At 74.2% G+C, this 115,091-nt stretch carries 100 protein-coding genes and 4 pseudogenes (2 of these 104 cut by a window edge); 47 read left to right on the forward strand and 57 right to left on the reverse strand.

Translation table 11 applies throughout. The features are described 5' to 3' along the window. The 9 genes from O7606_RS10425 to O7606_RS10465 all read left to right on the forward strand — a co-directional run. On the forward strand, window positions 1-854 hold the final stretch of the coding sequence (locus O7606_RS10425; protein ID WP_281598856.1) for an ATP-binding protein. 910 nt of this gene lie to the left of the window's left edge; the window shows 854 of its 1,764 coding nt (coding positions 911-1,764); its start codon lies off the left edge, out of view; its stop codon occupies window positions 852-854. A gap of 13 nt (window positions 855-867) precedes the next feature. Beyond that, window positions 868-2,016, forward strand: coding sequence for an exonuclease SbcCD subunit D (locus O7606_RS10430; protein WP_281598857.1), 1,149 nt, complete (start codon window positions 868-870; stop codon window positions 2,014-2,016). After that, window positions 2,016-4,490 (forward strand): SMC family ATPase, encoded by a 2,475-nt coding sequence (locus tag O7606_RS10435; protein WP_281598858.1) that lies wholly within the window; start codon window positions 2,016-2,018, stop codon window positions 4,488-4,490. The genes O7606_RS10430 and O7606_RS10435 overlap by 1 nt, the downstream gene beginning before the upstream one ends. Continuing rightward, window positions 4,487-5,452 (forward strand): hypothetical protein, encoded by a 966-nt coding sequence (locus tag O7606_RS10440; protein WP_281598859.1) that lies wholly within the window; start codon window positions 4,487-4,489, stop codon window positions 5,450-5,452. The genes O7606_RS10435 and O7606_RS10440 overlap by 4 nt, the downstream gene beginning before the upstream one ends. A 21-nt stretch (window positions 5,453-5,473) precedes the next feature. Then, window positions 5,474-6,331, forward strand: a complete 858-nt coding sequence (locus tag O7606_RS10445; RefSeq protein WP_281598860.1) for a fused MFS/spermidine synthase — start codon at window positions 5,474-5,476, stop codon at window positions 6,329-6,331. Window positions 6,332-6,411: 80 nt separating this feature from the next. Further along, window positions 6,412-7,101, forward strand: a complete 690-nt coding sequence (locus tag O7606_RS10450) for a sigma-70 family RNA polymerase sigma factor (RefSeq protein WP_281598861.1) — start codon at window positions 6,412-6,414, stop codon at window positions 7,099-7,101. Then, window positions 7,098-7,865: a zf-HC2 domain-containing protein gene (locus O7606_RS10455; RefSeq protein ID WP_281598862.1), complete on the forward strand. Its 768-nt coding sequence runs from the start codon at window positions 7,098-7,100 to the stop codon at window positions 7,863-7,865. Before O7606_RS10450 ends, O7606_RS10455 begins: the two co-directional genes overlap by 4 nt. 212 nt (window positions 7,866-8,077) lie before the next feature. Next, window positions 8,078-8,695, forward strand: coding sequence for a hypothetical protein (locus O7606_RS10460; protein ID WP_281599596.1), 618 nt, complete (start codon window positions 8,078-8,080; stop codon window positions 8,693-8,695). A 228-nt stretch (window positions 8,696-8,923) separates the two neighbouring features. Beyond that, window positions 8,924-9,814 carry a DNA-3-methyladenine glycosylase 2 family protein gene (locus O7606_RS10465; protein WP_281599597.1) on the forward strand — a complete coding sequence of 297 codons (891 nt, stop codon included), beginning with the start codon at window positions 8,924-8,926 and terminating at the stop codon, window positions 9,812-9,814. A gap of 56 nt (window positions 9,815-9,870) precedes the next feature. Here the strand turns inward: O7606_RS10465 and O7606_RS10470 are convergent, their stop codons facing one another. Both O7606_RS10470 and O7606_RS10475 read right to left on the reverse strand, forming a co-directional pair. Beyond that, window positions 9,871-10,398 carry a DUF1990 domain-containing protein gene (locus O7606_RS10470; RefSeq protein ID WP_281598863.1) on the reverse strand — a complete coding sequence of 176 codons (528 nt, stop codon included), beginning with the start codon at window positions 10,396-10,398 and terminating at the stop codon, window positions 9,871-9,873. Between the two features lie 244 nt (window positions 10,399-10,642). Further along, window positions 10,643-10,855 carry a hypothetical protein gene (locus tag O7606_RS10475; protein WP_348651144.1) on the reverse strand — a complete coding sequence of 71 codons (213 nt, stop codon included), beginning with the start codon at window positions 10,853-10,855 and terminating at the stop codon, window positions 10,643-10,645. A 136-nt stretch (window positions 10,856-10,991) separates the two neighbouring features. Here O7606_RS10475 and O7606_RS10480 point away from each other — a divergent pair, with 136 nt between their 5' ends. The 3 genes from O7606_RS10480 (at window position 10,992) to O7606_RS10490 (ending at window position 14,942) form a co-directional block, all read left to right on the forward strand. Beyond that, entirely contained in the window at window positions 10,992-12,089 is a 1,098-nt protein-coding gene (locus tag O7606_RS10480) for an ATP-dependent DNA ligase (protein WP_281598865.1), read from the forward strand. A 209-nt stretch (window positions 12,090-12,298) separates the two neighbouring features. Further along, window positions 12,299-13,864, forward strand: coding sequence for an alpha/beta hydrolase (locus O7606_RS10485; protein ID WP_281599598.1), 1,566 nt, complete (start codon window positions 12,299-12,301; stop codon window positions 13,862-13,864). A 124-nt stretch (window positions 13,865-13,988) separates the two neighbouring features. Then, window positions 13,989-14,942, forward strand: a complete 954-nt coding sequence (locus O7606_RS10490) for a hypothetical protein (protein ID WP_281598866.1) — start codon at window positions 13,989-13,991, stop codon at window positions 14,940-14,942. Window positions 14,943-15,028: 86 nt separating this feature from the next. On the opposite strand, the gene O7606_RS10495 is transcribed toward O7606_RS10490, so the two are convergent. Both O7606_RS10495 and ligD read right to left on the reverse strand, forming a co-directional pair. Continuing rightward, window positions 15,029-15,832 carry a class I SAM-dependent methyltransferase gene (locus O7606_RS10495; protein ID WP_281598867.1) on the reverse strand — a complete coding sequence of 268 codons (804 nt, stop codon included), beginning with the start codon at window positions 15,830-15,832 and terminating at the stop codon, window positions 15,029-15,031. Between the two features lie 81 nt (window positions 15,833-15,913). Continuing rightward, complete coding sequence (gene ligD, locus O7606_RS10500) at window positions 15,914-16,936, reverse strand: non-homologous end-joining DNA ligase (RefSeq protein WP_281598868.1); 1,023 nt, start codon at window positions 16,934-16,936, stop codon at window positions 15,914-15,916. A gap of 47 nt (window positions 16,937-16,983) precedes the next feature. On the opposite strand from ligD, the gene msrB reads away from it, so the two are divergent. After that, window positions 16,984-17,394 carry a peptide-methionine (R)-S-oxide reductase MsrB gene (gene msrB, locus O7606_RS10505; RefSeq protein WP_281598869.1) on the forward strand — a complete coding sequence of 137 codons (411 nt, stop codon included), beginning with the start codon at window positions 16,984-16,986 and terminating at the stop codon, window positions 17,392-17,394. Between the two features lie 75 nt (window positions 17,395-17,469). Here msrB and O7606_RS10510 read toward each other — a convergent pair whose 3' ends face one another. Further along, window positions 17,470-17,745 carry an isoamylase early set domain-containing protein gene (locus O7606_RS10510; RefSeq protein WP_281598870.1) on the reverse strand — a complete coding sequence of 92 codons (276 nt, stop codon included), beginning with the start codon at window positions 17,743-17,745 and terminating at the stop codon, window positions 17,470-17,472. Between the two features lie 151 nt (window positions 17,746-17,896). On the opposite strand from O7606_RS10510, the gene O7606_RS10515 reads away from it, so the two are divergent. Together O7606_RS10515 and O7606_RS10520 are read left to right on the forward strand one after the other, a co-directional pair. Next, window positions 17,897-18,346: a GNAT family N-acetyltransferase gene (locus O7606_RS10515; protein ID WP_281599599.1), complete on the forward strand. Its 450-nt coding sequence runs from the start codon at window positions 17,897-17,899 to the stop codon at window positions 18,344-18,346. A 162-nt stretch (window positions 18,347-18,508) separates the two neighbouring features. After that, window positions 18,509-19,609, forward strand: coding sequence for a lytic polysaccharide monooxygenase (locus tag O7606_RS10520; RefSeq protein WP_281598871.1), 1,101 nt, complete (start codon window positions 18,509-18,511; stop codon window positions 19,607-19,609). A 154-nt stretch (window positions 19,610-19,763) separates the two neighbouring features. Here O7606_RS10520 and hemQ read toward each other — a convergent pair whose 3' ends face one another. The 3 genes from hemQ to hemE are packed head-to-tail and all read right to left on the reverse strand — an operon-like array spanning window position 19,764 to window position 22,970. Continuing rightward, window positions 19,764-20,465, reverse strand: a complete 702-nt coding sequence (hemQ, locus tag O7606_RS10525; protein ID WP_281598872.1) for a hydrogen peroxide-dependent heme synthase — start codon at window positions 20,463-20,465, stop codon at window positions 19,764-19,766. Next, on the reverse strand, window positions 20,462-21,874 hold the full coding sequence (gene hemG, locus O7606_RS10530) for a protoporphyrinogen oxidase (RefSeq protein WP_281598873.1): 1,413 nt from the start codon (window positions 21,872-21,874) through the stop codon (window positions 20,462-20,464). Before hemG ends, hemQ begins: the two co-directional genes overlap by 4 nt. 13 nt (window positions 21,875-21,887) lie before the next feature. Continuing rightward, complete coding sequence (gene hemE, locus O7606_RS10535; protein WP_281598874.1) at window positions 21,888-22,970, reverse strand: uroporphyrinogen decarboxylase; 1,083 nt, start codon at window positions 22,968-22,970, stop codon at window positions 21,888-21,890. A gap of 204 nt (window positions 22,971-23,174) precedes the next feature. On the opposite strand from hemE, the gene O7606_RS10540 reads away from it, so the two are divergent. Beyond that, complete coding sequence (locus O7606_RS10540; RefSeq protein WP_281598875.1) at window positions 23,175-23,747, forward strand: DUF3000 domain-containing protein; 573 nt, start codon at window positions 23,175-23,177, stop codon at window positions 23,745-23,747. Between the two features lie 96 nt (window positions 23,748-23,843). Here O7606_RS10540 and O7606_RS10545 read toward each other — a convergent pair whose 3' ends face one another. Both O7606_RS10545 and O7606_RS10550 read right to left on the reverse strand, forming a co-directional pair. Next, window positions 23,844-24,599: a hypothetical protein gene (locus O7606_RS10545; protein ID WP_281598876.1), complete on the reverse strand. Its 756-nt coding sequence runs from the start codon at window positions 24,597-24,599 to the stop codon at window positions 23,844-23,846. A gap of 77 nt (window positions 24,600-24,676) precedes the next feature. After that, window positions 24,677-25,690, reverse strand: coding sequence for a S1C family serine protease (locus O7606_RS10550; RefSeq protein ID WP_281598877.1), 1,014 nt, complete (start codon window positions 25,688-25,690; stop codon window positions 24,677-24,679). Window positions 25,691-26,135: 445 nt separating this feature from the next. Between O7606_RS10550 and O7606_RS10555 the strand changes: the two genes are divergently transcribed. The 3 genes from O7606_RS10555 (at window position 26,136) to O7606_RS10565 (ending at window position 30,884) form a co-directional block, all read left to right on the forward strand. After that, window positions 26,136-27,452 carry a ribonuclease D gene (locus tag O7606_RS10555; protein WP_281598878.1) on the forward strand — a complete coding sequence of 439 codons (1,317 nt, stop codon included), beginning with the start codon at window positions 26,136-26,138 and terminating at the stop codon, window positions 27,450-27,452. 172 nt (window positions 27,453-27,624) lie between these two features. Further along, window positions 27,625-28,818, forward strand: coding sequence for an acetyl-CoA C-acyltransferase (locus O7606_RS10560; RefSeq protein ID WP_281598879.1), 1,194 nt, complete (start codon window positions 27,625-27,627; stop codon window positions 28,816-28,818). Continuing rightward, the gene (locus O7606_RS10565; protein ID WP_281598880.1) at window positions 28,815-30,884 is read left to right on the forward strand and encodes a 3-hydroxyacyl-CoA dehydrogenase NAD-binding domain-containing protein; all 2,070 of its coding nucleotides are present in this window, start codon (window positions 28,815-28,817) and stop codon (window positions 30,882-30,884) included. The genes O7606_RS10560 and O7606_RS10565 overlap by 4 nt, the downstream gene beginning before the upstream one ends. Window positions 30,885-31,218: 334 nt before the next feature. Here O7606_RS10565 and O7606_RS10570 read toward each other — a convergent pair whose 3' ends face one another. Beyond that, window positions 31,219-31,602 (reverse strand): VOC family protein, encoded by a 384-nt coding sequence (locus O7606_RS10570; RefSeq protein WP_281598881.1) that lies wholly within the window; start codon window positions 31,600-31,602, stop codon window positions 31,219-31,221. A 316-nt stretch (window positions 31,603-31,918) separates the two neighbouring features. On the opposite strand from O7606_RS10570, the gene O7606_RS10575 reads away from it, so the two are divergent. Next, window positions 31,919-33,022: a hypothetical protein gene (locus tag O7606_RS10575; protein ID WP_281598882.1), complete on the forward strand. Its 1,104-nt coding sequence runs from the start codon at window positions 31,919-31,921 to the stop codon at window positions 33,020-33,022. Window positions 33,023-33,070: 48 nt separating this feature from the next. On the opposite strand, the gene O7606_RS10580 is transcribed toward O7606_RS10575, so the two are convergent. Beyond that, the gene (locus O7606_RS10580; protein WP_281598883.1) at window positions 33,071-34,288 is read right to left on the reverse strand and encodes a HAMP domain-containing sensor histidine kinase; all 1,218 of its coding nucleotides are present in this window, start codon (window positions 34,286-34,288) and stop codon (window positions 33,071-33,073) included. Continuing rightward, window positions 34,285-34,953: a response regulator transcription factor gene (locus O7606_RS10585; RefSeq protein ID WP_281598884.1), complete on the reverse strand. Its 669-nt coding sequence runs from the start codon at window positions 34,951-34,953 to the stop codon at window positions 34,285-34,287. Before O7606_RS10585 ends, O7606_RS10580 begins: the two co-directional genes overlap by 4 nt. Window positions 34,954-35,107: 154 nt before the next feature. Here O7606_RS10585 and O7606_RS10590 point away from each other — a divergent pair, with 154 nt between their 5' ends. Then, on the forward strand, window positions 35,108-36,298 hold the full coding sequence (locus tag O7606_RS10590; protein ID WP_281598885.1) for a C39 family peptidase: 1,191 nt from the start codon (window positions 35,108-35,110) through the stop codon (window positions 36,296-36,298). Window positions 36,299-36,371: 73 nt separating this feature from the next. Here the strand turns inward: O7606_RS10590 and O7606_RS10595 are convergent, their stop codons facing one another. Then, the gene (locus O7606_RS10595; RefSeq protein WP_281598886.1) at window positions 36,372-37,682 is read right to left on the reverse strand and encodes a PQQ-binding-like beta-propeller repeat protein; all 1,311 of its coding nucleotides are present in this window, start codon (window positions 37,680-37,682) and stop codon (window positions 36,372-36,374) included. A gap of 126 nt (window positions 37,683-37,808) precedes the next feature. Between O7606_RS10595 and O7606_RS10600 the strand changes: the two genes are divergently transcribed. Continuing rightward, entirely contained in the window at window positions 37,809-39,605 is a 1,797-nt protein-coding gene (locus tag O7606_RS10600) for a hypothetical protein (RefSeq protein ID WP_281599601.1), read from the forward strand. A gap of 28 nt (window positions 39,606-39,633) precedes the next feature. On the opposite strand, the gene O7606_RS10605 is transcribed toward O7606_RS10600, so the two are convergent. Next, window positions 39,634-41,595, reverse strand: a complete 1,962-nt coding sequence (locus O7606_RS10605) for a hypothetical protein (RefSeq protein WP_281598887.1) — start codon at window positions 41,593-41,595, stop codon at window positions 39,634-39,636. A gap of 239 nt (window positions 41,596-41,834) precedes the next feature. Between O7606_RS10605 and O7606_RS10610 the strand changes: the two genes are divergently transcribed. Next, a complete protein-coding gene (locus O7606_RS10610) occupies window positions 41,835-43,010 on the forward strand; it encodes a hypothetical protein (protein ID WP_281599602.1) in 1,176 nt (391 codons plus the stop codon). A 78-nt stretch (window positions 43,011-43,088) separates the two neighbouring features. Here the strand turns inward: O7606_RS10610 and dxs are convergent, their stop codons facing one another. The 4 genes from dxs to O7606_RS10630 all read right to left on the reverse strand — a co-directional run bounded on the left by dxs (window position 43,089) and on the right by O7606_RS10630 (window position 50,300). Continuing rightward, window positions 43,089-45,038, reverse strand: a complete 1,950-nt coding sequence (gene dxs / locus O7606_RS10615; RefSeq protein WP_281598888.1) for a 1-deoxy-D-xylulose-5-phosphate synthase — start codon at window positions 45,036-45,038, stop codon at window positions 43,089-43,091. A 537-nt stretch (window positions 45,039-45,575) separates the two neighbouring features. After that, a complete protein-coding gene (locus O7606_RS10620; protein ID WP_281598889.1) occupies window positions 45,576-46,943 on the reverse strand; it encodes an anhydro-N-acetylmuramic acid kinase in 1,368 nt (455 codons plus the stop codon). Between the two features lie 2 nt (window positions 46,944-46,945). Beyond that, entirely contained in the window at window positions 46,946-48,175 is a 1,230-nt protein-coding gene (locus tag O7606_RS10625; protein ID WP_281598890.1) for a TRAM domain-containing protein, read from the reverse strand. Between the two features lie 43 nt (window positions 48,176-48,218). Further along, window positions 48,219-50,300 carry an APC family permease gene (locus tag O7606_RS10630; protein ID WP_281598891.1) on the reverse strand — a complete coding sequence of 694 codons (2,082 nt, stop codon included), beginning with the start codon at window positions 50,298-50,300 and terminating at the stop codon, window positions 48,219-48,221. A 164-nt stretch (window positions 50,301-50,464) separates the two neighbouring features. Here O7606_RS10630 and O7606_RS10635 point away from each other — a divergent pair, with 164 nt between their 5' ends. Continuing rightward, window positions 50,465-51,130, forward strand: coding sequence for a TrkA family potassium uptake protein (locus tag O7606_RS10635; protein WP_281598892.1), 666 nt, complete (start codon window positions 50,465-50,467; stop codon window positions 51,128-51,130). Window positions 51,131-51,132: 2 nt separating this feature from the next. After that, entirely contained in the window at window positions 51,133-51,822 is a 690-nt protein-coding gene (locus O7606_RS10640; RefSeq protein ID WP_281598893.1) for a TrkA family potassium uptake protein, read from the forward strand. A 22-nt stretch (window positions 51,823-51,844) separates the two neighbouring features. Here O7606_RS10640 and O7606_RS10645 read toward each other — a convergent pair whose 3' ends face one another. From O7606_RS10645 to dut, 4 genes are all read right to left on the reverse strand, one after another. After that, window positions 51,845-52,549 carry a DUF3159 domain-containing protein gene (locus O7606_RS10645; RefSeq protein ID WP_281598894.1) on the reverse strand — a complete coding sequence of 235 codons (705 nt, stop codon included), beginning with the start codon at window positions 52,547-52,549 and terminating at the stop codon, window positions 51,845-51,847. Between the two features lie 26 nt (window positions 52,550-52,575). Then, window positions 52,576-52,956, reverse strand: coding sequence for an OB-fold nucleic acid binding domain-containing protein (locus tag O7606_RS10650; RefSeq protein WP_281598895.1), 381 nt, complete (start codon window positions 52,954-52,956; stop codon window positions 52,576-52,578). Window positions 52,957-53,144: 188 nt separating this feature from the next. Continuing rightward, window positions 53,145-53,807 (reverse strand): DUF3710 domain-containing protein, encoded by a 663-nt coding sequence (locus tag O7606_RS10655; protein ID WP_281598896.1) that lies wholly within the window; start codon window positions 53,805-53,807, stop codon window positions 53,145-53,147. 25 nt (window positions 53,808-53,832) lie between these two features. Next, window positions 53,833-54,333 carry a dUTP diphosphatase gene (gene dut / locus O7606_RS10660; protein WP_281598897.1) on the reverse strand — a complete coding sequence of 167 codons (501 nt, stop codon included), beginning with the start codon at window positions 54,331-54,333 and terminating at the stop codon, window positions 53,833-53,835. A gap of 95 nt (window positions 54,334-54,428) precedes the next feature. On the opposite strand from dut, the gene O7606_RS10665 reads away from it, so the two are divergent. Further along, window positions 54,429-54,962, forward strand: coding sequence for a DUF3093 domain-containing protein (locus tag O7606_RS10665; protein ID WP_281599603.1), 534 nt, complete (start codon window positions 54,429-54,431; stop codon window positions 54,960-54,962). Here the strand turns inward: O7606_RS10665 and O7606_RS10670 are convergent. Both O7606_RS10670 and O7606_RS10675 read right to left on the reverse strand, forming a co-directional pair. Beyond that, entirely contained in the window at window positions 54,932-55,783 is an 852-nt protein-coding gene (locus tag O7606_RS10670; RefSeq protein ID WP_281598898.1) for a hypothetical protein, read from the reverse strand. The two genes, O7606_RS10665 and O7606_RS10670, sit on opposite strands and share 31 nt — an antisense overlap. 121 nt (window positions 55,784-55,904) lie before the next feature. Next, a complete protein-coding gene (locus tag O7606_RS10675) occupies window positions 55,905-56,201 on the reverse strand; it encodes a DUF4193 domain-containing protein (protein WP_281598899.1) in 297 nt (98 codons plus the stop codon). A 438-nt stretch (window positions 56,202-56,639) separates the two neighbouring features. On the opposite strand from O7606_RS10675, the gene O7606_RS10680 reads away from it, so the two are divergent. Then, the gene (locus O7606_RS10680) at window positions 56,640-57,161 is read left to right on the forward strand and encodes a LytR C-terminal domain-containing protein (RefSeq protein ID WP_281598900.1); all 522 of its coding nucleotides are present in this window, start codon (window positions 56,640-56,642) and stop codon (window positions 57,159-57,161) included. 58 nt (window positions 57,162-57,219) lie between these two features. On the opposite strand, the gene O7606_RS10685 is transcribed toward O7606_RS10680, so the two are convergent. Further along, complete coding sequence (locus O7606_RS10685; RefSeq protein ID WP_281598901.1) at window positions 57,220-58,032, reverse strand: inositol monophosphatase family protein; 813 nt, start codon at window positions 58,030-58,032, stop codon at window positions 57,220-57,222. 287 nt (window positions 58,033-58,319) lie between these two features. Here O7606_RS10685 and O7606_RS10690 point away from each other — a divergent pair, with 287 nt between their 5' ends. Both O7606_RS10690 and O7606_RS10695 read left to right on the forward strand, forming a co-directional pair. Next, window positions 58,320-59,927, forward strand: a complete 1,608-nt coding sequence (locus O7606_RS10690) for an RNA polymerase sigma factor (protein WP_281598902.1) — start codon at window positions 58,320-58,322, stop codon at window positions 59,925-59,927. 242 nt (window positions 59,928-60,169) lie between these two features. After that, entirely contained in the window at window positions 60,170-60,403 is a 234-nt protein-coding gene (locus tag O7606_RS10695; RefSeq protein ID WP_036374862.1) for a hypothetical protein, read from the forward strand. A gap of 139 nt (window positions 60,404-60,542) precedes the next feature. Here O7606_RS10695 and O7606_RS10700 read toward each other — a convergent pair whose 3' ends face one another. After that, window positions 60,543-62,276 carry a DEAD/DEAH box helicase gene (locus O7606_RS10700; RefSeq protein WP_281598903.1) on the reverse strand — a complete coding sequence of 578 codons (1,734 nt, stop codon included), beginning with the start codon at window positions 62,274-62,276 and terminating at the stop codon, window positions 60,543-60,545. 335 nt (window positions 62,277-62,611) lie between these two features. After that, entirely contained in the window at window positions 62,612-62,830 is a 219-nt protein-coding gene (locus O7606_RS10705; protein ID WP_281598904.1) for a DUF3039 domain-containing protein, read from the reverse strand. A gap of 85 nt (window positions 62,831-62,915) precedes the next feature. On the opposite strand from O7606_RS10705, the gene O7606_RS10710 reads away from it, so the two are divergent. Together O7606_RS10710 and O7606_RS10715 are read left to right on the forward strand one after the other, a co-directional pair. Continuing rightward, on the forward strand, window positions 62,916-63,839 hold the full coding sequence (locus O7606_RS10710; protein ID WP_281598905.1) for a pseudouridine-5'-phosphate glycosidase: 924 nt from the start codon (window positions 62,916-62,918) through the stop codon (window positions 63,837-63,839). Beyond that, the gene (locus tag O7606_RS10715) at window positions 63,836-64,837 is read left to right on the forward strand and encodes a PfkB family carbohydrate kinase (RefSeq protein WP_281598906.1); all 1,002 of its coding nucleotides are present in this window, start codon (window positions 63,836-63,838) and stop codon (window positions 64,835-64,837) included. Before O7606_RS10710 ends, O7606_RS10715 begins: the two co-directional genes overlap by 4 nt. 7 nt (window positions 64,838-64,844) lie before the next feature. Here O7606_RS10715 and O7606_RS10720 read toward each other — a convergent pair whose 3' ends face one another. Together O7606_RS10720 and O7606_RS10725 are read right to left on the reverse strand one after the other, a co-directional pair. Beyond that, the gene (locus O7606_RS10720) at window positions 64,845-65,201 is read right to left on the reverse strand and encodes a DUF3099 domain-containing protein (protein ID WP_281598907.1); all 357 of its coding nucleotides are present in this window, start codon (window positions 65,199-65,201) and stop codon (window positions 64,845-64,847) included. Between the two features lie 216 nt (window positions 65,202-65,417). Further along, window positions 65,418-66,020 carry an HhH-GPD-type base excision DNA repair protein gene (locus O7606_RS10725; RefSeq protein ID WP_281598908.1) on the reverse strand — a complete coding sequence of 201 codons (603 nt, stop codon included), beginning with the start codon at window positions 66,018-66,020 and terminating at the stop codon, window positions 65,418-65,420. Window positions 66,021-66,138: 118 nt separating this feature from the next. Here O7606_RS10725 and O7606_RS10730 point away from each other — a divergent pair, with 118 nt between their 5' ends. Further along, complete coding sequence (locus tag O7606_RS10730) at window positions 66,139-67,623, forward strand: methyltransferase (RefSeq protein WP_281599604.1); 1,485 nt, start codon at window positions 66,139-66,141, stop codon at window positions 67,621-67,623. Then, window positions 67,623-68,045: a D-aminoacyl-tRNA deacylase gene (gene dtd / locus O7606_RS10735; protein ID WP_281598909.1), complete on the forward strand. Its 423-nt coding sequence runs from the start codon at window positions 67,623-67,625 to the stop codon at window positions 68,043-68,045. Before O7606_RS10730 ends, dtd begins: the two co-directional genes overlap by 1 nt. A 50-nt stretch (window positions 68,046-68,095) precedes the next feature. On the opposite strand, the gene O7606_RS10740 is transcribed toward dtd, so the two are convergent. Beyond that, window positions 68,096-68,884, reverse strand: a complete 789-nt coding sequence (locus O7606_RS10740; protein WP_281598910.1) for a sporulation protein — start codon at window positions 68,882-68,884, stop codon at window positions 68,096-68,098. Between the two features lie 219 nt (window positions 68,885-69,103). Between O7606_RS10740 and sigB the strand changes: the two genes are divergently transcribed. Beyond that, window positions 69,104-70,114, forward strand: coding sequence for an RNA polymerase sigma factor SigB (sigB, locus tag O7606_RS10745; RefSeq protein WP_281599605.1), 1,011 nt, complete (start codon window positions 69,104-69,106; stop codon window positions 70,112-70,114). A gap of 74 nt (window positions 70,115-70,188) precedes the next feature. On the opposite strand, the gene O7606_RS10750 is transcribed toward sigB, so the two are convergent. The 3 genes from O7606_RS10750 to O7606_RS10760 form a co-directional block, all read right to left on the reverse strand. Further along, on the reverse strand, window positions 70,189-72,780 hold the full coding sequence (locus O7606_RS10750; RefSeq protein ID WP_281598911.1) for a bifunctional GNAT family N-acetyltransferase/acetate--CoA ligase family protein: 2,592 nt from the start codon (window positions 72,778-72,780) through the stop codon (window positions 70,189-70,191). Window positions 72,781-72,897: 117 nt separating this feature from the next. After that, complete coding sequence (locus tag O7606_RS10755) at window positions 72,898-74,079, reverse strand: acetoin utilization protein AcuC (RefSeq protein WP_281598912.1); 1,182 nt, start codon at window positions 74,077-74,079, stop codon at window positions 72,898-72,900. 37 nt (window positions 74,080-74,116) lie between these two features. Continuing rightward, the gene (locus O7606_RS10760) at window positions 74,117-74,986 is read right to left on the reverse strand and encodes a sulfurtransferase (RefSeq protein ID WP_281598913.1); all 870 of its coding nucleotides are present in this window, start codon (window positions 74,984-74,986) and stop codon (window positions 74,117-74,119) included. A gap of 164 nt (window positions 74,987-75,150) precedes the next feature. Here O7606_RS10760 and O7606_RS10765 point away from each other — a divergent pair, with 164 nt between their 5' ends. Continuing rightward, on the forward strand, window positions 75,151-75,840 hold the full coding sequence (locus tag O7606_RS10765) for a metal-dependent transcriptional regulator (protein ID WP_281599607.1): 690 nt from the start codon (window positions 75,151-75,153) through the stop codon (window positions 75,838-75,840). Between the two features lie 23 nt (window positions 75,841-75,863). On the opposite strand, the gene O7606_RS10770 is transcribed toward O7606_RS10765, so the two are convergent. Continuing rightward, window positions 75,864-76,106, reverse strand: coding sequence for a DUF5522 domain-containing protein (locus O7606_RS10770; protein WP_281598914.1), 243 nt, complete (start codon window positions 76,104-76,106; stop codon window positions 75,864-75,866). Window positions 76,107-76,170: 64 nt separating this feature from the next. Between O7606_RS10770 and O7606_RS10775 the strand changes: the two genes are divergently transcribed. Next, window positions 76,171-77,013, forward strand: a complete 843-nt coding sequence (locus O7606_RS10775) for an alpha/beta hydrolase (protein WP_281598915.1) — start codon at window positions 76,171-76,173, stop codon at window positions 77,011-77,013. 108 nt (window positions 77,014-77,121) lie between these two features. On the opposite strand, the gene O7606_RS10780 is transcribed toward O7606_RS10775, so the two are convergent. Together O7606_RS10780 and nrdR are read right to left on the reverse strand one after the other, a co-directional pair. Continuing rightward, window positions 77,122-83,562 (reverse strand): LAGLIDADG family homing endonuclease, encoded by a 6,441-nt coding sequence (locus O7606_RS10780; RefSeq protein ID WP_348651145.1) that lies wholly within the window; start codon window positions 83,560-83,562, stop codon window positions 77,122-77,124. 77 nt (window positions 83,563-83,639) lie between these two features. Beyond that, the gene (gene nrdR, locus O7606_RS10785) at window positions 83,640-84,128 is read right to left on the reverse strand and encodes a transcriptional regulator NrdR (RefSeq protein ID WP_281598917.1); all 489 of its coding nucleotides are present in this window, start codon (window positions 84,126-84,128) and stop codon (window positions 83,640-83,642) included. Window positions 84,129-84,634: 506 nt separating this feature from the next. Between nrdR and lexA the strand changes: the two genes are divergently transcribed. After that, window positions 84,635-85,417 carry a transcriptional repressor LexA gene (gene lexA / locus O7606_RS10790; protein ID WP_281598918.1) on the forward strand — a complete coding sequence of 261 codons (783 nt, stop codon included), beginning with the start codon at window positions 84,635-84,637 and terminating at the stop codon, window positions 85,415-85,417. Between the two features lie 60 nt (window positions 85,418-85,477). On the opposite strand, the gene O7606_RS10795 is transcribed toward lexA, so the two are convergent. Further along, the gene (locus O7606_RS10795; RefSeq protein WP_281598919.1) at window positions 85,478-87,154 is read right to left on the reverse strand and encodes a hypothetical protein; all 1,677 of its coding nucleotides are present in this window, start codon (window positions 87,152-87,154) and stop codon (window positions 85,478-85,480) included. 49 nt (window positions 87,155-87,203) lie between these two features. Next, the gene (gene hflX, locus O7606_RS10800; protein ID WP_281598920.1) at window positions 87,204-88,655 is read right to left on the reverse strand and encodes a GTPase HflX; all 1,452 of its coding nucleotides are present in this window, start codon (window positions 88,653-88,655) and stop codon (window positions 87,204-87,206) included. A gap of 195 nt (window positions 88,656-88,850) precedes the next feature. Between hflX and O7606_RS10805 the strand changes: the two genes are divergently transcribed. After that, complete coding sequence (locus O7606_RS10805) at window positions 88,851-90,326, forward strand: NAD-dependent malic enzyme (protein WP_281598921.1); 1,476 nt, start codon at window positions 88,851-88,853, stop codon at window positions 90,324-90,326. A 39-nt stretch (window positions 90,327-90,365) separates the two neighbouring features. On the opposite strand, the gene dapF is transcribed toward O7606_RS10805, so the two are convergent. From dapF to O7606_RS10825, 4 genes are all read right to left on the reverse strand, one after another. Then, window positions 90,366-91,199 (reverse strand): diaminopimelate epimerase, encoded by an 834-nt coding sequence (dapF, locus tag O7606_RS10810; RefSeq protein ID WP_281598922.1) that lies wholly within the window; start codon window positions 91,197-91,199, stop codon window positions 90,366-90,368. A 7-nt stretch (window positions 91,200-91,206) separates the two neighbouring features. Next, entirely contained in the window at window positions 91,207-92,226 is a 1,020-nt protein-coding gene (miaA, locus tag O7606_RS10815) for a tRNA (adenosine(37)-N6)-dimethylallyltransferase MiaA (protein WP_281599608.1), read from the reverse strand. Beyond that, complete coding sequence (locus tag O7606_RS10820) at window positions 92,109-92,828, reverse strand: hypothetical protein (protein ID WP_281598923.1); 720 nt, start codon at window positions 92,826-92,828, stop codon at window positions 92,109-92,111. The genes miaA and O7606_RS10820 overlap by 118 nt, the downstream gene beginning before the upstream one ends. Window positions 92,829-92,897: 69 nt before the next feature. Then, window positions 92,898-93,347: a DUF4440 domain-containing protein gene (locus O7606_RS10825; protein ID WP_281598924.1), complete on the reverse strand. Its 450-nt coding sequence runs from the start codon at window positions 93,345-93,347 to the stop codon at window positions 92,898-92,900. Between the two features lie 251 nt (window positions 93,348-93,598). Here O7606_RS10825 and O7606_RS10830 point away from each other — a divergent pair, with 251 nt between their 5' ends. Both O7606_RS10830 and O7606_RS10835 read left to right on the forward strand, forming a co-directional pair. Continuing rightward, complete coding sequence (locus O7606_RS10830) at window positions 93,599-94,807, forward strand: DUF349 domain-containing protein (protein ID WP_281598925.1); 1,209 nt, start codon at window positions 93,599-93,601, stop codon at window positions 94,805-94,807. A gap of 451 nt (window positions 94,808-95,258) precedes the next feature. Beyond that, window positions 95,259-96,227, forward strand: coding sequence for a right-handed parallel beta-helix repeat-containing protein (locus O7606_RS10835; RefSeq protein WP_281598926.1), 969 nt, complete (start codon window positions 95,259-95,261; stop codon window positions 96,225-96,227). Between the two features lie 151 nt (window positions 96,228-96,378). Here O7606_RS10835 and miaB read toward each other — a convergent pair whose 3' ends face one another. Further along, the gene (miaB, locus tag O7606_RS10840; protein ID WP_281598927.1) at window positions 96,379-97,908 is read right to left on the reverse strand and encodes a tRNA (N6-isopentenyl adenosine(37)-C2)-methylthiotransferase MiaB; all 1,530 of its coding nucleotides are present in this window, start codon (window positions 97,906-97,908) and stop codon (window positions 96,379-96,381) included. A gap of 53 nt (window positions 97,909-97,961) precedes the next feature. Here miaB and O7606_RS10845 point away from each other — a divergent pair, with 53 nt between their 5' ends. After that, window positions 97,962-98,231 (forward strand): DUF2277 family protein, encoded by a 270-nt coding sequence (locus O7606_RS10845; RefSeq protein WP_281598928.1) that lies wholly within the window; start codon window positions 97,962-97,964, stop codon window positions 98,229-98,231. 114 nt (window positions 98,232-98,345) lie between these two features. On the opposite strand, the gene O7606_RS10850 is transcribed toward O7606_RS10845, so the two are convergent. After that, window positions 98,346-98,825 (reverse strand): hypothetical protein, encoded by a 480-nt coding sequence (locus O7606_RS10850; RefSeq protein WP_281598929.1) that lies wholly within the window; start codon window positions 98,823-98,825, stop codon window positions 98,346-98,348. Window positions 98,826-99,027: 202 nt separating this feature from the next. Further along, entirely contained in the window at window positions 99,028-100,017 is a 990-nt protein-coding gene (gene selD / locus O7606_RS10855; RefSeq protein ID WP_281598930.1) for a selenide, water dikinase SelD, read from the reverse strand. Window positions 100,018-100,204: 187 nt separating this feature from the next. Between selD and O7606_RS10860 the strand changes: the two genes are divergently transcribed. The 4 genes from O7606_RS10860 to O7606_RS10875 are packed head-to-tail and all read left to right on the forward strand — an operon-like array spanning window position 100,205 to window position 103,601. Beyond that, window positions 100,205-100,951: an amino acid ABC transporter ATP-binding protein gene (locus O7606_RS10860; RefSeq protein ID WP_281598931.1), complete on the forward strand. Its 747-nt coding sequence runs from the start codon at window positions 100,205-100,207 to the stop codon at window positions 100,949-100,951. A gap of 60 nt (window positions 100,952-101,011) precedes the next feature. Next, on the forward strand, window positions 101,012-101,890 hold the full coding sequence (locus tag O7606_RS10865; RefSeq protein WP_281598932.1) for a glutamate ABC transporter substrate-binding protein: 879 nt from the start codon (window positions 101,012-101,014) through the stop codon (window positions 101,888-101,890). Between the two features lie 38 nt (window positions 101,891-101,928). Continuing rightward, a complete protein-coding gene (locus O7606_RS10870; protein WP_281598933.1) occupies window positions 101,929-102,636 on the forward strand; it encodes an amino acid ABC transporter permease in 708 nt (235 codons plus the stop codon). Continuing rightward, complete coding sequence (locus tag O7606_RS10875; protein ID WP_281598934.1) at window positions 102,633-103,601, forward strand: amino acid ABC transporter permease; 969 nt, start codon at window positions 102,633-102,635, stop codon at window positions 103,599-103,601. The genes O7606_RS10870 and O7606_RS10875 overlap by 4 nt, the downstream gene beginning before the upstream one ends. A gap of 66 nt (window positions 103,602-103,667) precedes the next feature. Here O7606_RS10875 and rny read toward each other — a convergent pair whose 3' ends face one another. The 10 genes and pseudogenes from rny to O7606_RS10920 form a co-directional block, all read right to left on the reverse strand. Continuing rightward, the gene (gene rny, locus O7606_RS10880; protein WP_281598935.1) at window positions 103,668-105,434 is read right to left on the reverse strand and encodes a ribonuclease Y; all 1,767 of its coding nucleotides are present in this window, start codon (window positions 105,432-105,434) and stop codon (window positions 103,668-103,670) included. 508 nt (window positions 105,435-105,942) lie between these two features. After that, on the reverse strand, window positions 105,943-106,689 hold the full coding sequence (locus O7606_RS10885; RefSeq protein ID WP_281598936.1) for a regulatory protein RecX: 747 nt from the start codon (window positions 106,687-106,689) through the stop codon (window positions 105,943-105,945). Between the two features lie 4 nt (window positions 106,690-106,693). Continuing rightward, window positions 106,694-106,951, reverse strand: coding sequence for a hypothetical protein (locus tag O7606_RS27610; RefSeq protein ID WP_348651163.1), 258 nt, complete (start codon window positions 106,949-106,951; stop codon window positions 106,694-106,696). Beyond that, window positions 106,943-107,285 (reverse strand): annotated as a pseudogene (locus tag O7606_RS27615) (recombinase RecA); the annotation flags it as partial. The pseudogene O7606_RS27615 and the gene O7606_RS27610, both read right to left, overlap by 9 nt. Before the next feature lie 80 nt (window positions 107,286-107,365). Continuing rightward, window positions 107,366-108,226: pseudogene (locus tag O7606_RS27620) on the reverse strand (recombinase RecA); the annotation flags it as partial. Further along, window positions 108,218-108,832: pseudogene (recA, locus tag O7606_RS10900) on the reverse strand (recombinase RecA); the annotation flags it as partial. The pseudogenes O7606_RS27620 and recA, both read right to left, overlap by 9 nt. A 181-nt stretch (window positions 108,833-109,013) precedes the next feature. Further along, a complete protein-coding gene (locus O7606_RS10905; RefSeq protein ID WP_281598937.1) occupies window positions 109,014-109,214 on the reverse strand; it encodes a DUF3046 domain-containing protein in 201 nt (66 codons plus the stop codon). Between the two features lie 15 nt (window positions 109,215-109,229). Beyond that, window positions 109,230-110,615: an MFS transporter gene (locus O7606_RS10910; protein ID WP_281598938.1), complete on the reverse strand. Its 1,386-nt coding sequence runs from the start codon at window positions 110,613-110,615 to the stop codon at window positions 109,230-109,232. An 85-nt stretch (window positions 110,616-110,700) separates the two neighbouring features. Beyond that, the gene (locus O7606_RS10915; RefSeq protein WP_281598939.1) at window positions 110,701-111,438 is read right to left on the reverse strand and encodes a UdgX family uracil-DNA binding protein; all 738 of its coding nucleotides are present in this window, start codon (window positions 111,436-111,438) and stop codon (window positions 110,701-110,703) included. 72 nt (window positions 111,439-111,510) lie between these two features. Continuing rightward, a complete protein-coding gene (locus O7606_RS10920; RefSeq protein WP_281598940.1) occupies window positions 111,511-112,845 on the reverse strand; it encodes an aminotransferase class I/II-fold pyridoxal phosphate-dependent enzyme in 1,335 nt (444 codons plus the stop codon). Between the two features lie 38 nt (window positions 112,846-112,883). Here O7606_RS10920 and O7606_RS10925 point away from each other — a divergent pair. Further along, a pseudogene (locus tag O7606_RS10925) lies at window positions 112,884-113,519 on the forward strand (pyridoxamine 5'-phosphate oxidase family protein); the annotation flags it as partial. A 175-nt stretch (window positions 113,520-113,694) separates the two neighbouring features. Continuing rightward, window positions 113,695-114,366: a leucine efflux protein LeuE gene (leuE, locus tag O7606_RS10930; RefSeq protein WP_281598941.1), complete on the forward strand. Its 672-nt coding sequence runs from the start codon at window positions 113,695-113,697 to the stop codon at window positions 114,364-114,366. A gap of 142 nt (window positions 114,367-114,508) precedes the next feature. On the opposite strand, the gene O7606_RS10935 is transcribed toward leuE, so the two are convergent. Further along, window positions 114,509-115,091, reverse strand: partial view of a sporulation protein gene (locus O7606_RS10935; RefSeq protein WP_281598942.1) — the 3' portion only. The gene runs 341 nt beyond the window's last position; 583 of the gene's 924 nt are visible here — the last part of the coding sequence; its start codon lies beyond the right edge, outside the window; its stop codon occupies window positions 114,509-114,511.

Raw genomic sequence — 115,091 nt, forward strand, 5'->3', positions numbered from 1 at the left:
CGGTCACCGCCCACCTGGCCCGGTACGCCCAGCCGGCCGACGGCGGGGTGAGCGTCGACGGGGTGCGGCTCGGCTCGTACGCCGACCTGGTCGACCACGTCGTCGAGCAGCTCAACGACGACGAGACCCGGGGCGACTGGGCGGGCAGCGCGGTCGGCCTGGGCACGGTCAACGCGTTCGCCCGCCGGCTGATCGGCAGCAAGAAGGACCTGTCCCGGCTGATCCGCGGCGACCTGGCCACCCGCCGCCCGCACTCGATCAACACGGCGGAGAGCGCCCAGGTCACCGTGGTCGACCTGCACAACCTGCCGGACCGGGCGCAGCGGTTCGTGGTGGGCGTGACGCTGCGCGGCGAGTTCGAGCGCAAGGAGAAGGCCGGCACCGCCAAGCCGCTGCTCTTCGTCGTCCTCGACGAGCTGAACAAGTACGCCCCCCGGGAGGGCTCGTCCCCGATCAAGGAGGTCCTGCTGGACATCGCCGAGCGGGGCCGCTCGCTGGGGGTGATCCTGGTCGGCGCGCAGCAGACGGCGAGCGAGGTGGAACGCCGGATCGTCACCAACTCGGCGATCCGGGTGGTGGGTCGGCTCGACCCGGCCGAGGCGTCCCGCCCGGAGTACGGCTTCCTCCCGCCCGCCCAGCGGCAGCGGGCGCTGCTGGCCAAGCCGGGCACCATGTTCGTCAACCAGCCGGACATCCCGGTGCCGCTCTGCCTGGAGTTCCCCTTCCCGGCCTGGGCGACCCGGGTCTCCGAGGCCGGTCGCGCCCCGTCGGAGACGCTCCGGTCGATCACCCAGGCGGCCGACCCGTTCGCGGTGGTCGGCTCCGGCGGCGCCGACGACGACATCCCGTTCTAGGGGGTAACCACCTGTGAAGATCCTGCACACCTCCGACTGGCACGTCGGCAAGGTGCTCAAGGGGCGGTCCCGGGCCGAGGAGCACAAGCAGGTCCTCGCCCAGGTGATCGAGATCGCCCGCCAGGAGCAGCCCGACCTGGTGATCGTCGCCGGTGACCTCTACGACAGCGGGGCGCCCACGCCGGAGGCCACCCGGCTGGTCACCCGGGCGTTGACCGCGCTGCGACGCACCGGCGCGGACGTGGTCGCCATCGGCGGCAACCACGACAACGGCCCGGCCCTGGACGCGCTGCGCCCCTGGGCCGAGGCGGCCGGCGTCACCCTGCGCGGCAGCGTCCGGGACTCCCCCGCCGACCTGATCGTCGACGGCGTCACCCGCGACGGCGAGCGCTGGCAGGTGGCCGCGCTGCCGTTCCTCTCCCAGCGGTACGCGGTCCGCGCGGTGGAGATGTACGAGCTGACCGCCGCCGAGGCCACCCAGACGTACGCCGACCACCTGGGCCGGCTGGTCGCCCGGCTCACCGAGGGGTTCACCGAGCCGGACCGGGTGCACCTGGTCACCGCGCACCTGACCGTGACCGGGGCGAGCGTCGGCGGCGGCGAGCGGGACGCGCACACCGTCCTCGGGTACGCCGTGCCGGCCACCGTCTTCCCGGGCAACGCGCACTACGTGGCGCTCGGGCACCTGCACCGCGCCCAGCGGGTCGACGGGCCGTGCCCGGTGCGCTACAGCGGCAGCCCGATCGCGGTGGACTTCGGCGAGCAGGAGAACGTCTGCTCGGTGACCCTTGTCGAGGTGACCGCCACCGCGGCGGCCCGGGTCCGGGAGGTGCCGGTGGCCGGGGCGGTGCCGCTGCGCACCGTACGCGGCACCCTCGCCGAGCTGGCCGAGGCGACCCCGCCGGAGGGGTGGCTGCGGGTGTTCGTCCGGGAGCAGCCCCGGGCCGGCCTGCGGGAGGAGGTCCAGGAGCTGCTGCCGGGGGCGCTGGAGATCCGCGTCGACCCGGAGCTGCTGCCCGCCCCGGGCGGCGGGGCGCGCGCCGCCCAGCGGGCCGGCCGGTCCCCCCGGCAGCTCTTCGCCGACTACCTGGACAGTCGGGGGCACGCCGACGACGAGGTGCGCGAGCTGTTCGACGAGCTGTTCGAGGAGGTCGACCGCTGATGCGCCCGATGCGGCTGGACATGGCCGGCTTCACCGTCTTCCGCGAGGAGACCGTCGTCGACTTCACCGACGCGGACTTCTTCGCCCTGGTCGGGCCGACCGGCTCGGGCAAGTCGACGGTGCTGGACGCGATCTGCTTCGCCCTCTACGGCACGGTGCCCCGGTGGGGCGGCGCGCGGGGGCTGGCCAACGCGCTCGCCCCGTCCGCCGCCGAGGCCCGGGTCCGGCTGGTCTTCGAGTCCGCCGGTGACCGGTACGTGGCGACCCGGGTGGTGCGCCGGGACGGCCGGGGCAACGTCAAGACCGCCGGCGCCGGGTTGCAGCTCATGCCGGCCGGTTTCGACGTGACCAAGCTCGACACCGGGCTCAGCCCGGAGGATCTGGGCGAGGTGCTGGCCGGCACCCCGGCCGAGATGGAGCAGGCGGTGCTGGAGGCGGTCGGGCTGCCGTACGAGCAGTTCACCAGTTGCGTGGTGCTGCCGCAGGGCCAGTTCGCCGACTTCCTGCACGCCCGGCCGGCCACCCGGCAGCAGATCCTGGTCAACCTGCTCGGTCTCGGCGTCTACGAGCAGGTGCAGAAGCGGGCCGCCGAACGGGCCGGGCGGGCCGAGGCGGGGCTGGAGGCGGTGGACCGGGTGCTCGCCGGGCTCACCGACGTCGACGACGCGACGCTGGCGCAGGCGCAGACCGGGGTGGACCGGGCGCGCGAGCTGGCCGCCGCGGTGGCCGCCGCCGTACCGGAGCGGGACGCGGCGCGGGCGGCGGCCTCGGCGGCCCGGACGGCGCTGGCCGCCCTGGACGCCGACCTGGCCGCCCTGGACGCGGTCCACGGCCCGGCCGGGGTGGCCGAGGTGGCCGCGGCGGTCACCGCCGCCCGCGCCGGGGTGGACGAGGCGGCGCGGGCGGTGGCGTTGGCCGAGGAGCGGGAGGAGAAACTGCGCGGCGAGGTGACCGGCGCGGGCGACGAGAGCACGCTGCGGCTGCTGTTGAAGGCGTACGCCGACCGCGGGCGGCTGGCCGTCGAGGCGGCGTCGGTGGCGGTCGCGGTCGCCGACGCGCAACGCGAGCACGACGCGGCGACCGACGCGCTGGCCCAGGCCCGGGCGGCCGCTGAGCGGGCCGAAACCGAGCTGGAGGCGGCGTTCCGGGCGCACGAGGAGGCGAAGACCACCGACCAGGCGGTGGCGTTGCGGGCGCACCTGGTCGTCGGGGCGTCCTGCCCGGTGTGCGAGCAGGTGGTGCCCCGGGCGCCGGCGGTGCCGGCCGGGTCGGCGGTGGCCCGGGCGCTCGCCGCCGGCAGGACGGCCCGCGCGGCCAGCGAGGCCGCGAAGCGGACCACGCAGGAGCGCGACGCCGCCGCCCGGGGCCTGGAGCGAACGCTGCTGCGGGCCCGCGCCCAGCACGAGCAGCTCACCGGCCGGCTCGCCGAGCTGGACGACCAGCTCGCCGGGGCGGCCACCGAGGACGCGCTGCGGCACGACCTGGCCGAGCACGCCCGACTGCGGGGCGCCCTCGACGAGGCGGCCGGCGCGGTCCGGGCGGGGCGGGACGCGGCCCGGCGGGCCCGGGCCGCCCTCGACGCGGCCGAGGAGCGGCTGCGGGCCGCGTGGCGCGAGTTCGACTCGGTCCGTGACGGGCTGGCCCGGTTCGGCCCGCCGGTCGCCGACCGGGACGACGTCGCCGCCGCCTGGGCGACGCTGGCCGGCTGGGCCGGCGGCGAGTCGACGCGGCGACGCGCCGACCGGGACGGGCTGGTCGGGTCGGTCACCGGGGCCGAGACGGCCGCCGAGGCGGCGCAGCAGCGGATCGGGGAGCTCTTCGCCGCCGCCGGCCTGCCGGTGGACGACGACCCGGTCCGGGCGGCCACGGTGGCGGTGGAGCGGGCCGAGGCGGCGCGCCGGCGGCTGGTGGAGCGCCGGGAGCAGGCCGCCGGGCTGCGTGAGCAGCGGGCCGGGCACGAACGCGACGCCCGGGTGGCCCGCGCGCTGGCCGGTCACCTGCGGGCCAACAACTTCGAGCGGTGGCTGCTGGCGGAGGCGTTGGACCTGCTGGTCGACGGGGCCTCCGGGATCCTGCGGGAGCTCTCCGGCGGGCAGTACGACCTGGTGCACGACAAGGGCGAGTTCTTCGTGGTCGACCAGTACGACGCCGGGCTGCGGCGCGGGGTGCGGACGCTCTCCGGCGGGGAGACGTTCCAGGCGTCGCTGGCCCTGGCGCTGGCGTTGTCGGAGCAGTTGGCCGGGTTGTCCACCACGGCGGCCAGCCTGGAGTCGATCGTGCTGGACGAGGGCTTCGGCACGCTCGACGCGACCACCCTGGACACCGTCGCGGCCACCCTGGAGAGCCTGGCCGCCCGGGGCGACCGGATGGTCGGGGTGGTCACCCACGTGCCGGCGCTCGCCGAGCGGATCCCGGTCCGCTTCGAGGTCCACAAGGACGCCCGCAGCGCCCGGGTGGAACGGACCGGCCGGTGAGCCGGCCCGGGTTCTTCGTCGACGCGTGGGATCCGGCGTACGGGGCGTCGTTCGAGGCGTCGGCGCTCGGCCCGGCCGCCCCGAGCAGCGGCCAGGTCGACCCGGACGTCGAGCTGCCGGCGGCGGACTGGCGGGCGCTCGGCCCGGCCGTCGGCGTGCGCTCCCCGGAGGTCGTGCTGCTGGTCGACGGGGTGCGCCGGATCGACGCCAGCGTCTGGACGGCCGAGGCGGACGGCGTGTCGTACCCGGGGATCGCCGCCTCGTACGCGGCCGGGGTGGTCCGCTGCGACCTGGGTCGGGGCGTGGCGGAGCTGGCCGGGGCGCGGGTGGCCCGGGGGCTGTTCACGGCCAGCCCGTCGGCCGGGGACGTGGTGGCCGGCTCGGTCCGCTACCCGGTGCGCCGGGTCGGCGGCAGCGGTGAGCTGAGCAAGCTGCCGGCCGCCGTGCAGGGCCCGTTGACCGCGCTGGAGGTGGAGGTCTCCGACGCCGCCCGCGTCGACGGCGACCTGCTGGTGGTGGACGGTCCGCTGCGCGCCCGGCGGCAGTTGCCGCGCACCCTCGGGTACGTCAAGACGCAGCACAGCCAGTACCTCGACGCCCGGTTGGCGGCGGTGGTGACCGGGCTGACGCCGGGGCAGCGCTGCCCGGTGTTCCGGCTGGGCATCGGCACCGCCTGGGGCAGTTGGTCGTGGTATCTCCGGCTGCCGGTGACCCGGGGCGCGCCGTGGGCCGGCATCGTGCGGGTGGAGTGCTCACCGGACCTGACCCCGGCCGAGGCGGTCGCGCTGGCCGACCTGTCCCTGGTCACCCTGCCGCGGTTCGCCTCCACCCCGTACAAGGACCCGCGCGCCCCGCAGAACCTGATCCCGATCGCCGGGCTGGAGCGTCGGCTGCGCAGCCTGCTCGGTGACGCCCGGCTGCTGCACCGCGCCCTGTCCGCCTCCGCCCGCCGGGCCCGCTGACCCGGGCGGGATACTGGGCGGATGGGGCGGCGGCGGGGTGGCGACCGGGTGGTCGAGCGGGTCGACACCGGCGAGGCGGAGCTGACGCCCGACGCCGACCGGGCCGGCTCGTGGACGCTGCTGCTGGACGGCACGCCGCAGTCGCACGTCGACCTGACCGACCCGACGCACCTGGAGTTCGAGTACGTGCGCCGGCTGGCCGCCGCGATCGACCTGGTCGCCCCGGCCGGCGCGCCGCTGCGGGCGCTGCACCTGGGCGGCGGCGCGCTGACCCTGCCCCGGTACGTCGCGGCCACCCGCCCCGGGTCGACGCAGCGGGTGTCCGAGGTGGACGGCGCGCTGGTGGAGCTGGTCCGTCGGGCGCTGCCCTGGCCGGCGGAGGCCCGGCTGCGGGTGCGGGTCGCCGACGCCCGCGAGACGCTGACGTCCACCCGGGACGCCGCGTACGACCTGGTGGTCGCCGACGTGTTCGCCGGCGCCCGCACCCCGGCCCACCTGACCTCGGTGGAGTACGCCGCCGAGGTGGCCCGGGTGCTGCGTCCGGGCGGCTGGTACCTGGCGAACCTGGCCGACGGCCCGCCGCTGCGGTACGCCCGCGCCCAGGTGGCGACGGTCCGCTCGGTGCTGCCCCGGGCCTGCCTGGTGGGTGACGCCGGGGTGCTGCGTGGTCGCCGGTACGGCAACCTGGTGCTGGTCGCCGGCCGGGACGAGCCGCCGGTAGCGGCGTTGACCCGGCGGGCCGCCGGGGACTGGTTCCCCGGCCGGGTGCTGGCCGGCGCGGAGCTGGACCGGTTCGTCGGCGGCGCGGCGGTGGTGCGGGACGCCGACGCCACCCCCTCCACGCCACCCCCGCCCGGAATTTTTTCCGTCCGCCGTTGATCCTTTCGCCGGGGCGGCGCGTACCACCCGGCGGCCCGGTCACGGGTCGGCTGATGTCATAGGCACCCCCGGAGGTCTGCATGCACGCGGTGGCGGCCGGCTGGCACGGCGACATGGTGCGGGCGAAGTGGACGGCCCGCTCCCAGTCCCGGTCCGCCACGTCGACACGCGGGGTCGACGCCCGCCCCGCCGGTCGCCATGATGAGCCGGTGACGCCGCGACCCACCCCCGGGCGGCACCAGGCGCGGTCCACCGAGGCCAGTCACTCCGACCAGTTGATCCGGCTGCTCTACGCCGAGCACGCCGGGCCGTTGCTGATGTTCGTGATGCGACTGACCGGTGGGGACCGGCAGCGGGCCGAGGACATCGTGCAGGAGACGCTGCTGCGGGCGTGGCGCAACGCGCACCGGCTCGGCGCGCAGGGGCAGACGTCGCTGCGCCCGTGGCTGGTGACGGTGGCCCGACGGATCGCCATCGACGAGCATCGCAGCGAGCAGGCCCGGCCGGCGGAGACGTACGACCGGGACCTGACCGCGTTCGCCGAGTCGGACAGCACCGACCAGGTGCTGCGGACGATGACCGTGGCGGACGCGCTGCGTACGCTGAGCCAGTCGCACCGGGAGATCCTGGTGGCGACGTACTTCCGGGGGCGGACGGTGCCGGAGGCGGCGGAGGAGCTGGGGCTGCCGCTGGGCACCGCCAAGTCGCGGGTCTACTACGCGTTGCGCGCGCTGCGGACGGCGTTGCAGGAGCGGGGGGTGACAGGGTGAGCCGGGCCGACCACTGGGACGTCGCGGCGTACGCGCTCGGCGTGCTGGACCAGGCCGACACCGAACGGTTCGAGGAGCACCTGGCCACCTGCTGGGCGTGCGCCGCCGAGCTGGAGACGATGGTGCCCGTGGTGGGGCTGCTCTCCGGCATCGACGGGGACACCATGACCGCGGTGGAGCAGACCGCCACCGACCCGGCGCTGCTGGACCGCACCCTGGCGGCGGTGCGGGCCGACCGGCGTCGCGCCCGGTTCCGCCAGGTGCTGGCCACCGCGGCGGCGGTGGTGGCGTTCAGCGTGCTCACCGGCGTCGGGATCACGGTGGTCGGTGGCGGGGAGCCGGCCGGTCCGCCGGTGGCGCTGCCGACGACCGCCGTGCCGTCGCAGCCGACCCGGCCGGACCTGGGCGGGTTGGGTGGCCCGGACGAGATCGTCGGCGAGACGGTCTCCGAGACCGACCAGGCCACCGGGGTACGGGCGGATCTGATCCTGGCCGCCGAGCCGTTCGGCACCCAGGTCGCCTTCCAGTTGTCCCGGCTGCCCGGCCCGCGCAAGTGCCGGCTGGTGCTGGTCCGGGCCGACGGCGGCACCGAGGTGGTCAGCTCCTGGTCGGTGCCGGCCGGGGGGTACGGCACCAACGCGAACTCGGTGCCGCTGCGGTTGCAGGCGAACACCGCGACGCCCCGGGACCAGATCAGGCGGGCGCAGGTGCAGTCGGTGGACGCCGCCGGGGTGGCCACCGCGTTGGTGACCGTCCCGCTCTGACCGACTCCGCACGTCGACTCCGGCATCGGACACATTGTCCGATGCCGATCGGTCGTGTGCGCGGAGAATCGCCTTTCCCCGTTACGGACCACTCCGGGGAACGGTTCAACGTAACGCCGTGAAATTGCCCACGCCAGCACGTTCAACCTTGACAGGCGTCGTTTCCGTACTCCCCGGTGAACTGGCAGAAACGAGGAGGGCACGTGGCACTCATGAAGCGGACGGTCATCGCCGCCGGCACCCTGGTCGCACTCACCGCCTGCGCTCCGGCCGGCTACGGCGGGCCGGAATCCGACGAGGCGGCGCCGATCCCGGTCGCCGCCGCCGAGCCCAGCGCGACGGGCGGACCGGAGGCCTCGCCCGCGCCCAGGGACGCGCCGAGCGACGTCGACCTGACCGAGGAGCTGAACGGCAAGAAGGTCGCCAAGATGGGCGAGGTCGTCACCGACGAGGACGGCTGGATTCTGTACCGCTTCGACAAGGACACCGCCGACCCGCCGGCCTCGAACTGCGTGGACAAGTGCGCCGAGATCTGGCCGCCCGCGCTGACCGACGGCGACCCGGCCCTCGACGGCGTCTCCGACGACAAGGTCGGCACGATCACCCGGGACGACGGCGCCAAGCAGCTCACCCTGGGCGGCTGGCCGCTGTACCGGTACATCGGCGACAAGAAGCCCGGCCAGTGGAAGGGTCAGGGCGTCAGCGGCACCTGGTTCGTGGTCCAGCCGGACGGTAAGAAGAACCTGAGCTGCCTGCCGAAGGGCACCCCCGAGCCGGTCGCCCCGCCCGCCGACGACGACGCCAGCGGCGGCTCCGACTACTCCTACTGACCCCCGGCCGCGGGTGGCGCGGTCCCCACCGCCACCCGTTCCGGGTGGTCGGGCCGGCGGCGGGGCGCCGGCCCGACCACCCTCCCCGACGGGGACGCGGCGCACCGGCAACGCCGTCGTCCCGGCCGCGGCGTCGACCTCCGGGTCGACGCCGCGGTCCACCCGTCCGACCAGGGGATCCGCCCGAGGCGGCAGGCGTGGCAGAGTGTCCCGGTGACCGCGATCCGGATGCTGCGCCCACCGCCGGAGCACCGGCTCGCCGACACGCTGCGCGCGCTGACGTTCAGCCGGCACGACCCGTGCGCCCGGATCACCGCCGGCACGTTCTGGTGGGCGGCCCGTACCCCGGCCGGCCCGGCCACCCTCGCCCTGCGCCGCGACGGCGGCGACCTGCGCGCCGAGGGGTACGGACCGGGGGCCGCCTGGGCGCTCGACCGGGCCGACGCGATCGCCGGGCTACGCGACGACGTGACCGGCTTCGCCGCGCTGGCCGCGGGTCACCCGGTGGTGGCCCGGCTCGCCGAACGGCACCGGGGACTGCGGATGCCCGCCACCGGCCTGGTCTTCCGGCACCTGCTGCGGGCGGTGCTGGAGCAGAAGGTCACCGGCACGGAGGCCTACCGGGGGTACGCGGCGATGGTGCGGCACTTCGCCGAGCCGGCGCCCGGGCCGACGCCGGCCCTGCTGCTGCCGCCCGACCCGGCGGCGGTGGCCGCCACGCCGTACTGGGTGTTCCACCCGTTCGGCGTCGAGCAGCGGCGGGCCGAGACGCTGCGCCGGGTCGCCGCGCTCGCCGACCGCCTGGACCGCAGCGCCGACGCCGCCGAGGCGACCCGCCGGATGACCGCCGTACCCGGCATCGGTCCGTGGACCGCCGCCGAGGTGGTCCGCGCCGCGTACGGCGACCCGGACGCGGTGAGCGTCGGCGACTACCACGTGCCGAACACGGTGGCCTGGGCCCTCGCGGGTGAGCCACGGGCCGACGACGCCCGGATGCTGGCCCTGCTGGAGCCGTTCCGTGGGCACCGGGGCCGGGTCTGCGTGCTGCTGGCCGCCAGCGGCGTGCAGGCCCCCCGCCACGGCCCCCGCCTACCCCTGCGCTCCTTCGCCGCCTTCTGAGCCCCGCCCGGTGAGGAGCTTCCGCCGTCGGCGCGATCGGCGCCGGAGGCTCCCGCTCACCGCGGCGAGGGCGGTGGGGCTGACGGGGCGCGGGCGCAGAGGCGGCGGAGGGTGCGGGCGAGGCGGTGGGCGTAGGCGTGCTGGAAGAGTCGGGCGGCGGGGCCGGCGGCCCGCATCAGCCAGCGGTCCGGACGGCTGAACGCGCGGACCTCGAACCACACCCGGCCGGCGTCGTCGCGTTCCACCACGAACGCCTCCTCGCCCCGGGCCGGGTGACCGGGCAGCGTGCCGTACCCGAATCCGGCCCGCCGGTCGTCGTCGACCGCCCAGACCACCTCGCAGGGCGCCAGCAGGCGCGCCGGGCCGACGCCGAGCCCGGACGTGACGCGGACGCCGGGAGCGGCCCGGGGCGCGTCGGCGGTGATCCGTACCCCGGCGGCGCGGTGCAGCCGCCAGGTCAGCACCGCCGCGCCCGCGACGGCGAAACAGCCGTCGGGCAGCCGGACCCGGCGCCGTACGTGCCGCCAGCCGGCCGGCAGCTCGCCGTCGCGGGTGGCCCCCACGTGCGGGTACGTCAACGACACGGCGGCCTCCCGGGATCGGCGCGGACCGGGCAAGCGTACGACCGGAGCCAGCCGGTCCGGCGCGGCACGGCACGGCACGGCACGGCACGGCACGGCACGGACCAGCGTGTCCGGTACGGGTGGCCGGGGCTTCCGGGGCAGCCCACCCTGCTCCGGGCGGTCAAGCCTGATCCCTGCGCGGGGCGGGCTGCCCCGGAGGCCCGTCGTAGGCGCGGTCCGCCGACCCCTCGCGGGACAGGGACGCTCAGCGGGCCTCGCGCAGGTCGGCCAGGGTGAGCGGGGTGAGTCGGGTCAGCAGGTCGGAGAGCTCGGCCACGGAACCGACCTCGCCGAGCACGTCCTTGCCGCCGCCGAACTCCGGCCGGTAACGGCGCACGAGCCGGTACCGGTGGCGGCCCCGGATCAGCTCCACGCTGACCCGCCAGCGCCCACAACAGTCGCAGACCCACTCGCGCACCCGGTGACGGTAGCTCCGACCCGCGGTCCGGCGGACCGGTCACCGGGGACGGGCCGACCCGGGCCGGGGCACCGGGCCCGGAACGCGCCGGGTGATGTGCCTCACCGGGTCGGCGCGGTCTGGTTGACTGGTCGCCGTGGAGCTGCCGCTGAGTGCCTCGATCGAGCCGATGCTGGCCAGGAGCGTCCCCCGGATCCCCACCGGCCCGGGGATGACCTACGAGCCCAAGTGGGACGGCTTCCGCTGCATCGTGCTGCGCGACGGCGACGAGGTCGAGCTGGCCAGCCGGGGCGGCAAGACGCTGACCCGGTACTTCCCCGAGGTGATCGCCCAGGCCCGCCGCCAGTTGCCGGCGCGGTGCGCGGTCGACGGCGAGCTGGTCGTGATCCGGCGGGACGGCCCGGACGGGCAGCCGCGCCTCGACTTCGACCTGCTCGCCCAGCGGATCCACCCGGCGGCCTCCCGGGTGAAGCTGCTCGCCGAGACCACCCCGGCCGACTTCGTGGCCTTCGACCTGCTCGCGCTCGGCGACGAGAGCCTGCTCGACCAGCCGTACCCGCGGCGGCGGGCCCGGCTGGTCGAGGCGCTGGCCGGGGTCCGGCCACCGGTGCACGTCACCCCGGTCACCACCGACGTGGACACCGCCCGCCGGTGGTTCGACATCTTCGAGGGCGCCGGGCTGGACGGGCTGATCGCCAAGCCGGCCGACCTGCCGTACGAGCCGGGCAAACGGTTGATGTCCAAGGTCAAGCACGCCCGGACGGCCGACGCCGTGGTGGCCGGCTTCCGCTGGCACAAGTCCGGCCCGGTGGTCGGCTCGCTGCTGCTCGGCCTCCACGACGCCGAGGGCACGCTGCACCACGTCGGGGTGTGCGCCTCGTTCACCATGGCCCGCCGGGCCGAGCTGCTGACCGAGTTGGCGCCGTACCGGGACGTCGGCGGCGAGCATCCCTGGGCGCACGGCGACCACGAGCGCGGCCAGCGCATCCCGGGCGGGGTGAGCCGGTGGACCGGCGGCAAGAACCTCGAATGGGAGCCGCTGCGCCCGGAGCTGGTGGTCGAGGTCGGCTACGACGCCATGGAGGGCGACCGGTTCCGGCACACCGCCCAGTTCGTCCGCTGGCGGCCGGACCGGGATCCGCGTTCGTGCGGCTACGACCAGTTGGAGCGGCCGGTCCGCTTCGACGTGGACCAGGTGCTCCGGGGTGATCCGACGCCGACCGCCGGAGGCTGACCGCCGCACCCGTCCGACCCGGGGCCGACCGCCCCACCCGTCCGCCGGCACGTCCCTCCGGGACCGTCGGCCGGGCGGACCGACCGAGACCGGAGGCAGCCGTGCGCCGATTTTCTGTCCTGTCCCGACCCGGCCGGCGCGGGCCGGGCCGGTCCGTCGCGCCCGGCCGGGCCGGGAGTTCGCCGGCCCTGACCCTGAGCTGGCCGGCACTGAGCTGGCCGGCACTGGTCGGGCTGGTCGTGGTGACGCTGGCCGTCGCCGGTTGCACGTCGCCGGGCGCCACACCCCGGGCGGGCGACGGCGACGCGTCGCCGGCCGCCCCGCCGGGCGGGACCCCGCGGTGGCGGGCCTGCCCGGAGGCGGCCGAGGAGATCGCCGGGCGGCGCGGGCCGGACATGCGGTACGAGTGCGCGCGGATCTCCGTACCCCGGCGGTGGGGCGACGACGGCCGGGCCGCGACGGCCGGCCCAGGCAGCGGCGAGACGTTCGAGATCGCCTTGCTGCGGGCCCGGTCCATGAAGCAGCGCGACCGGATCGGGTCGCTGGTGGTCAATCCGGGCGGGCCGGGCGGCTCGGGCGTCGACACCGCCGTCCACCTCTCCCTTGGCGCGCAGTTCGGCGGCCTGCCGGCGACCGTCACCGAACGCTTCGACATCGTCGGCTTCGATCCGCGCGGGGTGTCCCGGTCCAGCCCGGTCGAGTGTGTCTCCGACGCCGAGCTGGACGACAGCTTCGGCTACGACCCCGACCCGGAGTCCGCCGCCGCCTTCGACGGGCTGGTCGCGCTCAACCAGCGGATCGGCCGCTCCTGCGGCACCAGGTACGGCGACCAGCTCCCGCTCTACGGCACCGAGCAGGCCGCCCGGGACATGGACGCGGTGCGGGCCGCCGTCGGCGACGAGAAGCTCACCTACCTCGGCTACTCGTACGGCAGCCTGCTCGGCGCGGTCTACGCCCAGCTCTACCCGCAGCGGGTGCGCGCGTTCGTGTTCGACGGGGCGGTGGACCCCCGGCAGGGGGTGGTGGCCGCCTCGGAGAGCCAGGCGCGGGGCTTCGAACGGGCCTTCGACAACTTCGTCCGGTGGTGCGCCGACCACGCCGACCGCTGCCCGGTCGCCCCGGACGCGCGGGCCGCGGTGACCTCGGCGATCGACCGGGCACGGGTCTCCCCGGTACGGGGCGCGGACGGCCGGGAGGCCACCTCCGGCTGGGTCTTCTACGCGGTCGTCTCGTCGCTCTACACCGAGCAGGGCTGGCAGGAGCTGGCCCGGGCGGTGGACCGGTTGGCCGACGGCGACCCGGCCGACGTGTTCCGTCTCGCCGACGCGTACACCGGGCGGCGTCCGGACGGCGCCTACTCGAACCTCTTCGACGCCAACCTGGCGATCAACTGCGCCGACGAGGACGAGAAGCCGAGCCGGCAGCGGGTCCGGGAGTTGCAGTCGCGGTGGCGCGGCACGTACCCGCTGTTCGGTCCGGCGTTGGCGGTGGGGATGCTGACCTGCGTCGAGTGGCCCGGACGGCCCGACCCGTACCCGACGGGCCGGGCCGACGGCGCGCCGCCGATCCTGGTCGTGGGCACCACCGGGGACCCGGCCACCCCGTACGAGCAGACCCCGGCGCTGGCCGGGATGCTGGGCGTGGGTCGGGTGCTCACCTGGGACGGCGAGGGCCACACGGCGTATCCGCAGACCGCCTGCGTCACCGAGGCGGTCGACGCCTACCTGGTCGACCTGACGGTGCCCCGGGAGGGGCTGCGCTGTCCGGCGCGTTGACGGACGCCACCACCGCGCCGGCCACCGGCAGTCGCGCGCGCCACCACCGCGCCGGCCACCGGCAGTCGCGCCGGCCGCCGACGCGGCCCTGCCGCGGCGCCCGCCGCTGCACTAGATTCTGCGCATGGCCCGGCGGAGGCGACTGGCACCGGCGGCGTGGACGGCACGTGTTCCGCCGATCGTCTGGTTGGCGGTCGCCGCCACGCTGGTGGCCGTCGCCTTGTCCACCCGCTGGCGCGCCCTGGGCGGTGACCCGGTGCTCACCGGCAGCATGGAGCAGCAGGTCGGGGCGGTCGGGCCGGCCGCCGCCGGTTGGCTGACGGGCAGCGCCACGCTGCTGGTGCTCACCCAGGCGGCGGCGTTGGCGGCCGGGCGGGCGCAGCAGCGGCTCCGGCAGGCCGGCACCGCGTTCGCGGCCGTCCTCACGGTCGCCCTCGGGGCGCTCGCGGTGACGCTGACCGGGACCGTCGAGGGGCCGTTCGACGACGAGCGGACGCTGGTCTCCAGCCAACCCGGCCCGGCCCTGCTGGCCGCCGCCGGCGCGCTGCTGGCCTGCCTGGTCGGCATCTGGTCGGCGCCCACCCGCCCGGCCAGCGGCGACGCCGGCCGGGCCCACACGCTCGGTGGCGGCACGTTCGGTGGCGGGACGCCGGGGCGGTCGGCGCGCTGGCGTCGGCTCGGCGTGCTCCTGCTGGCCGTCGGCTGGGCGACCGTCGCCGTCGCGGTCCTGCTACCGGCCTGGCGACGTGAGTACCCGAACCGGGTGGAGGTGGACACCAGCCTGGACCTGGCCTTCGTGACGGCGCCCGTCGCGCTGGTCGGGGCCCTGCTGGCGGTGCCGTCGCTGCTGCGCGTCGGGTCGGCCCGGCGGCCGTGGCGGGAGGCGAGCCGGGGCTGGTCGATCGCCACCACGCTGGGCTGCGGCAGCTCGACCCTGGTGGTCTGGTACTTCGTGGCGAACGACCCGTACCGCCAGGAGGACGGCATGACCTCGGCCCGGCCGGGCGCGGGCACCGCGCTGGCGCTGCTCGGCTGCGTGCTGGTCGCGGTCGCCGGGGCGCTGCCCGACGACCGCTGACGTCGACCGGTCCGGCCGGACACAGGTCGGGAGGCCCGACCGGCCGCGGGTCGGAAGGGCTGACCGGGTTCGCGGGACAGGGTCGGTCAGGCGCGGCAGAGGATCTCGCCGTGCAGGATGGCGAACCAGCCGTCGTCGGCGGCGGCCCACTCGCGCCAGCCGTCGGAGAGCCGGGCCAGGTCCGCCGGGGTGGCCAGGCCGGTGGCCAGCGCCTGGTCGGCCAGCGCCGAGCGGCGGATCCGGTCGGCCCACATGCCGCCCCACCACTGCCGGTCCTGCCCGGTGGCGAAGCACCAGGTGCTCGCGGTCGCGGTGACCTCGGTGAAACCGGCGGCCCGGGCCCAGGACAGCAGCCGCCGGCCGGCGTCGGGCTCACCGCCGTTGGCGCGGGCGGCCCGCTGGTAGAGGGCGAGCCAGTCGTCCAGCGCCGGCACCCGGGGGTACCAGGTGAACGCGGCGTAGTCGCTGTCCCGGGCGGCGACGACCCCGCCGGGCCGGCACACCCGGCGCATCTCGCCCAACGCCCGGACCGGGTCGGCGACGTGCTGGAGCACCTGATGGGCGTGGACCACGTCGTACGTGGCGTCGGGCAGGTCGAGCGCGTGCACGTCGGCGACCCGGAACTCGATGTCGTCCCGTCCCCGGGAACGGGCCTCGGCGCGGGCCAGGCCGAGCGCCTCCCCGGTCACCTCGACGGCGGTGACCCGGGCGACCCGGGCGGCCAGGTCGGCCGTGATGGTGCCGGGTCCGCAGCCGACGTCGAGCAGTGCCGACTCCGGGGTGAGGTACGGCAGGAGGTAGCCGGCCGAGTTCTCCGCGGTACGCCAGCGGTGCGAGCGCAGCACCGTCTCGTGGTGCCCGTGGGTGTAGACGTTGCGGGTGACGGCCATCGCGGGACCTCCTCGTTCCGGGTGCCCCGACGGTAGCCGCCGCGTCCCTCGATGCGGGACGATTTTCCCGACAGGTGGACTTCAGGCGTTCTCCGGGCGGGCCCGGGACGGCTGCACCCGCTTCGGTTCGCCGGGCATCTTCGGATGGTCCGGCGGGTACGGCAGGTCACCCGAGCCGGCGGCGTCGTCCCGGTCGGCCCAGTCCAGCAGGGGGGTGATGTCCCACGGGTCGTCGTCGATGCCGGCGTGCGGGTCGCCGCGCTCGGCCAGCCGGGCCGGCACGCTGCCCAGGTGGAGGTCGTCCGGGTCGACGTCGGGCAGCTCGTCCCACTCCACCGGGGTGGAGACGGTGGCCCGCGCGTTGGCCCGCAGCGAGTACGCGCAGGCGATCGTCCGGTCCCGGGCCATCTGGTTGTAGTCGACGAAGACGTGCGCCCCGCGCTGCTCCTTCCACCACGCTGTGGTGATCAGGTCGGGGCGGCGACGCTCCAGCTCCCGGGCCAGCGCGATGGTCGCCCGACGCACCTCGGTGAACGTCCAGCGCGGGGCGATGCGCAGATAGACGTGCACCCCCCGGCCGCCGGAGGTCTTCGGCCAGCCGGTGACGCCCAACTCGTCGAGGAGGGCACGCAGCTCACCGGCGGCGGTCACCGCGTCGGCGAAGTCGGTGCCCGGCTGCGGATCCAGGTCGATCCGCAGCTCGTCGGGGCGGTCCACGTCGGCGGAGCGCACCGGCCACGGGTGGAACACGATCGTCCCCATCTGGGCGGCCCACGCCACGTGCGCCAGGTCGGCCGGGCAGAGCTCGTCGGCGCCACGCCCGCTGGGGAACTCGATCCGGGCGGTCTCGACCCAGGGCGGGACGCCCCGGGACGGCACCCGCTTCTGGAAGAACATCTCCCCCTCGACGCCGTCGGGGAAGCGTTGCAGCGTCGTCGGGCGACGCCGCAACGCCCGCATGATGCCGTCGCCGACCGCGAGGTAGTAGTGGAAGACGTCCGCCTTGGTGAACCCGGGGCCCGGATAGATCACCCGGTCCGGGCTGCTCAACCGGACCGCGCGCCCGGCGACCTCGACCTCGACGGCCTTGCTGGTGCCACCCATTCCGCGACCATATGCCAGCCGGGTGACACCCGGCGTACCGTTGACGGGTGAGTCTTTCCGACAACGAACTGCCCCGCACCGAGGACGAGTGGCGGGTCCGGCTGACCCCGGAGGAGTTCCGGGTGCTGCGGCAGGCCGGCACCGAGCGCGCGTGGACCGGCGAGTACGTCGACACCAAGACGCGGGGCGTCTACCACTGCCGGGCCTGCGGGGCGCGGCTGTTCTCCAGCGACACCAAGTTCGACTCGCACTGCGGCTGGCCGAGCTTCGACGACGCGCTGCCCGGGGCGGTACGGGAGATCGACGACGACAGCCTCGGCATGCGGCGCACCGAGATCCGCTGCGCCCGCTGCGACAGCCACCTGGGGCACGTCTTCCACGGCGAGAGGTTCACCCCGAAGGACACCCGGCACTGCGTCAACTCGGTCTCCATCCGGCTGGAGCCGACCCCGGACTGACCTCGTCCACCGGCAGCAGCGCCGCTGCCGGCGGCCCGTCCACCGGCAGCGCCGAGGCCGGCCGCCCGTCCGTCGTCAGAGCCGCAGCCGGCTGCCCCGCTCGTCGATCCCGTCGGCCTGGTCGTCGTCGAGCCACACGCCGCCGGTGGCCAGGTACCGGAAGTGGTACTCCCCCGGCCGCAGCTTGACGGTGACCGTACGGGTGCCGTCACGGCGGCCGACCAGCTCGTGCCGTCCGGGCTGCCAGTCGTTGAACGAGCCGACCACGCTCACCGTCCCGGGCGGGACGTCCCGGGGCAGGCAGAAGGTGACCCGGGTCTGGTTACCGAAGAGCTTGCTGCGCTTGATCACGCCGGTCCTCCCACCACTCGGGGGTCGTTCACCTGGCCCAACGCGCGACCCGCCCGCGACGACGCGCCAACCCCCGTCCGGCAGCGGGCAGCGGGCAGCGGGCAGCGGGCAGCGGGCAGCGGGCAGCGGGACGGCCTACCATCGCGGGATGCTGCCACGCGCCACCGAGGTCCGGGTCGCCTCGTTCCTCGACCTGCCCCCCAGGACCTTCCACGACCTGCTGAAACTGCGGATCGACGTGTTCGTGGTGGAGCAGCGCTGCCCGTACCCGGAACTCGACGGGCGGGACGTCGAGCCCGGTACCCGCCACCTGTGGCTGACCGAGGACGGCGCCGTCCTCGCGTACCTGCGGATCCTGGCCGACCCCGGCGGGGTGGAACGGATCGGCCGGGTGGTGGTCGCCCCGACGGCGCGCCGCGGCGGACACGCGGGCCGGCTGATGCACGAGGCGCTGGCCGTGGTCGGCCGCCGGCCGTGCGTGCTGGAGGCGCAGTCGTACCTGGTCGACTTCTACGCCCGGCACGGGTTCACCGCCAGCGGCCCGGAGTACGTCGAGGACGGCATCCCGCACACGCCGATGCGCCGCGACCCCACCCCCTGAGCGGCACGTCGACCCGCCGGAGCAGGCCAGACAGGGATTGACAGAAGACGATAGAAGTGGCAATCTGCGCAGCAGAGCCGCCGCGGGAGCCACGCAGTCGGCGCGGGAGAGGGCAACTCCCGACCGGACGTCGTCAGTCCGAACTCTTCCCCTGGAAGGCTCATGTCCACCCTCTTGCGCACCCGTCGCACACCGTTCGTGGCGGGGCTGTTCGCCGTCGCCGCGACAGCCGTGCTGCTGCTGTCCACGGCGTTGACGAACCCCGCCTCCGCCCACGGCAACGTCCTCGACCCCGCCTCCCGCAACTACGGTTGCTGGCAGCGCTGGGGCAGCAACTTCAACGACCCCCGGATGGCCACCGAGGACCCGATGTGCTGGCAGGCCTGGCAGGCCGACCCGCAGGCCATGTGGAACTGGAACGGCCTGTTCCGCGAGGGGGTCGCCGGTAACCACCAGGGCGCGATCCCGGACGGCCAGCTCTGCTCCGGCGGCCGCACGCAGAACGGCCGGTACAACGCCCTCGACACGGTCGGGGCGTGGCAGACCACGAACCTCGGCAACAGCTTCCGGATCCGGTTCTTCGACCAGGCCAGCCACGGCGCCGACTACATCCGGGTGTACGCCACCAAGCAGGGCTTCGACGCGCTGAACAAGCCGCTCGCCTGGAGTGACCTGGAGCTCGTCGGCCAGATCGGCAACACCCCTGCCTCGCAGTGGCAGAAGGTTCCCGAGGGTGTCGAGATCAACATCCCCGCCAACGCGCCGGGCCGCACCGGCCGGCACATCGTCTACACCGTCTGGCAGGCCAGCCACCTGGACCAGTCGTACTACCTGTGCAGTGACGTCAACTTCGGCGGGACCACCGCTCCCCCGACCACGCCTGCGCCCACCACCCCGCCCCCGACCACGCCCCCGCCGACCACCCCGCCGCCCACCACGCCGCCGCCGACCACTCCGCCGCCCGCCGGGAACGGCTGCTCCGCCAGCTACACCCTGGTCTCCTCCTGGAGCGGCGGCTTCCAGGGTGAGGTCAAGGTGACCGCCGGCGCCGCGATCCGTGGCTGGCGGGTCACCTGGTCGCTGCCCAGCGGCCAGCAGATCAACCAGGGTTGGAACGCCAACCTGACCACCAGTGGTGGCACGGTGACCGCGACGAACGTGTCCTTCAACGGCACGCTCGGCGCCGGGGCCAGCACCACCTTCGGGTTCATCGGCTCGGGCAGCGCCGGCACGCCGGTGCTGACCTGCTCCGCCACCGCCTGACCCCGGTCGGGGCCGCCGCCAGTCCCCTCCGGCGGCGGCCCCGACCGGCCCGGCTCCCGCCGGGCCCCCGACCAGGGGCCCCGCGGCGTCCGGAGGCGGTCGGTGGCGGCCGTTCCGGCGTCGCCGAGACGGCGGGCCCGTCCGACACGGCCCGTCAGGGCAGGGCGGTGACGATCTCGGTGAGCGAGCGGCGTCGGCCGGTGTAGAAGGGGATCTCCTCGCGGACGTGCCGGCGGGCCCGGGAGGCGCGCAGGTCCCGCATCAGGTCGACGATCCGGTGCAGCTCGTCGGCCTCGAACGCGAGCATCCACTCGTAGTCACCCAGCGCGAACGAGGCCACCGTGTTGGCCCGCACGTCCGGGTAGCCTCGGGCCATCCGGCCGTGCTCGGCGAGCAGCTCCCGCCGCTCGGCGTCGGGCAGCAGGTACCACTCGTACGACCGCACGAACGGGTAGACGCAGACGTACGCCCGGGCCTCCTCGCCGGCCAGGAACGCCGGGATGTGGCTCTTGTTGAACTCGGCCGGCCGGTGCAGCGCCATCTGCGACCAGACCGGGGCCGTCGCCCGCCCCAACGCGGTGCGCCGGAACCGCCCGTAGGCGTCCTGCAGGGCGTCACTGGAGGCGGAGTGCCACCAGATCATCAGGTCCGCGTCGGCCCGCAGCCCGGCGACGTCGTACGTGCCCCGGACCGTCACGTCCTTGCCGGCCAGCTCCTCCACCAGGGCCTCGGCCTCGGCGGCGACGTTGTCCCGCAGCGCCGGCAGCGCGCTGGTGGCCCGGAACACCGACCACATCGTGTAGCGGATGCTGTCGTTCAACTCCCGCAGCCGGGCCGCGTTGGTCTGCTCGGTCACGTCACCGCTCCTTCCAGCACTCTGATGATCTCGTCGGCCGCGGTCTCGCCGGAACGGACGCAGACCGGGATGCCGACCCCGTCGTAGCCGGCCCCGGCCAGCGCGAGGGTCGGCCGGGACCCGCGCAGGGCCGTCCGCGCCCCGGCCACCCGGTCCAGGTGCCCCGGGGCGTACTGGGGCAGCGCCCCGCCCCACCGTCGCACGTGGCTGGCCAGCGGGGCCGGCAGCTTCGCGCCGAGCACCTCGGCCAGCTCCCGGCGCACGGTGTCGACCAGCTCGGCGTCGGGGAGCTGCACCTGCCGCTCCTCGCCGTACCGGCCGACCGAGGCGCGGACCAGGGCCAGCCCGTCCGCCCGGCGCAGGTGCCCCCACTTGGTGGTGAAGAAGGTCGCCGCCTTGATCGACAGCCCCTCGGTGGCCGGCACCAGGAAACCGGAGAGCTCCGGCAACTCCGGCTCGGGCAGGGCCAGGGTGACCAGGGCGACGCTGGCGTAGTCCAGTCGGCCGACGGTCGCCGCCACCGTCGGCGCGCAGTCGGCGAGCAGTCGGGCGGCGGGCCGGGCCGGCACCGCCAGCACCACCGCGTCCACGTCGACGAGCTCCGGGGCCGGGACGGGCCCGAGGGTGAGCCGCCAGCCGCCGTCGGCGGTCGGGGCCAGCGCCCGGACCGTCGCGCCGAGCCGGACGTCCGCCCCGCTGGCCGTGGCCGCCGCCTCGACCAGCCCGGTCAGGCCGCCGGCCAGGGCCCCGAAGACCGGCGACCCGGGCGCGCGGGGGGCGGCGGCCTGCGCCGCGCGGACCGCCCCGGTCAGGGTGCGCTCGACCCGGGCCGCCCGGGCCAGCGCCGGCATGGTGGTGACCAGCGAGAGGTCGTCGGCGCGGCCGGCGTACACGCCGCCGAGCATCGGATCGACCAGACGCTCCAGCACCTGGTCGCCGAGCCGGGCCCGGACCAGCGCGCCGACCGCGACGTCCTCCGTCGGGCCCAGCAGCGGCCGGCCGGCGTCCACGTCGGCCGCCGCGGTGGGCTCGGCCACCGTCGCCACCCGGTCCAGATCCCCCGGTACGCCCACCAGCGTGCCGCCCGGGATCGGGCGCAGCGTCCCGTCGACGGCGAGCGCGGCCTGCCCGACGGTCGGGTGCACGAGCCGGTCGGTCAGGCCGAGCCGCCGGACCAGGGCCACCGCGGCGGACTCCCCGCCGGCCGGGTCCCGCATCAGGAACGACTCCGCGCCGAACTCCACTGTCGCGCCGGCCAGCCGCCCGGTGCGCAACTTGCCACCGAGGGCGCCGGACTGCTCGTACACGGTGATCGTCGTGCCGGCGGGCGCGCGGTCACGCAACCGGACGGCGGCGGCCAGCCCGGTGATCCCGCCGCCGACCACCGCGATCCGCCACGGTCGCCGCATCGTCGCCTCCCGCCTAGTCGACGGGCCGCGCGGACACCTCGTGCACCAGCGCGACCACCCGGGTCAGCACGTCCGGGTCGGTCTCCGGCAGCACGCCGTGGCCGAGGTTGAACACGTGGCCGGGAGCGGCCCGCCCCTCGTCGAGGATGCGCCGCACCTCGGCCTCGACGACCGGCCAGGGGGCGAAGAGCAGGCACGGGTCCAGGTTGCCCTGCACGGCGCGGTCCGGGCCGATCCGCTTGCTGGCGACGTCCAGCGGGGTACGCCAGTCCACGCCGACGACGTCCGCGCCGGCCTCGCCCATGGCGGTCAGCAGCTCCGCGGTGCCCACCCCGAAGTGGATCCGGGGCACGCCGACGTCGGCCAGCCCGGCCAGCACGCTCGCCGAGTGTGGCAGCACGTACCTGCGGTAGTCGGCCTCGGAGAGCGCGCCGGCCCACGAGTCGAACAGTTGCACCGCGGAGACCCCGGCGGCGACCTGGACCCGGAGGAACTCCAGGGTGACCTCGGCCAGCCGGCCGCACAGCGCGTGCCACAGCTCCGGCTCGCCGTACATCAGCGCCTTGGTCTTCGCGTGGGTCCGCGACGGACCGCCCTCGACCAGATAGCTGGCCAGCGTGAACGGGGCCCCGGCGAAACCGATCAGCGGGGTGTCGCCCAGCTCGGCGACGAGCAGCCGGACCGCCTCGTCGACGAACGACACGTCGTCACGGGTGATCGGGCGGATCCGCGCCACGTCGGCGGCGGAGCGCACCGGCTCGGCGACCACCGGACCGGTGCCGGGCACGATGTCCAGGTCGACGCCGGCCGCGGCGACCGGCACCACGATGTCGCTGAACAGGATCGCCGCGTCCACCCCGTGCCGGCGGACCGGCTGGAGGGTGATCTCGGCCACCAGCTCGGGACGGCGGCACGACTCCAGCATCGCCACGTTGGCCCGGATCTCGCGGTACTCGGGCAGCGACCGGCCGGCCTGGCGCATGAACCAGACCGGCGTGTGGGGTACGGGCCGGCGACGACAGGCGCGCACGAAGGGCGAGTCGGCCGGGCCGGTCTGTCCGTCTCGGGCGGCGTCGCCCGCGGTGGTGGTGGTCATCGCCGCAATCGTGCCACGTCGGGTGTCCCGCCTCGCCCTCCGGGTTGCGCAGCACACGCCGTCACCGGGGCGCCGACCGCCACGGAGCGCCCACCGGCGTCGGGGCGGCGCGGCGGGCGGTCGACGCCGACGTACGGCACGAAGGCCGGTGAGCGCCGGCGTGCCGTACGAACGCGGGGCGACGCGGCGACATAGGCTGCCGGCATGTCCCCCCCGATCGCGCTTCCGGAGACCTTCGTCCGCGCGGTCGCCGGGCTGCGGTCGGTGGCGCCCCGCCCCGAGATCGTCCTGGAGGAGGTGGGCGCCCCGCAACGCCTCGCCCCGTACGCGTTCGCGCTCTCCGCCACCGTGCTCCGCGACGGCGACGAGGTGACCACCGGACGGCTGATCCTGCTGTACGACCCGGACGGGCACGAGGCCTGGCAGGGCACCCTGCGACTGGTCACGTACGTGACCGCGGACCTGGAGACCGACCTGGCGGCCGACCCGCTGCTACCGGCGGTCGGGTGGACCTGGTTGACCGACGCGTTGGAGGCGCAGGAGGCCGGCTACCGGGCGCTCGGCGGCACGGTCACCCAGACCATGTCGACCCGCTTCGGGGACCTGGCCGGGCCGCCCGCCGCCGGGGACGTCGAGATCCGCGCCTCGTGGACGCCGCTCCGGGACGACCTGGCCGCGCACCTGCTCGCCTGGTGCACGCTGCTCGCCTCGACGGCCGGGCTCCCGCCGCCCGGGGTCACCGCCCTGCCCGAGCGACGCCCCGCCCCCACCGCCTGACCGGCCGGTCAGCGGCAGTCACCAGCCTGACCTTTCTCAGCGGCAGCCACCAGCCTGACCGGTCGGTCAGCGGCAGCCTCCTGCCTGACCGGTCGGTCAGAGGTAGTCCTCGGCCTCCTCGCAGACCTCGTCGAGGCCCTTGGTGGCCCGGTCGTAGGCGGCCTTGTTGTTGGCCGCGGCGGCGGTCAACGCGGCGGTCAGCTTCTCCAGGCAGTTCGCGATGACCTTCTTCTGCCGCGCCTGCTCGTCCCGGTCGTTCTTGGTGCCGGTCAGGTCCTGCTGGGTGTCGGAGAGCCGGTCCTTGGCGGTCTGCAACTCGGTGCTGAGCTTCTGGATCTCCTTGACCTTGGTGTCCCGCTCGGTCGTCCGCGCGGCCAGGGTCTGCTCGGTGCGGTCCAGGTCGCCGCTGGTGTTCAGGTAGAGGCCGGTCATCACGCCACCGAGCACGAAGAGCAGACCCGCCACGACCGCCAGCACCAGCACCGCCCGTCCCCGGCGACCACCGGACGACGCGGCGGCCGGCGGCGGGTAACCCGGCGGGCCGGACATCGGCGGCCCGAACGGCTGGCCGGAGGCCGGGGCGCCGAACGGGCCACCGGCCGGCGGGGCCGACTGCGGGTAACCCGCCGGCGGCGCGGACTGCGGGTAACCGCCCGCCGGCGGCGCGGACTGCGGGTAACCCGCCGGCGGGGCCGACTGGGGGTAGCCGGCGGGCGGCGCGGACTGCGGGGGGTTGGCCGGGTCGACACCGAACTGCTGGGTGGGCGGCTCGTACGGGTCGTGCTGCGGCCCGTACAGGCCGCCCCGCTGCTGCGGCGGCGGGGGGTAGCCCTCGTTCGGCGGCTGGGTCATGTCGTTTCCTCCACAGGGGGCGGGTCCGCCGCCGGCTGCCGTGACGGACGATGCGGATGGGTGGGCCGGAGTGCCGGTCAGCAGATGTCGAAACCGTCGCAGGCGGTCTTGATCGGCACCGCGAGCCCGATGCCCTCGGCGTCGCGTGCCTTCGCGGTGGCGATGCCGACGACCTGCTTCGCGCCGTTGATCACAGGTCCGCCGGAGTTGCCGGGATTGATCGGGGCGTCGAACTGGATGACGTCTCCGGAGCCGTTCTCCGCCTTGCGGAAGGCGCTCACCACACCGGTGGTGACGCTGTCGGTCAGGCCGAGCGGCGCGCCGACCACCACGATCTGCTGACCGGACCGTACCGGGGTCGGCGCGGTGACCAGGCCGGAGAACTTGGCGGCCGTCCGGAGGTGGGCGATGTCGTTCTCCTCGTCGACCTTGACGATGGTGGCCGGGAAGCGCTGGTCGCTGCGTTCCAGGAAGATCTGCCGCCCGCCGCTGTCCCACACCGACTCGATGACGTGGTAGTTCGTGAAGAGGTTGGCGCCGCCCTCGGAGTTGGGTTTGCCGACGGCGAAGGCGGTGCCGGTGAACTGCCCGGCCTTGACCCGGAAGACGCTGGGCAGCACGGCTGCCGCGATCGACTCCGGGTCGAACACCGTGCCGGCCTGTTTCTCCAGCTCGTCGGCGCGCTGCTCCAGGCCGTCGAGCCGGACGTCGTCGTCGCCCTGGCCCGCGGACAGGCTCCGGCCGGTGTCGGCGAGCCGGCCGTTGAGCAGATGGATCTGGTACGCCTGCACGCCGCTGACCAGGACCAGCAGCAACGCCAACAGCAGGGCGGCCCGGGGCAGCCAGCCGGACCGGGGCCGGCCGGTGGCGTCGCCCGGGGGCGGGACGACCGGGCCCGGGCCGGCGGGCCCGGTCGGGTTGGCCGGCCAGGCGTTGGCGTCACCCGGACGGGGGCCCGGCGGCGCGTACGCCGGGGCGGGGGCACGCGGGCCGGCCTCGGGCGCGGGTGACCAGGTGGCCCTGGGCGTGGTCGGGGCGGGCGGGTAGCCGCCCGCGGTGGTCGTCGGGTAGCCGCCGGACGGGGGGTTCACCGGGTATCCGGGCCCCGACGGTTGGCCGGGGACCGGAGCGCCGGACGGCGGCGTCGACCAGCCGCCCGCCCCGCTCCGGGGTGGTTCCATCCGGGGCGGCAGGGGGCCGGGACGACCGCCTTCGTCGCCGGATCCGTACGCCGGCCCGACCGGTCCACCGTCCTGCGGCCCGTACCCCGCCGTCATGATCGTCACGTCCTCCCCGTGAACGCCCGTCCGCCGGTCTGACCGGCGATCCGCGCGATGGGCTCGATGGACCGTACCGGCCCGGAACGACATTGTCTCCCCCGCTGTCCACCTCCCGCTGCCGCGGTGTGGTCGTCCCGTTCCCGACGCCGGGAGGAGCGCCGGCGACGCCCGTCCCCGCACCGGGTCCGGGTCCGGCCGCCGACACGCGTCGGTCCGGCTACCCGCACCGGATCGCGGCGCGCACTAGGGTTGTCAGGTGACCGACGAACCACCCCTGCGCCGTCGGGCCGCCGAAAGCCGACCGGGAAACGAGCCGCACCACCCGCCCTCGGCTGCGCCGGAGCCGGCGGACGCGGGGACAGACGCGACCGCCGACGGGCCCGAACCTCTGACCGCTCCACGGGACGGCACCCCCGCCCCGGTGGCCACATCGCGCGAGTTGGCCGAGGTGGTGGCGCGCTTCGCGGCGGGCGCCGGCCCGGTGGCCATCGACGCCGAGCGGGCCTCCGGATACCGCTACAGCCAACGCGCCTACCTGGTGCAGATGCGCCGGCACGGGGCCGGCACCGTGCTGATCGACCCGCTGCCCCTGCCCGACCTGTCCGCCCTCGACGAGGTGATCGGCGGGGCCGAGTGGGTGCTCCACGCGGCCAGCCAGGACCTGCCGTGCCTGGCCGAGCTGGGTCTGCGGCCGCGCCGGCTGTTCGACACCGAGCTGGCCGCGCGGCTGGCCGGTTTCGAGCGGGTCGGGCTGGCCGCGCTGACCGAGCACCTGCTGGGCTACACGCTGGAGAAGCACCACTCGGCGGCGGACTGGTCGAGCCGGCCGTTGCCGGAGTCCTGGCTGACCTACGCCGCGCTGGACGTCGAGCTGCTGACCGACCTGCGGGACGCGCTCGCCGAGGAGCTGACCCGGCAGGGCAAGCAGGAGTGGGCCGCCGAGGAGTTCGCCGCGCTGGTGGCCTCGGCGACCCGGCCGCCCCGGGTGCGGGCCGAGCCGTGGCGGCGTACCTCGGGCATCCACCGACTGCGGGGCGCGCGGGCGCAGGCCCGGGTCCGGTCGATGTGGTACGCCCGGGACCAGATCGCGGCCCGGCGGGACGCCGCGCCGGGGCGGGTGCTGCCCGACTCGGCGATCATCGCCGCCGCCGAGCTGGACCCGAAGGACGAGCGGACCCTGCTGACCCTGCCGGGGTTCGGCGGCCGGTCGGTGCGCCGACTGGCCCGCACCTGGCTGGCGGCGCTGGAGGACGCCCGGCAGTTGCCCGAGGACGCGCTGCCGGCGCATCCCGCCGTGGAGGGCCCGCCGCCGCCGCACCGCTGGGCGGAACGGGACCCGGTGGCCGCGGCGCGGCTGGCCCGGTGCCGGGAGGTCGTGCTGCGGATCGCCGGTGAGCACCGGCTACCGCCGGAGAACCTGATCGCGCCGGACTCGATCCGCCGGCTCGCCTGGACGCCGCCGGAGGAGATCACCGGGGCGACGGTCGCCGAGACGCTGCGGGGTTTCGGCGCCCGGCCCTGGCAGATCAGGCTGCTGGTGGCCGAGCTGACCGTGGCGCTGCCCACGCCGTGACGACACACCCACCCGACGGGGTGGGTGTGTCGTGGGACACACGGGGGGTGCGGGCAGCCCTGGTTACTGATGAGTAGCATGCGAAGGGTCACGCCCGGGCCGGCGGCGGTCGTCCGCACCGGCACGCCGGCCCCGGCGCGGAGACCGGATCATGGTCGATAAGGAGGCTCCAGTGCCCCGTGAAGTCAGGGACGTCGTCTTCGTCGACGGCGTCCGCACCCCGTTCGGCAAGGCAGGTGGGCGGTACGCCAACACCCGCGCCGACGACCTCGTCGTCCGCTGCGTCCGGGAGTTGCTGCGGCGCAACCCGCAGCTTCCACCGGAGCGGGTCGAGGAGGTGGCGATCGCCGCCACCACCCAGATCGGCGACCAGGGGCTCACCATCGGCCGTACCGCCGCGCTGCTGTCCGGCCTGCCGAAAACGGTGCCCGGCTACGCCATCGACCGGATGTGCGCCGGCGCGATGACCGCGGTGACCACCGTCGCCGGCGGCATCGCCATGGGGGCGTACGACGTCGCGATCGCCGGTGGGGTCGAACACATGGGCCGGCACCCGATGGGCGAGGGCGTCGACCCGAACCCGCGCATCCTGGCCGAGAAGCTGGTCGACCCGTCCGCGCTGGTCATGGGCGCGACCGCGGAGAACCTGCACGACCGGGTCCCGCAGGTCACCCGGGAACGCGCCGACGCGTACGCGCTGGCCTCCCAGGTCAAGACCGCCAAGGCGTACGCCAACGGCAAGCTCCAGCCCGACCTGGTGCCGGTCGCCGTCCGGGACGCCGACGGCGGCTGGAGCCTGTCCACCGTGGACGAGTCGCCCCGGGAGACCTCCCTGGAGAAGCTGGCCACCCTGAAGACCCCGTTCCGGCCGCACGGGCGGATCACCGCGGGCAACGCGGCCGGGCTGAACGACGGGGCCACCGCCAGCCTGATCGCCGCCGAGTCCACCGCCCGGGAGCTGGGCCTACCGGTCGCGATGCGGCTGGTGTCGTACGGCTTCGTCGGCGTGGAGCCGGAGGTGATGGGCGTCGGGCCGATCCCGTCGACGGAGAAGGCGCTGCGGATCGCCGGGCTGTCCATCGACGACATCGGCCTGTTCGAGCTGAACGAGGCGTTCGCCGTGCAGGTGCTCGCGTTCCTCGACCACTTCGGCATCGCCGACGACGACCCCCGGGTCAACCCGTGGGGCGGCGCGATCGCCGTCGGGCACCCGCTGGCCTCCTCGGGCGTCCGGCTGATGACCCAGCTCGCCCGGCAGTTCGCCGAGCGCCCCGAGGTCCGCTACGGCCTGACCGCCATGTGCGTCGGCATCGGCATGGGCGGCACCGTCATCTGGGAGAACCCGCACTGGGAGGGGAACAAGTGAGCACGCTCGCCGCGCCGAACGAGGTGGTGACGAAGGCGCTGCTGCGCCGGGTCGACGTGCCCGGCCTGGACCGGCCGGCCGCCCTGATCACCCTGGACAACGGCTTCGACCACACCCGGCCGAACACCTTCGGCCCGGGCGGGCTGACCAGCCTGGACGAGGCGCTCACCGAGGCGTTCGCGGCCGAGCCGGCGTTCGTGGCGGTCACCGGCAAGCCGTACGTGTTCTGCGTGGGCGCGGACATCGTGGGCCTGCCGCAGCTCGCCGACCGGGCGCAGGCGTTGGAGATCGGCCGGCTCGGCCACCGGGTCTTCGCCCGGCTGAAGGACGCCCCGGTGCCGACGTTCGCCTTCGTCAACGGCGCGGCCATGGGCGGCGGCCTGGAGTTGGCGCTGCACTGCCACTACCGGACGCTCTCCGGCGGCGCGACGGCCCTCGCGCTGCCCGAGGTGTCGCTGGGCCTGGTGCCCGGCTGGGGCGGCACGCAACTGCTGCCGAACCTCATCGGCATCCCGGCCGCCACCCAGGTGATCATCCAGAACCCGCTCATGCAGAACAAGATGCTCAAGCCGAGGCAGGCCGCCGAGCTGGGCATCGCGGACGTGCTGCTGGAGCCGGCCGACTTCCTGGAGCGGTCCCTGGAGTGGGCCGCCGGGGTGGTGCGCGGCGAGGTCACGGTGACCCGGCCCGAGGTCGACCGGGAGATGTGGGACGGGGTGCTGTACTTCGCCCGGCAGACCCTCGACCAGCGGCTGCACGGGGCGGTCCCGGCCGCGAACAAGGCCCTGGAGCTGCTGGCGTTGGCGAAGGACGCCGACTTCGCCACCGGCGCCGCCGCCGAGGACGAGGCCCTGGCCGACCTGGTCTTCTCCGAGGAGCTGCGCAGCGGGCTGTACGCGTTCGACCTGGTGCAGCGGCGGGCCAAGCGGCCGGCCGGCGCGCCGGACAAGGAGCTGGCCCGGACGGTGACCAAGGTCGGCATCGTCGGGGCGGGCCTGATGGCCGGCCAGCTCGCCCTGCTGTTCGCCCGCCGCCTCCAGGTGCCGGTGGTGCTGACCGATCTGGACCAGTCCCGGGTGGACAAGGGCGTGGCCTACGTCCACCAGCAGATCGAGAAGCAGGTGTCCAAGGGCCGGATGGACACCGGCACCGCCGCCAAGCTGTACGGCCTGGTCAGCGGCTCGGTGGACAAGTCCGCGTTCGCGGACGCGGACTTCGTCATCGAGGCGGTGTTCGAGGACCTCGCGGTCAAGAAGCAGGTCTGGGCCGAGCTGGAGAAGATCGTCTCGCCGGAGGCGGTGCTGGCCACCAACACCTCCTCGCTGTCGGTGACGGAGATGGCCGCCGAGCTGGAGCACCCGGAGCGGGTGGTGGGCTTCCACTTCTTCAACCCGGTGGCGGTGCTGCCGCTGCTGGAGATCGTCCGGGGCGGGCGGACCGACGACGCCACCCTGGCCACCGCGTTCGCGGTCGGCAGGCAGTTGCGCAAGTCCTGCGTGCTGGTCTCCGACGCCCCGGCGTTCGTGGTGAACCGGCTGCTCACCCGCTTCCTGGGCACCGTCTTCGCGGCCGTCGACGCGGGCACCCCGCTGGAGGTGGCCGACAGCGCGCTGGACCCGCTGGGCCTGCCGATGCGTCCGCTCGCGCTGCTCCAGCTCGTCGGCCCGGGGGTCGCGTACCACGTCGGCGGGACGCTGCACGCGGCCTACCCGGAGCGCTTCGGCCTGAGCGAGAACCTGCGGCGGATCGCCGAGTCGGGCCGACCGGTCGTGGTGGACGACGAGATCAACCCCGAGGTGGCGGAGCTGCTGGTGGTCGGCGACCAGCCGTTCACCGCCGAGCAGGTCCGCCGGGACGCGCTGGAGGCCCTCGCCCAGGAGGTCCGGCTGATGCTCGACGAGGGTGTCGTCGCCGAGGCGCAGGACATCGACCTGTGCCTGATCCTCGGCGCGGGTTGGCCGTTCCACCTGGGCGGCATCACGCCGTACCTGGACCGGACGGGCACGTCCGAGCGGGTCACCGGGCGCCGGTTCCTGCCGCCGGGGGTGGCGAGCCTGCCCGCCTGACCCGGCGACACACGGTGACCGTGGGGGCCGGCGCGTCGGACCGACGCGCCGGCCCCCACGCCGTCCGGTGGCCCGGGTCGGCCACTCGTCGCGCGCCGCCCTCCGATGTGGACAGTTTCCCGTCGGCTGAACGACGGCTGTCACACCGGCTGGTTAGGATCACGCCTCCATTCCTTCCCACGGCGTCATCCGGGGCGCGGTCGAGCAACGCGACTGAGGCAGCCCGTCGAGCCCCGCGCCCGGCGTGACGCCGGGAACGGGGCTCTTCACGCCGGTCGACCCGGACCGGGGCGGTACGCCGCTGCCACGACCGGACACCCCGGTCACGCCACCGTCAGCCGGCGGCGGGCCGCTCTGCGGCGCCGCGCAGCACGCAGAACTCGTTGCCCTCCGGGTCAGCCAGCACGACCCAGCCGGCGCCGTCGGGTCGGCGGCGGTCGGCGACCTGCGTCGCGCCGACGGCGAGCAGCCGCTCGACCTCGGCGTCCCGGCCACGGTCGGCCGGCTCCAGGCAGAGGTGCACCCGGTTCTTCACCGTCTTGCCCTCCGGGACCTGGAGGAACAGCACCATCGGGCCACCCGGCGGCAACAGCATCGCCTCCGGGTCGCCGGGCAGGTCGTCAGGCTGCCGGGGGCAGCCGAAGACCTCCGACCAGAAACCGGCCAGAGCGTACGTGTCGGCGCAGTCGAAGCTGACGCTTCGGATTCCTGAACTCACGGTGTCCTCCGAGACGAACGGACGCCCCGGTGAGCCGGCGGTCAGCGGAACGGACGCCGGGGCGCGGAAATGATCGGACTGGACATCGACCGCACCTCCCTCCGGCTCGGGCTGACCGGCCGAGCATGTCAGTTCGGCCGAGGTCGACGCAACCGCGTTCCGCGCGTCCGACGCGCCACCGTGGGCCGGCGTGCCGTCCTTGCGCGCCCGGGTGAGGATGGTGCCGGGTCGGACGCAGGTGGATCGACGACGCTGGGCGGCACCGTCCCTCCACTGGCTACCATCACCGTTGGCGCCTTCACCTGGAGTTGATCTGATGTCCTCACCGCCGGTCGACCCCTGGTCCGGCCAACCGGAACACGACCCGACGTACGGTGTCCCGCCCACCTGGCCGACCGAGTGGCACACCCCGGACGGCAACCCCGCGCACCACCAGGGCCCGACCACCACCCCGCACCAGCCGGGGGCGGCCCCTGCCCCGCCGGCCGGCCCCTATCCCACCCTGCCCTACGACGGCCCGGCCGCCCCGCCCGGCCCGTACGTCGGCTACCCCACCACGCGCGAGAGCCACCCGACCCGGCACGAGAGCTACCCCGGCCTGCACGAGAGCTACCCGGCACAGCACGAGAGCTACCCCGCGCAGCACGACAGCTACGGCGGCCAGCACGGCGGTTACCCCGGGCAGCACGACAGCTACAGCGGCTACCCGCCGTCGCCGTACCAGACGGCGGCGCCGGTGGGCGGGCCTGCTCCGCAGCGGCGGCCGATCAACCTGACCCTCGCGCTGAGCATCATCGGAGTGCTGGCGGTCCTGCTCGGCGGGGGCAGCCTGGCCTATCTCGCCCTGCCCGACGACCCGAACCCCGACGACGGCCGGATCGACGCGTCCGTGACTCCGACCGCCTCGGCGAGCGTGGGCCCGACGCCCGACGTGACGCCGTCCGCGACGGAGGACCCCGCTGAGGAGATCCGGCTCGTCGCGCCGGACACCCTGGCCGGCCGTCCCCGGAGCAGGGACAAGAAGCTGCAGAAGCTGGCCGACGACATGGTCCGGGAGATGAAGTCGAAACTGTCGAACGACACCGGCGTCGTCGGAGCGTTCTACGGCAGCCCGGAGGACCGTGACATGGTCATGGTGGTGGCCGCCTCCGCGTTCGTGCTCAGCCCCACCTCGGAGCTCGACGACGCCGTCGAGGGCATCACCGACGACCTCTCCGTCACCCGGATGACCACGATCGCCCCGGGCCCTCTCGGTGGCGTGGCGAAGTGCGGCGACGGCAAGTCCGCCGACGTCTCGTTGGGCATCTGCGCCTGGGCCGATCACGGAAGCGTGGGGATCGTCCTGACGTTCTTCTCCTCGGCCGCCGCCGCGGCGGCGGAGTTCGGCACCATCCGCGCCGCGGTCGAGCTACGCGACTGACGAACCCCCGCGCGGCAGAACACGTCAGGCGCCCGGCGGCAGGGCACGTCAGGCGCCCGGCGGCAGTGGGGCGGTGGTCACCGCCGCCGAGCCGGTGACCACCGGGGTGGCCGCCGCGGCCGGCAGGGTCACGGTGACCTCCAGCCCGCCGCCCGGCTGGGCGACCACCACCACCGCGCCGCCGTGCGCGTCGCAGACCGCCCGGACGATGGACAGCCCCAACCCGGAGCCGCGCGCCCCGGTACGCTCCCGACCGCCGCGCCGGAACGGCTCGAACAGCCCCGGCACGTCCGCCTGGTCCACCTCGAAGCCGGTGTTCCCCACCACCAGCCACGACTCGCGCCCGTCCGAGCCGGTCCGCATCCAGAGCCGCCCGTGCAGGTGGTTGTAGCGGACCGCGTTCTCGACCAGGTTGCCGGCCAACCGGCCGAGCAACCCCGGGTCGCCGACCACCGGCGCCGGCTCCAGCGTGGTGTCCACCCGCACCTTGATCCGCTCCATCTCGCGGCGGACCGCCGACAACGCGGCGGCGGCGCCGTCGGCCAGGTCGCACTCGGTCTTGCGGCCCAGCCGCCGCCCCGACTGGGCTTCGCTGCGGGCCAGCACCAGCAGCGCGTCCACCAGGCTGTTGGCCCGTTCGGAGGCGTCCCGGACCACGGTGGCCATCCGGCGGAACTCGGCCACGTCCGCCTCGTCGTCGCTGAGCGTCACGTCGATCTCGGTGCGCATCACCGCCAGCGGCGTCCGCAGCTCGTGCGAGGCGTTGGCGACGAACCGCTTCTGCGCCTCGAACGCCCCGGCGATCCGGTCCAGCATCGCGTCGAACGTCTTGGCCAGCTCGGCCACCTCGTCGTCCGCCCCCGAGTAGCCGATCCGCTGGTCCAGGGTGGCCTCGCCGAGCCGGCGGGCGGTGGAGGTGACCTGGTGCAGCGGGCGCAGCGCCCGGCCGGCCACCGCGTACGCGCCGGCCACCGCGACCACGCTGATCGCCAGCAGGGCGACCAGCCCCTTGGCGAGCAGCTCCCGGGACGCGGCGTCGACGAGTTGCCGCTGCCACTGCCCGGCGTCCAGGGTGCGCCCGTCGGCCAGCACCACGGTGGTGCCGGGCAGCAGCTCGTCGGTCGGGCGCAGCGCGTCCCGGACCAGCAGCCAGGCCAGCAGGACGAGGATCGCGCCCGCCCCGATCAGCAGGATGCCGTTGAGCAGGGTCAACCGCAGCCGCAGGGTGGGACGCAGCCGGGGACGGCGGGTGAGGTAGACGGTCACGACGCGCCTCCGGGCGTCCGGTAGCCGGCCCCCACCACCGTCTCGATCAGCGGCGGGTCACCGAGCTTCTTCCGCAGGGTCATCACGGTGACCCGGACGATCGTGGTGAACGGGTCGGTGTTGGCGTCCCAGACCCGTTCCAGCAGCTCCTCGCTGGAGACCACCGCGCCCCGCGCCTTGAGCAGCTCGCACAGGACGCCGAACTCCTTGTTGGTCAGGTCGACCGGCGCGCCGCCCCGGGTGACCACCCGACGGGCCGGGTCGAGCACCAGGTCGGCCACCTCCAGCACCGGCGGGGCGGGCGGGGTGGCCCGCCGACCGAGCGCCTGCACCCGGGCCACCAGCTCGTCGAAGGCGAACGGTTTGGGCAGGTAGTCGTCCGCGCCGAGGCCGAGCCCCTCCACCCGGTCGGAGACGGCGCCGCTGGCGGTGAGCATCAGCACCCGGGTGAGGGTGCCGGAGGCGGCCAGCTCCGCGCAGATCTGGTCCCCGTGCACACCGGGCAGGTCCCGGTCGAGGATCACCACGTCGTACCGGGTGACGAAGGCCATCTCGTGGCCGGCGTCGCCGTCGTACGCGACGTCCACCGCCATGCCGCGACGTCGCAACCCGCGCGCGATCGCGTCGGCGAGGTTGCGCTCGTCCTCGACCACCAGTACCCGCATGCCGGCCTCCTCGCTGCTGCCCTCCACAACCTAGTGCGGGTCGACAAACCCGAGGTCACCGCGGGCCGCCCGCCCCGTTGCAACGATCCTTCAGGTGCGCGATGCTGCTCGAAACATAACTACCGGGACGGACACCTGACGTGATCGGATCGGCATGAGCGCAGGCGCGTACGGACGCAACATCGCCTACCGGGTCTTCCGGTTCCCGGCCGACGTGGCCGACGGCACGCTGCTCGGGGTCCGGGCCACCGACGGCGGCCTCGTCATCGGCGCGGTGCCGGCCCGGCTCGCGCACACCGACCCGCACACCGGGGCACACGGCCGCTACGACGTCGGCCGGTGGATCTCGCCGCCGGTGTGGAGCGGGTTCGACCTGCGCCAGGTGGTCCCGTCCTGGACGGCCGACACTCCCGACGGCTGCTGGGTGCAGGTGGAGCTGTGCGGCTGGGCCGACCGGTCCCCGGTCACCGGCTGGTACGTGCTGGCCCGGTGGGCGGCCGGCGACCAGGGTCTGCGCCGCACCTCGGTGCCCGGGCAACGGGACCGGCACGCGGAGGTCGACACGGACACCCTGACCGCCACCGGCGCGCGGCTGACCGGCTGGCAGCTCCGGGTCACCCTGGCCCGACCGGTGGGCAGCGCGGACGGTCCGGCGCTGTGGACCGTCGGCGCGGTCGCCGCCGACCGCCCCCCGGCCCGCCCGACCACCGCCCCGACGGCCGAAGCCGCGGCCCGGGGGACGGTGCTGGCGGTGCCCCGGTTCTCCCAGCGGCTGCACGCCGGGCACTACCCCCGCTGGGGTGGCGGCGGCGACTCCTGGTGCAGCCCCACCTGCGTCGCGATGGTGCTGGAGTTCTGGGGCGCCGGCCCGCCCCCGCAGGAGTACGCGTGGGTGAACCCGGCCGACCCCCGGCCGATGGTCGACCACGCGGCCCGGCACTGCTACGACCACGCCTACCAGGGCGCCGGGAACTGGGCGTTCAACACCGCGTACGCCGGCCGGCACGGGCTGGACGCCTTCGTCACCCGGCTGCGTGGCCTGGCCGAGGCGGAACTGTTCGTCGCGGCGGGCATCCCGCTGGTGCTCTCCGCCGCGTACCGCGCCGGCGAGGTGCCCGGCCTCGACTACGACACCTCCGGGCACCTGGTCGTGCTGGTCGGCTTCACCGCCGACGGCGACCCGGTGCTCAACGACCCGTACGCGCCGGACGACGCCGGGGTACGCCGGACCGTGGACCGACGCCGGTTCGGGGCCGCCTGGCAACACGGCAGCGGGGGGATCGCGTACGTCATCCGTCCGCCCTCGGTCCCGCTGCCCCCACCGCCCGCCCAGGCCAACTGGTGACCGCCCGCGCGCCCGGCACGCGGGTCGGGCGCGGGTCAGCCGCGCGGGCCGACGGCGGGGTCGACGTCACCGGTCAGGCGGCGGGCCACCACAGCCGGTAGGAGCCGTCCCGCTGCCGGCACAGCAGCGGCCAGGGGCCGAGCTCGCACTCCTCGGGGCCGCCCGGCAGCACGTCCAACGTCCGCGTCAGCCCGGCCTCCACGTCCACCTCGACGACCAGCACCCCACGGTCACCGAGCGACCGGTAGACGCGCGGTGACCGGTGCGCCCCCCGGCTCTCCGTCCCCTGCCACTCGCCCACGTCGGCCCGGACCCGGCCGGTCGTCGCGTCCAGCACCCGGACCCGGCTCTCGGACCGCCCCGGCGTCCCCACGGTCACCAGCAGCCGGTCACCGGCCGCCATCGCGGTCATCCACCGGTGGTCGCTCCACCGGATCCGACCGGACGCCGGGTCCAGCGCCCACATGCCGCCGGTGTCGCCCCACGCGCAGAGCACCACCCCGCAGGGCTGGACGTAGTCCACCGAGGGCACGGTGGAGGTCCACCGCCGGTCGAGGGTGTCCACGTCGTACGCGGTCAGCTCCGGCGGTTCGGCACGCACCACGACCAGCAGGTCGTCGGCGAACTGCGTCTCCTCGCCCAACGCGGCCGGCCCCTCCCGCAGGATCGCCTCGTCCGCCAGCACCGTGCCGGTGTCCGCGTCCCGGATCTCGGCCCGGCCCCCCGGCAGTTTCCGCAGCACCCGGTCGATGCCATGGTCACCGGACCGGTAGTCGAGCCGGTGCGGGTCCATCGGCGCCCGCCAGCGCGCCGCCCCGCTCACCGGATCCACCACCTCGATCGTCCCGGTCTCGTCGTCCGTCGTGGTCAGCAGCAGCAACCCGCCGCCCTCGGTCCGCGTCATGCTGCCGGGCTGCCGTCGGTGGATCCGCCCGGTCGCGGTGTCCACGACGACCGTCTCGGCCGGGCCGGCGCCCGCGCCACCCATGCCGAACAACAGCAGGAACTCCCCGACACGGCCCATCGGCCGCAGGTTCGTCAGCTCGGGCACGTCGATCCGCCAGCGCAGCCGGAGCGTCCGCGGCGCGGTGGCCCGCCCGGCGGGCAGCTCGACGGCGAGCACCTGCTGGACGTCGGCCGTGCCGAACCGCGCCGGGGTGACCGCGACCAGCAGGTCGCCGAAGCGCGACGCGGTGGAGCCGGGCGGCACCGGCACCCCGACCGAGCTGCGGCGCGGGGTCGGCACCGAGGCCACGGCCGTGCCCAGCACGAGCGCCACCACCAGCGACGCGGCCTGCCACGGCCGCCCACGCCGCCGGGAACGCCCCGGATCCGGGTACGGCCCGGGCTCGTCGCGCAGGTCACCCAGATCGATAAGCGTCATCCGCGCCCTTTCCGCCGTGGGAGGCGGGTTCCCCCGCCGTCCGGCTTCCCCGCGTCGTCGGCGAACCGCACCGGCCCGGCAAAAGCGACAACCCCTCGCGTACGATGGCCCGTCGTGGCTGTGCCGGTGGTAGACCCCTCGTTGACGTCCGCGCCCGCGTCCGCCGCGGCGGACCCGCCTGAGCAGGACCGCCCGGCGACCGGCCGGTCCGTCCGCGTCGACGCGCTGGCCACCGGAGCGTACGTGCTCCTCGGGGTCGTCGTGTGCCTCAACTACTGGGGCGACGTCGAGAACCGGGTCTCCTCGCACCTGCCCACCGACCACAGTTGGTTCGAGTGGCTCTTCTCGCACGGCGCGTACTCGCTGCGCCACCTGGAGAACCCGCTCTTCTCGGCCCGGCAGAACGCCCCCGACGGGGTGAACATGATGGCGAACACCTCGCTGCTCGGGGTGACCCTGCCGCTGGCCCCGCTGACCCTGCTGCTCGGCCCGCAGGTGGTCTACGCCCTCTACCTGGGCGGGGCGCTGGCCGCGACGGCCGCCACCTCGTACTGGGTGCTGTCGCGGCGGCTGGTCCGGTCCCGGGCGGCGGCGTTCGTCGGCGGCGGGTTCCTCGGGTTCGCGCCGGGCATCGTGCACCACGCCAACGGGCAGCCGAACTTCGTGTCGAACTTCCTGCTGCCGCTGATCGTGGCCCGGGTGCTGCGGCTCGGCGAGCCGGGCCGGTGGCGGCGCAACGGGGTGGCGCTGGGGCTGCTGGTCGCGTACCAGATCTTCGTCAACGAGGAGATGCTGCTGCTCACCGCGCTGGCCTGCCTGGTCGTCGTGGTCTGCTACGCGGTCGCCCGCCGGCGGGCGGCGCGCGCCCAGGCCGGCACGTTCCTGGCCGCCCTCGGCCTCGGCGGCGGGCTGGCCCTGACGCTCACCGCCTACCCCATCTGGTTCCAGTTCAACGGCCCGCAGTCGTACCGGGGCCTGCAGGGCGGGGTGTTCCACTCCTGGGGCGAGGACCTGAAGGCGTTCGTGACCTTCGCCCGGGACACCGTGGCCGGTGACCCGGCGGTGGAGAAGACCATCGGACTGACCGAACAGAACACCTGGTTCGGCTGGCCGCTGGTGCTGGTCGCGCTGGCCGCGATCGTCCTGCTCTGGCGGCGGTCGCTGGCCGCCCGGATCGCGGCGGCGCTGGTCGCGGTCTTCACCGTCGCGTCCCTCGGCCCCCGGATCCGCTTCGACGGCGTGGAGACGGGGGTCTACGGCCCCTGGCACTACGTCCCGGACGACCTGCCGCTGGTGGAGATGATGATGCCGACCCGGCTGACGCTGGTGGTGACCGGCGCGGTAGGCGTCCTGCTCGCGTTGGCCTGGGACGCCGTCGACCGCCTCGACCTGACCCGGCGGCGCTGGCTGCGCCCGGTCGGGTTGGCCGTGATCACGTTGGCCGTGCTCCCGCTCGTCCCCCGCCCGCTGCCCGCCCAGGCGGTCGAGCCGCCCCCGGAGTTCGTCACCTCCGGCGCGTGGCGGCCGTACGTGCCGGCGGGTCGGACGCTCGTGCCGGTGCCGATTCCCAGCAACGTGCACGGCCTGTCCACGCTGCGGTGGAGCGCGCTGACCCGGCACGAGTTCCCGGTGCCCGGTGGCTACTTCATCGGCCCCGGCCCCGCCGACGAGGGCATCTTCGGCGCGCCGAACCGCCCGACCAGCACCCTGATCTACCGCACCATCGACCAGGGCGCGCCGCCGGAGCTGACCGAGGAGAACCGCCGCCAGGCCGTCGAGGACCTGCGCTACTGGCGGGCGTCGGTGGTGGTGCTCGGCGCGCACCCCCGCGAGGCCGCCCTGCGGGAGCTGGTGACCGGCCTGCTCGGCGAGCCGCAGCGGGTCGACGACGTCTGGCTCTGGGACGTCCGCGACCGGGTGTAGCAGCAGCCCGGCCGCCGGCCGGCTCGGCTCAGTCGAAGCGGGTGGTGAGCGGGCGGACGTCCCAGAGCCAGACGTCCCGCTCGCGACGGGCCGGGCCGACGATCTGCTCGACGGTCTGCCGCAGCGGCTCGACGTTGCGCTGGTCGAGCGGCAGCACCATGATCGCCGCACGCCAGTGGCGCAGCTCGTCGAGGGCGCGGCGACGCTGCCGGTCGGTCAGCTTCGGCGTACGGCCGGTGGTGGCCACCTCCTGGAGGATCTCGCCGACCCCGCTGGGTCGGCCACCGAAGCGGCCCGGGTCGCCGGTGTTGCCGTTGCGCGGCGCGAGGAAGTAGCCACCGGGGATCTTGAAGTCCAGGTTGGTCGACGCGGCCCAGCGCATGCCGTGCGTGTTGCCCATGCTCGGGATCGGCACCGGCACCAGGGTCTGGTCCTCGGCGACGTACCGCCGCCACTGGTCGGAGGTGACGAACTCGGGCACCGGCGGACGGCTGGTCACGTTCAGCGGCATCGGCGCGATCGGCAGCAACGCGACGACCAGGGCCACGACGACCAGCTTGCGGGTGTGCGGCTCCACCGGTCGGGTGGTCCAGGCCCGGTCGGTCGCCAACGCCAGCAGCACCCCGATCACCACGGTGGTGATCAGCCCGAACCGGGTCGGCACCACCGCGTCCAGCAGCGGCAGCCGCACCAGCCACTCCCACGGGCCGGTGAACAGGTCCCGGTCCCACCAGGAGACCCGCTCGCCGAGGGAGAGCACGGCATAGGCGCCGCCGGTGACCGCGAGCGCCCGGACGACCGGCTCCCGACGCAGCCAGACCACGATGCCGACGGCGGCCAACGCCAGGCCCCAACCGAAGAACGCGTTCTCCTCCGAGTAGTTCGGGGCCAGGTTGGCGTTGGCACGCTCGTTGCCGCCGAGGGTCGGCGAGCCAGGGGTGACGAACGCCGCGATGTCGTTGCCGTAGTCCCGCACCGCGTCGCTGAGCCCGTGGTACGCCATCGGGCCGCCGAACTGCACGAACAGGGGGTACGCCAGCAGCGCCCCGGCGACCGCCGCGCAGACGCCGAGCGCCACGGCCGTCGACCGCCAGGCCGCCGACCAGAGGCCGGGTCGCTGCGCCAGCACCGCCGCCAGGAAGACCGCGCAGGCCAGCGCGGTGAAGAGCAGGATCTCCTCGTTGATGAACGCCTGCCAGGTGACCAGCAACGCCAGGATCGCCCCGTCCCGGACGGGGCGGCGCGAGCGGGTGATGACCAGCACCCGCCAGACGATCAGCGGCAGCAGCCACTGCGAGATGATGTTGGGATGCCAGTTGGCGTGCGAGAGCATCGCCGGCGAGAAGCCGCAGAACCAGCCGCCGACGACGGCCGCGAGCGGGGTCCGCACGACGTGCCGGGACAGCACGAAGTACCAGCTCGACGCGGTGCCGGCGAGAGCCAGGGTGACCAGCAGCACGAAGGTCACCGCCGGCCCGAAGAGCAGGGTGACCGGGACCATCGGGATGCCGAGCGCGAGGATGGCCGTGTTGGCCATCAGGTTGACGCCCTCGGGGTAGTTGAACTGGTCGGTGTAGAACGGGAACTCCCCGTGCAGCACCACCCGGACGGAGTGGGCGAGGAAGAACTGCACCTGCGCCGGGTCGCTGCTGTAGAGGGACGCCACCCGACCGGAGGGGTCGGCCCAGATCGCGCTGGTCACCCAGATCGCGGCGAGCAGGAAAGCGCCGTAGACGCCAAGGTCCCGCCGCCAGGTGGGCCAGCGGGCCCGACCGCCCGCGCGCGCCTCGACCCGGCTGTCCGCCGCGCCGGCGTCCGGGTCGGCCCCCGGGGTGGCCGCGTCGACGGCCGGGGCGCCCGCCGGAGGGGCCACGTCCACTGTCGGCGTCGGCGTGCCGGCGTCCGGGTCGACGTCCGCCACGTCCGCCCCGGCGGTGACCTGCCCGGTCGGCGCTGTCCCGGCGCGCCGCGGGTCGGTGGTGGATTCCAACGTGGATACCCCGCGGGGCTGGGCGGACGTCACAGTCGGCGGAGTCTACCGGAGCGCCGAAAAGCCCCGAAAACGGCGGGGAACCGGCCCTGACCCGGCTCTCAGCCGTCGCCCGGCCCACGGTCAGCGTCCCGAGCCGCCGGCCGACGGCCATCGGACATCTCGTACCATGTGGCTTCCGTACCGGGCAGATCGATCGGGAGGGCGTTCACGTGGCTGCAGTCCGCTGGCGCGGCAGGATGGTCACGACGGCGCTGCTGGCCCTCGGCCTGACGGCGGCGACCGGCTGCGTGCCGGCCGCGCACCGCGCGCAGACCCGGCTCCCGGTCGGGTACGACAGCTTCGACGGCGCCCTCGCGGTGTGGCCGCCCCGCGGCGGACTCGCCGACGACGCCGACGCGACCGCCGCGGTCACCGAGGCGGTCCGGGCCTGGCGGTCGCCGGTCGACGACCGGGCCCACCTGGCCACCTCCGGGATCCTCTGGTCCGGCGAGGTCGACGGGGCCGGGCTGGCCCTGGTCGCCGCGGACGTGCCCGGCGAGAGCGCCTCCTGGCTGCTGCAACTCGCCGCCGCAGGCGGCGGGCGGTACGAGGTGACCCGGGCCGTGGAGCACACCGACCCGGGTTACCTGGTCTACTCCGACGTGCTCCCGGTGCAGCTCGGCGCGCAGCGGCGCTACCTGACCTCCACCCGGGTGCAGCGGCTCACCGACCCGGACGGGCGTCCGCTGGCCGTCGCCGAGGGGCTGACCGCGCCGGTGGCCGTGCCGGCGTGCGCCGCCGTCGGGGTGACCGCGACGCTGCGGCCCACCGCGTCGCTGCCGCGCGGCCGGGCCGCGGACCGCCTGCTCGACCTGGGTACGGCCATCGAGGCGCCCCGCTACCCGCTGGTGCGGGACGAGTCCGGGGCCGGCCGGCGGGCCCTCGCCGGGCTGGACACCTGCCAGTTGGCCGGCGAGGACGGCCCGTTCGCCAGCGTCCCCCGCCGGGTCCGGGACCGGGACACCCCCGACTCGGTCCCCCGGTCGTGGCCGGTCGAGGAGATCACCGCCCGCGTGCTCGGCGAGATCACCCTCGGCGGCGGGCCGGCGGCCGAGCTGAAGCAGGTGAGCTGGCACAGCGAGGCCGGGACGATGACCTCCCTGGTGCACCGGCCCGCCGGGGACGGGCCGGCGGTGGTGTCCCGCGCCGACCGGGCCAACCCGCTACAGGCGTACGTGCTGCCGGTGCCCGGCCAGCCGCTGGTGGTGCTGAGCTGGCGGGCCAGCCGGGACAGCTCGCTGTCCACCCCGCCGGGCACCCGACGGCTGGTGGACCGGCCCGGGCTGGTGGTCGTGCCGCAGCCGGCGGAGAAGCAGACGTTCAGCCTGGCCGGCGCGGAGCGCACCTACTACCGCTCGGTCGACGGACGCTGACCGCCCACCGGTCACCCCGGTGGGCGGCCCCCGGCCCGGCCGTCCCGCCTGCCGGCGGGAGTCGGTCGGAGCCGGTCGTCAGTCCGCCGCGCCGCGACCGGACGACAGCCGGACCGGCTCGCTCGTCTCGGAGTCCAGGCCGGAGATCCAGCCGGTGACGTCGCGGGCCACGTCCTGCGCGGTCAGGCCCAGGTCGGCGAGGATCTGCGCCCGGGTGCCGTGCGGGTGCCAGTCCGCCGGGACCCCGAGGTCACGCAACGGAACCCGGACGTCCGCGTCGCGCAGCGCCTGGGCGATCGCGCTGCCGACCCCGCCGGTGCGGACGCCGTCCTCGACGGTGACCACGAGTCGGTGCCCGGCGGCCAGCTCGACGAGCTCCGCCGGCACCGGCCGCACCCAGCGCGGGTCGACCACGGTGACGCCGTAGCCCTGCTCGGCGACCCGGCTGGCGACCTCCAGGCCGAGCTGCCCGAAGGAGCCCACCGCGACCAGCAGCACGTCGGTACGCGCCGACTCGGCCAGCACGTCCACGGCGCCCACCCGGCGGACGGCGGGCAGGTCGGCGGCGACCGTGCCGGTCGGGAAGCGGACGATGTTCGGGCCGTCGTCGACGGCGACCGCCTCGCGCAGTTCCTCACGCAGCGTGGCGGCGTCCCGGGGCGCGGCGATCCGCAGGCCCGGCACCACCCCGAAGACCGACATGTCCCACAGCCCGTAGTGGCTCGGCCCGTCCGGCCCGGTGACGCCGGCCCGGTCCAGCACGAAGGTGACCGGCAGCTTGTGCATGGCCACGTCCAGCAGGACCTGGTCGAAGGCCCGGTTCAGGAAGGTCGCGTACACCGCCACCACCGGGTGCAGCCCGCCGAGGGCCAGGCCGGCGGCCGAGGTGGCCGCGTGCTGCTCGGCGATGCCCACGTCGTACACCCGGTCGGGGTGTTTGCGGGCCAGCTTGGCGATGCCGGTGGGCTCGGCCATCGCGGCGGTGATGCCCACCACGTCGGGGCGTTCGTCGGCGATCGCGACCAACTCCTCGGCGAAGACGTGGGTCCACTTCACCGAGGGGGCGGCGACCAGCTTGCCGGTCTCGATGTCGAACGCGCCGGGGCCGTGGAAACAGTCGGCCTGGTCCTCCTCGGCCGGGCGGTAGCCGTAGCCCTTGCGGGTCACCGCGTGCACGATCACCGGGCCGCCGAAGTTCTTCGCCGCCCGCAGCGCGGACTCGACGGCGTCCCGGTCGTGCCCGTCGACCGGGCCGACGTACTTGATGCCGAGGTCCTCGAACATCGCCTGCGGGGCGACCGCGTCCTTGATGCCCTTCTTGACCGCGTGCAGCACCTCGTACATGGGCCGGCCGACCAGCGGAGTCGAGCCGAGCGCGTCCTTGACGGTGTCGAGGATCTTCTCGTAGCCGGGGTTGAGCCGCAGCGACGAGAGATGGTCGGCGAGGCCGCCGATGGTCGGCGCGTACGACCGGCCGTTGTCGTTGACCACGATGACGAGCGGGTTGCCGGCGGTGGCGATGTTGTTCAGCGCCTCCCAGCACATGCCGCCGGTGAGCGCGCCGTCGCCGACCACGGCGACCACGCTGCGCTGCTCGCCGCGCAGGGCGTACGCCTTGGCCAGGCCGTCGGCGTAGGAGAGGGCGGTGGAGGCGTGCGAGTTCTCGATCAGGTCGTGCTCGCTCTCGGCCTGGCTGGGATAGCCGGAGAGGCCGCCGCGCTGACGCAGCCGGTCGAAGCCGGCCTGCCGGCCGGTGAGGATCTTGTGTACGTACGCCTGGTGGCCGGTGTCGAACAGGAGCCGGTCGCGGGGCGAGTCGAAGACCCGGTGCATGGCGATGGTCAGCTCCACCACGCCGAGGTTGGGGCCGACGTGCCCGCCGGTGCGGGAGACCTTGGCGATCAGGAAGTCCCGGATCTCGACGGCGAGGATGTCGAGCTCCTCGGCGGTCATCCGCTTGACGTCCTGCGGACCGCGCACCGTGGCCAGTAGCCGGCCGTGGTTGGCCGTGTCCTCTTCAACGCTCATGAGCGAAGAGTCTATCGGCCGTCGGGGAGTCCGCAGCCTGGCCCGAACCCGCCCGCTACCCACCCGCCCGTCGCCCCACCTGCCCGCCGCCCACCCGCCGCGATCCCCGGGTCGGGTCGCGCCGGCCGCGTTGCGCGGGCACGTCGCCTGCGATGCCTGGCGCGGCTTGCCCCGCCGGGCGACGACGCCCCGGGCAGTCCAGGCGACGGCAGCCCCGCCCGGGCAGCCGGCGACGGGGCCCGGCCAGCCAGGCGACGGAGCCCGGCCAGCCAGGCGACGGAGCCCGGCCGGCCGGGCCACGGTACCGCCGAGCGACGCCTTTGGAGCTGCCCCGTATCCGGGGCACGGTCCCCCGGACCGCCGGACGATCGACCCGTTTCGGCGATGACGGGCGTTCCCCGTCCGGGATGGACGCCATTTCGGCGATCTGGATTTGCCCACCCCGCCCCGCCCCGGGCACTGGGCGCACGGACGGGGCAGCTCGACAGCGTCCGTGTCGGTGTCACCAGGCCAGGCGGTCCCGAAGATATGCCCCGTTCATCCCGGCGCCTCGTCCGGCCCACGCCCGGCCCCGGCGGTCACCCGCAGCCGACGCGGCACCGGAACAGCCGCCGACAACCCGGCCGAGCCAGACGGTCCAGCCAGCCCCGACGACCTGGCCGGGCCAGCCGGACGGGCCGGACCAACCGAACGAGCCGGACCAGCCGAACGGGCCGGGCCGGCCGGGGTCCACGATCCGAGCACGGCGGCCCGTCGAGCGCCGGTCACCGACGGGACCGCCCCCGGCAGCCCGTGCCAGGAGAGCCACCCGAGCAGGGCGAACGCGTACGCCTCCTTGGCCTGGGCCGGCACGCCCAGCTCGTCGCTGACCCGCAGCCGCCAGCGGCTCCCACCGAGGGCGGCCAGCCGGCCGAGCAGGGTCGGGTTGCGCACGCCGCCACCGGCCGCGACCACCTCGGTCACCCGGTGCCTGTCACACTCGGCGGCCACGATCCGCGCGGTCAGCTCGGTCAACGTGGCGAACACGTCGTCGGTGGGCACCGGCTCACCGAGGGCGACCAGCCGGTCGTCCAGGTAGCCGGGGTGGAAGAGCTCCTTGCCTGTCGACTTGGGCGGCGGCGCGGCGTAGTACGGCTCGGCCAGCAGCAGCTCCAGCAGCCCGGGGTGGGTCCGTCCGGCCGCCGCCCGCGCCCCGCCGACGTCACAGGGCGCGTCGAGGAACCGGCGGGCCGCCGCGTCCAGCAGGGCGTTGGCCGGGCCGAGGTCGTACCCGAGCAGGGGCCGCCCGGGCGCGACCACGGTGAGGTTGGCGATTCCGCCGAGGTTCAGCGCCGCCCGGGGCCCGGCCCCGGCCGGCACCGCGCCGCCCGAGACTGTCCCGTCCGGAACGGCGCCGTCGGAGGGGGCCCCGTCCGGAACGGCGCCGTCGGAGGGGGCGAGCAGGAGCGCGTCGAAGGCCGGCACCAGTGGGGCGCCCTGTCCCCCGGCGGCGATGTCCGCGCCGCGCAGGTCGCTGAGCACCGGTACGCCGACCCGGGCGGCCACCCGGGCGGGGGCGCCCAGTTGCAGGGTGCCCCGGGCCCGACCGTCGGTGACCCAGTGGAAGACCGTCTGCCCGGGTGAGACGACCAGGTCGGCGTGACCGCCGGCCAGCTCGACGCCGACCGCCGCCGCTTCGGCGAACACCTCCCCCAACCGGTTGTCCAGCCGGCAGACCGCCTCCACGGTGGTGGCCGCCGGCGGCAGCAGCGCGGCGATGTCGGCCCGCAGGTCGTCCGGGTACGGCAGCTCACGGTGACCGAGCGGGCGCAGCCGCAGCGTCTCCCCCGTCAGGTCGAACCCGGCGGCGGCCACGTCCACCCCGTCGTACGACGTGCCGGACATCAGGCCCACTATCCGCAGCACGTTCAGCGCTCCCCGTCCGGCGGCGTCAGCAGCCCGACCAGCTCCACGTGCCGGGTCATCGGGAACAGGTCGAAGCCGCGCAGCGCGGCCAGCCGCCAGCCAGCCCCGGTGAAGGCGCGCACGTCCCGGGCGAACGCGGCCGGGTCACAGGCCACGTAGCAGATCGCGCGCGGCCGGGCGGCGACCAGGTCCCGTACCACCCGGACCCCCGCGCCGGAGCGGGGCGGGTCGAGCACCACCACGTCGACCGGGCCGGTGATCCGGCGACGGGCCAGCGCGGTCTCCACCCGGGCCGGCACCACCTCCACCCGGGGCAGGTCGGCCAGGTTCGCCCGGGCCGCGCGGACCCCCTCCTCGGCCGCCTCGACCAGGGTGACCCGGCCGGTGGGTCCGACCCGGTCGGCGAGCGCGGCGGCGAACAGCCCGGCCCCGCCGTACAGGTCCCAGGCGGACTCCCCGGGCCGGGGGTCCAGCAGGTCGAGCACGGCCGTGACCAGGGTGTCCGCGGCGGCCGGGTGCACCTGCCAGAAAGCGCCGGCGGGCAGCTCCCACCGCCGGCCGGCGGCCGTCTCGCGGACGGCGCGCGGGCCGCTGACCGGGGTGGCGGCCCCGTCGGCGTACGCGGTGACGGTGACGTCCCCGCCGGTGGAGGCGACCGTCTCGACCGTGTCGGCCGCCGGCCACCGGACGCCGTCGGTCGACAGCACCGGCAGCTCCCGGATCGCCGGGTGGGCGATCAGGCAGCGGGCCACCGGGACGACCTCGTGCGAGCGGTGCTTGAGCAGTCCGGCCCGGCCGGCGGCGTCCACCGCGTACCGCACCCGGGAACGCCAGCCCAACGGGCCGCCGGGCAGCGCCGCCACCCGGACGTCGAGCGCCGCCAGCTCCGCGTCGGTCAGGCCACCGAGCCGGGTGAGCTGCTCGCGGACCACCGACGTCTTCCAGTCGAGTTGCGCCTCCGGCGCGACGTGCTGGAGGTCGCAGCCGCCGCAGCCGCCCGGTTTCGCGTACGGGCAGGGCGGCTCCACCCGCTGCGGCGCGGCCTCGACGACGGTCACCGCGTCGGCGCGGACGAACCCGCGGCGCGCCTCGGTGACCTCGGCCACCACCCGCTCACCGGGCAGCGCGTGCCGGACGAACACCACCTGCCCGTCCACGCGGGCCACGCAGTGCCCGCCGGGAGCCACCGCCCCGACGGTCAGCTCGACCCGTTCCAGCTCGCCAAGTCCCACCCGTGCTCCCTCCGTTGCGGTCGTGCCGGCGCCGACGTCGACGTCACTCACCGCGCGCCTCCCGGCCGGACGTGCCGCCCTCACCGGGGGTCGCCACCGTCGCGGACGGCACGGTGGGCGGCAGGGCGCTGCGCGGGGCCACCCGGGGGCCGCGCACCGGGCCCCGGCTGAGCGTCTCGTCGTACCGGTCGAGGTCCTTGCCCCGGGACGAGGCGAGCTGCCAGGGCACGCTGGTCACCATCACCCCGGGCTCGAACAGCAGCCGGGTCTTCAGCCGCAGCGCGCTCTGGTTGTGCAGCAGGTTCTCCCACCAGCGGCCGACCACGTACTCCGGGACGAAGACGGTGACCACGTCGCGGGGCGAGGCCCGGCGGATGGACGCGACGAAGTTCAGGATCGGCCGGGTGATCTCCCGGTACGGCGAGTCGATCACGGTGAGCGGCACCGGTACGGCCCGCCGTTCCCACTCGGCCTGGAGCTGGCGGGTGTCCTTGTCGTCCACGTTCACCGTCACCGCGGTCAGCGAGTCCGGCCGGGTCGCCTGGGCGTACGCGACCGCCCGCAGGGTCGGCTGGTGCAGCTTGCTGACCAGCACGACGGCATGGTTGCGGGCGGGCAGCACCGGCCGGCCGTCGTCCGGGGCCAGCTCCACGGCGACCCGGTCGTAGTGCCGCCGGATCGCCACCATCAGCCCGTAGATCACCGCCATCGCGACGATGGCGATCCACGCGCCCAGCAGGAACTTGGTGATCAGCACGATGACCAGCACGGTGCCGGTCAACGCCATGCCGAAGCCGTTGATCCCCCGGGAGCGGACCATCCGTCGGCGCGCCCGGGCGTCCCGCTCGGTGCGCAGCAACCGGTTCCAGTGCCGGATCATGCCGCCCTGGGAGAGGGTGAACGAGACGAACACCCCGACGATGTAGAGCTGGATGAGCTTGGTCACCTCGGCCTGGAAGCCGACGATCAGCACGATCGCGAAGGCGGCCAGGAAGAGGATGCCGTTGGAGAACGCCAGCCGGTCGCCCCTGGTGTGCAGTTGCCGGGGCAGGTAACGGTCCTGCGCCAGGATCGAGCCGAGCACCGGGAAGCCGTTGAAGGCGGTGTTCGCGGCCAGGAAGAGGATCAGCGCGGTCGCCCCGACCACCACGAACAGCAGCACCGAGCCGGAGCCGAAGATGGTCTCGCCGAGCTGGGCGGTGACGGTCTTCTGGACGTACCCCTCGGGGCCGGAGACGATCTGCAACGCCGGGTCCTCGACGAACTGGAGGCCGGTCAACCGGGCCAGCCAGATGATGCCGACGAGCATGGTGACCGCGACCGTGCCGAGCAGCAGCAGGGTGGTCGCGGCGTTGCGGCTCTTCGGCTGCCGGAACGCGGGCACCCCGTTGGAGATCGCCTCCACCCCGGTGAGCGCCGCGCAGCCGGAGGAGAAGCTGCGCAGCAGCAGGAACGCCATGGCCCAGCCGGTGGTGTCGCTCCACTCGGCGGCGATCGCCAGGTCGGCGCTGGGCGCGCGCAGGTCGTGACCGAGCACGAAGACCCGGACCAGGCCGGTGAGGATCATCCCGACGATCACGATGATGAAGCCGTACGTGGGGATGGCGAAGGCGGTGCCCGACTCGCGCAGCCCGCGCAGGTTGATCGCGGTGAGCACGACCACCGCGGAGACCGCGACCAGCACCTTGTGCTCGGCCACGAACGGGATGACCGAGCCCAGGTTGGCCACCCCGGAGGAGACCGACACCGCGACGGTCAGCACGTAGTCCACCAGCAGCGCGCTGGCCACCCCGATGCCGAACCGGGGACCGAGGTTGACCGTCGCCACCTCGTAGTCGCCGCCGCCGGAGGGGTAGGCGTGGACGTTCTGCCGGTAGCTGGCCACCACGGTGAGCATCACCACGACCACGGCGAGCGCGATCCACGGCGAGAAGAGGTACGCCGACGCGCCGGCGATGGAGAGGGTCAGCAGGATCTCGTCGGGCGCGTACGCGACGCTGGAGAGCGCGTCGGAGGCGAACACCGGCAGCGCGATGCGCTTCGGTAGGAGGGTGTGCTTGAGCCGGTCCGACCGGAACGGTCGACCGAGCAGCAGCCGCTTCAGCAGCGAGGTGGGACTGGCCACGAGCGCTAAGCGTACGACCAGCGCCGGTGGACCACCGGGGTGGCCGGCCACCGCCGACGAAACGTCCGGAGTACCGTCGTTGCGCGTCTGCGCCGGGTGGACGTGGCAGGCTCACAGCCGACCGCCCGGCAGGGCGGGTGGCGCGCACCGTCGGGAGGGACGCCGTGCATGTGGTGATCATGGGGTGTGGCCGGGTCGGCTCGACCCTGGCGCAGAACCTGGAGGCCCGGGGGCACTCGGTGGCGGTGATCGACCACGACGCCGACGCCTTCCGCCGGCTCAGTCCGGACTTCGCCGGGCTCACCGTCACCGGCGCCGGCTTCGACGGCGACGTGCTGCGGGAGGCCGGCATCGAGCGGGCGGACGCCTTCGCGGCGGTCTCCAGCGGCGACAACTCCAACATCATCTCGGCCCGGCTGGCCCGGGAGACGTTCGGCGTGTCCCGGGTGGCCGCCCGGATCTACGACCAGCGCCGGGCCCAGGTCTACGAGCGCCTCGGCATCCCCACCGTGGCCACCGTGCGGTGGACCGCCGACCGGATGCTGCGCCACCTGGTCCCGGAGGGCAACGTGGAGATCTTCCGCGACCCGACCAGCACCGTGTCGATCATCGAGGTGCCGACCCACAAGGACTGGATCGGCCAGTCGCTGCGGACGCTGGAGGAGGCCACCGGCGCGCGGACGGCGTACCTGATCCGGTTCGGCATCGGCACGCTCCCCACGGCCTCCACCGTGGTGCAGGAGGGCGACCAGCTCTTCATGCTGGTCACCGACGACATGGCGGCGACGGTCACCACGGTGGCCTCGCACGGGCCGGAAGGAGGGCACTGAGCATGCGGATCGCCATCGCCGGGGCCGGCAACGTGGGTCGCTCGATCGCCCAGGAGCTGATCGACAACGGCCATCAGGTGATGCTCATCGAGCGTCAACCGAGGATGCTGCGCCCCGACCGGGTGCCGGGCGCGGACTGGGTGCTGGCCGACGCCTGCGAGCTGAGCAGCCTGGAGGAGGCGGACCTGGCCGGCTGCGACGTGGTCGTGGCGGCCACCGGCGACGACAAGGTCAACCTGGTGGTCTCGCTGCTCGCCAAGACCGAGTTCGCGGTGCCCCGGGTGGTCGCCCGGATCAACCGGGCCGAGAACGAGTGGCTGTTCACCGAGCAGTGGGGGGTCGACGTCGCCGTCAGCAAGCCGCGGGTGATGGCCGCCCTGGTCGAGGAGGCGGTCACCGTCGGCGACCTGGTCCGGCTGATGACGTTCCGGCAGGGCGAGGCGAACCTGGTGGAGATCACCCTGCCGCCGACCGCCCCGTACGTCGGTCAGCCGTTGCGGGACGTTCCGCTGCCCCGCGACAGCGCGCTGGTGGCGATCGTCCGGGGCAAGCGGGTCCTGGTGCCCAGCGCGGACGACCCGATCGAGGTCGGCGACGAGCTGATCTTCGTCTGCACCAGCGAGGTCGAGGACGCCGTCCGGGCGGTGGTGCTCGGCCAGGACAGCGTGGAACGCACCCGGGGCGGCCACTGACCGGCCGGCCCGGGCGGCGGGCTCAACCGCCGGGGGCGGGCTCGACGGCGGGCGCCGGGTCGGCGGCGGGCTGCTCCCGGGTCACCCGGCGGACCACCCACACGGTGATCAACAACAGCAGCGCGTACGGCGGGTAGCCGAGCACCAGCCGGGCGATGCCCAACGCGGTGTCCATGTCGGCCAGGTAGAGGGCGGCCTGCACGCCCACCTTCGCCAGCCAGACCACGCCCCACAGCACGGTCAGCCAACTGAAGGTGCGCACCAGCCGGGGATCCTGCCGCCACTGCGACTTCCCCCCGTTGGCCAGCACCGACCAGATCCAGCCGACCAGCGGCTGCCGGATCACCGCCGAGCCGAGCAGCACCAGCCCGTACGCGATGCCGTAGAGGATGCCGGGCAGGTAGAACGTCTTCTCGTCGCCGGTGCGCCAGGCGATCGCCGCGCCGATGGCGATGCCGAACAGACCGTTGAGCGCGTGCCGCACCGGGCGGCGCTGGGTCAGCCGCAGCACCGCGATGAGCACCGCGACCCCGATCGAGGCGACGATCGCCGGCCGCAGGTCGGTGACGATGTTGGCGACCACGAAGACGACCACCGGCACGCTGGACTCGACCAGCCCACGCCAGCCGCCGAGCTGGTCGGCCATCTGCTCGGCGAGACTCGGCAGCCGCTCGTCGTCGGCCGGGTCGGTCTGCGGCGGGGCGGACCGGTCCTGTCCAGTGGTCATCGGCACGTCTTCCGCTCGGGGGCCCGTCACCGTGGCGGTTCGAGCTCGTAGTACGGGTTGTAGATGACTTTACGGTCGTCACGCACCGCCACCCGGCCCCGCGCGGTGAGATGCCGGCCGGGCTCGATGCCGGCGATGTGCCGGCGACCGAGCCAGACCAACGTCACCACGTCGCTGCCGTCGTAGAGGTCGGCCTCCAGGGTAGGCAGGTTCGTCCGGGGCGTGTAGACCACCGTACGCAACCGACCGGACACCGAGACGAGCTGACCCCGCTGGCACTGCCGGGCCGGCGTACCGCCGCACTGGGCGCTCTCCCGGCGCAGCTCCTGAGCCTCGATCTCGGCCTCGCTGGCGGTGAGCCGGTGCAGGAGACGTCGCCACGACACCCGGCGTTCGTCGGTCACCATGACCTCCGTGCCACCCTCTCCACGCCTGGCCGGCAACGGGTGCCGGGCTCGGGGAGCCCCGGCGCCGCCGGAGCCCGTACCGTCAGCGTACGCCGACCCGGACGGGCGCTCCGGCGGGCCGGTCACCGCCGGCGCGGGCGGCGCCGGCGGCCAGCCGGGTCAGGAACGGCCCGGGGCCGGCCGGCGCGTCAGGCCCGGCGCGGGCCGTCGTCGGCCGCCGCGGCCCCCGACTGCTGGTCGGTCATCTCCCGGGGCAGCCGCAACGGCAGCGGCTCACGCACCGGCTTGGCCTCCTGACCACGGTCGACCACCAGCCCGCCGAGGCACTCGTCGAGCGGCCCGGCCGCCGCCGGATCGACCGCGGCAGCGCCCTGGAAGACGCCCCGGACCATCCAGCGCGGGCCGTCGACGCCCAGGAAGCGCAGGTCGGTGACGCCGTCCTGGGTCCGGACCCGGGCCCGCAGCTCGGTGCCGTACTCGCCGGGGGTCTCCTGGGCCGTCGCGCCGTCGGCGACCAGTGACTGCCGGATCTCGTCGCGCACCTCGTCCCAGATGCCCTCGCTGCGGGGCGCGGCGAACACGCCGAGCTGGAGGGCGTTGCCCCCGTGCACCAGCACGACCTGCTGCACCACCCCCTGCGGGTCGGCCTGCACCCGCACCTCCACGTCCGGGACCGCCGGAATGTGCAGGCTGCCCAGGTCGAGCCGCTGGACGCCGGCCGGCGCCTCGCTGACGTCGTACGGGCCACGGGCCGGGGTCGACCCGGTGGCGTCCTGCCCGGCACTGGGCTCGGTCGCCTGCTCGTCGCGGCCCCGCCGCCCGGCATCGGCCCGTCTACGGGAGAAGATCACTGCGCCCACCCTCCGCTGTTCGCGCTCACCCTGCCACCTCTTCCGTCTGGCCGCCGCCCGCCGGGGACAGCGCCAGGCCGACGTGTCCACCGGTCGAGCCGTGCCCGCCGGCGCCGCGCCGTGACTCGGGCAACCCGGCCACCGGCTGGAAATCGGCCCGCGCCACCCGCTGCAAGACGAGCTGCGCGATCCGGTCGCCACGGGAGATCCGTGCCGGCGCCACCCGATCATGATTGATCAGGTTGACCATGATCTCACCCCGGTAGCCGGCGTCGACCGTACCGGGCGCGTTGAGCACCGTCACGCCGAGTCGGGCGGCGAGACCGGACCGGGGGTGCACCAGGCCCACGTAGCCCTCGGGCAGCGCCACGGCGATACCGGTGGGCACCAGGGCCCGCCCACCCGGCGGCAACTCGACGTCCACCGCCGCCAGCAGGTCGGCGCCGGCATCACCCGGATGGGCGTACGTCGGCAGCGGCAGTCCCGGGTCGAGCTGCCGGACGGGCACGGGCACAGGGTCGGTCACGGTCTCCCTCTTCCTCACGGTCGCGTCGTTCCGCCTGACCCTGCCATCCTGCCGGGTGCCGGGCACGCGCCGCGCCGTACCCTCGGAGTGTGCGCCTGCGACGTTCCTCCGCACCGACGGCGACCAGCGGTCACGCCGAGCGGCTCACCCTGCCGTGGTGGCTCTGGCTGGGCGGGCTCGCGGTCGGCGCGCTGCTCGCCGCCGAGGTCTGGATGGGCGCCGACGGCCTCCGGGCCTGGCTGCCGTTCGTGGTCCTGCTGCCGGCGACCGCCGCCGGCCTGTGGTGGCTGGGCCGGATCCGGATCGCGGTCGTCGACGGGGAGCTGCGGGTCGACGACGCCCGGCTGCCGACGCGGTTCGTCGCGGACGTGGTGCCGTTGGACGCCGACGGTCGGCGTGAGGTGCTGGGTGTCGGGGCCGACCCGCTGGCGTTCGTGGTGCAGCGCCCCTGGATCGGCGGCGCGGTGCAGGTGCTGCTGGACGATCCGGCCGATCCGACGCCCTTCTGGGTGGTCAGCACCCGCCACCCGGTGCGCCTCGCGGCGGCCGTCCTGGCCGCCCGGGACGCCACCACGGCCGCCCCGGAGCCCGCCGGAGCTCAGCGCAGGGAGGCCGGCGGCCCGGCCTGACCGACGGCCCGGTGCTTGCGCAGGTCGGCGCGGAGCTGGTCGCCCAGGGTCCGGGTGGCCCGGCGGTTGAGGTAGCTGGCCACCGCCGCGCCGGTGAGGAACGGACCGAGGGTGGTCAGGTTGCGGCCGAACCGTTTGAGCAGGGTGTCCCGCAGCTCCTTGCGGGCGGCCGTGCCGAGCACCGCCGCGACGCCGACGCCCGGGGCCATCGGGTTGATCCCCCGTTGGCTGGCCCAGGACTGCACCAGCGCCACCGTCCGCTGGGTGCCGCCGGCGGGCAGCGGCACGCCGTAGACCTCGTGCAGCTCGCCGATCAGTTTCAGCTCGACCGCCACCACCGCGACCGTCTCGGCGGCCAGCAGCACCGGGGCGGACAGCAGCGTCGGCGCCACGGCCCACTCCACGGCGGCGACCCCGCCACCGGCCGCCCCCACGCCGGCCGTCGCCCGGGACGCGTTGCGGACGAGCCGTTCGGCGAGCGCGTCGCCGTCCAGCCCGTCGAAGTGCTGCCGCAGGGTGGCGAGATCCCGGATCGGCACGTGCGGCGCGATCTCGGCGACCGTCTCGGTCATCCACCGCAGCGCCGCCCTCGGTTTGAACAGGTCGGCCAGCCCCCGGGCCCGCGCCTGCCCCACCATCCGGGTCAGCAACTGCCGGCGCTGCCCCGCCGGCAGGTCGTCGGCGGTGAGCGCGGCGACGGTCGCGCCCAGCTCGGCGCCGGCGGACGGGTCACCCGGTCGACCGTCCCCGGCCGACCGGGCCGACTCCGCGTCGGGGCCCGGCTCCGGGCTCGGGTCCGGGTTCGTCTCGCGCCCGCTCATGTTGTGGCCTCCCGCGTCGTTCCGCCGGGGCGGTAACTACCCGCACCGACACCGAGTCAAGCAGCCGGCCACCACCGGGCGGCGTGGCCGCCCACCGCGGCGGGCCGTCGGCCCGCCACGGTCAGACGCACTCGCGGCAGATCAGATCCCCGTTGCGTTCGGTGGCGAGTTGACTGCGGTGGTGCACCAGGAAGCAGCGCGCACAGCGGAACTCGTCCTGCTGCATCGGCAGCACCTTGACTGTCAGTTCCTCGTCGGCCAGGTCGGCGCCGGGCAGCTCGAAGCTCTCGGCCACCTCGGCCTCGTCGACGTCCACGGCGCCCGACTGTGAGTCGACCCGCCGGGCCTTGAGCTCTTCCAGGCTGTCCTCGCCGAGGTCGACCTCGTCGCGACGCGGGGCGTCGTAGTCGGTGGCCATCGGTTTCACTCTCCCATATCGATATGGTCGCTGCCGGTTGTAACGCCGGACGACACTGTTTCGGTTCCGCCGGCCGGCCACCATGGTGTCGGTCACCCGACCCGACGGCCAGTCGGATCGGGGCTTGCCAGAGGAACTCCCCCAGCGAGCGCGGAACCTTACCCCCCTCTGGGCGAGGCATGTATACCGCTCCCGTGGCTTGGATGTACGCCCCCGTCGGCAAAGTTGTTCCCAATGTGACTCAGGCGACACGAAGATAGGGGTACTACTACCGGTTGGCCGGTCGGCGCGCCGGCATGTCCGGCTGTTTCCACGCGTCCGCCGGACAACCGATAACCTCAGCGGCGTACCCGACGCCCGTCCGCGCGGCCCGGCCGCGCCGTGGGCAGTCGTCACCCACCACCTCTCCCGGGAGCGCCCAGAATGAGCTTTGCGCGAGTGCGAGCACTCGTTGTCGTCGGCCTGCTGGCGGTCTGCGCGTTGGTGTTCGTGGTCGTGGCGCTGGTGAAGGACAGCCAGAGCGGCGCCGGTGGCGCGCAGGGTTGCCCGGAGGGGTGGCCGCTGGCCGACGTGACGCTCCGCGAAGCCAAGGACGTCAAGATCAACGTCTACAACGCCACCGACAAGCCGGGCCTCGCCAACGCCATCGCGGACGACTTCGGCAACCGCAGGTTCCAGGTCAAGAAGAAGGGCAACGACCCGCAGAAGCGGTCCGTCGAGGAGGTGGCCGTGCTGCGGTACGGGCCGAAGGGGGTCGGCTCCGCCCACCTGCTCCGGGCGTACTTCCTCAACCAGGCCATCTACGAGTACGACGCCAAGCGCGCCGACGACGTGGTCGACGTGGTGCTCGGCAGCTCCTTCCAGCAGCTCGCCACCCTCACCGAGGTCAACCAGTCCCTCGGTGACCTCGGCGCGCCGCAGGCCCCGGAGAACACCTGCCCGGCGCCCGTCGACAAGTGACCGTCCGCCGCCGACGGCCGGTCGACCGTCGGCGGCGGCCCCACCCCCGGCCGGGTCGTCACGGGCCGCCGGCGGCGTCCAGGTCGGCGAGCCGGTCGTGCAGGGCGTCGAACAGCGCCGGCGGCGCGGCCAGCACCAGATCCGGGCCGGCGGGACGGCCCTCCAGCCCGGTGACCCGCAGGCCCGCCTCGGTCGCCACCAGCCCACCGGCCGCCAGGTCCCAGGCGTTCAGTCCCTTCTCGTAGTACGCGTCCACCCGCCCCTCGGCGGCCAGGCACAGGTCGACCGAGGCGGCGCCGAGCCGCCGGATGTCCCGGACCTCGGTGATCAGGCCGGCCAGCACCCGCGCCTGGTGCGCCCGCCGGCCGGCGTCGTAGCCGAACCCGGTGGCCACCAGCGCCTGCCCGAGATCCGTCTCGGTGGAGCAGCCCAGCCGCCGGCCGTCCCGGAACGCGCCACCGCCCCGGGTGGCGGTCCACTCGTCCCCGGTGGCGATGCCACGCACCACCCCGGCCACCACCTCACCGGCCACCTCGGCGGCCAGCGACACCGCGTGGTACGGCAGGCGGTAGAGGTAGTTCACGGTGCCGTCGATCGGGTCGACGATCCACCGGACGTCACTGCCGGCGGTGGCCGCCGGGTCCGTCCCGTACTCCTCGCCCAGCACCGCGTCGTGCGGGCGGAGCCGGCGCAGGTGCGCGACCACCTGCCGCTCCACCGCCCGGTCCGCGGCGGTCACCACGTCGGTCGCCGTGCTCTTGGTGGCGGCCACGGCGACCCCCTCCTCCCGCATCCGGTGGGCGGTCGCCGCCGCCTCGCGGGCCACCTCCACGGCGATCTCCAGCAGTTCCCCCGGCGTGGCCGAGTTCATCGTGTCCCCTTCCCGCACGTCCGGGACGTCCTGACGTGGCCCGGGAGTATCATCCCTACAAAGTCCACAAGTGCGCCAATTTCACGGCTCCCGGCGCTCGTCCGCCGTACGGCGCAGGATGATCGCCGCAGACGGCGTTACAATTCACCCCTGCCCACGCGCCACGGACCGCCCGACCGGCCGGCCCGGGACACGGGGGTTCCTCAACCACATCGTCCGACCCGGGTGTCCCATGCCGTGTCGGGCGAACCCGGCCGTGCTCGCTCATCGCCTCCGGAAGGTCATTCGTGACAGAACCCCGCCACACCGGCGCCGACGTACGCTCGCTCACCGACACGCTGATCGCCCACGCGCAGAGCGCCGGTGGCCAGTTGACGTCGGCTCAGCTCGCGCGCACGGTCGAGTCCGCTGAGGTGACTCCGGCCCAGGCCAAGAAGATCCTGCGCGCGCTCTCCGACGCGGGCGTGACCGTGGTGGTCGACGGATCGGCGAGCACCCGCCGCCGGGTCGCCGCCGCCCGGTCGGCCACACCGGCGTCCCGGGCCACCACCGCCAAGACCACCAAGAAGGCCGCCGCGCCGGCCCCGAAGCAGGCCCCCGCGGCCGACGAGACGCCACCGGCCCCCCGCAAGGCCGCCCCCCGCAAGGCGACCGCCGGCACGACCGGGGAGGTAGCCGCCAAGGCGGCGCCGAAGGCCGCGAAGGCCACCCGGGCCACCAAGGCCGCGGCCGCCGGCGCCGCCGTGGCGCCCGCGAAGGCCGCCGGCAAGGCCAAGACCGGCGAGGGGCCCGAGGGCGACATCGATCCCGAGGAGCTCGCCGCCGAGATCGAGGACGTGGTGGTCGAGGAGCCGGTCGAGCTGGCCCAGGCCGCCGAGGCCGACGCGGCCAGCTCCGCCACCGACAACGACTTCGAGTGGGACGACGAGGAGTCCGAGGCGCTCAAGCAGGCCCGGCGGGACGCCGAGCTGACCGCGTCCGCCGACTCGGTCCGGGCGTACCTCAAGCAGATCGGCAAGGTCCCGCTGCTCAACGCCGAGCAGGAGGTGGAGCTGGCCAAGCGGATCGAGGCCGGGCTCTACGCCGCGGAGCGGCTGCGGGCGGCCGAGGAGGGCGAGGAGAAGTTCGCCCGGGACATGCAGCGCGACCTGATGTGGATCTCCCGGGACGGGGAGCGGGCCAAGAACCACCTCCTGGAGGCGAACCTGCGGCTGGTGGTCTCGCTGGCCAAGCGGTACACCGGGCGGGGCATGGCCTTCCTCGACCTCATCCAGGAGGGCAACCTCGGCCTCATCCGCGCCGTCGAGAAGTTCGACTACACCAAGGGCTACAAGTTCTCCACCTACGCCACCTGGTGGATCCGCCAGGCCATCACCCGCGCCATGGCCGACCAGGCCCGCACCATCCGCATCCCGGTGCACATGGTCGAGGTGATCAACAAGCTCGGCCGGATACAGCGTGAGCTGCTCCAGGACCTGGGCCGCGAGCCCACCCCCGAGGAGCTGGCGAAGGAGATGGACATCACACCCGAGAAGGTGCTGGAGATCCAGCAGTACGCTCGGGAGCCCATCTCGCTCGACCAGACCATCGGTGACGAGGGGGACAGCCAACTCGGCGACTTCATCGAGGACTCCGAGGCCGTGGTGGCGGTCGACGCGGTGTCGTTCTCACTGTTGCAGGACCAGCTCCAGCAGGTGTTGCAGACGCTCTCCGAGCGGGAGGCGGGGGTGGTCCGGCTGCGCTTCGGCCTGACCGACGGCCAGCCGCGCACCCTCGACGAGATCGGCCAGGTGTACGGGGTGACCCGGGAGCGCATCCGGCAGATCGAGTCGAAGACGATGTCGAAGCTCCGGCACCCCTCGCGGTCACAGGTCCTTCGTGACTACCTGGACTGAGAGATTCCGTCAACCCTTGGTGTCGGTTTGATCACCAGGCGTACAACACGCCGTAGTGACCGGCCGACTACCCGATTGTGATCGTTGACGTGGCACCCTTGGTGCACGGCACACTGTCCCCCATGTGTGACCCCGGTCCCCCGCGGGCACACTGGGAAGGCAGGGCCCGGCAAGGGTGTTGCACGATAGGTGAGCAATGACCGACGAGAGTGTTCATCGGTGACGACCAGAGGAGGAAGGCGATGACCCCGACCCTCACGCCGCCGCCCGAGACGGTGGCTCCCCCAGCCGCCGATGAACGGTGCGACCGCTGCAATGCTGCCGGCAAGCTCCGGATCACTCTGGCGGGTGGGAGCGAGTTGGTGTTCTGTGGGCACCACGCGAACAAGTACGCGGAGGATCTCGTGAAGATCACCGTGCGGTACGCGACGGACCCGGAGTTCAGCTGGCGTGGCGCCGATCTGATGGCGAACTAACCCGAACCCGACATACCCCGAAAAGCCGGCGATCCCTCCAGGGTCCGCCGGCTTTTCCCTGCCCCGCCCGGGGGCGGGGCAGGGAAACAGCGTCCTGAGGGGCCAGCGGCTCTTCACCGACGACCAGGCGCGGACCGGCTCAGAGGGTCTGGACGGTAGCGATGCGCTCCTCGAGCTGCTCGATGGTGGCCTGGGCGCTGGGTGGGCCGCCACAGAGCCGACGCAGCTCGGCGTGGATCTTGCCGTGCGGCTGGCCGGTACGGTGGTGACGGGCGGCCACCAGGGCGTTGAGCTGCCGACGTAGCGCCACCCGACGCTGGGCGGCGCTCATCGGCGCCGACGGCGCGGCCGGGGCCGCAGCGGCCGGCTCAGCGGCCCGCTCGACGGCCCGTCGCCGCTGCGCGGCGAGCTGGTCGGCCTGCCGTCTGGTCAGCAGCAACGCCACCTGGTCCGCGGTGAGCAGGCCCGGCAGGCCGAGGTACTCCTCCTCCTCAGGGGTGCCGGCCTGCGCGGCGGTGCCGAACGACGCGCCGTCGAAGATGACCTGGTCCAACTCGGCGGTCGCGGACAACGCCGCGAACCGTTTCTCCAGCTCGCCGCTGGCCTGGTCGTCGCGTTGGGCACGCTCCAGCAGGTCGTCGTCGAAGCCATCCCGGTCCTTCGGCTTGCCCAGCACGTGGTCCCGGTCGGCCTCCATCTCGCTGGCCAGCCCGAGCAGGTGCGGCACGCTGGGCAGGAAGACCGAGGCGGTCTCGCCCGGTCGGCGGGCCCGGACGAACCGCCCGATCGCCTGGGCGAAGTACAGCGGGGTGCTGGCGCTGGTCGCGTAGACGCCCACCGCCAGCCGCGGGATGTCCACCCCCTCGGACACCATCCGCACCGCGACCAGCCAACGCTGCTCGGAGGCGGCGAACGAGGCGATCCGCGCGGACGCGCCCTGGTCGTCGGAGAGGACCACCGCGGCCCGTTCCCCGGTGACCTGTTCGAGCAGCTTCGCGTACGACCGGGCGGTCTGCTGGTCGGTCGCGATGACCAGCCCGCCGGCGTCGGCCATCCCGGCGTTGCGCAGTACCGTCAGGCGGGCGTCCGCCGCCCGGAGCACCTGCGGCATCCAGTCGCCGGCCGGGTCCAGGGCGGTCCGCCAGGCCTGGGCGATCAGGTCCTGCGTCATCGGCTCGCCCAGCCGCGCGGAGAGCTCCTCGCCGGCGTTGGTGCGCCACCGGGTCTCCCCCGAGTACGCCAGGAACAGCACCGGCCGGACCACGCCGTCCCGTAGGGCGTCGGCGTAGCCGTAGACCGAGTCGGCACGCGAACGGAGCAGACCGTCCCCGCCCCGCTCGTAGTCGACGAACGGGATGGGGTTGTCGTCCGAGCGGAACGGCGTACCGGTGAGCATCAACCGGCGTACCGCGGGCTCGAAGGCCGCTTTCACCCCGTCCCCCCAGGTCCGGGAGTCGCCGGCGTGGTGGATCTCGTCCAGGATGACCAGGGTGCGCCGGGTCATGGTGCGTCTGCGGTGCACCTGCGGCGCCATGCCCACCTGCGCGTACGTGACCACCGCGCCGTGGAAGTCGGCGGCGGAGTGCACGTCGGAGTTCCGGAAGGCGGCGTCGAGCTGGATGCCGACCCGGGCCGCCGCCAGGGACCACTGGGTCTTCAGGTGCTCGGTGGGGGCGACCACGGTGACCGCGTCGACGGTGCCGTCGACGAGCAGCTCGGCGGCGATCCGCAGGGCGAAGGTCGTCTTGCCCGCTCCCGGGGTGGCGACCGCGGTGAAGTCGGGCCCCCGGCGGCGCAGGTACTCCACCAGGGCTTTGCGTTGCCAGGCACGCAGGGCCGGAAACGTCTCGATCGCCGGCAACCGGGCAGCCACGCAACCGCTCCTCTCCGACCACCGTCAGGCGGACCCCGGCCGAGGGCCACGGGTGCCGCCGCCCATGAAAACGCCTCCGCGCACGGATGCCGCGAAGGCGGGATCAGCATAACCAGCGGGCTCCGGTCCGCCCAGGCGACACCACCGCCGGCACCGGTCACCCGCTCGACCGACCGGCTCAGGCGGGCCGGGAGCGGCCCGCGCCGGGCCGGGTCAGGCCGGGCCGGGTCAGGCCGGGCCGGGTCAGGCCGGGCCGGGTCAGGCCGGGCCGGACAGGTCGAGGGCAGGCAGGGGGACGGACAGGCCGGGTGGGCGGCCGGTGGGGCCGCCCACGGTCAGTCGGCCCAGGAGTCGTAGATCTCCTTGCACTTCGGGCAGACCGGCGAGCCGGGCTTGGCCGCCTTGGTCACCGGAAACGTCTCGCCGCACAGGGCGACCACGAAAGTGCCCATGACGGCGCTCTCGGCGATCTTCTCCTTACGGACGTAGTGGAACATCTCCGGACCGGTGTCGGCGTCCTTCTGCTCCGGACGCTCCAGAACCTCTGTGCTCACGTCGCACCTCCGACCTCAAAGTCTGGCAGGTCACTCCGGCCCGGTCCACCGCGGCCACCCTCAGCCCACGCCGTACCGTGGCGAGGTGACCGACTTCCACATCCGCCACGGGCGCGAGGTCGCCGAGGCGTTGCGCGCCCGGCGTCCGGTCGTCGCCCTGGAGAGCACCATCGTCTCGCACGGCCTCCCCCGGCCGGACAACCTCCTGGTCGCCCGCCGGATCGAGCAGACGGTACGCGAGGCGGGCGCCGTGCCGGCCACCATCGGCATGGTGGGCGGACAGCTGGTGGTCGGCCTGGACGACGCCGAGCTGACCCGGCTGGCCACCGCCGACGGCGTGGCGAAGCTGTCCGTACGCGATCTGGCGGTGGCCGCGGCGACCGGCGCGGACGGCGCGACGACGGTCGCCGCCACCAGCGCGGTGGCCGCCGCGGCCGGAATCGGGGTGTTCGCCACCGGCGGGCTCGGCGGGGTGCACCGTGAGGCCGCGCAGACCTTCGACGAGTCGGCCGACCTGGTCACCCTGTCCCGGACGCCGATCGCGGTGGTCTGCGCCGGCGTCAAGTCGATCCTCGACGTGGGGGCGACCCTGGAACGGCTGGAGACGCTCGGCGTCGGCGTGGTCGGCTACCGCACCCGCCGGTTCCCCGGGTTCTTCGTCACCGACGGCGGGTTCGACCTGGACTGGTCGGTCGACTCGCCGGAGCAGGTGGCGGCCACGATGGCCGCGCGGGCCGGTCAGCGGGCGCACGGCGGCGGACTGATCGTGGCCAACCCGCTGCCGGTCGACGAGCAGCTCGACCCGGAGCTGCACGACCGGACGCTGGCCGAAGGGCTGGCCCGGCTGGCCCGGGACGGGGTGACCGGCAAGGCGGTGACGCCGTACCTGCTGGCCCACTTCCACTCCGCCACCGGGGGCGCGAGCCTGGCGGTGAACGTGCGGATCATCCTCCGCAACGCCGACCTGGCCGCCCGGATCGCCGTCGCCGCGTCCGCCACGGCGGGATGAACGGCGACGACGCGCACGCCGGAGGCCGACCCGACCCGACCGACGGCTCCCCGCCGGTCCCGCCGACCGCGCCCGTCCCGCCGGCGGCACGTCTCCGGCCGGCCGGGCCGGGTCGGGTGATCGTGGTGGGCGACCTGGTCACCGACGTGGTCGCGGTGCTGGCCGGACCGCTGGCCACCGGCTCGGACACCCCGGCCACGATCCGGTTCACCGGGGGTGGGCAGGCCGCCAACACCGCCGTCTGGCTGGCCGGGCTGGGGGTGCCGGTCACCCTGGTCGCGGCGGTCGGCGACGACGAGCCGGGCCGGGCCCGGGTCGCCGAGCTGACCCGCACGGGGGTCGATTGCGCGGTCACCGCGTACGCCGACCGGCCCACCGGCAGCGTGGTGGTGCTGGCCTCGGCCGGGGAACGCACGATGCTCACCGAGCGGGGCGCGAACCAGCGGCTGACCGGCGCCCAGGTGACCGCCGCCCTGGCCGACCGGCCGGACGCCGGGCACCTGCACCTGTCCGCGTACCCGCTGTTGGATCCGGCCTCGCGGGCGGCGGGCCGACGGGCGTTGGCCGTCGCCCGCGAGCGTGGTCTCACCAGCAGCGTCGACGCGGCCTCCGCCGCGCCGCTGCGGCAGGTCGGCGCGGCGGCCTTCCTGGACTGGGTACGCGACGTCGACCTGCTGCTGGTCAACGCGGACGAGGCGGCGGTGCTCGCGCCGGACGCGGACCCGGTGACGCAGGCCCGGACGTTGACGGCCATCGCACGCAACGTGGTGGTGAAGCGTGGGCCGGCGGGAGCGGTCTGGGTCGGGCCGGACGGAACGGTGACCTCGACGCCGGGCCGCCGGACGCCGACGGTCGACGCCACCGGGGCCGGGGACGCCTTCGCGGCCGGGCTGATCGCCGGCTGGTCGGCAGGCGTGACCCGGGCGGAGGCGCTGGCCGACGCCGCCGAGCTGGGGGCCAGGGCGGTCTCGACGATCGGCGCCCGCCCGGCCCGGTGAGCCCGGATCAGGGTTCGGCGTCGATGACCCGGTGGGGGCGGTCCTCGGCGTCGGCGGCCAGGCTGCGGGGCGGGGTCGCCTCCCGCCGGGCCGTCCGGTTACGCAGCCGGTGCTGTTCCTTCGGCGGCCGGTCGTTGGCGAGCAGCACCGCCAGCCAGGGGATGAGCACCATCCCGATGCCGCACAGCGGCAGCCAGAGCCAGAGCAGCGGCGCCTGCACGCTGGCCAGGACGGCCCCCACGATCAGGCAGGCCGCGCGGATCGACATCATCAGGACATAACGCCGCTGGCGACTGGTGAGCTGGTCGTCCTGGCTGCGGGAGGCGTCGGTGATCAGGATCGGCTGGTACGCCTGACGCTTCACACGGACCTCCTCGACGGGGTTGCCCCCATCCTGTCACCACCGCGCCGGTCGCCGCGAGAATCGACGCAGCGACGCCACGGCCCCGACCGGGGGCGTGATCCCGGCGGGCGTCCGTCCGGACGCGCGGGGCCCTGCCCGTCCCGGGCCGTCCGGGACCGCGCTCCCCGCCAGGGCCGCGATCCCCGCCCCGCTCCGGCGGACCGTCGGGCGGGCCGCTCAGCGGGGCGCGGACCGGCCCGGACCCGGCTCGCGGGTCGCCTTCGCCGCCGCCTTCTGCTGCTGCTTGTGCTCACGGACCCGCCGCAGCGACTCCCCGTCGGTGACGTCGGCGACCGACCGGTACGCCCCGGCCTCGCCATACCCGCCGGCCGCCTCCCGCCAACCCGGCGGCTGGATTTCGAGGCGCTTGCCGAGCAGGGCCAGGAAGATCTGCGCCTTCTGCCGCCCGAAGCCGGGCAGCTCGCCGATGCGGCGCAGCAGCTCCGCGCCGTCGACCGGGTCGGCCCAGAGACGGGCCGCGTCCCCGTCGTACCGCTCGACGAGCAGCCGGCACACCTCCTGCGCCCGGGCCGCCATCGCCTTCGGGAACCGGTGCAGGGCCGGTGGCCGGGCGAAGAGCTCGGTCAGCGCCTCCGGGGTGAGCCCGGCCAGCTCCCGCGCGTCGGGCACGTGCCCGAGCCGCTGGCTGAGCACGTACGGCGAGGTGAACGCCTTCTCCAACGGGACCTGCTGGTCCAGGACCATGCCGAGCAGCAGGGCCAGCGGATCCCGGTTGAGCAGGGCGTTGGCCTCGGGGTCGATGGGAAGCGAAAGCGCCATGGCGACATGCTGCCACCGCCCGGCCGGCCCGTCGGCGGTAACCCGCCGAGGCGCCTTCCCGGCCCACGGATGACGGGTGCCGGGAAAGCCCGGCCGGGCAGCAGGCAGGATGGGCGATGTGGACGAACACGACATGCTGCTCTCTCCCGCCGGGGTCGACCGGCTCCGGGCCGCGCTGACCACCGCCGGTTTCACCGCCAACGGCATCGCCACCCGGCTCGGCCCGCAGGCCACCGGCGGGGTGGCCCGCAACGACCACCGGGCCGCCCTGCGCGCCACCGAGGACCGGGACCCGCTGGCCACGCTGATCCGGCTCTTCATCTGCGAGCAGACCGAGCCCGAGTCCGCGGTCACCGCGGCGCTCGCTCCGCTGCCCCTGGCCGAGGCGCTCGCCGCCGGGCTGGTCGAGCGGTACGACGACGGCCTGCGCGCCGGGATCGACCTGGAGCCGTACGGCGACCACTGGTGGGTGCTGGCCGACCTTCCGGCCAGCGCCCGACCCGGCCGCCCGTTGCACGCCGAGCACGTGCTCGGCATCGGCGGGGCGACCCAGACCCTGCTCGGCGCGACGGTCCGCCGTCCGGTGGGCAGCGCGCTGGACCTGGGCACCGGTTCCGGCGTCCAGGCCCTGCACCTGGCCACCCATGCCGGCACGGTCACCGCCACCGACGTGTCCGCCCGGGCGCTGCGGTTCGCGGCCACCACCGCGGCGCTCAACGGCCAGGACTGGGAGCTGCTCCGCGGCGACCTGGTGGCCCCGGTCGCCGGCCGACGGTTCGACCTGGTGGTGAGCAACCCGCCGTTCGTGGTGGGGCCGGGCACCACCACGCACGTCTACCGGGACTCCGGCCGGGTCGGCGACGCGGTCGGCGCGGAGCTGGCCGCCGCCGCGCCCGGGCTGCTCACCGACGGCGGCGTCATGCAGTACCTGGCCAACTGGGCGCACGTCGCCGGCGAGGACTGGGGTGACCGGGTGGCCGGCTGGTTCACCGGCACCGGCCTGGACGCCTGGGTGATCCAGCGTGAGGTCGCCGACCCGATGGCGTACGTGAACCTGTGGCTGACCGACGTCGGTGAGACGGCCGACCCGCACCGGATGGCGGCCTGGCTGGACTGGTTCGACGCGCACAAGGTCGAGGCGGTCGGCTTCGGCATCGTCAGCCTGCGCGCGAGCGGCCACGACGACCCGGTGGTCCGGGTGGAGGACCTGCGACAGCGGGTCGAGCCGCCGCTGGGTGACCGGATCGCCGGCTGGTTCGACAGGCAGGACTGGCTGCGCTCGCACGACGCCGAGGGGCTGCTGGCGCACCGGTTCCGGGCCGCCGAGGGGCTGCAACTGCGCCAGGAGGCGACCATGGGCGACGAGGGCTGGGCGGTCGACCGGCAGGTGCTCGCCGCGCCGCGCGGCCTGCGCTGGACCGAGGAGATCGACCCGCTGGTGCTGGCCCTGGTCGGTGGCGCGGACGGCCGGCTGCCGCTGCGCGACCAGCTCGCCCTGCTCGCCGCGGCGCACGACGTCACGGTCGACGAGTTGGCCGAGGCAGCCGGCCCGATCGTGGCGCACCTGGTCGAACGGGGCTTCGTCGAGCCGGTCGTCGACTGATGCGGGCAGTGGTGCAGACCGTCGGCCGGGCCCGGGTGACCGTGGCCGGCGAGGTCGTCGGCGCTATCGAGGACGGCCTGCTGGTGCTGCTCGGGGTGACCCACGCGGACACCCCGCAGACCGCCCAGGCCATCGCCCGCAAGGTGCACGAGCTACGGATCCTCGACGACGAGCGCAGCGCCGCCGACACCGGAGCGCCGATCCTGGTGGTCAGCCAGTTCACCCTCTACGGGGACGCGCGCAAGGGCCGCCGGCCGAGCTGGACCGCCGCCGCTCCCGCCGAGGTCGCCGAGCCGCTGGTCACCACCGTGGTGGAGGCGCTGCGGGCCCGGGGCGCGCCGGTCGAGACCGGCCGGTTCCGCGCCCACATGCTGGTCGAGAGCGTCAACGTGGGCCCCCGCACCATCCTGCTGGAGCTCTGACCTCCCCACCCCTCCCCCGGGCCACCGGTGGGTGGGGTGGGGGAGGGCGGTCAGGAGAAGAGGCCGCGGCGCTGGAGGGACTGCCGCAGCCACCCGTCGAGCTGGGCGGCCCAGTCCGTCTGGTGGGCGGTGGCGTGTTCGACGGTGAACCGGCCGAACGCGTCCCGCCCCTCGGTGAACAACCCGCCCCGCTTGTCGATCTCCAGCACCACCTGGATGTGGCGGGGGTTGGTGACGAACGTCAGCTCCAGTTGGTTGATCCCGCCGGCGTACTGCGGCGCGGGATAGAACTCGATCTCCTGGTAGAACGGCAGGTGCTGCTGCACGCCGTAGATGTGGCCGCGCTCCACGTCGGCGCGGGCGAAGCGGAAGCCCAGCCGCAGCAGCCCCTCCAGGATCCGCTCCTGCGCCGGCAACGGGTGCACCGCCACCGCGTCCAGGTCACCCTTGTCGACCGCGCGGGCCACCTCGAGCTCGGTACGCAGCCCCATGGTCATGCCGTGCAGGTGCTGGCCGTACAGCTCGGTCAGCGGGGTCTCCCACGGCACCTCGAACCGGAACGGAACGTCGTACCGCTGCCCGGCGGCCAGCCGGAACGGGCCGGTGAGCTGCTGCCGGTGGAACTCCTGGGTGGTCTGGTACTCGCTGTCGCCGCTCTCCACCTCCACCCGGGTGACCAGCCCGAGCGCCACGTACTCGATGTCGGTGTCGTGCTCGCCCCCGACGACCTGGACCCGTCCTTCCAGGTGCCCGCCCGGACGGCAGTTCGGGTTGGTCAGCACCGTCTCCACCGACGGACCGCCCACGCCCATCGCCTGCATGAGTCTCTTGAAGACCACCGTGTCCTCCGTTGCCTGATCGTGGCGGCCCGGCGGGCCGACCGGTGGCACCGTAACCGGGTCGGGCAAGCCCCGCCACACGTTCCGGCAGCGTTGCTGTCGGGTCCCCGATCGCCTCACTCCCGTTTCACGCCCCACCCGGCAAGCTGTGTGTCACCGGCGCCACTGGCCCGGTACGCGCGACGTTGACGCGGGGAGGCGACAGAGATGGTTCTGCAGATGAGCGAGCAGCCGACAAAGCTGGCCGGCACCACCGACACCGACGACCACGCGCCCGTGGAGACCCTTGCCGACCTGGACGCCACCGACGAGCGCGGGGTGTCGACGGACCTGGTCCGGGCCTACCTGAACGGGATCGGACGCACCAAGCTGTTGACCGCCGCCCAGGAGGTCGAGCTGTCCAAGCGGATCGAGGCCGGCCTCTTCGCCGAGGAGAAGCTCAGCACCTGCACCCCCGTCTCCACGCAACTGCGGGCGGACCTGGAACTCGTCGTTGCCGAGGGCCGCGCCGCCAAGGACCACCTGTTGGAGGCGAACCTGCGGCTGGTGGTGAGCATCGCCAAGCGGTACACCGGGCGGGGCATGGCCTTCCTCGACCTCATCCAGGAGGGCAACCTCGGCCTCATCCGCGCCGTCGAGAAGTTCGACTACACCAAGGGCTACAAGTTCTCCACCTACGCCACCTGGTGGATCCGCCAGGCCATCACCCGCGCCATGGCCGACCAGGCCCGCACCATCCGCATCCCGGTGCACATGGTCGAGCAGGTCAACCGGATGGTCCGGGTCCGTCGTGAGCTGTCGGTCTCGCTCGGTCGGGAACCCACCGTCAGCGAGGTGGCCCGCGCCCTCGACGTGCCGGAGTTCCAGATCATCGAGCTGATCTCGTACGACCGGGAGCCGGTCAGCCTGGACCAGGCCGTCGGCGAGGACGGCGAGAGCGCCCTCGGTGACTTCGTCGCCGCCGTCGACCCGCGCCAGGAGCCCGGCGACGAGATCACCACCGGGCAGCTCCGCCAGGAGGTCCGGATCGTGCTGGCCACCCTCTCCCAGCGGGAGGAGGCGGTGATCCGGCTCCGGTTCGGCCTCGACGACGGCCGGCAGCGCACCCTGGACGAGGTGGGCCGCGAGTTCGGGCTGTCCCGCGAGCGGATCCGGCAGATCGAGAAGGTGACCCTGCTGAAGCTGCGGGACCCGGAGCGGGCCCAGCGGCTGGAGTCGTACGCCTGCTGAGTCCGCCACGACAGTGGGCCCCGGCGGTTCGCCGGGGCCCACTGTCGTGCCGGCCCGCACCCGGGCCGGCTGACTCAGAGGCGGCGGGGGCCGGTGTCGGGGCGGACGACGGCCGCGCCGATCCGCGCCGTGGCGTGCAGCACGGCGATGCCGTCCGGACGGGCCAGCACCGGGTTCAGGGTGAGCGCCCGCACCCGGGGCTGGTCGTCGGCCAGCCGACCCACCCGCGCCAGCAGGTCGGCCAGGGCGTCCCGGTCGACCGGGGCGGCCCCCCGGTAGCCGCGCAGCAGCGGCGCGGCCCGCGGCTCGTCGACCAGCTCCCGGGCGTCCCGGTCGGTCAGCGGCACCGCCCGCCAGGCCCGGTCGCCGAGCAGCTCGGTGGCCACGCCGCCGAGACCGAAACCGACCACCGGGCCGAACGTCGGATCCTCCACCAGCTCCACCACGCAGGCCACCCCGGGCGCGACCATCGCCTGCACGAGCACGTCCGGGCCGAAGACCCCGGCCAGCTCGGCGTAGGCGCGCCGCACCGCGTCCGGGTCGGCCAGGTCGAGGCGTACCGCCCCGAGGTCGAGGCGGTGTCGCAACCCGGGAGCCGCCGACTTCACCGCCACCGGGAAACCCGTCCGCTCGGCCGCCCGGACCGCCTCCTCGACGGTGGCCGCGGGCGTCGATCCGACCACCTCGACGCCGTACGCGGCGAGGAGTCGGGCGGCCTGGTCCGGGCCGTCGACGCGGATCGCCGCCTCGGCCGCCGCCGGGTCCACGTCGGGCAGCTCGGGCAGCGTGCCCGGGGTCCGGCGCAGCCAGTCGGCGTACCCGGTGACCCGGGCCAGCGCCCGCACCGCCTCCTCCACCCCGGAGTAGGCGGGCACGTCGACCGGCAGTTTGCCGGTCAGGAAGGCCGTCACCATCGGTTTGCCCGCGTCCAGCACGCTGGGCAGGGTGGCGGCGACATCCGCGTCGACGTCGACCACCTGACCGGGCAGCGCCGGCGCGAACACCGCCACCAGCGCGTCGACAGCCGGGTCGGCGGCGGTCTCGGCCAGCGCCAGGGTGAACTCGGTGGCCCCGGCGTGCGGGCCGAGATCGCGCGGATGCCCGCCGGCGAGGCTGAGCCCCTGGGCCAGGCAGGCGGTGGCGGCCAGCCCGGTCAACGCGGAGGAGTTGCCGACCACCCCGACCCGCCGCCCGGCCGGCAACGGCTGGTGGGCCAGCAGCAGCCCGACGTCGAGGAGCTCGGCGACGGTGTCCACCCGGATCACCCCGGACTGGGCGAACAGCGCGCTGACCGCCGCCTCGTCCGGCCCGGCCACCGCCGGCGACGGGGCGCTCTGCGCCGGGGGCGCCGGGTCGGGTGCCCGGGGGCGGGCCGGGGAGGCCAGGGCCACCACCGGTTTGACCCGGCCGATCCGGCGGGCCAGCCGGGCGAACTTGCGCGGGTTCCCGAAGGTCTCCAGGTACAGCATGATCACGTCGGTGGTGGGATCGTCCTGCCAGTACTGGAGCAGGTCGTTGCCGGAGACGTCGGCCCGGTTGCCCGCCGAGACGAAACTGGACAGCCCCAACCCGCGCCGGTCCGCCTCGGCCAACAACGCCACCCCGAACGCGCCGGACTGGCTGAACACGCCCACCCGGCCGGCCGTCGGCAGCACCGGGGCGAGCGTGGCGTTGAGGCGTACCGCCGGGTCGGTGTTGGCGACGCCCAGGCAGTTCGGTCCGACCACCCGCATGCCCGCGGCGTGCGCGGCCCGGACCAGGGCCCGCTGCGCCGTCGCGCCCGCCGCGCCCGCCTCGGCGAACCCGGCGGAGATCACCACCAGGCCGTGCGCCCCGGCCGCCGCCGCGTCGGCCACCACCGCCGGCACCGCGTCCGGGGTCACCGCGACCACCGCCAGGTCGACCGGTTGCCCGGCGTCGACCGCCGACGGGTACGCCGGCAGCCCGGCCACCGTGGTCGCGCTCGGGTGCACCGGGACGACCGCCCCGGTGAAGCCGAAGTCCCGCAGGTGCCCCAGCACGGCCGCCCCGATGCCCTGGCCGGTGGCGCTGGCCCCGTAGACGGCCACCCCACGCGGGGCGAGCAGCCGGGCGACCGACCGGGCCTCGGTACGCTGCTCCCGGCCACGCTGCACCTGGAGCGTCTGCTCGGTCGGGGCGATCGGGAAGGTCAGGTGCACCACGCCGTCGGCGAACTGCCGCCGGACCTGGTAACCGAAGTCGGCGAAGACCCGCAACATCGCCCCGTTGGCCGGGAGCACCTCGGCGACGAACGAGGTGACCCCCACCCGCCGGGCCGCGTCGGCGAGATGCTCCAGCAGCACCGACCCGATCCCCCGCCCCTGGTAGGCGTCCTCCACCACGAACGCCACCTCGGCGTCGGGGACGTCGGGCCCGAGCCGCTCGTACCGGCCGACGGCGACGATCCGGTCCCCGGCCGACACCACGAACGCCTCCCGGTCGTGGTGGTCCACGTGGGTGAACCGGTGCAGGTCCCGCTCCGGGATCCGCGGGTACGGGGAGAAGTAGCGCAGGTACCGGGTGCGCTCCGAGAAACGGGAGTGCATCGCCACGATGCCCGACGCGTCGTCCGGCCCGATCGGCCGCAACTGCACGGTCGTACCGTCACTGAGCAGCACGTCCACCGGTTGGTCCAGGCTGGTCACATCCGGTCCCCTTTCCTGCCGGCGGCGCGGCGTTCGCGCCGGCCGGGCCGTCCGCGCGGACCGGACCGGCCGCCCGGCCGCGCGCGTCGGGCGGGCGGCCCGGACGCGGCGGCCGGCTCAGTCGCGCGGATCGTGCGGGTCGAGACCCAGCAGCGGGAACACCGACCGGCGGGTCGCGGCGACCGCCCGGTCCACCGGGGTCGGCTCCCCGGTCGGCTGCCACGGCTCGTACCTCGGGTCGACGCCGTCGCCCATCCGCAGCGGCACCTCCCGGCCGGGACGGCGGGCGGCGGCCAACTGCCGCCAGGCCGGCGGGGTGAGCGTGGCCGGGTCGACCGGCTCCCCGGTGGCCACCGCCAGCAGATGCGTCCAGGCCCGGGGCACCACCTCCACCAGGGCGTACCCGCCACCGCCGGTGGCGACCCAACGTCCGTCGCACAGCTCGTCGGCGAGCGCCCGCAGGGCCAGGTAGGTGGCGCGTTGCCCGTCCACGGACAGGTGCAGGTCGGCCAGCGGGTCGAGCCGGTGGCCGTCCGCGCCGCACTGGGTGACCAGCATCTGTGGGCGGAACGCCCGCAGCACCGACGGCACGACCGCGTGGAAGGCCCGCTGCCAGCCGGCGTCGTCGGTGCCGGGCGGCAACGGCACGTTGACCGCGCTGCCCGGCGCCGCCGGCCCGCCCGTCTCGTCCGGGAACCCGGTGCCGGGGAAGAGCGCCAGCGGGGTCTCGTGCAGGCTGACCGTCAGCACCCGGGGGTCGTCCCAGAAGATCTGCTGCACCCCGTCGCCGTGGTGCACGTCCACGTCGACGTAGGCGACGCGCTCCGCGCCCAGGTCCAGCAGGCGACCGATGGCCACCGCCGGATCGTTGTACACGCAGAACCCGGCCGCCCGCGCCGCCATGGCGTGGTGCAGCCCACCGGCGACGTTCACCGCCCGGCGGGCCTCACCCCGCCACACCGCCTCGGCGGCGGCCACGCTCGCCCCGGCCACCAGCGCGCTCGACTCGTGCATCCCCTCGAAGACCGGATTGTCCGAGGTGCCCAGCCCGTAGCCGGCCCAGAGCGGATCCCGGGGGGCGGCCCGGACCGCGTCGAGATAGTCGGGGGCGTGCACCCGGGTCAACAACGCGTCGTCGGCCGGCTCGGGCTTCACCAGCCGCACCCCGGGCCGGTCGAGCACGCCCAGCTCACGGGCGAGCGCGACGGTCAGCTCCACCCGTACCGGATCGAGCGGATGATCACCGAGGTCGTAGTCGAGCAGCGCCTCGTCCCAGACCACCACCGTGTCGTCGGACATGCCGACCATCGTCGCACGTCGGGCCGTCCGTCCCTGGTCAGGCCGGAGCGGGCCGACCGGGTGTCGCGCCGGTGGCCACCGGGCGCGCCGGGTCCGCCACCCACTCGCTCCACGAGCCCACGTACAGGCCGGCGTCCGCGCGCCCGGCCAGGTGCAGCGCCAACACCGCCTGCGCGGCGGTCACCCCGGAACCGCAGTACGCCCCGACCGGACGGTCGGCCCGCACCCCCGCCGCGGCGAACCGGTCCCGCAGCACGTCGGCGGCGGGGAACCGGCCCTCCGTCACGTACCCCGGGGCGGGCAGGCTCACCGCGCCCGGAACGTGCCCCGCCACCGGGTCGACCGGCTCGTGCTCACCCCGGTAGCGCGGGGCGGCCCGCACGTCGAGCAGGACCGCGTCGTCGGCGGCGGCCAGCCGGGCGGCGGCGTCGACGTCCAGCACCGGCAGCGCCCCCGGCCGGACGGTGACGTCACCCGGCGGCGGGGTGGGCGACCCGTCGGCGACCGGCAGCCCGGCGGCCAACCAGGCGGGCCAGCCGCCGTGCAGCACCCGGACCGGCCGGTGACCGGCCCACCGCAACGTCCACCAGGCCCGCGCGGCGGCCATCCCGTCGCCGCCGTCGTACACCACGACCGGGTGACCGGCGCGGACGCCGGCGCGCCGCAGCGCCGCCTGAAGGGCGGCCGGGTCGGGCAGCGGATGCCGGCCGGAGCGGCCGGGCGGGCCGCACAGCTCGGTGTCGAGGTCGACGAAGACCGCGCCCGGCAGGTGACCGGCGAGGTAGTCGTCCCGACCGGGCGGGCCGGACAGCCGCCACCGCACGTCCAGCACGGTCGGTGGCGGGCGGCGCCGTAGCTCTGCCGCCAGATCGGCTGCTTCGACCAGGGAATCCTCGGTGACGGACATGCGCCCCAGTCAACACCACCGGCGCACGCCGACCGGTGGTTCGGCGGCCGTCGTCCGCCCCGCGTCGGGGTAACATCGGAGCCGGGAGGACCTCCGGCGTGTCGCGCGATCCGGTCGCCACGATCGAGGGTGTGGTTACCTCCGAGGACAAGGTGGGGGTAGAAATGGCCCGGCACGATCTGGTGGACACGACCGAGATGTACCTGCGCACCATCCTCGAGCTCGAAGAGGAAGGCGTGCCGCCGCTGCGCGCGCGGATCGCCGAGCGGCTGCGGCAGAGCGGCCCCACCGTCAGCCAGACCGTGGCCCGGATGGAACGCGACGGGCTGCTCACCGTCGAAGGGGACCGGCACCTCGCCCTCACCGACCTGGGCCGCAGCACCGCCGTCTCGGTGATGCGCAAACACCGCCTCGCCGAGCTGCTACTGGTCAACGTGATCGGCATGCCCTACGAGGAGGCCCACGAGGAGGCCTGCCGCTGGGAGCACGTGATGAGCGACGCGGTCGAGAAGCGGGTCTACGACCTGCTCAACCGCCCGACCCGCTCCCCGTACGGCAACCCGATCCCCGGGCTCGAGGAGCTGGGCCCCCCGGAGGAGCCGGCCGCCGAGACCCCCGACAGCGAACGCAACCTCGCCTTCCCCGGCCTGGTCGGCACGGTCGTCGTCCGGCGGATCTGCGAGAGCGTGCAGACCGACGCGGACGTGCTGCGTCAACTGCACTCCGCCGGGGTCGACCCGGGCGCGACCGTGACCGTCGCCCAGGAACGGGACGCGGTCACCATCGACCGGTCCGGGGAGAAGATCCGCCTGCCCCGTGAGGTCGCCTCCCGGGTCTTCGTCGCCGCCCACTGAGCCTCCCGCCCCGACCGGCGGGGTCAGTCCGTCACGTACGGGCAGTGCCGGCAGCCGCGCCCGCAGCAGGCGCCACGGTCGGCGAGGAATCCGGCGGTCAGCACGAACAACCCCGTCGACGGGTCGGAATAGCCGGCCTGGCCGGCGGCCAGCGCGGCAGCGTGCGCGGCGAGGATCCGCGCCCGTTCCGGGTGCTCCGGCGACAGCCGCGACGGGTGCGGCTCGGTCAACGCCCGGTCCGCCAGTGGAAGCCGCCGCATGCTCACCCGACGAGTGTAGGGTCGCGGAAAGCCGGTTGCCCGGCCCGGACGCCGCTGTCAGTGTCACCCGATGACCACGACGACCTATTCCGCGCCCGACGGGACCCTGCTCGCCTACCGGGCCGTGGGGTCCGGCGCCCCCCTCGTCTGCCTGCCCGGCGGGCCGATGCGCGCCGCCGCGTACCTCGGCGACCTGGGTGGCCTCTCCCGCCACCGGCGACTGATCCTCGCCGACGCCCGGGGCACCGGCGACTCGGCGATCCCCGCAGACCCCACCTCGTACCGGTGCGACCGGCAGGTCGACGACGTCGAGGCGCTGCGCGACCACCTCGGGCTGGACCGGCTCGACCTGCTCGGCCACTCCGCCGGGGCGAGCCTGGCGCTGTGCTACGCGACCCGGCACCCGGAGCGGGTCGGCCGGCTGGCGCTGGTGACGCCGAGCCCGGCGGCCGTCGGCGTCGAGGTGACCCCGCAGCTCCGCCGGGCGACGACCGAAGGACGACGGGGCGAGCCGTACCACGCCACCGCGTCGGCGGCGCTGGAACGGCTCATCGACGGCAGCGCCGCGCCCGAGGACGTGGCCGCCATCGCCCCCCTCCAGTACGGCCGGTGGGACGCCGCCGCCCAAACCCACCACGCGGCCGCCGCCGGCCAGCGCAACCCCGAGGCCACCGGGGTCTTCCTCGCCACGCCCTTCGACACGACCGCCATCCGGGCCGCGGTGACCAGTCACCGGGGGCGGGTGCTGGTCCTGGCCGGAGACCGCGACGTCAGCACCCCGGAACCGGCCGTCGCCCAGTTGGCCGCGCTGTTCCCGCAGGCCGAGTACGCCGTCCAGGCCGGCGCCGGCCACTACCCCTGGCTGGACGACCCGGACGCCTTCACCGCCACCCTCGCCGCCTTCCTGCGCTGAGCCCGGCACGGGCGACGCGTTCCCGCCCCGCCTGCCGTCGGTCCCGCCACGGCAGACGGACGACCGCCCGGACCTGGTTGGTCCGGGCGGTCGTCGTCGGGCAGGGCGTCAGCTACAGCCGCTGGTGGAGCCGCAGCCCTCACAGACGTAGCAGCTTCCGGCGGGGCGCATCTTCGTGCCGCAGGTGAAGCAGAGCGGCGCGTCGGCGGCCTTGCCGATCACCGCCTCCAGCAGATCGGTCGACGAGCCGACCGACGACGCCGGCCGGACCGGGGCCACCTCGACGGCGGCGGCCGGCTCGGCCTCCGCCTCGACCGGCGCGGACACCGCCATCGCGGCGAGGTCCGCGCCGCTCTCGGCGGCCTCGGCCTCCGCCTCGGCCCGCATCTGCGCCGTCCGCTCCTGGGCGGTGAAGATGCCCAGCTCGGAACGGGTCTCGTAGGGCAGGAAGTCCAACGCCAGACGACGGAAGATGTAGTCCATCACCGAGGCGGCGATCCGCACGTCCGGGTCGTCGGTCATCCCGGCCGGCTCGAACCGCATGTTGGTGAACTTGCTGACGTACGTCTCCAGCGGCACGCCGTACTGGAGACCGATCGAGATGGCCACCGAGAAGGCGTCCATCACCCCGGCCAGGGTGGAGCCCTGCTTGGACATCTTCAGGAAGACCTCGCCGAGCCCGTCGTCCGGGTACGACGACGCGGTCAGGTAGCCCTCGGCCCCGCCGACGGAGAAGCTGACCGTCTGGGACGGGCGCTTCTTCGGCAGCCGCTTGCGCACCGGCCGGTACTCGACGACCTTCTCGACCACCTTCTCCGCCTCGGCGGCCGGGGCGGTCTCGACGGCCTGGGCGGCCTTCTTCGGCTTGGCCACCGAGAGCGGCTGACCCACCTTGCAGTTGTCCCGGTAGAGCGCCAGGGCCTTCAGGCCGAGCTTCCAGCCCTCGAAGTAGATCTTCTCGACGTCCGCGACCGTGGCCGACTCCGGCACGTTCACCGTCTTGGAGATCGCGCCGGAGATGAACGGCTGGACGCCGGCCATCATCCGCACGTGGCCCATGGGGGCGATGGACCGCTCGCCCATCGCGCAGTCGAACACCGGGTAGTGCTCCGGCTTGAGGCCGGGGGCGTCCACCACGTGCCCGTGCTCGGCGATGTGCTCGACGACCGCCTCGACCTGCTCCTCCGGGTAGCCGAGGCTGCGCAGGGCGCGCGGCACGGTCTGGTTGACGATCTGCATCGAACCGCCGCCGACCAGCTTCTTGAACTTCACCAGCGCCAGGTCCGGCTCGACCCCGGTGGTGTCACAGTCCATCATCAAGCCGATGGTGTTGTGGCTGACGAAACCGCCCGCGACGTAGGTGACGTTCTCCGGGACCGAGAGGTCGAACGTCGGCTGGACGCCGCCGTCCTCGTTCCCGGCGACCCGCTCGAAGAGGTAGTCGAGGGCATGGCCCAGCCGGTCGTCACCGGTCTCCGCGAACAGTCGCGACGCCACCGCCCGCGGCACGCCTCCGGTCTTGCGCAGCGACTGGGTGACCGCCGGACGCAGCTCGTGGCCCGCCGGCGCCAGCAGCTCCCAGACCTCGGCCGGCAGGTGGACCCGGTCCCGGTTGCCGGTCTGCGTCGGCTCGACCACGAGCAGGTCGGCCTTGCGGGCGCCGACGAAGCCGACGATCTCCTCGAACGCGATCGCGTGCGCGGTGTTCCGCAGTCGTACCTGCCACACGTCCGAGCCCAGACCGCTGGTCGTCCGCCGGGTCGTGGTGGCCATCCCGAGCGTCAGCAGCAGGGTACGGATCTCGGCCGCGAACGTCTCGGTGGCGGTGGACAGCGACGGCACCCCCTCGGCGACCGTGCCGTCGGCCTCGAACACGCCCCGCAGGAACGCCGCGTACACGCTGACGTCGTTGGTCTCCAGCAGCGCGGACGGCACCCGGGGAGACCAGCCCTTGCCGGTGTGGTCGGCGTCGGGCAGCGTCCTGGCGAAGCCCGCCGCCTGCCACCACCGGGCCAGCCGGACCGACTGGAAGGTCACCTCCCGGTAGCCGGCCCGTCCGGTGACCACCGGCTCCAGGCCGAAAAGCCCCTTGCCGAGCACCCGGAGCCGCTCGACGACGTCCAGGTCCGCGTCGGCCACGCAGAACCGGACGCCCTTGGCGTGCAGGCTGCCGTCGCCCATGAAGTAGCCGACCAGCTCGGCGAGCTCAGCGTCCACCACGTCCGGGACGTGCAGCCGCCGGTCGTCGGTGTAGTACGCCTGGTCGAGCACCGGCAGGGGCACCCGCCGGGGTTCCCCCACCAGCGTGCCGAGCTGGATCGGCACCAGGTCACCCTCGGCGACCTCGGCCATCCGCTTCCACACCCACTCGCCGGTGCCCGGGTCGACGACCTTGATCCGGTGGGCCAGGGTGCCCTGGATCCGGTATCCGCCCTCGGTCACGATCCGTCGGGTCGGCTCCTCGCCGTTGACGAAGAACTTCGTCGCCTGCCGGGCCCCTTCGTCCGTGGAGACCCGCAGGTCCAGGTCCTGCCAGCGGTCACCGTACCCGTCGCCGATCTCGCCCAGCCGCATCAGCCCGCGGTCGGTGGTGACCATCGTGTCGGCGGTCAGGCAGCCGGTGGGAGCGAGCACGCTGGCCTGCGAGTTGCGCCAGCCGTGCTTCTCGCCGACCTTGTTGCCCAGGGTCCACTGCTTCGTGGCCTCCCGGACGATCGCGGTGGCGACCGGACCGGCCGGCCGGATCTCGTCGTTGGCGGCGGCGTGCTTGCGCATCACCCGCTTGTGCGGCTCGGCGTTGCGGGCGTACCCGTCGTACGCGCCGACGATGCCGGCCAGCTCGGCGGAGCGGCGGTACGCCGTGCCGGTCATCAGCGAGGTGATCGCGGCGGCGACCGAGCGCCCCTGCTCCGAGTCGTACGGCAGGCCGGAGGCCATCAGCAGCGCGCCGAGGTTGGCGTACCCGATGCCGAGCTGCCGGTAGGCGCGGGTGGTCTCGCCGATCTTCTCGGTCGGGAAGTCGGCGAAGCAGATCGAGATGTCCATCGCGGTGATGACCAGCTCGACGGAGCGGACGAACTTCTCCACCTCGAAGGTTCCGTCGGCGCGGAGGAACTTCATCAGGTTCAGTGACGCGAGGTTACAGGACGAATTGTCCAGGTGCAGGTACTCCGAGCAGTTACGGACCACGACACCGTTGGCGATGTAGGAGTGGTTGCGCGGCTCGGACAGGTTGTAGGTGGTCTCGATCCCGTCGAACTCACGGTTCCTGAGGGTCGCGGTCTGGTCCGTACGGTAGAAGCGGTTCGCCCGCAGCCAACCGGCCAGCCGTTCCGCCTTGCGCGGGTGCGCGAAGCCGATCGCGCCGGCGAAGGCCGGGATGTTCGCCCCGCTGATCCGCAGGTCGTAGAGTTGCCCGCCAGCGTAGCTGCGCTCCTCCCCGGCGACCGTGGTGTACGCGAAGGACGCTTCGTCCTTCCGGCTGGTGTAGATCCGGCTGCCGATGCCGAAGCAGCTCAACATCCGCTGCACGTCCCGGAGCAGCTCGACGGAGACCGAGCCGAGCCCGACGTAGCGCGTGTCGTTCGCGGTCTCGGCGGCACACCCGTCGGCGTCGAACAGACCACGGAGGAACTCCGCCTGGATCTCCACCGGCGCTTCCAGCACCGCCGCCGGGACCCGCTTGTCGGCGGCCTTCCCGGTGCTGACCCCCAGCCCGACGAGGAAGTCCACCACGGCCGACCGGCCGGCACGGAGTTGGACGGTGCCGTTGGGCTGTTCGGACGGCTTCGGGGTGAAGCCGAGGATTTCGGTGAGCGACGCCTGGTGCCGGGGCAGGAAGGGGGCCCGGTCCTCGGCGCTGTACACCCAGGTGGCGACGGGGTTGTCCCCGCGCGCCTCGCTACCGGACCGCACGCAGCCGTCGCCGGTGAGCCAACCCAGCAGGTGGGCGAACTCCTCGGTCCACTTCTCCGGCAACCGGGACTCCCGCTGCCACTTGGTGGTCACCACGTCGCCGGGCCGCACCGAGACGCCGGGCCGCATGGCGAAGGCGCGCGATGCGGCCACCGCTGGCGTGGGCAGGTTCAACGGGAGGATCCGGTCCTCCTCGGTCAGCTCCGCCGCCTCGACGTAACCCCGGTTGGTGGTCCAGATCCGGTGGTTCGGGGTGCAGCGCAACACCATGCCGTTGCTGAACTCCAGGCGCAGGATCTCGTTGGTGCCCGTGATCATGAGCGCTTCGGGGCTGGTCAGCTCGATCCGGTCGGCCGGCGCATCCGGGTTGGTCGCGTCGTGGGTGTAGACGCCGAACGTCTCGCCCTGCCGCGCCCGGTCGATCAGCGCGTCGAACCGGATCAGTCCCTTGTCGGTGTGCACCAGGGTGTCCGCCGTGAAACAGGGGTTACTTGCGGTGATTCGTCCGGTTTCCGGGCAGGTGTGCCAGTCGTTGATCGTGTCGTCGTACTGGAGGCCGGGGTCGGCGCACTCCCAGGCGGCCTGGGAGATGGTGCGGAACAGCTTCTGCGCGTCGATCGTCTCGATGGTCCGCCCGTCGAGGCGGCCCCGCAGGTCGAAGCCGTCGCCGTTCTCCACCGCCCGCATGAACTCGTCGGAGACCCGGACCGAGTTGTTGGCGTTCTGGTACTGCACGCTGACGATGTCCGCGCCGCCCAGGTCCATGTCGAAGCCGGCGTCCCGCAGCGCGCGGATCTTGTCCTCCTCGCGCGCCTTGGTGACCACGAACTCCTCGATGTCCGGGTGGTCCACGTCGAGGATAACCATCTTGGCCGCCCGTCGGGTGGCCCCGCCGGACTTGATGGTGCCGGCGGAGGCGTCCGCGCCACGCATGAAGCTGACCGGGCCGGAGGCGGTGCCCCCGGAGGAGAGCAGCTCCCGGGAGGAGCGGATCCGGGAGAGGTTCACCCCGGAGCCGGAGCCGCCCTTGAAGATCAGCCCCTCCTCCTTGTACCAGTCAAGGATGGAATCCATCGAGTCGTCGACGGCGAGGATGAAGCAGTTGTGCACCCGGAGGTTGCCGGCCAGGAACTCGCCGCTCTCCGTCTGGATGTCGTAGACCTCCATCGCGCCGAGCGGCTCGATGCGGTCGATCTCCAGTCGCTTGACCTCGGCGGCGGGGCGGCCCGGCTTGGCGAAGCCCGCTTCGAGCCTGGCCATCTTCTCCGCGCCGACGAACCCGATGTGGGTGGCGAAGAGGTCCCGGTCGCCCTCGTTCTGGATCCGGACCGACCAGCAGCCCTTACGGTCGGCGCGGGCGTCCTTCCGGTACGACACCCGGGAGAAGATCCCGAACCGCAGCAGCAGGCTCTGCACGCCACGGATCAGTTGCTCGGAGATCATGTCGACCGCGACGAGCGTCGACCGCTCGCGGGCGGAGACGTAGCCCTCGGCCTGGAAGATGCTGCGCAGGTACGCGGCGACGACCGGCAACGGGGCGGTGAGGAGCCGCTCCGGGACGGTCATCTCGACGCCCCGGGTCAGCAGGTCCCACTTCTCCACGAACGGACGCAGGTGCTCGCCGTAGAGGCGGGTGCGCCGGCAGTCGAGCTGGTCGCTCTGGGTCACCACCGGGCGCTCCTTGCGGTGCGCGCCGGGGAAGACCTCGTCGAGGGCGACGGTGACCCAGTCCAGCTCGTCGTCGTTGACGGTCATCGCCTCGATGGTCAGGGACCGGTTGGTGCCCGTCTCGTACCGGCCCACGAAGCCGTCCGACTGCAACCATCCGGCGAGGGCGGCCTCGCGGATCTCCCGCAGGCCCAGCTCGCGTTCCCCGTACGTCTGCGTGCGGTGCCACTCGAGCTGGTCGCCCGGGACGAGCGTGCCGGCCTCGACCCACTGACCGGCGCCGGCGCCGGTGCTCTTCCACACCACGTGGTCGGGCGTGACGTCGAGGGTGTAGCCCGCCTTGGTGTGCAGCCGGAGCACCTCCCGGACGCCGTTGGCCTTCACGGCGACGATGCTGGTCAGGCCGGTGCTGTCGTACACCTTGGCGCCGACGGCGTTCTCCTCCACCAGCTTGCCGATCGGCACCAGCCCGGCCGGCGTGCTGACCAGCGAGTCGTACGGCAGGCATGCGCTGACCTGCTGGGGTGACGGGGTGCCGACGTTGAACCAGACCGGCGAGTTGAAGCTGAACACCTGGTGCAGCAGCATCCAGGTCAGCTCGTGGGCGAAGACCTCGGCGTCGGCCGGGCTCGCGAAGTAGCCGTACTGCTCGCCGGCGGCGCGGTAGGTGTCCACCACCCGGTCGATGAGCTGCTTGAGCGACCACTCCCGCTCCGGGGTGCCCACCGCGCCCCGGAAGTACTTGGTGGTCACGATGTTGGCCGCGTTGACGCTCCACGCCGTCGGGTACTCGACCCCGCGCTGCTCGAAGTTGATCGAGCCGTCCCGCCAGTTCGTCAGCACGACGTCCCGGCGCTCCCAGGTCACCTCGTCGTACGGGTGCACCCCTTCGGTGGTCCACACCCGGTCGACCTTCAGACCGGTGGTGGCCGCCGCGGCCTTCGTCCGCGACCGGCTGGCTGTCACGCCGTCCCCCGTCATCTCATCCGCCCCCTCGTCTGCGCGGTCGACCTCACCGGCCGCGCGTCGTGCCTGCAGAAAATTCAGTTGGCGCGGTCGGCGGCCCCGGCCGCCCCCGCGCGGGCGCGGGCCGCCGCCCGCAACGTCTCGATCTCGCGCTCGAAGTCGGCAAGCGAGTCGAACGACCGGTAGACGCTGGCGAAGCGCAGGTAGGCGACCTCGTCCAGGTCACGTAGCGGGCCCAGGATCGCCAGGCCGACCTCGTGGCTGGGGATCTCCGCGGCGCCCTTGGCGCGGATGGTCTCCTCGACCTTCTGGGCGAGCAGGGCGATCGCGTCCTCGTCGACCGGACGGCCCTGGCACGCCTTGCGCACCCCGCCGATGATCTTGGTGCGGCTGAACGGCTCGGTCACCCCGCTCCGCTTGACCACGGCCAGGACGGGCTCCTCGACCGTGGTGAACCGCTTGCCACATTCCGGGCAGGCCCGACGGCGACGGATCAACTGGCCGTCGTCGGCCTCCCGCGAGTCGACCACCCGGGAGTCGGCGTGCCGGCAGTACGGGCACCGCATCGCCGTACCTCCTTCTTCGTCGATCGCGGCCGCGCCTGCTCCCCGGGCACACGCCAACCCGGCGCGGCCGTCGGTCGATGGCCGCCCACCGGGGCGGGAACGGGGAGTGCGGTCGGTAGTCGAACCCAACCTGTAGGCGACTTACGCCCATGTGACTACTACATCTAGGGGTCGAACCTAGGCCGCCCGCCGACCGTGGTCAAGTTGGCCGGCGTGTCCGGCGCGTCACGGTGACCCGCACGCTCAACGCCCACCGCGCCCCCCGGTTACCCCCACGCCCCGGGCGACCGAATCGAACACCCGTTCGACCCGACGTACCATTATCAGAAAACGGCGGGGTCGACAGCGGGAAATGACCACGACACGCCGGAGTCAGGTCGTACAGACGTTTGAAAAACCCCCATCCCACCTATACGGTCGGGAACAGCCGGACGCGCGCGTCCGGCCTGTCCGCCGTACGCACCACGAGCCGCCGAGGCACCCAGCGCCGACCAGGGAGGACGGACGTGTCGACCGAGGACCGGGCCAGCCGGCAGAAGCCCCCGCAGAGCCCCGAGGCGGGTCAACCGGCCACCCGCCGGCGCGCCACCCGCAGCCGGGGCGGCCAGCCGGCCGTGCGATCGGTCACCCCGGTGGGCAGCGCCTTCTCCGACCCGGCCACCGTGGACCTGACCGCCCGGCAGCGGCGGATCCTGGAGTTCATCCGCGACTGGGTCGACCGGCACGGCTACCCGCCCAGCGTCCGCGAGATCGGCGAGGCGGTCGGGCTGGTCTCCCCGTCGAGCGTCGCGTACCAGCTCAAGGAGCTGGAGCGGAAGGGTTTCCTGCGGCGGGACCCGAACCGGCCCCGGGCCGTGGACGTCCGGCCGCCGAGCGACATGATCGACGACGAGCTGACCCGCGCGCAGCGTCCCGCCCCCGCGTACGTGCCGATGCTGGGCCGGATCGCCGCCGGCGGGCCGATCCTCGCCGAGCAGGCGGTGGAGGACGTCTTCCCGCTGCCCCGCGAGCTGGTCGGCGAGGGCGAGGTGTTCATGCTCCAGGTCAAGGGCGACTCGATGCTCGACGCGGCGATCTGCGACGGCGACTGGGTGGTCGTCCGGCAGCAGCCGACCGCCGACAGCGGGGAGATCGTCGCCGCGATGCTCGACGGCGAGGCCACCGTGAAGACCTACCGGCACCGCGACGGCCACGTCTGGTTGATGCCGCAGAACCCGGCCTTCGACCCGATCCTGGGCGACGACGCCACCATCATGGGTCGCGTCGTGGCGGTGCTCCGCCGCATCTGACGCGCCGCGCGCCCGAGCTGAGGTCGGGCCGTGTCACCGGCGGGCGACGGGGTCGATCTTTCAGTACCGGGTGCCCCGGTAGTCCCGGTCCCGGTCGGTGGCGCGACGGTACCGCTCAGGTTCGTCGTACCCGCCCCGCCGGCCCCGGTGCTCCGGCTCGTCCCGTCGGCCGGTGCCGCCGCCCCGCCGGGGTGGTTCGGCGCGACCGCCGCCGTACACGCCGCCATCGGGATAGCCGCTGCCGCCACCCCGGCCGTGGCCGCCGCCTGCCCGGCCGCCACCCGACGACGGGCCCGGCCCGCCGCCGGTCGGGCCGCCACGGTAGCCGCCCCGCCCGCCGGAGGGGGCGCCGCCGCCGTACACGCTGCCGCTGCCGCCGCCGCGAGGAGCGCCACCGCCGCCCTGGGGCCCGCCGCCGTAGACGCCTCCGCCAGCCGGGGCGCCGCCGTAGACTCCGCCCTTGCCGGGGCGGCCGGCCGGGGGCGGCGGGCCGCCGTAGACGGCGCCGCCCCGCCGGGCCTCCCGGTCCGTCGACGGATCCTGGCGCGGCTCGGGGCCACGGCGGTCGACAGCGTCCCGGTCGGGCAGGTCACCGGTGTTCGAGGGGCCGCCCCGGGTGGGCGTGGTCGGCCGGCGGCGGGCCCGGACGATGCCGACGACGCCCGCCCCGACCAGCAACGCGCCGAGCGCCCCGACGGCCGCGATCAGGTACTCGATGTCGTCGAGGGTCAGGCTGTCCGTCCAGGAGCCCCCGGCGGCGGTCTTCTTCTTCCCGTCGTCGGGCACGGGGGCGGCGCCGGTGGTCGACGGGGGGTACGCCAGGATGTCGACCTCGGCGTCCTCGCCCAGCTCGCCGGCGTCGGACACGGTGACGAACAGCTTCCCGTCCGGGGTGTACGAGATGGCCTCGCCGAACGGGTCGGCCAGCGGGGTGACCCGGGGCTCGCCCCTGGTCAGCGCGGCCACGATGTTGCCGTCGGGCACGTCGTACTCGAAGGCGTCGGCGTAGGTGCGCAGCACCACGCGTCTGCCGTCGGGCGACCGGGCGGCGCCGGTGACCGCCACCCGCCCGGGGCCCTGGAGGAGGTTCGGCGTGGTGGTCTTCGGCAGGCTGATCTCGCCGACCTTCTCCATCGGCACCGGCTCGACGTTGTTGGTCCTGAGCTCGGCCGCCGGGGTGAAGATCTGCGCCTTGCCGCTGAGCGTCTTCGTGATGATCAGCGGTTTGCCGTCGTCACCGATCAGCAGGGCCTCGGCGTCGTGCGGTTTGCGCTCGGGGTAGGCGACGCGGTGCAGCACCGGCTCGTCGCCCCCGCCGACCGGCATCGTCCACAGCGCCACCCGCTCACGGCGTTTCTCGCTGGTGATGTTGTCGCCGACGTCGGCGATCCAGAGCGTTTTGCCGTCCGGAGAGAGGGCCAGGTCCTCCGGGTCCAGCGGCCCCTGGCCGGAGTAGCGGACCGAGCGGGTGATCTCGCACTTCGAGTCGAGGAAGAAGACCCGTTTGTGGCTGTCCACGTCGGTGCTGTCGTTGACCACGACGTAGCCGGTCTTCGTGGCGATCAGGCCGGAGAGCTCGCGCAGCTTCGGGTCGGTGACCGTGCAGCGTTTCTTGCCGGCCGGTGGCGCGCCGTCGGAGGGCGCCGGGGCCGGAGCGGCGACCGCCGCTCCGGCGAGCCCGGCGGTCACCGTGAGCAGGCCGAAGGCAACCGTGATCGAGGAGATCGCACGCCGCATGGGCTCAGTGTCGCATGTTCCACCGGGTACCCGGTCGGCCCGGCGACCCTCACCGTGGGCGCGCGCCGGCCACGACCTCGTCCGCCCGGTACGGGGTCAGCTCGGCGGCGAGCGCCTCGCCGACCCGTACGTGCAGCAGCGTCCCCTCCGGCAGGTGGGCGGCGCTGAGCACCTCGCCCTGCCGGTGCAGCCGGGCGACGAGGTCCCCCCGGTCGTACGGCAGCACCGCGCGCACCTCGACGGCCGGTCGGGGCAGTCGTGCCTCGACGGCGGCCCGCAGGTCGTCGAGGCCGCGCCCGGAGTGGGCGGAGACGAGGATGGCGTCCGGCCAGGCGCGCTTGAGACGCAGCAGGGTCTCCTCGTCGGCGGCGTCGGTCTTGTTGACCACCAGCAGCTCGGGGAGCCGGTCGGCGCCCACCTCGGCGAGCACCTCGCGGACGGCCCGGACCTGCTCCTCCGGGTCGGGGTGGGTGCCGTCGACCACGTGCACCACCAGGTCGGCCTCGGCGACCTCCTCCAGGGTCGAGCGGAACGCCTCGACGATCTGGTGCGGCAGGTGCCGGACGAACCCGACGGTGTCGGAGAGGGTGTAGAGGCGGCCGTCGGCGGTGGTGGCCCGTCGGGTGGTCGGGTCGAGGGTGGCGAAGAGCGCGTTCTCGACCAGCACGCCCGCCCCGGTGAGCCGGTTGAGCAGGCTGGACTTGCCGGCGTTGGTGTAGCCGGCGATGGCCACCGCCGGGACGGCGTTGCGGGCGCGGCGGGCGCGTTTGGTCTGCCGTACCGTCCGCATGGCCTTGATCTCGCGGCGCAGCCGGGCGATCCGGTGGCGGATCCGCCGCCGGTCGGTCTCCAGCTTGGTCTCGCCCGGGCCACGCAGGCCCACGCCGCCGCCGGCGCCGCCGCCGCGTCCGCTACCGCCGGCCTGCCGGGAGAGGGTCTCACCCCAGCCGCGCAGCCGGGGTAGGAGGTATTCGAGCTGGGCCAGCTCGACCTGGGCCTTGCCCTCGCGGCTCTTGGCGTGCTGGGCGAAGATGTCGAGGATCAGCGCCGTCCGGTCGACGACCTTGACCTTGGTGCGTTGCTCCAGGTTGCGCAACTGGGACGGGGAGAGCTCACCGTCGCAGATCACCGTGTCGGCGCCGCTGGACAGCACCACCGCGGTGAGGTCCTCGACCTTGCCGCGCCCGACGTAGGTGGCCGGGTCGGGGCGGTTGCGGCGCTGGATCAGCCCCTCCAGCACCTGGGAGCCGGCGGTCTCGGCCAGCGCGGCCAGCTCGGTGAGGGAGTTCTCCGCGTCGGTCACCGTGCCCTCGGTCCAGACGCCGACCAGCACGACCCGTTCCAGCCGGAGCTGGCGGTACTCGACCTCGGTGATGTCGCTGAGCTCGGTGGAGAGACCGGGCACCCGTCGCAGCGCCTGGCGTTCCTCCAACTCCAGCTCGCCGGTGGTGGCGTCGAGCTCCTCGTCCTCGACCGGGACGAAGCTCTCCTGCTCTCGCAAACCGTTCTCCTGTCCGTTTTGACGACTACGGAGTAATCGTGACACGCGCGGGGCGTGACCGCACCTGCTATTTGCCCCCTCCGGAGCGGAACAGTCCCGGCCCATCGCGGGGCGCGTGTCGGTCCGATCCGGCGAACCGGTAGAAATGCGAGGGTGGCGGCACCGGGGCCGCCGCGCCGTGACCGGAGGGACCCTGTGGCCATCACCCGCCTGCCGAGCGCCGGATTCTCGATCACCGTCCGGATCGCCGTGCCCGCCGACGCGTCCTCGATCGGACGGCTCACCACCTGCGCCGGGGAGGCCGGGGCGATCGTCACGGCGTTGGACGTGGTCGACTCCGACCCGAACCACGTGGTGGTCGACCTGACCTGCGACACCGCCGACGCCGGGCACGCCGACCAGGTGGTGGCCGCGCTGCGCGCGCTGGACGGGGTGGACGTCCGCAAGGTCTCCGACCGGACGTTCCTGCTGCACCTCGGCGGCAAGATCGAGGTCGCGCCGAAGGTCGCCCTGCGTAACCGGGACGAGTTGTCCCGCGCGTACACGCCGGGGGTGGCCCGGGTGTGCCTGGCCATCGCGGAGAACCCGGCCGACGCGCGCCGGCTGACCATCAAGCGCAACACGGTCGCCGTGGTCACCGACGGGTCGGCCGTGCTGGGGCTGGGCAACATCGGGCCGGCTGCGGCGATGCCGGTGATGGAGGGCAAGGCGGCGCTGTTCAAGCGGTTCGGCGGGGTGGACGCCTGGCCGGTGGTGCTGGACACCCAGGACACCGACGAGATCGTCTCGATCGTGCGGGCGATCGCGCCCGCGTACGGCGGGATCAACCTGGAGGACATCGCCGCGCCGCGCTGCTTCGAGATCGAGGCCCGGCTGCGGGAGCTGCTGGACATCCCGGTCTTCCACGACGACCAGCACGGCACGGCGATCTGTGTGCTGGCCGCGCTGACCAACGCGCTGCGGGTGGTCGGCAAGCGGCTCGCCGACGTGCGGGTGGTGGTCTCCGGGGCGGGCGCGGCCGGCACCGCGATCATGAAGCTGCTGCTGCGGCAGGGCGTCGGCGACATCATCGCGTACGACCGGCAGGGGGCGCTGCACCGTGGGCTGACCGGGCTCAACCCGGCCTGGCAGTGGTTGGCCGAGAACACCAACCGGGACGGCTACTCCGGGGACCTGCGCGGGGCGGTGCGCGGCGCGGACGTGTTCATCGGGGTGAGCGCGCCGAACCTGCTCACCGGCGACGACATCGCCACCATGGCCGCCGACGCGATCGTGTTCGCGTTGGCGAACCCGGACCCGGAGGTGGATCCGCGGGAGGCCCGCCGGCACGCCGCGGTGGTCGCCACCGGTCGGTCCGACCAGCCGAACCAGATCAACAACGTGCTCGCCTTCCCGGGCGTGTTCCGGGGGATGCTGGACGCGCACGCGGAGGAGTTCACCGAGGAGATGGCGATCGCCGCGGCCCGGGCCATCGCCGACGTGGTCGGCGAGGACAAGATCAACCCGACGGTCATCGTCCCGAGCGTCTTCGACCCCCGGGTGGCGCCGGCGGTGGCCGCCGCGGTCCGCGCCGCCGCCCAGGACCCGGCCGCCGCCACCCCGCCCCCCGCGGCCGACCCCGGCCCGGCCGACCTCCCCGAGATCGCCGCCGCCTCCTCCGCCACCCCCTGACGGTGATGATGTGGGAGCGGGTCACCCCCTGGGGTGGGGTCAGGGGTGGAGGGTGCCGGTGGCCACCAGGTCGGCGGGGCCGGCGAGCCAGGAGGACGTCGGGGTGACGGTGACCGTGAGCTGGCCGCCCGGGACGTCGACGGCGACCGTGCCGGTGTCCCGCCCGGCGTCCCGCAGGGCCACCGCCGCCACCGCGCAGGCCCCGGTGCCGCAGGAGAGCGTCTCGGCGCTGCCACGCTCGTAGACCCGCATCCGCACGTGGGCGTCCACGCCGTCGTCGACCGGGTCACCGGCGCTGGTGAACTCGACGTTCACCCCGGCCGGGAAGACCGTCGGGTCGAACCCCGGGGCCCGGGTGAGGTCCAACGTGGCCAGCTCCAGGCCCGCCGGGAGGGCGCAGACCAGGTGCGGGTTGCCCACGTCGACGGCCGTGCCGGGCAGGGTCAGCCCGCCGAGGGTGGCCACCGCCGAGTCGTACGGCCGGGGGCGGCGCAGCTCGACGGCGATGGTCGGTCCGTCGACCCGGGCCCGCACGACGCCGGCCCGGGTGGCCACCGGCAGCAGGCCGTCCGTCGGGGCGGCCAGCCCGGTGGTGAGCAGGTAGCGGACGAAGACGCGGGCGCCGTTGCCGCACATCTCGGCGACCGAGCCGTCGGCGTTGCGGTAGTCCATGAACCATTCGGCGTCGCCGGCCTGGCCGGCCCCGTCGGGGTGCTCGGCGGCCCGGACCACCCGCAGCACGCCGTCGCCGCCGATCCCGCGACGCCTGTCGCAGAGCGCGGCGACCCGCTGCGGGCTCAGGTCGAGCTGCCCGTCCGGGTCGGGGATGATGACGAAGTCGTTGCCGGTGCCGTGACCCTTGGTGAACTCCACGCCCCCATCATTCCGCAGCGGCGTGGACCGTCCGCAGGGCCTTCGCCACCAGGTCGGGGTCGGCGGCGTCGAGCCAGCGCACCCGCGGGTCCCGCCGGAACCAGGACCGCTGCCGGCGGACGAAGCGGCGGGTGGCCCGGACCGTCTCGTCCCGCGCCCCGGTCTCGGTGAGCTCGCCGGCCAGCAGCCGGAGCACCTGCTGGTAGCCGAGCGCCCGGCTGGCCGTACGCCCGTCGGGCAGGCCGCGCCCGACCAGCGCGCGGGTCTCGGCGACCAGTCCGTCGGCCCACATCCGGTCCACCCGGCGGGCGATCCGCTCGTCGAGCACGGCGGTGTCCAGGTCCACGCCGAGTTGCACCGACGGGTACACCGGGGTCGGGTCGGGCAGCGACGCGGTGAACGGCGCGCCGGTCAGCTCGATCACCTCCAGGGCCCGGACGATGCGCCGGCCGTTGCCGGGCAGGATCCCGGCGGCGGCGACCGGGTCGACGGCGCGCAGCCGCTCGTGCAGCGGGGCCGGACCGACGGCGGCCAGCTCGGCCTCCAGCCGGCCACGCAGGGCCGGGTCGGTGCCGGGGAACTCGAAGCGTTCCAGCACCGCGCGCACGTAGAGGCCGGAGCCGCCGACCAGCAGCGGCACCCGGCCCCGGGCGAGGATGTCGTCGACCGCCGCGCGGGCCAGGTGTTGGTACCCGGCGACGCTGGCCGGCTCGGTGACCTCCCAGATGTCGAGCAGGTGGTGCGGCACGCCCGCCCGCTCGGCCGGGGTGAGCTTGGCGGTGCCGATGTCCAGCCCACGGTAGAGCTGCATCGAGTCGGCGTTGACCACCTCGCCGCCGAGCGCCTGGGCCAGGGCGATGCTCAGCGCGGACTTGCCGGCGGCGGTGGGGCCGACCACCGCGACGACGGTCACGGCCGCTCCCAGGTCGCCACCAGGTACGCCACGCCGTAGGGGGCCGCGTGGGCCAGCAGGTCGCCGCGCCAGGCCCCGCCGGCCGCCCGGGCCGCGCCGGCCAGCGCCTGCCAGGGCGCGCGACCGGCGACCTTCAGCTCCGCCGACAGCCCCGGATCCAGGGCGAGCAGGGCGTCGGGGTCCGCGTCGGCCAGGGCCGCGGCGACCCGCTCGTCGTACGCGGGCGCGCGCGGGTCGTCGTAGCCGGGCGCCTGCCGCCCCCGGCAGGCCGAGCCGTCCCCGAGGACCAGCAGGGCGGTACGCGCCCCGGTGGCGGCGACCAGCTCGGCCCCGAGCCGGGCGCACTCCCCGGGCGGGGTGTCGGCGGCGACCGCGTGGGCGAAGCGGGGCAGGTCGACGTCGTGGCGGCCGACCAGCCAGGCCCCGATGGTGAGGCTGAGCGGCAGGCGCGGGCCACCGGAGCAGTTGACCTTCCACAGCCGGACCTGCCGGTCCACCCCGTACGGCCGCAGGGTGCCGTGGTCGGCGGTGGAGTAGCGGGTGGTGGACGGGCCGGCCCCCACCAGCAGCAGCGCCTCGGGGTCGGCGGCGAGCAGTCGGCCGACCGCGGTGTCGCAGGCGGCGCGGAGGGTGTCGAGCTCTCCGGCGGCGGCGCCGGCCACCTCGGGCACGAGCAGGGGCGGATGTGGGCAGACGGCGGCGGCGACCAGGGACACCCGGCAACGGTAACGGCCGACCCGCCGCCGGCCGTCCCGGGGAGCGCGGCGGGCGGCGGGTCGGCGTCGTCAGCCGGCCTGGCCGCCCCAGCCGCCCTGGATCATCGTCTGGAAGCGCCACTCGCCGTCGACCTTCACCAACACGTCGGCGTAGCGCACCCGCTGCGGCTGCCCGTCGATGGTGAACTCGGCCTCGGTGAAGACCACCGCCAGGCTCGGGGTGAGCAGGTACGGCGTGCGGGTGGAGTCCATCTGGAGGTCCTCGGCGCCGCCGAGCACGCCGCCCATCATGGCCAGGTACTCGTCCCGGTCGAGCTGACGGGCCGACCCCTGCCCGGCCGCGTCGTCGGTGACCGTGTTCAGCGGGAACAGGGCCAGGCTCGCGGTGCCCGCCACGTCACCGGCGGCGGCGTACCCGTCGTACCGCTGGAACCACGCGTCGAGGGCGGCGAGGTCCTCGACGCCGGGGGCGTACCCGGGGTCGGCCGGCGGGACGAGCTGCGAGCGTGCCTGGGTCATCGGTGTCCTCCTGGTGGCCGGCCCGGAAGCCCGGCCGGGCTTCCGGTAGGGCGTACCGTACAGCGTACGTCAACGGTCGACAAGCCGACGGCGGCGGATGATGGTGCGGGGTAGGACACCGTATGGTCACGGTCGGCGATAGGCGCTCGACGCGGACAGGGTTGGACCTGTGACAATGCCGAGGGAAACTTGCTGCGCCGTGGCGGCGATCGCGGGCAATCCGTCGACGCCGGGAGAACGAGGATGGGCACATGAGCGACTGGACTGCCTTCGGACGGGTGGACGCGGACGGCACCGTGTACGTCAAGACCGCCGAGGGCGAGCGGGTGGTCGGATCCTGGCAGGCGGGAGCGCCGGAGGAGGGACTGGCCCACTTCGCCCGCCGGTTCGCGGACCTGGTGACCGAGGTGGACCTGACCGAGGCCCGGCTCAACTCGGGGGCGGCCGACGCCGGGGGCTCGCTGACCACCGTCCGCCGGATCCGGGCCTCGCTGGCCGAGGCGCACGTCGTCGGGGACATCGACGCGCTGGCCGCCCGCCTGGACAAGCTCGCCACGCTGGCGGAGGAGAAGGCCGGCGCCGCCCGGGCCGCCCGGGACGCCCAGCGCGCCGAGGCGCTGGCCCGCAAGACCGCCCTGGTGGAGGAGGCCGAGAAGCTCGCCGCCGAGTCGACCGGCTGGAAGACCGCCGGTGACCGGCTCAAGGAGATCCTCGACGAGTGGAAGACCATCCGGGGGGTCGACAAGAAGGCCGACGGTGAGCTGTGGAAGCGGTTCGCCGCCGCCCGGGACGGCTTCACCCGCCGCCGGGGCGCCCACTTCGCCTCCCTCGACGCGCAGCGCAAGCAGGCGCAGACCGCCAAGGAGGAGCTGGTCACCGAGGCCGAGTCGTTGAAGGACTCGACCGACTGGGCGGCCACCGCCAACCGGCTCAAGGACCTGATGGCCGAGTGGAAGGCCGCGCCGCGCGCCTCCAAGGAGGCCGAGCAGAAGCTCTGGGAACGCTTCCGGGCCGCGCAGGACGCGTTCTTCACCAGGCGCAGCGAGGTCTTCTCCGCCCGGGACGACGAGCAGCGGGGCAACCTGGAGCGCAAGCAGGCGCTGCTGGCCGAGGCCGAGGCGCTGGACGTCGACGGCGACCCGAAGGGCGCGCAGGCCAAACTGCGGGAGATCCAGGCGCAGTGGCACGAGGCCGGACGGGTGCCCCGGGAGGCCGCGGCCGGCCTGGAGCGGCGGCTGCGGGCGGTCGACGAGAAGGTCCGCGAGGTGATGGACTCGGCGTGGCGACGCACCACCAAGGAGGACAACCCCCTGCTGGCCCAGATGCGCACGCAGGTGGCCGAGGCCGAGGAGCGGCTGGCCCGGGCCCAGGCGGCGGGGGACAACCGCCGGATCAGGGAGGCCGAGCAGGCGCTCGCCTCGAAGCGGCAGTTCCTCCAGCTCGCCGAGCAGGCCGGCTGATCCTCCGGCTCGCCGGACAGGGCCGGCTGACCGTCCGGCTCGCCGGGCGGGCCGGCTGACCGGCGTCGTTCGACCGCGGCCCCCGTCCACCGCCGTTCCACCCGGCGCGGGCGGGGGCCGCGTCGTCGGCGGACCGTCGCCACCGGCAGCGGTGGCCACCGCCCTGCCGGCCGTCCGTTCGCGCCGCGTCGTCACCCACCCACAGCAGCGTGATCGACATGTGACGCGTTGTTTACATCGAGGCGGGTCTGTGCTTTTATCGGGAAAGCGCTTGCCCTGGCGGGGTGGGCGCAGCGGGAGCCGGTTTCCGCACGTTCAGCACGGTGTCTCACCACGTACCCACGGCAAGGACACGAGGACCCTCCGTCCCCGACCGGGACCGACGCCACTGGGCAGGGCGTCCGTCCGGCCGATCGGGTCCTCTCCCCCACCTCGGAGAAGGGAATCCACCATGCTCGCAGGACGGCGTCGTCTGACGCTGCTCGCCACCGCCACCGCGGCCGTGCTCACCGCCGGGACGCTCGTCCCGGTCACCGCCCAGGCCGACCCGAGCGCCACCGCCGACTACGGCCTGTACGGCTGGGCCACCCAGAACGGCGGCACCTCCGGCGGCGGCAGCGCCCCGACCACCACGGTGACCAGCGCCGCCGCGCTGACCAGCGCGCTGGGCGCCAGCAGCGCGGCGGTGATCCGGGTCTCCGGCACCATCTCCTGCTCCGGCATGCTGCGGGTCCGGTCCAACAAGACCATCCTCGGCAACTCCGGCGCGACCATCGCGGGCTGCGGTCTCAACATCAGCGGCGACCGCAACGTGATCATCCGGAACCTGACCTTCCGGAACTGGAACGACGACGCGATCAACGTCCAGGAGTCCGCCACCAACATCTGGATCGACCACAACACCTTCACCGCCGGCTACGACGGCGCGGTCGACGTCAAGCGCGGCTCGGACTTCGTCACCGTCTCGTGGAACCGGGTCTACGGCCACGACAAGTCGATGCTGCTCGGGCACAGCGACGACAACGGCGCGCAGGACCGCGGCCACCTGCGGGTCACCTACCACCACAACTACTTCGACGGCAGCAACCAGCGGCACCCCCGGGTCCGCTTCGGCAACCCGGTGCACGTCTACAACAACTACTACCGCAGCAACGGCGGCTACGGCGTGGCCTCCACCATGAGCGCCGGCGTGCTCGTCGAGGGCAACTACTTCGAGAACGTCAGGGACCCGTTCCACCTGGGCGAGGGCAGCTCCGGGCCGGGCACCCTGGTCGCCCGGAACAACCACTTCGTGAACTCCGGCAGCGGCCAGGCCGGCGGCAGCGTCGCCAGCATCCCGTACTGGGCCCCGATGGACGCGGCCAGCAACGTCAAGTCGGTCGTCACCGCGGGCGCGGGCGCGGGCAGGATCTCGGTCTGATCCGCCGCTGAGCTGGGCGGGGCCCGCCGGTCACGGCGGGCCCCGATCGTCGACGGGCGGCGCGGCCGCCGGTCGGCAGCGCCTGCCACCGCGGGTCACCGCCCCCGGCGCGACGGCCGGTCCCGGTGGCACACGGCGCAGCCGCCGGTCGTCATTGCGCGGCGCAGCCGCCGGCGGGCGCGGGCGCCACGGTCGGCGCGCCCACCGTCGGCAGTCCGAGCAACACCCCCGGGGTACGCGGGACGCGTCCCGCCTCGGCCGCGTCCCCGGCCCGGGTCCGGCGGTGCGCCACCGGCGGACCGTCGGCGTTGAGATGGTGCGGAGCGGCGTAGGTGACCGTGGTGTGCACGATGTCACCGGGCCGGATGGCGCTCGCCGGGCCGACCGTCGACGCCCCCGCCGCCCCGGGGTCGCCGGTGGCGAAGTGCACCAGCCGACCGTCGCGGGCCCGGCCGGACATCCGACCGGTCCGCTCGTCCTTGCGCCCCTCGCCGACGGCTACCAGCACCTCGACCGTCTCACCGACCAGCGCCCTGTTCTCCGCCCAGGTGATCTCCTCCACGCAGGCGATCAACCGTTCGTAACGCTCCTGGACGACCTGCTTGGGGAGCTGACCGTCCATGGTGGCGGCCGGAGTGCCCGGACGCTTGGAGTACTGGAAGGTGAACGCCGAGGCGAACCGGGCCTCGCGGACCACGTCCAGGGTGCGCTGGAAGTCGGCCTCGGTCTCGCCGGGGAAGCCGACGATGATGTCGGTGGTGATCGCCGCGTCCGGCATCGCCGCCCGGACCTTGTCGATGATGCCCAGGTAACGCTCCGCCCGGTACGACCGGCGCATCGCCCGCAGCACGTCGTCCGAGCCGGACTGCAACGGCATGTGCAACGAGTGGCAGACGTTCGGCGTCTCGGCCATCGCGGCGATCACGTCGTCGGTGAAGTCCCTCGGGTGCGGGCTGGTGAACCGGACCCGCTCCAGCCCGTCGACGTCGCCGCAGGCCCGCAGCAGCTTGCCGAAGGCGAGCCGGTCGCCGAACTCCGCGCCGTACGAGTTGACGTTCTGCCCGAGCAGCGTCACCTCCAGCACGCCCTCGGCGGCCAGGGCGCGCACCTCGGCGAGGACGTCGCCGGGGCGGCGGTCCTTCTCCTTGCCGCGCAGGGCGGGCACGATGCAGAACGTGCAGGTGTTGTTGCAGCCGACCGAGATCGACACCCACCCGGCGTACGTCGACTCGCGCCGGGTGGGCAGCGTCGACGGGAAGACGTCGAGGGACTCCAGGATCTCCACCTCGGCGGCGGCGTTGTGCCGGGCCCGGTCCAGCAGCGCGGGCAGCGAGCCGATGTTGTGCGTGCCGAAGACCACGTCCACCCAGGGGGCGCGACGGACGATGTCGCCGCGGTCCTTCTGGGCCAGACAGCCGCCGACCGCGATCTGCATCCCGGGATGCTTCGCCTTGACCGGGCGCAGATGACCGAGGTTGCCGTAGAGGCGGTTGTCGGCGTTCTCCCGGACCGCGCAGGTGTTGAAGACGACCACGTCGGGGTGCTCGTCGGCCGCCGGGGCACGCACGTAACCGGCCCCTTCGAGCAGGCCGGAGATGCGCTCGGAGTCGTGCACGTTCATCTGGCAGCCGTACGTACGCACCTGGTAGGTGCGCGGGCTGCCCGCGGCTGCGGTAGTCATGACACCGACAGCGTATCCGGGCCGCCCGGATCGACCCGAACCGAGGAGGAGCCATGTGCCGGAGCATCAAGACCCTGCGCGAGCCGTACGTGCCGGAGGTGACCGACTCCGACGTGCGGGCCGCCGCGTTGCAGTACGTCCGCAAGATCTCCGGGTTCCGGTCGCCGGCCGCGCACAACGCCGCCGCGTTCGAGGCGGCGGTGGACGCGGTGGCCGCCGCCACCCGGACGTTGCTCGACGAGCTGGTGGTCCGGGGCGGCGTCCGTCCCGGGCCGCCGCCGCCCTCGGCCGGCGAACGCCGCCGCGCCCAGGCCGGGGCGTAACGGCCGGGCCCAGCGGCGTGGCCGGGGCGTAACGGCCGGGCCCAGCGGCGTGGCCGGGGCGTAACGGCCGGGCCCAGCGGCGTGGCCGCCGGAGTCAGGGGCGTAGCCGCCGGGTCAGGCCGCCGCGAGGGCGGGGGCGACCGAGTCGGGGGCCCACCGCGAGCGGCGGCACCGGGACCAGCCCCGGCAGGCGGGATCGGCCTCGGTGCAGAGGCGTCGGCCGGTGAGCGCCTCGCCGTCGTCGGTCTCCCGGACGTCGAAGTGCACCGGGCGGATGATGCCGTCCGGGGTGACCATCAGGTGCCGTCCGGCGTCGAGGGTGTCGTCCGGGAGCAGGCACGGCCGGTCCAGCAGCCGGGCCAGCGTCGCGACCGCGGTGTGCTCGGCGAGCCCCTCCGGCGGCCCGTAACAGTCGACGACCGTGGCGAACTCCCCCGGCGCCTGCCACACGTCGCAGACCACCGCGTGGAGCGGGAGCCGACCCGGGTCGGCCACGGCGAGGGGCACCACCACCCGGCCCAGCGCCTGCGCCAACGCCGGACGGACCGCCGCCGGTCGTACCCGGTCGATTCTCCAGTTCCACAGCTCGGTCATGCCGTCTCCTCGCTGTGCTCGCTCCCAGGGGCCTCCGGATCGGGCCTCACCCACGATGGTGGAGGCGGTTTGCGGCAAGGCGCGGCCAAGTTACCGGTCTGTGACCATTCAGGGCAAAATTTCCCTGCGCCGGACTGCGGGAGCTGACGGAAAGGTGACAGTTCGTCGGGTATGGTGGCGCGACCGGGGCGCCGGCCCCGGCTCAGCGCAGCACCACCCGCGGCCCGCCCGGCGGCAGCAGCTCGCCGACCACGGTGGCCCCGGGCAGCTCCCCGGCCACCAGCAGCCCCCCGGAGGTCTGGGCGTCGGCCAGCAGCAGCCGGTCGGCCTCGCCGGTCGTGCCGAAGTCCGTCCACGGGGTGACCCACTCCAGGTTGCGGCGACTGCCCCCGCTGACGAACCCGTCCCGCGCCGCCTCCCGCGCCCCGGCCAGGTACGGCACCCGGGCGACGTCCAACGCGACCGTCACCCCGCTGGCCCGGGCCAGTTTGCTGGCGTGGCCGAGCAGCCCGAACCCGGTCACGTCGGTGCCGCACCGGACGCCCGCGGCGACCGCCGCGCGGGCGGCGTCCCGGTTCAGCGTCGCCATCGTGGCGACCGCCTCGGGGAACGCCTCCCCGGTGTGCTTGTGCCGGGTGTTGAGCACCCCGACGCCGAGCGGCTTGGTCAACGACAGCGGCACCCCGGCCCGCCCGGCGTCCAACGTGATCAACTCCTCGGGGCGGACCACCCCGGTCACCGCCAGGCCGTACTTGGGCCCGTCGTCGTCCACGCTGTGCCCGCCGGCCAGGTGGCAGCCGGCCTCCCGGGCCACGTCCTGCCCACCCCGCAGCACCTCCCGGGCCAGGTCGAGCGGGAGCACCTCCCGGGGCCAGCAGAGCAGGTTCAGGGCGACCAGCGGCGTGCCGCCCATCGCGTACACGTCGGAGAGCGCGTTGGCGGCGGCGATCCGACCCCAGTCGTACGGGTCGTCGACCACCGGGGTGAAGAAGTCGGCGGTGCTCACCAGCCCGGTGCGCCCGTCCAGCCGGACCACCGCCGCGTCGTCGCCGTGGTCCAGCCCGACCAGCAGCTCCGCCGTCCCGCTCGCCGGCCCCAGCCCGGCCACCATGGCCTCCAGCTCACCGGGCGGGATCTTGCAGGCACAACCCCCGCCCCGCGCGTACCGGGTCAACCGCACCGCTTCCCCCACCCGTCTCCCCTTCCCGTCCGCTCTCCCGCTCCACTCTGGCACCACGGGCGCGGCAAGTCGGGACCGGTGTTACCGCTCCGTGACCCGCCAGCTTGCGTTCCGCCACGTCGGCCCGCCTAGAGTTGCCCCACCGGGGGTCGACCGACCCCCGACCCAGTGCGACGACGACCAGGGACGGTGGACGACGGTGACCACGGGCGACCCGCTCATCGTGCTCGAATCGGTCAACAAGTGGTTCGGGCCGCTGCACGTGCTGGACGACGTCTCGCTCTCGGTCGGCCGGGGCGAGGTGGTCGTGGTGATCGGCCCGTCCGGCTCCGGCAAGTCCACGCTGTGCCGCGCCATCAACCGCCTCGAACCGATCAACTCCGGGACGATCACCTTCGACGGGCAGCCGCTGCCCGCCGAGGGCCGGGCGCTGGCGAAACTGCGCAGCGAGGTCGGCATGGTCTTCCAGTCGTTCAACCTCTTCGCGCACAAGACCATCCTGGAGAACGTCACCCTCGGGCCGGTCAAGGTCCGCAAGGAGAAGCCCGCCGCCGCCCGGGAACGCGCGATGACCCTGCTCGACCGGGTCGGCATCGCCAACCAGGCGGACAAGTTCCCCGCCCAGCTCTCCGGCGGCCAGCAGCAGCGCGCGGCGATCGCCCGCGCCCTGGCCATGCAGCCCAAGGCGATGCTCTTCGACGAGCCCACCAGCGCGCTCGACCCGGAGATGGTCGGCGAGGTGCTGGACGTGATGACCTCGCTGGCCCGCGACGGCATGACGATGGTCGTGGTGACCCACGAGATGGGCTTCGCCCGGCACGCCGCCAACCGGGTCATCTTCATGGCCGACGGCCAGCTCGTCGAGGACGCCACCCCGGAGGAGTTCTTCGCGAACCCGCGCAGCGAGCGCGCCCGGGACTTCCTCTCCAAGATCCTCACGCACTAGACGAACGTCCGTCCTGGAGCACGTCGCCCCCGACGGGCTCCGTCGAAGAAGGAGAAGAGTATGCGCATCTCACGGATGGTGACGCTGGCCGCGGCGGCCAGTCTGGCGCTCGGGGTCGCCGCCTGTGGCGGCGAGAACGCCGAGGAGGGCACCGGCGCCGGCAGCAAGTCCTTCGCCGCCGGCAGCACCATGGAGCGGCTGAACAAGGCGCAGGCCATCAAGATCGGTACGAAGTTCGACCAGCCGGGCTTCGGGCAGAAGGGCCTCTCCGGCGCCCCGGAGGGCTTCGACGTGGAGATCGCGAAGCTCGTCGTCAAGGAACTCGGCATTCCCGAGGACAAGATCGAATGGGTGGAGGCCCCGTCGAAGGTCCGTGAGGACGTGATCGTCAACGGCACCGTCGACCTCGTCGCGGCGACGTACACGATCAACGACAAGCGCAAGGAGCGCATCGCCTTCGCCGGCCCGTACTACGAGGCCGGGCAGAACATCCTGGTGAAGAAGGACGACAGCACGATCACCGGGCCGGACTCGTTCAAGGACGGCGCCAAGAAGGTCTGCTCGGTCACCGGCTCCACCCCGGCCGAAGAGATCAAGAAGTACGTCAAGGACGCCGCCAGCCAGCTCGTCCTGTTCGACACGTACGACAAGTGCCGGGACGCCCTCAAGGGCGGCCAGGTGGACGCGGTGACCACCGACAACGTCATCCTGCTCGGCTACATCGCCAAGGACGAGGCGTCCTTCAAGCTCGCCGGCGAGAACTTCACCAAGGAGCCGTACGGCATCGGGGTGAAGAAGGAGGACACCGACTTCCGCAACTTCGTCAACGACGTGCTGGAGAAGGCGTTCTCCGACGGTAGCTGGAAGAAGGCCTGGGACGACACCGCCGGCAAGTTCGACGCCGAGCTGGGCGACGCCCCGACCATCAACCGCTACTGACCCGGCCTGATCTGGAGGGTGGGAAGGACGGCCGACCCGTGAGTGTGCTCATCGACCGGTTCGACGTTTTCGCGGGTGGCTTCTGGCTCACCCTCCAGATCTGCGTCCTCGCCGCGATCGGCGCCCTGATCCTGGGCGCCCTCCTGGCGGTGCTGCGGATCTCCCCGGTGCCACCGCTGCGGGCGGTCGGCACCGGCTACGTGAACCTCTTCCGGAACATGCCGTTGACCGTGGTGATGTTCTTCGCGGCCTTCGGTCTGCCGGCGCTCGGCTCGAACGCCGACTTCCTGCGGATCCCGGTGCTCGACTCGGTGTTCAGCCGACTCGGCACCGACCTGCCCTACTTCCGCTTCGCGCTGATCGCCCTGGTGCTCTACACCGCCGCGTTCGTCTGCGAGGCGCTCCGCTCGGGCGTCAACGCGGTCCCGCCCGGTCAGGCCGAGGCGGCCCGGTCGCTCGGTCTCACCTTCGGGCAGAACCTGCGGCACGTGGTGCTGCCACAGTCCTGGAAGGCCTCGGTGGTACCGCTCGGCTCGGTGATCATCGCCATGATCAAGAACTCCGCGCTGGTCGGCTTCTTCGGCGTCATCGGCGACCTGTCCCAGACCGCCGACCAGCTCACCTCGGCCGAAGGCTACGCGTTCATCCCGGTCGCCATCGGCATCTCGATCGGATACCTGATCATGACCGTTCCGCTCGGCGCCCTGCTCGACTGGATCGAGAAGCGACAGGCGGTGGCCCGATGAGTCAGCCCACCAGCGTCCTCTACGACGTCCCCGGCCCCCGGCAGCGTCGCGTCACGCTGATCACCAGCATCGTCGCCACCGCCCTGGTGCTGGTCGGAGCGTACTTCCTGATCTACCGACCGCTGGACGAGGCCGGCCAGTTCTCGATGGAGCTGTGGGGCCCGCTGATCGACCCGTCCAACGAGAATTTCAGCCAGGTCTGGGAACGGATCGGCGTCGGACTGAAGAACACGCTGATCGCAGCGGTGCTCGCGATCCTCGCCTCGCTTGTCGTCGGCACCCTGCTGGCGCTGCTGCGGATCCAGCTCAAGAGCCTGGTCCAGCGACGGTTCACCGGCTCCGCCACCCCGGTGGCGTACCTGCTGCGCGGGCTGAGCACAGCGCTCTCCGTGGTCACCCGGATCTGTGTCGAGATCTTCCGGGGCCTGCCCGTGGTCATCACCATCTTCTTCGTGGCGCGCGGCTTCCCCGAGTTCGGCATCAGCATGGAGACGCTCTGGTACCTGGTCATCGGTCTGACCATCTACAACTCGGTGGTGATCGGCGAGATCCTCCGCTCCGGGATGGAAGGGCTGCCCGGTGGGCAGCGCGAGGCCGCCGCCGCGATCGGGCTGTCGCCGTTCCAGACCACCTGGATGATCCTGCTCCCCCAGGCCTTCCGGATCATGCTGCCCGCGCTGATCAGCCAGCTCGTGGTGGTGCTCAAGGACACCTCGCTCGGCTTCATCATCAGCTACGAGGAGACCCTCAACATCGGCAAGCAGATCATCGGCGTGCTGGACAACCCGATCCAGGTCTACGTGGTGATCGGAGTCATGTTCGTCGCGGTGAACTACTCGCTGTCCAAACTAGCCCAGTACCTCCAGCGTCGGCTCTCCCGGGGCCGCCGCAGCGCCGCCGCCCGCACCACCGGGGCCAAGGACACCGCGCTGGAGACCGAGGCCGTCACCGGTACCGCCACCTGACGCCCCCCGACAACCGGCAGGGCCGGCCCCCGGCGGGGGCCGGCCCTGCTCCGTCGGACCCCAGGATCAGCGGGCGATCTCGGTGACCCGGGACTCGCGGACCACGGTCACCCGGATCTGACCCGGGTACGTCAGCTCCTCCTCGATCTGCTTCGCCACGTCCCGCGCCAACACCGCCGCCCCGATGTCGTCCACGTCGTCCGGCTTCACCATCACCCGGATCTCGCGGCCCGCCTGCATCGCGAAGACCTTCTCCACGCCGAGCTTGCCGGCGGCGATCTCCTCGATCCGCTCCAGACGCTTCACGTACGCCTCCAGGCTCTCCCGCCGGGCCCCCGGCCGCCCGCCCGAGCAGGCATCCGACGCCTGGGTCAGCACCGCCTCGATGGTCTGCGGCGGCACCTCGTTGTGGTGCGCCTCGATGGCGTGCACGACCTCCTCGTTCTCGCCGTACTTGCGGGCCAGGTCCGCGCCGATCAGCGCGTGACTGCCCTCCACCTCGTGGGTGAGCGCCTTGCCGATGTCGTGCAGGAACGCGCACCGCTTGATCGTCGGCACGTCCAACCGCAACTCGGCGGCCATGATCCCGGCGATGTGCGCGGTCTCCACCAGGTGCTTGAGCACGTTCTGCCCGTACGACGTCCGGTACCGCAGCCGCCCGAGCAGGGTCCGCAACTCCGGGTGGATCTCGGTGATGCCCACCTCGACCAGGGCGTCCTCGGCGGCCCGCGCACAGAGCTGCTCCACCTCCTGCCGGGCCAGGTCGTGCACCTCCTCGATCCGGTGCGGGTGGATCCGCCCGTCCAGGACCAGCTTCTCCAGGGTGAGGCGGCCGACCTCCCGCCGCACCGGATCGAAGCAGGACAGCAGCACCGCCTCGGGAGTGTCGTCGATGATCAGATTGACCCCGGTGACCGACTCGAAGGCGCGGATGTTGCGCCCCTCCCGGCCGATGATCCGGCCCTTCATCTCGTCACCGGGCAGGTGCAGGACGCTCACCACGCTCTCCGCGGTCTGCTCGCTGGCGACCCGCTGGATCGCGTCCACCACGATGTGCCGGGCCCGCTGCTCGGCGGTGCTGCGGGCGTCCGCCTCGATGTCCCGGACCAGCAGCGCCGCCTCCCGCTTCGCGGACGTCTCGATCGCCTCGATCAACTCGGTGCGGGCCGTCTCGGCGGTGAGCCCGGCGACCCGCTCCAACTCCCGGCGACGCTGCTCCTCGGCCTCGGTGAGCGCCTGCTCCCGCGCCACCAGGGCGGCCTCCCGGCCGGCGAGGGCGGCGCTGGCCGCGGTGAGCTGCCGCTCCCGCTCGGCGAGCCGCTCCGCCTCCTCGGTGTGCAGCCGCTCCCGCTCGTCCATCCGGGCCGCCCGCCGGTCCACCTCGGCGGCCTGCTCCCGGGTCGTCGCGGCGAGCACCGCCACCTCCCGCTCACCGCTGCGCCGGGCCGCCGTACGCAACTGCTCGGCGTCCGCCTCGGCCTGCTTGTGCGCCCGGTCCAGGACGGTGTCCGCCTCCAACCGGGCCGCCTCCAGCACCCGACGGGCCTCGGCCCGGGCCGCCTTCGCCTCCGCCTTGGCCGCCGCCGCCTCGGCGCGGGCCGCCGCGGCGGCGGACTTCGCCACGTCGGCGGTGGAGTGGGCCTCGTCGGCGGCGCTGCGCAACGCCGCCAGGGACTGCTCCTGCCGGTCCTTCTCCGCGACGAAGGCCGGATCGTCGGAGGCCGGCGCCGTCACCAACCGGCGCAGGGCACGGGCGCCGTAGACCACCGCGCCGACCACCACGAGGGCCAGCAGCACGACCACGGCGAGGAGGACGACGTCGAAGGCGCTCATGCCGGCGCCCCGTGGGGACCGCCGGTGATCCTCTGCCGCCGCGTCATGGCCGCCTCCCCTGAACCGTCAACGCCACAGTGGCGGCGTGCCGGTAGGCACGCACCCTGCGGCTGCTGGACGCCCGACCGGAGCGGCTGGCCATGGGTGACTCTCCGGCGGCGGTGACCTCCTTTGGTCATCACCGACGGCTGGGTGCAGTTGTCTCGCCAGCGGAGACCGGGCGGTCTCCGCTGGCGGCGCGGCCGGACGAACCGACCAAAATGATGCTGTTCCGTTACGCGATCTATGTTGTGCGCTTAGCCTGCGCTGGTCGGGCAATATGAGCCTGTAAGGCGAGGCTAGGTCTCGGAAGGCCCTCCGGTCAAGGACTCATGATCAAAACAGGCCAACAGAGGGCGTTCGTACGGTCACCCGCCGGTGATAGGAATTCCCTACAAGCACGGACATAACAGACGGGAAACCGCGTGGCGTAGCCCGACGGTGGACTCCCCCGCCACCGGCGTGGACATCAGCCGTCGACCCCACCCTCGGCGGCCAACGCGTCCGCGTCGATGCCGTCGGCGAACTCGGCCGCCTCGGCGCTCCGCTCCGCCACCGCGTCCTTCACCACCCGGAACGCCAGACCCGGCGGATAACCCTTGCGGGCGAGCATCCCCACCATCCGCCGGAACACCGCCTCCGGCTCACCACGCGCCGAACGCAGCTTCCGCCGGACCAGGTCACGGGCCGTCTCCTCCTCGGTGCTCTCGTCCAGCTCGTCGAGGGCCGCGCTGGCGACCTCGCCGTCCACCCCCCGGTGACGCAACTCCTGGGCGAGCGCCCGACGGGCCAGCCCCCGGCCGGCGTGCCGACTGGAGACCCAGGCCCGGGCGAAGGCGGCGTCGTCGATGATGCCGACCTCGTCGTACCGGTCCAGCACCTCGGCGGAGACCTCGGCGGAGACGCCCCGACGGGCCAGCGCCCCAGCCAGCTCCGCACGGGTACGCGGCCGGACCGCGAGCTGCCGAAGGCAGATCTCCCGGGCCACCTCCGCCTCGTCCCGGGGCGGCGGCCCCGCCGCGCCGACGCCGTCGATACCGTCGGCGGCCGGCCCGTCGGCGGGATGGGGACCGTCGGTCACGCCGTCGGCGGGACCTGAGCCGTCGGGGCCGCCCCGGCGGGACCGGCGGGGACGCGGTGAGGTGTCAGGGGTGTCACCCGATCGGGGCGGAACGGCGTCCCAGCCCCGACCCGAACGGGCGCGTCGACCGGCCACCGGATCAGAAGTCGACCGGCGGCAGCTCCGGACCACCGGCGGCGTCGCCCGCCCCGGCGCCGACGCCGAGCTTCTCCAGGATCTTCTTCTCGATCTCGGCGGCCACGTCCGGGTTCTCCCGGAGGAACTCGCGGGCCTTCTCCTTGCCCTGGCCGAGCTGGTCACCGTCGTAGGTGTACCAGGCGCCGGACTTGCGGATGATCGCCTGCTCGACGCCGACGTCGATCAGCGAACCCTCCCGGGAGATGCCCTTGCCGTACATGATGTCGAACTCGGCCTGCTTGAACGGCGCGGCGACCTTGTTCTTCACGACCTTGACCCGGGTGCGGTTACCGACCACGTCGGTGCCGTCCTTGAGGCTCTCGATCCGGCGGACGTCCAACCGCACCGACGCGTAGAACTTCAGCGCCCGCCCACCGGTGGTCGTCTCAGGGCTGTTGTGCACCATGACGCCATCGACGAAGTAGTTGTGGTTGCCATCCACCTCGATGTCGAACCGGTTCATCGAACGCGTCTTCGGCTTGACCCGGACGTCGATCACGCGGGCCGGCACCGGACGCAGCTCCGCCGGCACGAACTGCGGCTCGACCACGCATCGCCCACGGAAGCGCGGCAGCAGCTTCTCCTCCATCGCGGCGGGCACAAAGGGGGCGATCAGATCATGGAACACCGCCGAGGCCGCGGTGGTGAACTGAATGATCGACGTCTGACGGGCACCTCGGGAAACCAGCTTCACGTCCAGTCCGTACGCGTCGCGCAGGTGCTCGACCAGTCGGAGACGGCTGCCTTCCGCCATTGCCTCGACACAGATCTCGATCCGTCCGGAGCCACCCTCCGTGCGCTCCTGTACGCCCTTGGAACGCAGCGTGAAGCAACCATCGTCCATGTACCACACGGCGAGGGCCAATGGGGTCAGCGCCTTGAGGTAGTCCCAGCTGAGGTGTTTCCTGCCATCTCCCAGATAGACGGCGCGGCGCAGCTCGTCCAGCTCCGGCAGAGGGGTGAAATCGGCGAAGACCGCGCCCCGGGAGTCCACTCGCCGGCTGTGCGCGATGTTGTCGAGCAGGGAGAGCTTCCAATCGAGATAGGCGGCCTGCGCGCTGCCATGGCCGAGCCGGAACCGGACCCCCGACCGGTCACGCCGGTTCGGAGAGAGAGCGCCGTCGCCCATCAGCGAGCCGAGCACCACCTGCCACTGCTGCTCACTGAGCCGACGCTGCTCGGTGAGCATGACGCGGTCACCAGCGATCAGCTCGCCTGCCTCCCGCCAACCGCCGGGCGTGCGGACCAGGTGGTTGGGCGTGGCGGCGAACTGAGCCCGCCCGTTGCCGCCCGACTTGGCGACGGTGAACTGAAGGAACTGCTCCGCCGGACCGTTGTTGAACCAGTTGGTGATCCGCTTGGGCTCCACCCGGTCGGTCTCCGGATCGTAGGAGAGCACCTCGACGTTCATCCGCTGGTTGACGATCTTGCCGATCTTCTCCTGGGTGCCGTCCGCGAGGGTGACCCGGGTCGAGTACGACATGCACCCGAACATGACGCCGATCTTCTCGCGGAGCTGGTTGATGAAGATCGCGGTGGTGCCGGTGTTGTTGAGCACGCCGGTGATCTTCCGCAGCGCCTGGCTCATCAGCCGGGCCTGGAGGCCGACGTGGCTGTCGCCCATCTCGCCCTCGATCTCGGCGCGCGGCACCAGGGCGGCCACCGAGTCGATCACGATGATGTCGAGCGCGCCGGAGCGGACCAGCATGTCCGCGATCTCCAGGGCCTGCTCACCGGTGTCGGGCTGGGAGACCAGCAGGGCGTCGGTGTCCACGCCGAGGGCCTTGGCGTACTCGGGGTCGAGCGCGTGCTCGGCGTCGACGAAGGCGGCGATGCCGCCGTTGCGCTGCGCGTTGGCGACCGCGTGCAGGGCGACCGTGGTCTTACCGCTGGACTCGGGACCGTAGATCTCGACGACCCGCCCGCGCGGCAGGCCACCCACGCCGAGCGCCACGTCGAGCGCGATCGAGCCGGTGGGGATGATCGCGGTCTGGACGACCGGGCGCTCCCCGAGGCGCATCACCGAGCCCTTGCCGAACTGCTTGTCGATCTGCGCGAGAGCAAGGTCGAGTGCCTTCTCCCGGTCGGGCGTTGCCGCCATGGTTACCCCTGCCTTCGCCGGCGTCTTTGCTGAGCTTCTCGTCACGCGGACACGCTAGGCGCTGGGTCCGACAGAAAACCAGCCGACCGGCCGTGGCCTGTGGACAAGCACCCCGCTGTGGACAATAGCCGAACAGGTGTACGAGACGACAAGCGACACTCGGGAGGGGCGAAACAGCAGCTCAGCGTAGCCGCACGGGCACCCGGTCCGGGTACGCGGCGCACACCGCCCGCCACACCACGTGGGTCTGCTCACCCGCGGCGAGCGCCTGCTCGACGGTCCGTCCACCGAGTTGGGAGAGGACCTGGTCGCGGGCGATGCTGGCGGCGTAACCGGGCCCGAAGGCCTCCTCCAGCCGGCTCCAGAAGTCGGTCAGCCGCATGTCGTACCCCCCGTGTCACTTCGTCTGCGGCGTGCCCGTCGCCGCCGGCCGCAACGCTAGCGCCACCAGGGGGGTCACCGCGACCGCCGCGAGCAGGGTGAGGACGGGGTAACCGGCGACCTGCATGACGAACCCGCTGGCCGCGCCAGCGACCGCCCCGGCCAGGCCCATGGTCAGGTCGGAGAGCCCCTGGACGGTGGGCCGCTCGGCCACCGGCACCGACTCCGACAGCAGGGTGGAGCCGGCCACCATGGTGCCCGACCAGCCGAGCCCGAGCAGGACCAGACCGACCGAGAGCGGCCCGGTGTGGTGCCCGGCGGTCCCGGCCACCGCGCAGGCGGCGAGGAGCACCCCGGCGGCGGCGAGGATCACCGGCCGGCGACCGATCCGGTCGGTGAGCCAGCCGACGACCGGCGCGAAGGCGTACATGCCGGCGATGTGCAGGCTCAGCACGATGCCCACCACCCGCAGCACGTCGGCGTCGTGGTGGTACTCGCCGAGGCGTACCGGGGTCATCGCCATCACCGCGATCATCACCAGGTGGCCCACGGCGACCGCGACGATGGCGAGCCGGGCGGCCGGCCGCTGCCGTACGGTCCGCCAGGCGGAGCGCAGGCCGGCGGCGCGCGGCCGGGCGGCCGGTCCGCCCGACGCCGAGGCGGTGGCCGGGCCCGGCGCAACGGGGACGCCCGCCGGGCCGGTGGGCGCCGAGGAGGGCGGGGCGTCGGCGTCGGCCGGGGGCGGCGGACCGGCTGCGGCGAGCCGGCGGGCGGTGAGCAGTGGGTCCGGACGCAACAACGCGAAGAGCACCACGGCGGCGAGGACGAAGGCGACGGCGCTGAACGCGAACGGCCCGGCCAGTGCGGGCAGCCCCCAGCGGCCGGTGGTGGCGTCGGCGAGGGCGGCGAAGTTCGGGGCGGCGACCGCGCCGATGGTGGTGGCCCAGACGATCAGGGAGAGTTGTCGCCCGCGACGGGTCGGGTCGGCCAGGTCCACGGCGGCGTACCGGGCCTGGAGGTTGGCGGCGCTGCCGCCGCCGAAGAGCAGCATGCCGACGAAGAGCAGCGGCACCGAGCGGGCGGCCGCGGCGGCCACCACCAGCACGCCGCCGACCGCGCCGGTGAGGTACGCCAGGACCAGGCCGGGCCGCCGGCCGTACCCGCTCATCACCCGGGTGATCGGGACGGCGAGCAACGCGCCGCCGACCACGGCCGCGCTCTGGGTCAGGCCGGCGACGGCCGCGCCGGCGATCCGTTGGGCGAGCAGCGCGCCCACCGAGATCCCGATGGTGACCCCGATGCCGCCGATGATCTGGGTGGCGAAGAGCAACCGCAGGGTACGCCGCTGGATCGGCGCCACGTCGGTACGCGTGCCGGTGGGGGCGGTGAGGTGGGTGGTCAACGGTGTCTCCTCGACCTCGGGGGCGCCCCTATCCTGGCGCACCCGGCCGCAGGCGTGGGGCCCCGGCCGGTGTTCCGACAGTCGGTCAACCGGCGAGGGCCCGGGAGGCGACGGTGAGGTCGGCGACCAGCCCCTGGTAGGCGATCTCCTGGTTGTCGGCGCGCAACACGGCCGAGGGGTGGATGGTGGCCAGGAGCCGGGCCGGCGGGGCGTCGGCCACCCGGCCGGCGGAGTCGATCGGTACCCGGGTGAAGTCCTCGGGGCGCTGCGCCGCGGCGGGCCAGGGCAGCAGTTCCCCGCGCTGCCGGGTGACCCGGAAGCCCGGACCGAGCAGGGCCTTGGCGGCGGTGGCGCCGAGCACCACCACGATCTCCGCACGGAGCCGGGCGAACTCCGCCACCAGCCAGGGCCGGCAGGCGGTGATGTGCGCCCGGTCGGGCGTCTGGTGGATGCGTCGCCGGCCGCGCAGCTCGAACCGGAAGTGCTTCACCGTGTTGGTGAGGTAGAGCCGGCCGGGGTCGAGCCCGGCGTCGTCGACCGCGCGGCGGAGCACCCGGCCGGCGGGGCCGACGAACGGCAGGCCCTTCTGGTCCTCCAGGTCGCCGGGCTGCTCGCCGACGAGGACCACCCGGGCGTCCTCGCCGCCCCGGCCGAACACCGTCTGGGTGGCGTCCCGGTGCAGCTCACAGCCCTGACAGTCGGCGGCGGCGGCGCGCAGCTCGTCGAGCGTGTCGGCCCGGGGCGGGATGAACCGCTGGGCGCCGGGGGCGGTGTCGGTCTGTTCGGACATGGCGAGAGTTCTACCCGACGCGCCCGCCGTCACGCGGTGAACCCGCCGTCACGCGGTGAACCCGCCGTCACGCGGTGAACCCGCCGTCACGCGGTGAACCCGCCGTCACGCGGTGAACCCGCCCGATCGGGTGGGACGTGACGATCGGGCGATCGCGGCGGCGAGGGCGGGGATCTCGTCGTCGTCGAGCGTGCTGACCGTGATGCGTACCGCTGGTGGCGCGCCGATGCGGAAGTGGGCGCCGGGGGCGACGGACCAGCCGGCGTCCCGCAGCGCGGTGACCGCGGCGGTCTCGTCGGGCACCGGCAGCCAGACGTTGATGCCGCTGCGTCCGTGGCCGGTCAGGCCGTGGCCGGCGAGCGCGGCGAGCAGCGCGCCGCGTCGTCGTTCGTAGCTCTCCCCCGCCCGGTGGACCAGCGTCCTGGTGGCCGGGTCGGACCAGAGCTCCAGGACGAGGCGTTGCAGCAGGGTGGAGACCCAGCCGGAGCCGACCCGCATGCGGCCGGCCACCCGGGCCACCGTGGCCTCGTCGCCGGCGAGCACGGCCAGGCGCAGGTCGGGGCCGTAGGGCTTGCTGGCCGAGCGGAGGAAGGCCCAGGTCGGGGTCGCCCCGGCGAGCGGGCACAGCGGCGCCCGGGCCAGCTCGGCGGCGTGGTCGTCCTCGACGAGCAGGAGGTCGGGGCGGCCGGCGAGCAGGGCGCGCAGCGCGGCGGCCCGGTCGGCCGAGACGGCGGCGCCGGTCGGGTTCTGCGCCCGGCTGGTGACGATCATCGCCCGTACGCCGAGGGCCAGCGCGGCGCGGACGCCGGCTTCGGTCGGACCGTCGTCGTCGACCGGCACCGCGACCGGCCGTAGCCCCAGCGCGGCGACCAGGTCGAGCAGGTTCGCCCAGCCGGGGTCTTCCACCGCCACCGGGTCGCCGGGTCGCAGGTGGGTGGTGAGCAGGCGCTCGATGCCGTCGAGGGCACCACCGGTGACGGTGAGGTCGCCGGGTGGGACGCCGTCGGCGGCGAGCCGGCGGCGGGCGGCCCGGACCAGCTCGGGCAGCGCCCCGCCGGTCGGGTAGCCGGTCGGCGGGCCGAGGCGGTCGGCGAGCCGGGCGAGGTGCGGGCCGAGCGGCGGCAGCAGCCGGAGGTCGGGCTCGCCGAGGGAGACGTCGCGGTTGCCGGGGGCGGCGGGCGGGCGGGCGGGCCGGATGGCCACGGGTGGGCGGGGGCGGACCCGGGTGCCGTGCCGGCCGGCGGCGGCCACCAGCCCGCGCTGGCGGAGCTCCTGGTAGGCGCGGGCGACGGTGGCCGGGCTGACGGTGAGCGCGGCGGCCAGCGCGCGGACCGGAGGCAGGGTCGTCTCCGGTGGGAGCGCTCCGGCCCGGATGCCGGATTCGACGCTGGCCGAAATCTGGGCCGCCGTGCGACCGGTGATCTGATAACGTACTGCCACAATCAACGGATTGTACTAGCACTAAGGTGGGTTGTCACATGTACGCACCGACCGCCCGGACCACCGCCACCCGATCGCGGGATCGGATGAGCTACGACCGCCCCGCCGCGCACGCCGTGCTGGACGAGGCCTACCACTGCACGCTCGGGTTCGTCGTCGACGGCGAGCCACGCCTGCTGCCCACCCTGCACGTCCGGGTCGGTGAGACCCTCTACCTGCACGGCTCCACCGGCAGCCGCCCGCTGCTCGCCGCCCGGGGCCCGGCCGGGCTGCCGGTCTGCGTGAGCGTCACCCTGCTCGACGGCCTGGTCTACGGCCGTTCCCAGTTCCACCACAGCGCCAACTACCGCTCGGTGGTCGCGCACGGCGTCGCCCACCTGGTCGCCGATCCCGCCGAGAAGTCGACCGTGTTGACCGCCCTGGTGGAGAAGACCGGCGCCGGCCGCGCCGCGGAGAGCCGTCCGCCGAGCCGCCGGGAGCTGGCCGAGACGGCCGTGCTGGCGTTGCCGCTGGGTGAGGTCTCGGTCCGGGCCCGCGCCGGCGGCGTCCGGGACGAGCCGGCCGATCTCGCCCTGCCGCACTGGGCGGGGGTGCTGCCGCTCCGGCTGACGCCGGGCCGCCCCGAGCCGGACGCCGGGGTCACCGCCCCGGTCCCGGCCTACCTGCCGTCGTCGGTCGTCCCGGATGGCGCGCCGGGGTGAGTCCGCGTCGTCCACCGGGCCGTCGACGGGCCGGAACGGGACGGGTGGCCCGGTTCACCGGCCGCTGTGCTCCGGCGCGCGTCGGCGAGTGGCCGGAAGCACAGCGCCGGCTGCGAAAACGTGTTCACCGGGCGGGCCTGGTGGCGTCATGATGACCGGCGTGCTGGGCATCACCGACTTCTGGACCTTCGTGCTGGGCACCGTGGCCATCGTGCTGTTGCCCGGTCCCAACTCGCTCTTCGTGCTCTCCACCGCCGCGCGGCGCGGCGTGGGCGCCGGCTACCGGGCCGCCGCCGGCGTGTTCGTCGGCGACGCGGTGCTCATGGCGCTCTCCGCGGCCGGGGTCGCCTCGCTGCTCACCGCCTATCCGCCGCTCTTCATGCTGGTCAAGTACGCCGGCGCGGCGTATCTCGGCTACCTGGGGTTGACGATGCTGCGCGGCGCGTGGCGACGCTGGCGGCTCCGGCACGATCCGACCACCCCACGACTGATCGACAGCGCCGAGCCGGCGGCGTCGCGCACGCCCTTCCGACGGGCGTTGCTGGTCAGCGTCGTGAACCCGAAGGCGATCCTCTTCTTCATCTCGTTCTTCATCCAGTTCGTCGACCCGGCGTACGCGTGGCCGGCGCTGTCGTTCCTGGTGTTGGGCCTGGTCGTGCAGGTGACCAGCGCCCTCTACCTGACCACGCTGATCTTCGGTGGGGCGTTCCTGGCCACCCAGCTCCGGGCCCGTCGCCGCTTGGCGGCCACCGCCATCACCGGGGTCGCCGCGCTCTTCCTCGGCTTCAGCGTCAAGCTCGCCACCGCCACCGCCGGTTGACGCGGCGGCCCCCTGGCGGGCCTGCTCCGGGCCGGCCGACACGGGCCCGGGGCCGGTTGGGCAGGCGCCAAGCCGGCTGGGCAGGTGCCGAGCCGGCTGGGCAAAGCTCCGAGCCGGGCCGAGAGTGGCGCGTCCGGTCCGATCAGGTGCCGTCGCCGGCGCCACCGCCGATACCGGCGCCACCGGCGGTGCCGCCCAGCCCTTCGCCCGGGGCGACCGGGCGGTCCGGGGGGCGGCTGACATGGGCCGACCCGGTGATCCGGGCGGACCAGTGGGCGTGCGCCGCCGCGGCGGCGTGCCGGTTGATCGTCTCCCGCAGCCAGCCGTCCACCACGCTCACCCAGTCCCGCGCGGCGGCGTCGGCGTGCCACGCCTTGAACCGGCTGATGCTCTGGTGGGTCACGCCGGCCAGGGAGAGCCTGCGGTCCACCCAGAGGATCACCTCCAGGGTGGCGGGGTCCGCCACGAAGATCAGCTCCAGCTCGGTGATCGGGCCGGCGTAGAGCGGGCCCACCCAGTAGTTCAGCCGCTGATGCAACGGCAGGGTCTGGGCCACCCCGGGTAGCCGCCCCTCCTGCAGCCCCGCCTGCCGCAGCGAGAAGCCGAGAGTGTCCAGGGCGGCCAGCACGTGTTGCTGGGTGGGCAGCGGGTGCACGAACACCGGCACCATCGCGCCCTCGTCCCGCAGTGGGTCGACCGCCACCTCGGTGCGCAGTCCGGTCCGA

The sequence above is a fragment of the Micromonospora sp. WMMD882 genome (assembly GCF_027497255.1).
In the GTDB taxonomy this organism is placed as follows: domain Bacteria; phylum Actinomycetota; class Actinomycetes; order Mycobacteriales; family Micromonosporaceae; genus Micromonospora.

Bases quoted from the DNA above. Each gene is read 5' to 3' on its own strand.
- sigB (WP_281599605.1), top strand. From the start codon at position 69,104: ATGAGCGAGCAGCCGACAAAGCTGGCCGGCACCACCGACACCGACGAC.
- O7606_RS10905 (WP_281598937.1), bottom strand. From the start codon at position 109,214: ATGCGGCTGACCGACTTCTGGAGCCGGCTGGAGGAGGCCTTCGGGCCC.
- O7606_RS10495 (WP_281598867.1), bottom strand. From the start codon at position 15,832: ATGGCCGTCACCCGCAACGTCTACACCCACGGGCACCACGAGACGGTG.
- O7606_RS10725 (WP_281598908.1), bottom strand. From the start codon at position 66,020: ATGGCGCTTTCGCTTCCCATCGACCCCGAGGCCAACGCCCTGCTCAAC.
- O7606_RS10445 (WP_281598860.1), top strand. From the start codon at position 5,474: ATGGGGCGGCGGCGGGGTGGCGACCGGGTGGTCGAGCGGGTCGACACC.
- hemG (WP_281598873.1), bottom strand. From the start codon at position 21,874: ATGCGGCGACCGTGGCGGATCGCGGTGGTCGGCGGCGGGATCACCGGG.
- O7606_RS27610 (WP_348651163.1), bottom strand. From the start codon at position 106,951: ATGTACGGCAAGGGCATCTCCCGGGAGGGTTCGCTGATCGACGTCGGC.
- nrdR (WP_281598917.1), bottom strand. From the start codon at position 84,128: ATGCGGTGCCCGTACTGCCGGCACGCCGACTCCCGGGTGGTCGACTCG.
- O7606_RS10575 (WP_281598882.1), top strand. From the start codon at position 31,919: ATGTCCTCACCGCCGGTCGACCCCTGGTCCGGCCAACCGGAACACGAC.
- O7606_RS10640 (WP_281598893.1), top strand. From the start codon at position 51,133: ATGCGGATCGCCATCGCCGGGGCCGGCAACGTGGGTCGCTCGATCGCC.
- dxs (WP_281598888.1), bottom strand. From the start codon at position 45,038: ATGAGCGTTGAAGAGGACACGGCCAACCACGGCCGGCTACTGGCCACG.
- O7606_RS10850 (WP_281598929.1), bottom strand. From the start codon at position 98,825: ATGACCGAGCTGTGGAACTGGAGAATCGACCGGGTACGACCGGCGGCG.
- O7606_RS10645 (WP_281598894.1), bottom strand. From the start codon at position 52,549: ATGACCACTGGACAGGACCGGTCCGCCCCGCCGCAGACCGACCCGGCC.
- O7606_RS10830 (WP_281598925.1), top strand. From the start codon at position 93,599: ATGAGCGACTGGACTGCCTTCGGACGGGTGGACGCGGACGGCACCGTG.
- O7606_RS10715 (WP_281598906.1), top strand. From the start codon at position 63,836: ATGAACGGCGACGACGCGCACGCCGGAGGCCGACCCGACCCGACCGAC.
- O7606_RS10545 (WP_281598876.1), bottom strand. From the start codon at position 24,599: ATGACCCAGCCGCCGAACGAGGGCTACCCCCCGCCGCCGCAGCAGCGG.
- O7606_RS10520 (WP_281598871.1), top strand. From the start codon at position 18,509: ATGTCCACCCTCTTGCGCACCCGTCGCACACCGTTCGTGGCGGGGCTG.
- O7606_RS10450 (WP_281598861.1), top strand. From the start codon at position 6,412: ATGCACGCGGTGGCGGCCGGCTGGCACGGCGACATGGTGCGGGCGAAG.
- O7606_RS10650 (WP_281598895.1), bottom strand. From the start codon at position 52,956: ATGGTGACCGACGAACGCCGGGTGTCGTGGCGACGTCTCCTGCACCGG.
- rny (WP_281598935.1), bottom strand. From the start codon at position 105,434: ATGAGCGCCTTCGACGTCGTCCTCCTCGCCGTGGTCGTGCTGCTGGCC.
- O7606_RS10775 (WP_281598915.1), top strand. From the start codon at position 76,171: ATGACCACGACGACCTATTCCGCGCCCGACGGGACCCTGCTCGCCTAC.
- O7606_RS10595 (WP_281598886.1), bottom strand. From the start codon at position 37,682: ATGACGCTTATCGATCTGGGTGACCTGCGCGACGAGCCCGGGCCGTAC.
- O7606_RS10875 (WP_281598934.1), top strand. From the start codon at position 102,633: ATGAGTCAGCCCACCAGCGTCCTCTACGACGTCCCCGGCCCCCGGCAG.
- O7606_RS10760 (WP_281598913.1), bottom strand. From the start codon at position 74,986: ATGTCCGTCACCGAGGATTCCCTGGTCGAAGCAGCCGATCTGGCGGCA.
- O7606_RS10460 (WP_281599596.1), top strand. From the start codon at position 8,078: ATGAAGCGGACGGTCATCGCCGCCGGCACCCTGGTCGCACTCACCGCC.
- O7606_RS10835 (WP_281598926.1), top strand. From the start codon at position 95,259: ATGCTCGCAGGACGGCGTCGTCTGACGCTGCTCGCCACCGCCACCGCG.
- O7606_RS10685 (WP_281598901.1), bottom strand. From the start codon at position 58,032: ATGAACTCGGCCACGCCGGGGGAACTGCTGGAGATCGCCGTGGAGGTG.
- O7606_RS10765 (WP_281599607.1), top strand. From the start codon at position 75,151: ATGGCCCGGCACGATCTGGTGGACACGACCGAGATGTACCTGCGCACC.
- O7606_RS10675 (WP_281598899.1), bottom strand. From the start codon at position 56,201: ATGGCCACCGACTACGACGCCCCGCGTCGCGACGAGGTCGACCTCGGC.
- O7606_RS10845 (WP_281598928.1), top strand. From the start codon at position 97,962: ATGTGCCGGAGCATCAAGACCCTGCGCGAGCCGTACGTGCCGGAGGTG.
- O7606_RS10865 (WP_281598932.1), top strand. From the start codon at position 101,012: ATGCGCATCTCACGGATGGTGACGCTGGCCGCGGCGGCCAGTCTGGCG.
- O7606_RS10695 (WP_036374862.1), top strand. From the start codon at position 60,170: ATGACCCCGACCCTCACGCCGCCGCCCGAGACGGTGGCTCCCCCAGCC.
- leuE (WP_281598941.1), top strand. From the start codon at position 113,695: ATGATGACCGGCGTGCTGGGCATCACCGACTTCTGGACCTTCGTGCTG.
- O7606_RS10755 (WP_281598912.1), bottom strand. From the start codon at position 74,079: ATGTCCGACGACACGGTGGTGGTCTGGGACGAGGCGCTGCTCGACTAC.
- O7606_RS10590 (WP_281598885.1), top strand. From the start codon at position 35,108: ATGAGCGCAGGCGCGTACGGACGCAACATCGCCTACCGGGTCTTCCGG.
- miaB (WP_281598927.1), bottom strand. From the start codon at position 97,908: ATGACTACCGCAGCCGCGGGCAGCCCGCGCACCTACCAGGTGCGTACG.
- dtd (WP_281598909.1), top strand. From the start codon at position 67,623: ATGCGGGCAGTGGTGCAGACCGTCGGCCGGGCCCGGGTGACCGTGGCC.
- O7606_RS10610 (WP_281599602.1), top strand. From the start codon at position 41,835: ATGGTCACGACGGCGCTGCTGGCCCTCGGCCTGACGGCGGCGACCGGC.
- O7606_RS10585 (WP_281598884.1), bottom strand. From the start codon at position 34,953: ATGCGGGTACTGGTGGTCGAGGACGAGCGCAACCTCGCCGACGCGATC.
- O7606_RS10670 (WP_281598898.1), bottom strand. From the start codon at position 55,783: ATGAGCGGGCGCGAGACGAACCCGGACCCGAGCCCGGAGCCGGGCCCC.
- O7606_RS10490 (WP_281598866.1), top strand. From the start codon at position 13,989: ATGGCCCGGCGGAGGCGACTGGCACCGGCGGCGTGGACGGCACGTGTT.
- O7606_RS10825 (WP_281598924.1), bottom strand. From the start codon at position 93,347: ATGACCCAGGCACGCTCGCAGCTCGTCCCGCCGGCCGACCCCGGGTAC.
- O7606_RS10540 (WP_281598875.1), top strand. From the start codon at position 23,175: ATGTCCCCCCCGATCGCGCTTCCGGAGACCTTCGTCCGCGCGGTCGCC.
- O7606_RS10465 (WP_281599597.1), top strand. From the start codon at position 8,924: ATGCTGCGCCCACCGCCGGAGCACCGGCTCGCCGACACGCTGCGCGCG.
- O7606_RS10795 (WP_281598919.1), bottom strand. From the start codon at position 87,154: ATGCGGCGTGCGATCTCCTCGATCACGGTTGCCTTCGGCCTGCTCACG.
- ligD (WP_281598868.1), bottom strand. From the start codon at position 16,936: ATGGGTGGCACCAGCAAGGCCGTCGAGGTCGAGGTCGCCGGGCGCGCG.
- O7606_RS10435 (WP_281598858.1), top strand. From the start codon at position 2,016: ATGCGCCCGATGCGGCTGGACATGGCCGGCTTCACCGTCTTCCGCGAG.
- hemE (WP_281598874.1), bottom strand. From the start codon at position 22,970: ATGACCACCACCACCGCGGGCGACGCCGCCCGAGACGGACAGACCGGC.